Source organism: Streptococcus oralis subsp. tigurinus (genome assembly GCF_002356415.1).
Classification (GTDB): domain Bacteria; phylum Bacillota; class Bacilli; order Lactobacillales; family Streptococcaceae; genus Streptococcus; species Streptococcus oralis_F.
On the sequence record NZ_AP018338.1, the window covers coordinates 574667 to 690009 of the forward strand.

General features: G+C 41.5%; 117 protein-coding genes and 2 pseudogenes (2 of these 119 running past the window's edge). 101 read left to right on the top strand and 18 right to left on the bottom strand.

Annotated features, from left to right (window positions below; translation table 11 throughout):
* From STO1_RS02870 to pyrE, 4 genes are all read left to right on the top strand, one after another.
* A protein-coding gene (locus STO1_RS02870) for a UDP-N-acetylglucosamine--N-acetylmuramyl-(pentapeptide) pyrophosphoryl-undecaprenol N-acetylglucosamine transferase (protein WP_096421887.1) crosses the window boundary here: on the top strand, window positions 1-368 show its final stretch. Its footprint begins 691 nt before the window's first position; 368 of the gene's 1059 nt are visible here — the last part of the coding sequence; its start codon lies beyond the left edge, outside the window; it ends in the stop codon at window positions 366-368.
* Between the two features lie 9 nt (window positions 369-377).
* Window positions 378-1529, top strand: a complete 1152-nt coding sequence (locus STO1_RS02875; protein WP_033605933.1) for a cell division protein FtsQ/DivIB — start codon at window positions 378-380, stop codon at window positions 1527-1529.
* A gap of 245 nt (window positions 1530-1774) precedes the next feature.
* The gene (gene pyrF / locus STO1_RS02880; protein WP_001209639.1) at window positions 1775-2470 is read left to right on the top strand and encodes an orotidine-5'-phosphate decarboxylase; all 696 of its coding nucleotides are present in this window, start codon (window positions 1775-1777) and stop codon (window positions 2468-2470) included.
* A gap of 39 nt (window positions 2471-2509) precedes the next feature.
* The gene (pyrE, locus tag STO1_RS02885; protein WP_096421889.1) at window positions 2510-3142 is read left to right on the top strand and encodes an orotate phosphoribosyltransferase; all 633 of its coding nucleotides are present in this window, start codon (window positions 2510-2512) and stop codon (window positions 3140-3142) included.
* A 62-nt stretch (window positions 3143-3204) separates the two neighbouring features.
* On the opposite strand, the gene STO1_RS02890 is transcribed toward pyrE, so the two are convergent.
* From STO1_RS02890 to STO1_RS02905, 4 genes are read right to left on the bottom strand one after another with little or no spacing between them, the layout of a single operon-like run.
* Window positions 3205-4071 (bottom strand): cysteine ABC transporter substrate-binding protein, encoded by an 867-nt coding sequence (locus STO1_RS02890; protein ID WP_096421891.1) that lies wholly within the window; start codon window positions 4069-4071, stop codon window positions 3205-3207.
* Between the two features lie 11 nt (window positions 4072-4082).
* A complete protein-coding gene (locus STO1_RS02895; RefSeq protein WP_007520394.1) occupies window positions 4083-4841 on the bottom strand; it encodes an amino acid ABC transporter ATP-binding protein in 759 nt (252 codons plus the stop codon).
* Window positions 4842-5519 (bottom strand): amino acid ABC transporter permease, encoded by a 678-nt coding sequence (locus STO1_RS02900; protein ID WP_007520393.1) that lies wholly within the window; start codon window positions 5517-5519, stop codon window positions 4842-4844.
* Window positions 5479-6159, bottom strand: coding sequence for an amino acid ABC transporter permease (locus STO1_RS02905; protein ID WP_096421893.1), 681 nt, complete (start codon window positions 6157-6159; stop codon window positions 5479-5481). The genes STO1_RS02900 and STO1_RS02905 overlap by 41 nt, the downstream gene beginning before the upstream one ends.
* A 215-nt stretch (window positions 6160-6374) precedes the next feature.
* Between STO1_RS02905 and lctO the strand changes: the two genes are divergently transcribed.
* The 7 genes from lctO (at window position 6375) to manA (ending at window position 14256) form a co-directional block, all read left to right on the top strand.
* Window positions 6375-7511 carry an L-lactate oxidase gene (lctO, locus tag STO1_RS02910; protein WP_096421895.1) on the top strand — a complete coding sequence of 379 codons (1137 nt, stop codon included), beginning with the start codon at window positions 6375-6377 and terminating at the stop codon, window positions 7509-7511.
* Between the two features lie 162 nt (window positions 7512-7673).
* Window positions 7674-8069 carry a CopY/TcrY family copper transport repressor gene (locus tag STO1_RS02915; RefSeq protein WP_045590778.1) on the top strand — a complete coding sequence of 132 codons (396 nt, stop codon included), beginning with the start codon at window positions 7674-7676 and terminating at the stop codon, window positions 8067-8069.
* Between the two features lie 10 nt (window positions 8070-8079).
* Entirely contained in the window at window positions 8080-8451 is a 372-nt protein-coding gene (locus tag STO1_RS02920) for a cupredoxin domain-containing protein (protein WP_045590779.1), read from the top strand.
* A gap of 9 nt (window positions 8452-8460) precedes the next feature.
* On the top strand, window positions 8461-10704 hold the full coding sequence (locus tag STO1_RS02925; protein WP_045590780.1) for a heavy metal translocating P-type ATPase: 2244 nt from the start codon (window positions 8461-8463) through the stop codon (window positions 10702-10704).
* 212 nt (window positions 10705-10916) lie between these two features.
* Window positions 10917-12692 carry a pyruvate oxidase gene (gene spxB, locus STO1_RS02930; RefSeq protein WP_000191796.1) on the top strand — a complete coding sequence of 592 codons (1776 nt, stop codon included), beginning with the start codon at window positions 10917-10919 and terminating at the stop codon, window positions 12690-12692.
* A gap of 110 nt (window positions 12693-12802) precedes the next feature.
* Window positions 12803-13150, top strand: coding sequence for a VOC family protein (locus STO1_RS02935; RefSeq protein WP_084921436.1), 348 nt, complete (start codon window positions 12803-12805; stop codon window positions 13148-13150).
* A 161-nt stretch (window positions 13151-13311) separates the two neighbouring features.
* Window positions 13312-14256, top strand: coding sequence for a mannose-6-phosphate isomerase, class I (manA, locus tag STO1_RS02940; protein WP_096422980.1), 945 nt, complete (start codon window positions 13312-13314; stop codon window positions 14254-14256).
* A 20-nt stretch (window positions 14257-14276) separates the two neighbouring features.
* Here the strand turns inward: manA and STO1_RS02945 are convergent.
* A pseudogene (locus STO1_RS02945) lies at window positions 14277-15636 on the bottom strand (sodium-dependent transporter).
* 250 nt (window positions 15637-15886) lie between these two features.
* On the opposite strand from STO1_RS02945, the gene STO1_RS02950 reads away from it, so the two are divergent.
* Window positions 15887-16627: a MerR family transcriptional regulator gene (locus STO1_RS02950; RefSeq protein WP_084939181.1), complete on the top strand. Its 741-nt coding sequence runs from the start codon at window positions 15887-15889 to the stop codon at window positions 16625-16627.
* A gap of 28 nt (window positions 16628-16655) precedes the next feature.
* Here STO1_RS02950 and STO1_RS02955 read toward each other — a convergent pair whose 3' ends face one another.
* From STO1_RS02955 to STO1_RS02970, 4 genes are read right to left on the bottom strand one after another with little or no spacing between them, the layout of a single operon-like run.
* Window positions 16656-17111 carry an 8-oxo-dGTP diphosphatase gene (locus STO1_RS02955; RefSeq protein WP_084939180.1) on the bottom strand — a complete coding sequence of 152 codons (456 nt, stop codon included), beginning with the start codon at window positions 17109-17111 and terminating at the stop codon, window positions 16656-16658.
* A 10-nt stretch (window positions 17112-17121) separates the two neighbouring features.
* Complete coding sequence (locus STO1_RS02960; RefSeq protein WP_084939179.1) at window positions 17122-17643, bottom strand: DUF1697 domain-containing protein; 522 nt, start codon at window positions 17641-17643, stop codon at window positions 17122-17124.
* Window positions 17644-17656: 13 nt separating this feature from the next.
* Window positions 17657-18838 carry an aminoacetone oxidase gene (locus STO1_RS02965; protein WP_096421897.1) on the bottom strand — a complete coding sequence of 394 codons (1182 nt, stop codon included), beginning with the start codon at window positions 18836-18838 and terminating at the stop codon, window positions 17657-17659.
* 57 nt (window positions 18839-18895) lie between these two features.
* Window positions 18896-19741: a DegV family protein gene (locus STO1_RS02970; protein ID WP_096421899.1), complete on the bottom strand. Its 846-nt coding sequence runs from the start codon at window positions 19739-19741 to the stop codon at window positions 18896-18898.
* Window positions 19742-19865: 124 nt separating this feature from the next.
* On the opposite strand from STO1_RS02970, the gene STO1_RS02975 reads away from it, so the two are divergent.
* The 18 genes from STO1_RS02975 to metK all read left to right on the top strand — a co-directional run bounded on the left by STO1_RS02975 (window position 19866) and on the right by metK (window position 37337).
* Window positions 19866-20423 carry a TetR/AcrR family transcriptional regulator gene (locus tag STO1_RS02975; protein WP_084939178.1) on the top strand — a complete coding sequence of 186 codons (558 nt, stop codon included), beginning with the start codon at window positions 19866-19868 and terminating at the stop codon, window positions 20421-20423.
* A gap of 18 nt (window positions 20424-20441) precedes the next feature.
* Window positions 20442-20909: a deoxycytidylate deaminase gene (locus tag STO1_RS02980; protein WP_000136989.1), complete on the top strand. Its 468-nt coding sequence runs from the start codon at window positions 20442-20444 to the stop codon at window positions 20907-20909.
* Between the two features lie 88 nt (window positions 20910-20997).
* Window positions 20998-21627 carry a uracil phosphoribosyltransferase gene (upp, locus tag STO1_RS02985; RefSeq protein ID WP_084939177.1) on the top strand — a complete coding sequence of 210 codons (630 nt, stop codon included), beginning with the start codon at window positions 20998-21000 and terminating at the stop codon, window positions 21625-21627.
* A gap of 173 nt (window positions 21628-21800) precedes the next feature.
* Entirely contained in the window at window positions 21801-22391 is a 591-nt protein-coding gene (locus tag STO1_RS02990; RefSeq protein ID WP_061588314.1) for an ATP-dependent Clp protease proteolytic subunit, read from the top strand.
* A gap of 78 nt (window positions 22392-22469) precedes the next feature.
* Window positions 22470-22739, top strand: coding sequence for a YlbG family protein (locus tag STO1_RS03000; RefSeq protein WP_000462130.1), 270 nt, complete (start codon window positions 22470-22472; stop codon window positions 22737-22739).
* A gap of 88 nt (window positions 22740-22827) precedes the next feature.
* A complete protein-coding gene (locus STO1_RS03005; RefSeq protein WP_061588313.1) occupies window positions 22828-23988 on the top strand; it encodes an ABC transporter substrate-binding protein in 1161 nt (386 codons plus the stop codon).
* A gap of 120 nt (window positions 23989-24108) precedes the next feature.
* The gene (locus STO1_RS03010) at window positions 24109-24978 is read left to right on the top strand and encodes a branched-chain amino acid ABC transporter permease (RefSeq protein WP_061588312.1); all 870 of its coding nucleotides are present in this window, start codon (window positions 24109-24111) and stop codon (window positions 24976-24978) included.
* 3 nt (window positions 24979-24981) lie between these two features.
* A complete protein-coding gene (locus STO1_RS03015) occupies window positions 24982-25938 on the top strand; it encodes a branched-chain amino acid ABC transporter permease (protein WP_000856263.1) in 957 nt (318 codons plus the stop codon).
* Entirely contained in the window at window positions 25938-26702 is a 765-nt protein-coding gene (locus STO1_RS03020) for an ABC transporter ATP-binding protein (protein ID WP_001186016.1), read from the top strand. Before STO1_RS03015 ends, STO1_RS03020 begins: the two co-directional genes overlap by 1 nt.
* Complete coding sequence (locus STO1_RS03025; protein WP_033584957.1) at window positions 26702-27412, top strand: ABC transporter ATP-binding protein; 711 nt, start codon at window positions 26702-26704, stop codon at window positions 27410-27412. Before STO1_RS03020 ends, STO1_RS03025 begins: the two co-directional genes overlap by 1 nt.
* Before the next feature lie 340 nt (window positions 27413-27752).
* Window positions 27753-28409 carry a CBS domain-containing protein gene (locus tag STO1_RS03030; RefSeq protein ID WP_000268646.1) on the top strand — a complete coding sequence of 219 codons (657 nt, stop codon included), beginning with the start codon at window positions 27753-27755 and terminating at the stop codon, window positions 28407-28409.
* Window positions 28410-28519: 110 nt separating this feature from the next.
* Window positions 28520-29615, top strand: a protein-coding gene (gene prfB, locus STO1_RS03040; protein ID WP_096421901.1) for a peptide chain release factor 2 whose coding sequence is annotated in 2 segments (ribosomal slippage) — window positions 28520-28591 and window positions 28593-29615 — 1095 coding nt in all. Because the reading frame shifts where the segments join, the coding sequence is not laid out codon by codon here.
* Window positions 29616-29632: 17 nt separating this feature from the next.
* The gene (gene ftsE / locus STO1_RS03045) at window positions 29633-30325 is read left to right on the top strand and encodes a cell division ATP-binding protein FtsE (protein WP_000022271.1); all 693 of its coding nucleotides are present in this window, start codon (window positions 29633-29635) and stop codon (window positions 30323-30325) included.
* Window positions 30318-31244, top strand: coding sequence for a permease-like cell division protein FtsX (gene ftsX / locus STO1_RS03050; protein ID WP_000625557.1), 927 nt, complete (start codon window positions 30318-30320; stop codon window positions 31242-31244). Before ftsE ends, ftsX begins: the two co-directional genes overlap by 8 nt.
* Window positions 31245-31462: 218 nt before the next feature.
* Window positions 31463-33649: a PTS transporter subunit IIBC gene (locus STO1_RS03055; RefSeq protein WP_096421903.1), complete on the top strand. Its 2187-nt coding sequence runs from the start codon at window positions 31463-31465 to the stop codon at window positions 33647-33649.
* 51 nt (window positions 33650-33700) lie between these two features.
* Entirely contained in the window at window positions 33701-34516 is an 816-nt protein-coding gene (locus STO1_RS03060) for an endonuclease/exonuclease/phosphatase family protein (protein WP_096421905.1), read from the top strand.
* A gap of 103 nt (window positions 34517-34619) precedes the next feature.
* Window positions 34620-35963 (top strand): DEAD/DEAH box helicase, encoded by a 1344-nt coding sequence (locus tag STO1_RS03065; protein ID WP_061588309.1) that lies wholly within the window; start codon window positions 34620-34622, stop codon window positions 35961-35963.
* A gap of 180 nt (window positions 35964-36143) precedes the next feature.
* Complete coding sequence (gene metK / locus STO1_RS03070) at window positions 36144-37337, top strand: methionine adenosyltransferase (protein WP_096421907.1); 1194 nt, start codon at window positions 36144-36146, stop codon at window positions 37335-37337.
* Window positions 37338-37445: 108 nt separating this feature from the next.
* Here metK and STO1_RS03075 read toward each other — a convergent pair whose 3' ends face one another.
* Both STO1_RS03075 and STO1_RS03080 read right to left on the bottom strand, forming a co-directional pair.
* Window positions 37446-37745, bottom strand: coding sequence for a DUF1827 family protein (locus STO1_RS03075; RefSeq protein WP_000767205.1), 300 nt, complete (start codon window positions 37743-37745; stop codon window positions 37446-37448).
* Window positions 37746-37803: 58 nt separating this feature from the next.
* Entirely contained in the window at window positions 37804-38256 is a 453-nt protein-coding gene (locus STO1_RS03080) for an NUDIX hydrolase (protein ID WP_084851590.1), read from the bottom strand.
* Window positions 38257-38432: 176 nt separating this feature from the next.
* Between STO1_RS03080 and STO1_RS03085 the strand changes: the two genes are divergently transcribed.
* Window positions 38433-39335: a helix-turn-helix transcriptional regulator gene (locus STO1_RS03085; RefSeq protein ID WP_096421909.1), complete on the top strand. Its 903-nt coding sequence runs from the start codon at window positions 38433-38435 to the stop codon at window positions 39333-39335.
* A gap of 54 nt (window positions 39336-39389) precedes the next feature.
* Window positions 39390-40004 (top strand): GyrI-like domain-containing protein, encoded by a 615-nt coding sequence (locus STO1_RS03090; RefSeq protein ID WP_096421911.1) that lies wholly within the window; start codon window positions 39390-39392, stop codon window positions 40002-40004.
* Between the two features lie 42 nt (window positions 40005-40046).
* Here the strand turns inward: STO1_RS03090 and STO1_RS03095 are convergent, their stop codons facing one another.
* Window positions 40047-42308: an ATP-dependent Clp protease ATP-binding subunit gene (locus tag STO1_RS03095; RefSeq protein ID WP_096421913.1), complete on the bottom strand. Its 2262-nt coding sequence runs from the start codon at window positions 42306-42308 to the stop codon at window positions 40047-40049.
* 239 nt (window positions 42309-42547) lie between these two features.
* Entirely contained in the window at window positions 42548-42778 is a 231-nt protein-coding gene (locus STO1_RS03100) for a DUF1797 family protein (RefSeq protein ID WP_000443577.1), read from the bottom strand.
* Window positions 42779-42968: 190 nt separating this feature from the next.
* On the opposite strand from STO1_RS03100, the gene STO1_RS03105 reads away from it, so the two are divergent.
* The 13 genes and pseudogenes from STO1_RS03105 to STO1_RS03165 form a co-directional block, all read left to right on the top strand.
* Window positions 42969-43652 carry an amino acid ABC transporter permease gene (locus STO1_RS03105; protein ID WP_001011622.1) on the top strand — a complete coding sequence of 228 codons (684 nt, stop codon included), beginning with the start codon at window positions 42969-42971 and terminating at the stop codon, window positions 43650-43652.
* Entirely contained in the window at window positions 43652-44386 is a 735-nt protein-coding gene (locus STO1_RS03110; protein WP_000140926.1) for an amino acid ABC transporter ATP-binding protein, read from the top strand. The genes STO1_RS03105 and STO1_RS03110 overlap by 1 nt, the downstream gene beginning before the upstream one ends.
* Before the next feature lie 33 nt (window positions 44387-44419).
* A complete protein-coding gene (locus tag STO1_RS03115) occupies window positions 44420-44728 on the top strand; it encodes a TfoX/Sxy family protein (RefSeq protein WP_096421915.1) in 309 nt (102 codons plus the stop codon).
* Window positions 44729-44889: 161 nt separating this feature from the next.
* The gene (locus STO1_RS03120; protein WP_000057235.1) at window positions 44890-45747 is read left to right on the top strand and encodes a bifunctional methylenetetrahydrofolate dehydrogenase/methenyltetrahydrofolate cyclohydrolase; all 858 of its coding nucleotides are present in this window, start codon (window positions 44890-44892) and stop codon (window positions 45745-45747) included.
* Between the two features lie 4 nt (window positions 45748-45751).
* Window positions 45752-46525, top strand: coding sequence for an HAD hydrolase family protein (locus STO1_RS03125; RefSeq protein WP_033605902.1), 774 nt, complete (start codon window positions 45752-45754; stop codon window positions 46523-46525).
* 57 nt (window positions 46526-46582) lie between these two features.
* Window positions 46583-47434 (top strand): NAD(P)H-hydrate dehydratase, encoded by an 852-nt coding sequence (locus STO1_RS03130; RefSeq protein WP_000863015.1) that lies wholly within the window; start codon window positions 46583-46585, stop codon window positions 47432-47434.
* A 199-nt stretch (window positions 47435-47633) separates the two neighbouring features.
* Entirely contained in the window at window positions 47634-50123 is a 2490-nt protein-coding gene (locus STO1_RS03135) for a bifunctional DnaQ family exonuclease/ATP-dependent helicase (RefSeq protein WP_419865681.1), read from the top strand.
* Between the two features lie 5 nt (window positions 50124-50128).
* Window positions 50129-51352, top strand: a complete 1224-nt coding sequence (locus STO1_RS03140; protein ID WP_007517506.1) for an FtsW/RodA/SpoVE family cell cycle protein — start codon at window positions 50129-50131, stop codon at window positions 51350-51352.
* 10 nt (window positions 51353-51362) lie between these two features.
* Window positions 51363-51917, top strand: coding sequence for a DJ-1 family glyoxalase III (locus STO1_RS03145; RefSeq protein WP_096421921.1), 555 nt, complete (start codon window positions 51363-51365; stop codon window positions 51915-51917).
* Between the two features lie 83 nt (window positions 51918-52000).
* Window positions 52001-52564 (top strand): HAD-IA family hydrolase, encoded by a 564-nt coding sequence (locus STO1_RS03150; RefSeq protein WP_172843639.1) that lies wholly within the window; start codon window positions 52001-52003, stop codon window positions 52562-52564.
* A 13-nt stretch (window positions 52565-52577) separates the two neighbouring features.
* Entirely contained in the window at window positions 52578-54524 is a 1947-nt protein-coding gene (gyrB, locus tag STO1_RS03155) for a DNA topoisomerase (ATP-hydrolyzing) subunit B (protein ID WP_096421925.1), read from the top strand.
* An 80-nt stretch (window positions 54525-54604) separates the two neighbouring features.
* Complete coding sequence (gene ezrA, locus STO1_RS03160) at window positions 54605-56332, top strand: septation ring formation regulator EzrA (RefSeq protein ID WP_061588305.1); 1728 nt, start codon at window positions 54605-54607, stop codon at window positions 56330-56332.
* A 113-nt stretch (window positions 56333-56445) separates the two neighbouring features.
* Window positions 56446-56727: pseudogene (locus tag STO1_RS03165) on the top strand (IS3 family transposase); the annotation flags it as partial.
* Window positions 56728-56821: 94 nt separating this feature from the next.
* Here STO1_RS03165 and STO1_RS03170 read toward each other — a convergent pair.
* Complete coding sequence (locus STO1_RS03170) at window positions 56822-57181, bottom strand: DUF3397 family protein (protein WP_007520331.1); 360 nt, start codon at window positions 57179-57181, stop codon at window positions 56822-56824.
* Window positions 57182-57272: 91 nt separating this feature from the next.
* Between STO1_RS03170 and STO1_RS03175 the strand changes: the two genes are divergently transcribed.
* The 5 genes from STO1_RS03175 to STO1_RS03195 are packed head-to-tail and all read left to right on the top strand — an operon-like array spanning window position 57273 to window position 61973.
* On the top strand, window positions 57273-58229 hold the full coding sequence (locus tag STO1_RS03175; RefSeq protein ID WP_096421927.1) for a tRNA modification radical SAM protein MnmL/YtqA: 957 nt from the start codon (window positions 57273-57275) through the stop codon (window positions 58227-58229).
* Window positions 58213-58770: a tRNA 5-(aminomethyl)-2-thiouridylate-methyltransferase MnmM gene (locus STO1_RS03180; RefSeq protein ID WP_096421929.1), complete on the top strand. Its 558-nt coding sequence runs from the start codon at window positions 58213-58215 to the stop codon at window positions 58768-58770. Before STO1_RS03175 ends, STO1_RS03180 begins: the two co-directional genes overlap by 17 nt.
* Window positions 58763-59017: a hypothetical protein gene (locus STO1_RS03185; RefSeq protein WP_096421931.1), complete on the top strand. Its 255-nt coding sequence runs from the start codon at window positions 58763-58765 to the stop codon at window positions 59015-59017. The genes STO1_RS03180 and STO1_RS03185 overlap by 8 nt, the downstream gene beginning before the upstream one ends.
* A gap of 11 nt (window positions 59018-59028) precedes the next feature.
* Complete coding sequence (locus tag STO1_RS03190) at window positions 59029-61083, top strand: cation:proton antiporter (RefSeq protein ID WP_096421933.1); 2055 nt, start codon at window positions 59029-59031, stop codon at window positions 61081-61083.
* 29 nt (window positions 61084-61112) lie between these two features.
* The gene (locus STO1_RS03195; protein ID WP_096421935.1) at window positions 61113-61973 is read left to right on the top strand and encodes a YihY/virulence factor BrkB family protein; all 861 of its coding nucleotides are present in this window, start codon (window positions 61113-61115) and stop codon (window positions 61971-61973) included.
* Window positions 61974-62012: 39 nt separating this feature from the next.
* On the opposite strand, the gene queA is transcribed toward STO1_RS03195, so the two are convergent.
* A complete protein-coding gene (gene queA / locus STO1_RS03200; protein ID WP_096421937.1) occupies window positions 62013-63041 on the bottom strand; it encodes a tRNA preQ1(34) S-adenosylmethionine ribosyltransferase-isomerase QueA in 1029 nt (342 codons plus the stop codon).
* A gap of 149 nt (window positions 63042-63190) precedes the next feature.
* Between queA and STO1_RS03205 the strand changes: the two genes are divergently transcribed.
* The 24 genes from STO1_RS03205 to STO1_RS03325 all read left to right on the top strand — a co-directional run bounded on the left by STO1_RS03205 (window position 63191) and on the right by STO1_RS03325 (window position 81153).
* A complete protein-coding gene (locus STO1_RS03205; protein WP_096421939.1) occupies window positions 63191-63898 on the top strand; it encodes a glucosamine-6-phosphate deaminase in 708 nt (235 codons plus the stop codon).
* 103 nt (window positions 63899-64001) lie between these two features.
* Window positions 64002-64619: a class I SAM-dependent methyltransferase gene (locus STO1_RS03210; RefSeq protein WP_096421941.1), complete on the top strand. Its 618-nt coding sequence runs from the start codon at window positions 64002-64004 to the stop codon at window positions 64617-64619.
* Window positions 64620-64632: 13 nt separating this feature from the next.
* Window positions 64633-65253 carry a Type 1 glutamine amidotransferase-like domain-containing protein gene (locus tag STO1_RS03215; protein ID WP_096421943.1) on the top strand — a complete coding sequence of 207 codons (621 nt, stop codon included), beginning with the start codon at window positions 64633-64635 and terminating at the stop codon, window positions 65251-65253.
* A gap of 117 nt (window positions 65254-65370) precedes the next feature.
* Window positions 65371-65928, top strand: coding sequence for a hypothetical protein (locus STO1_RS03220; RefSeq protein WP_096421945.1), 558 nt, complete (start codon window positions 65371-65373; stop codon window positions 65926-65928).
* 93 nt (window positions 65929-66021) lie between these two features.
* Window positions 66022-66198 (top strand): 30S ribosomal protein S21, encoded by a 177-nt coding sequence (gene rpsU / locus STO1_RS03225; RefSeq protein WP_000048054.1) that lies wholly within the window; start codon window positions 66022-66024, stop codon window positions 66196-66198.
* 131 nt (window positions 66199-66329) lie between these two features.
* Window positions 66330-67265 carry an HPr(Ser) kinase/phosphatase gene (gene hprK, locus STO1_RS03230; RefSeq protein WP_000115137.1) on the top strand — a complete coding sequence of 312 codons (936 nt, stop codon included), beginning with the start codon at window positions 66330-66332 and terminating at the stop codon, window positions 67263-67265.
* On the top strand, window positions 67258-68046 hold the full coding sequence (lgt, locus tag STO1_RS03235) for a prolipoprotein diacylglyceryl transferase (RefSeq protein ID WP_045617417.1): 789 nt from the start codon (window positions 67258-67260) through the stop codon (window positions 68044-68046). The genes hprK and lgt overlap by 8 nt, the downstream gene beginning before the upstream one ends.
* Window positions 68047-68430, top strand: coding sequence for a DUF948 domain-containing protein (locus tag STO1_RS03240; RefSeq protein ID WP_096421947.1), 384 nt, complete (start codon window positions 68047-68049; stop codon window positions 68428-68430).
* A 15-nt stretch (window positions 68431-68445) separates the two neighbouring features.
* Window positions 68446-68844: a YtxH domain-containing protein gene (locus STO1_RS03245; protein ID WP_061588299.1), complete on the top strand. Its 399-nt coding sequence runs from the start codon at window positions 68446-68448 to the stop codon at window positions 68842-68844.
* A gap of 73 nt (window positions 68845-68917) precedes the next feature.
* Window positions 68918-70048, top strand: a complete 1131-nt coding sequence (hemW, locus tag STO1_RS03250) for a radical SAM family heme chaperone HemW (protein ID WP_061588298.1) — start codon at window positions 68918-68920, stop codon at window positions 70046-70048.
* Window positions 70049-70052: 4 nt separating this feature from the next.
* Window positions 70053-70790: an acyl-[acyl-carrier-protein] thioesterase gene (locus STO1_RS03255; protein WP_096421949.1), complete on the top strand. Its 738-nt coding sequence runs from the start codon at window positions 70053-70055 to the stop codon at window positions 70788-70790.
* A gap of 10 nt (window positions 70791-70800) precedes the next feature.
* Entirely contained in the window at window positions 70801-71574 is a 774-nt protein-coding gene (locus STO1_RS03260) for a TIGR01457 family HAD-type hydrolase (RefSeq protein WP_096421951.1), read from the top strand.
* Window positions 71564-72181: a TIGR01906 family membrane protein gene (locus STO1_RS03265; protein ID WP_096421953.1), complete on the top strand. Its 618-nt coding sequence runs from the start codon at window positions 71564-71566 to the stop codon at window positions 72179-72181. Before STO1_RS03260 ends, STO1_RS03265 begins: the two co-directional genes overlap by 11 nt.
* 220 nt (window positions 72182-72401) lie before the next feature.
* Window positions 72402-72803 (top strand): Spx/MgsR family RNA polymerase-binding regulatory protein, encoded by a 402-nt coding sequence (locus STO1_RS03275; RefSeq protein ID WP_061588294.1) that lies wholly within the window; start codon window positions 72402-72404, stop codon window positions 72801-72803.
* Window positions 72804-73082, top strand: a complete 279-nt coding sequence (locus STO1_RS03280) for a UPF0223 family protein (RefSeq protein ID WP_061588293.1) — start codon at window positions 72804-72806, stop codon at window positions 73080-73082.
* On the top strand, window positions 73072-73845 hold the full coding sequence (locus tag STO1_RS03285; RefSeq protein ID WP_084939141.1) for an inositol monophosphatase family protein: 774 nt from the start codon (window positions 73072-73074) through the stop codon (window positions 73843-73845). Before STO1_RS03280 ends, STO1_RS03285 begins: the two co-directional genes overlap by 11 nt.
* Window positions 73846-75150 carry an RsmF rRNA methyltransferase first C-terminal domain-containing protein gene (locus tag STO1_RS03290; protein WP_061588291.1) on the top strand — a complete coding sequence of 435 codons (1305 nt, stop codon included), beginning with the start codon at window positions 73846-73848 and terminating at the stop codon, window positions 75148-75150. It begins immediately after the preceding gene.
* A gap of 114 nt (window positions 75151-75264) precedes the next feature.
* Complete coding sequence (locus tag STO1_RS03295; RefSeq protein WP_057489349.1) at window positions 75265-76143, top strand: phosphate ABC transporter substrate-binding protein PstS; 879 nt, start codon at window positions 75265-75267, stop codon at window positions 76141-76143.
* Window positions 76143-77060 (top strand): phosphate ABC transporter permease subunit PstC, encoded by a 918-nt coding sequence (gene pstC, locus STO1_RS03300; RefSeq protein WP_096421955.1) that lies wholly within the window; start codon window positions 76143-76145, stop codon window positions 77058-77060. Before STO1_RS03295 ends, pstC begins: the two co-directional genes overlap by 1 nt.
* On the top strand, window positions 77050-77934 hold the full coding sequence (gene pstA, locus STO1_RS03305; RefSeq protein WP_061588288.1) for a phosphate ABC transporter permease PstA: 885 nt from the start codon (window positions 77050-77052) through the stop codon (window positions 77932-77934). The genes pstC and pstA overlap by 11 nt, the downstream gene beginning before the upstream one ends.
* A gap of 10 nt (window positions 77935-77944) precedes the next feature.
* The gene (gene pstB / locus STO1_RS03310; protein ID WP_000049851.1) at window positions 77945-78748 is read left to right on the top strand and encodes a phosphate ABC transporter ATP-binding protein PstB; all 804 of its coding nucleotides are present in this window, start codon (window positions 77945-77947) and stop codon (window positions 78746-78748) included.
* 12 nt (window positions 78749-78760) lie between these two features.
* Window positions 78761-79519, top strand: coding sequence for a phosphate ABC transporter ATP-binding protein PstB (gene pstB, locus STO1_RS03315; RefSeq protein WP_096421957.1), 759 nt, complete (start codon window positions 78761-78763; stop codon window positions 79517-79519).
* Between the two features lie 11 nt (window positions 79520-79530).
* Entirely contained in the window at window positions 79531-80184 is a 654-nt protein-coding gene (phoU, locus tag STO1_RS03320; RefSeq protein ID WP_000946475.1) for a phosphate signaling complex protein PhoU, read from the top strand.
* 156 nt (window positions 80185-80340) lie between these two features.
* A complete protein-coding gene (locus STO1_RS03325) occupies window positions 80341-81153 on the top strand; it encodes an ABC transporter substrate-binding protein (RefSeq protein WP_061588287.1) in 813 nt (270 codons plus the stop codon).
* A 22-nt stretch (window positions 81154-81175) separates the two neighbouring features.
* Here the strand turns inward: STO1_RS03325 and STO1_RS03330 are convergent, their stop codons facing one another.
* Window positions 81176-82447 (bottom strand): aminotransferase-like domain-containing protein, encoded by a 1272-nt coding sequence (locus STO1_RS03330; RefSeq protein ID WP_084939136.1) that lies wholly within the window; start codon window positions 82445-82447, stop codon window positions 81176-81178.
* Window positions 82448-82592: 145 nt separating this feature from the next.
* Here STO1_RS03330 and budA point away from each other — a divergent pair, with 145 nt between their 5' ends.
* The 9 genes from budA (at window position 82593) to alaS (ending at window position 92425) form a co-directional block, all read left to right on the top strand.
* On the top strand, window positions 82593-83324 hold the full coding sequence (gene budA / locus STO1_RS03335; RefSeq protein WP_084939135.1) for an acetolactate decarboxylase: 732 nt from the start codon (window positions 82593-82595) through the stop codon (window positions 83322-83324).
* A gap of 9 nt (window positions 83325-83333) precedes the next feature.
* The gene (locus STO1_RS03340; protein ID WP_007520290.1) at window positions 83334-84086 is read left to right on the top strand and encodes a YhfC family intramembrane metalloprotease; all 753 of its coding nucleotides are present in this window, start codon (window positions 83334-83336) and stop codon (window positions 84084-84086) included.
* Window positions 84087-84195: 109 nt separating this feature from the next.
* Window positions 84196-85101: a UDP-N-acetylmuramate dehydrogenase gene (murB, locus tag STO1_RS03345; protein ID WP_007520288.1), complete on the top strand. Its 906-nt coding sequence runs from the start codon at window positions 84196-84198 to the stop codon at window positions 85099-85101.
* 158 nt (window positions 85102-85259) lie between these two features.
* On the top strand, window positions 85260-86417 hold the full coding sequence (locus STO1_RS03350; protein WP_000742901.1) for an ABC transporter ATP-binding protein: 1158 nt from the start codon (window positions 85260-85262) through the stop codon (window positions 86415-86417).
* Window positions 86398-87204: an ABC transporter permease gene (locus STO1_RS03355; protein WP_000754120.1), complete on the top strand. Its 807-nt coding sequence runs from the start codon at window positions 86398-86400 to the stop codon at window positions 87202-87204. The genes STO1_RS03350 and STO1_RS03355 overlap by 20 nt, the downstream gene beginning before the upstream one ends.
* A complete protein-coding gene (locus tag STO1_RS03360; protein WP_096421959.1) occupies window positions 87201-87974 on the top strand; it encodes an ABC transporter permease in 774 nt (257 codons plus the stop codon). Before STO1_RS03355 ends, STO1_RS03360 begins: the two co-directional genes overlap by 4 nt.
* Complete coding sequence (locus tag STO1_RS03365; RefSeq protein WP_061588285.1) at window positions 87971-89041, top strand: ABC transporter substrate-binding protein; 1071 nt, start codon at window positions 87971-87973, stop codon at window positions 89039-89041. The genes STO1_RS03360 and STO1_RS03365 overlap by 4 nt, the downstream gene beginning before the upstream one ends.
* A gap of 258 nt (window positions 89042-89299) precedes the next feature.
* Window positions 89300-89785: an LURP-one-related/scramblase family protein gene (locus STO1_RS03370; protein ID WP_096421961.1), complete on the top strand. Its 486-nt coding sequence runs from the start codon at window positions 89300-89302 to the stop codon at window positions 89783-89785.
* A gap of 21 nt (window positions 89786-89806) precedes the next feature.
* Window positions 89807-92425, top strand: coding sequence for an alanine--tRNA ligase (gene alaS / locus STO1_RS03375; protein ID WP_096421963.1), 2619 nt, complete (start codon window positions 89807-89809; stop codon window positions 92423-92425).
* A gap of 87 nt (window positions 92426-92512) precedes the next feature.
* On the opposite strand, the gene STO1_RS03380 is transcribed toward alaS, so the two are convergent.
* Window positions 92513-93961: an alpha-amylase gene (locus STO1_RS03380; protein WP_096421965.1), complete on the bottom strand. Its 1449-nt coding sequence runs from the start codon at window positions 93959-93961 to the stop codon at window positions 92513-92515.
* Window positions 93962-94232: 271 nt separating this feature from the next.
* Here STO1_RS03380 and STO1_RS03385 point away from each other — a divergent pair, with 271 nt between their 5' ends.
* The 16 genes from STO1_RS03385 to STO1_RS03460 all read left to right on the top strand — a co-directional run bounded on the left by STO1_RS03385 (window position 94233) and on the right by STO1_RS03460 (window position 112185).
* Window positions 94233-95396 (top strand): class I SAM-dependent rRNA methyltransferase, encoded by a 1164-nt coding sequence (locus STO1_RS03385; RefSeq protein ID WP_172843640.1) that lies wholly within the window; start codon window positions 94233-94235, stop codon window positions 95394-95396.
* Window positions 95393-96070 (top strand): type I 3-dehydroquinate dehydratase, encoded by a 678-nt coding sequence (gene aroD, locus STO1_RS03390; RefSeq protein WP_084918169.1) that lies wholly within the window; start codon window positions 95393-95395, stop codon window positions 96068-96070. Before STO1_RS03385 ends, aroD begins: the two co-directional genes overlap by 4 nt.
* Window positions 96060-96914 carry a shikimate dehydrogenase gene (locus STO1_RS03395; RefSeq protein WP_096421967.1) on the top strand — a complete coding sequence of 285 codons (855 nt, stop codon included), beginning with the start codon at window positions 96060-96062 and terminating at the stop codon, window positions 96912-96914. The genes aroD and STO1_RS03395 overlap by 11 nt, the downstream gene beginning before the upstream one ends.
* An 18-nt stretch (window positions 96915-96932) precedes the next feature.
* Window positions 96933-98000, top strand: coding sequence for a 3-dehydroquinate synthase (aroB, locus tag STO1_RS03400; protein WP_084918173.1), 1068 nt, complete (start codon window positions 96933-96935; stop codon window positions 97998-98000).
* A gap of 9 nt (window positions 98001-98009) precedes the next feature.
* Window positions 98010-99176: a chorismate synthase gene (gene aroC / locus STO1_RS03405; RefSeq protein WP_096421969.1), complete on the top strand. Its 1167-nt coding sequence runs from the start codon at window positions 98010-98012 to the stop codon at window positions 99174-99176.
* A gap of 9 nt (window positions 99177-99185) precedes the next feature.
* Window positions 99186-100289: a prephenate dehydrogenase gene (locus tag STO1_RS03410; protein WP_096421971.1), complete on the top strand. Its 1104-nt coding sequence runs from the start codon at window positions 99186-99188 to the stop codon at window positions 100287-100289.
* A gap of 10 nt (window positions 100290-100299) precedes the next feature.
* Window positions 100300-100638 carry a YlbF/YmcA family competence regulator gene (locus STO1_RS03415; protein WP_096421973.1) on the top strand — a complete coding sequence of 113 codons (339 nt, stop codon included), beginning with the start codon at window positions 100300-100302 and terminating at the stop codon, window positions 100636-100638.
* Window positions 100639-100728: 90 nt separating this feature from the next.
* Window positions 100729-102012, top strand: coding sequence for a 3-phosphoshikimate 1-carboxyvinyltransferase (gene aroA, locus STO1_RS03420; protein WP_096421975.1), 1284 nt, complete (start codon window positions 100729-100731; stop codon window positions 102010-102012).
* A complete protein-coding gene (locus STO1_RS03425) occupies window positions 102005-102481 on the top strand; it encodes a shikimate kinase (RefSeq protein WP_096421977.1) in 477 nt (158 codons plus the stop codon). The genes aroA and STO1_RS03425 overlap by 8 nt, the downstream gene beginning before the upstream one ends.
* Window positions 102478-103326, top strand: a complete 849-nt coding sequence (gene pheA, locus STO1_RS03430) for a prephenate dehydratase (protein ID WP_061588277.1) — start codon at window positions 102478-102480, stop codon at window positions 103324-103326. The genes STO1_RS03425 and pheA overlap by 4 nt, the downstream gene beginning before the upstream one ends.
* Entirely contained in the window at window positions 103323-104618 is a 1296-nt protein-coding gene (locus STO1_RS03435) for an LCP family protein (protein ID WP_045617372.1), read from the top strand. The genes pheA and STO1_RS03435 overlap by 4 nt, the downstream gene beginning before the upstream one ends.
* A gap of 145 nt (window positions 104619-104763) precedes the next feature.
* Window positions 104764-105600, top strand: a complete 837-nt coding sequence (locus STO1_RS03440; protein ID WP_007520258.1) for a LicD family protein — start codon at window positions 104764-104766, stop codon at window positions 105598-105600.
* Window positions 105597-106565: a glycosyltransferase family 2 protein gene (locus tag STO1_RS03445; RefSeq protein ID WP_096421979.1), complete on the top strand. Its 969-nt coding sequence runs from the start codon at window positions 105597-105599 to the stop codon at window positions 106563-106565. The genes STO1_RS03440 and STO1_RS03445 overlap by 4 nt, the downstream gene beginning before the upstream one ends.
* A 21-nt stretch (window positions 106566-106586) precedes the next feature.
* Window positions 106587-108746: an O-antigen ligase family protein gene (locus STO1_RS03450; RefSeq protein ID WP_096421981.1), complete on the top strand. Its 2160-nt coding sequence runs from the start codon at window positions 106587-106589 to the stop codon at window positions 108744-108746.
* Between the two features lie 57 nt (window positions 108747-108803).
* Entirely contained in the window at window positions 108804-109616 is an 813-nt protein-coding gene (locus tag STO1_RS03455; RefSeq protein WP_084920604.1) for a LicD family protein, read from the top strand.
* A gap of 43 nt (window positions 109617-109659) precedes the next feature.
* On the top strand, window positions 109660-112185 hold the full coding sequence (locus tag STO1_RS03460; RefSeq protein ID WP_096421983.1) for an MBL fold metallo-hydrolase: 2526 nt from the start codon (window positions 109660-109662) through the stop codon (window positions 112183-112185).
* 46 nt (window positions 112186-112231) lie between these two features.
* On the opposite strand, the gene STO1_RS03465 is transcribed toward STO1_RS03460, so the two are convergent.
* Entirely contained in the window at window positions 112232-113710 is a 1479-nt protein-coding gene (locus STO1_RS03465; protein ID WP_000789711.1) for an oligosaccharide flippase family protein, read from the bottom strand.
* A 122-nt stretch (window positions 113711-113832) separates the two neighbouring features.
* Between STO1_RS03465 and mecA the strand changes: the two genes are divergently transcribed.
* Window positions 113833-114573 carry an adaptor protein MecA gene (mecA, locus tag STO1_RS03470; RefSeq protein WP_084881745.1) on the top strand — a complete coding sequence of 247 codons (741 nt, stop codon included), beginning with the start codon at window positions 113833-113835 and terminating at the stop codon, window positions 114571-114573.
* 147 nt (window positions 114574-114720) lie between these two features.
* Window positions 114721-115343: the start of a homoserine dehydrogenase gene (locus STO1_RS03475; protein ID WP_096421985.1), read on the top strand. It continues 664 nt past the right edge of the window; the window shows 623 of its 1287 coding nt (coding positions 1-623); it begins with the start codon at window positions 114721-114723; the stop codon falls past the right edge of the window.

Here is a 115343-nt window from a genome sequence, read left to right on the forward strand (position 1 = left end):
GTCAAAATCTCTTTCGTGTTGATTATGTGACCGATCTCTATCAACCCTTGATGGAGATGGCAGATGTGGTAGTGACGCGTGGTGGTGCCAATACGATTTTTGAACTCTTGGCCATGGCGAAACTCCATCTCATTGTTCCTCTTGGACGTGAGGCGAGCCGAGGAGATCAGATTGAAAATGCTGCCTATTTTGTTAAAAAGGGCTATGCAGCAGAACTCCAAGAGACAGAATTGACCTTGGAAAGCTTGGAGGAGAAAGTCAGTCACCTGCTTAGTCACAAGGATCAGTACCAAGCCAACATGAAGGCATCAACTGAATTGAAATCTCTTGCGGATTTTTACGATCTACTAAGAAAAGACCTATCATAAGGAATATCAATGTCAAAGGATAAGAAAAAAGAATCAAACCAGAAGCAAGAATTGTCTGAATGGCAGAAACGAAACCAGGAATACCTAAAGAAGAAGGCTGAGGAAGAAGCTGCCCTAGCTGAGGAGAAGGAAAAGGAAAAACAGGCTCGAATGGGGAAAAACTCTAAGTCGTTAGAGGAAAGTAAGAAGTCATCAAGTGATTCCGACCAGAACGAAACTGTTCCAGACGAAGAATCATCCGAAAAAGAAGAAAAATCTCAAAAGGATGATTCTAAAGTCAAAGAAGAAAAAGAGAAGAAAAAAGAAAAAACAGAGAAACCAGCCAAACCTAAAATTGCGCCTGTTCATATTTGGCGAGCTGTGAGTATCTTGGTACCGAGTGTCCTAGTCCTCCTTTTTTCAGTCTATCTGTTGACTCCACTTTCGACCATCAAAAATATCGAGGTTAAGGGAAATAGTAACACGCAGGCGGATGACATCAAACAGGCTTCTGGAATTCAAGATAGTGACTATACTTTAGCTCTATTGTTGGATAAAGAAACATACGCTGAGCGAATCAAGTCTAACCATTGGATAGAATCAGCGAAGATTGACTATCAATTTCCGACTAACTTTACGATTGAGGTTAAGGAGTTTGATATTGTCGGTTATTATGTGTCTGGTGAAGAGTATTATCCAATTCTTTCTAGTGGTGCGGTTGAGTCAACTCCTGTAAATCGCTTAAACTTGCCTGAGACTTATCTGACAGTTACCTTTAATGACGAGCAGCAGGTGAAGGATCTGATTTCGGGTCTTTCTAGCATCAGTGAGGATATCAAGAGTAAAATCCAGAAGATCGAACTAGCTCCAAGTAAGGCAACTGCCGATCTTCTAAAAATCACCATGCTGGATACAGATGAAATATTGGTTCCCTTGTCAGAGTTGAGTAAAAAATTGCCTTATTACAGCAAAATCAAGCCCCAATTGTCAGAACCGAGTGTAGTCGATATGGAAGCTGGAGTATACAGCTATACGATAGCGGATAAACTGATAGAAGAGGCTGAGGAAAAAGCCAAACAAGAGGCACAGGAAGCTGAGAAGAAAAAACAGGAAGAAGAAAAGAAAAAACAAGAAGAACAGAGAAATCAAAGCCAAACGAGCCAGCAATCACAGAGTCGTTAGACTAACTTTTCCTCTTGATTTTGAATGGTATAGAAGTCCAGTTTCGAGTTTTTGCTTGACAAGTCCTACTATAAATAATAGAATAGAAAAAAACCTTTAAAGCAGTCCAGAGAGGCAGCTAAGGTTAGACGGTGAAAGGGTGAACTCTACCCATTTTTCGTGGAACCTTGCTGTTGGCAGGTTCCTTTTTTCGTGGTTTATTTTTGACCATACTCTCTTGCTCTTAAAGGTAAAAGGAGAAAGGTATGCGTGAATATCGTCCAGTTATTGCTCTTGATTTTCCTAGTTTTGAGGCAGTCAAGGAATTTTTATCTCTTTTCCCAGTAGAAGAAAGTCTTTATCTAAAAGTAGGGATGGAGCTTTATTATGCGGAAGGTCCAGAAGTTGTCCGTTATTTGAAGTCACTGGGGCATAGTGTCTTTTTGGACCTTAAGCTACATGACATTCCAAATACAGTCAAATCTGCTATGAAGGTCTTATCTCAGCTTGGTGTAGACATGACCAATGTTCATGCTGCTGGGGGTGTAGAGATGATGAAGGCTGCGCGTGAAGGTCTTGGAAAAGAAGCAAAATTGATTGCTGTCACTCAATTGACTTCAACTTCTGAAGAACAAATGAGAGACTTTCAAAATATCCAAACCAGTCTTCAAGAATCGGTCATTCACTATGCCAAGAAGACAGCTGAAGCGGGCTTGGACGGTGTCGTTTGCTCAGCTCAGGAAGTCAAGCTTATCAAAGAAGCAACAAGCAAAGATTTTATCTGTTTGACACCGGGAATTCGTCCAGCGGGAGCTGCGGTAGGAGACCAAAAACGTGTCATGACGCCAGCGGACGCCTATCAAATCGGTAGTGACTATATCGTAGTGGGACGTCCTATTACCCAAGCTGAGGATCCTGTTGTAGCTTATCATGCTATCAAGAATGAATGGAACCAAGACTGAAATTAAAGAAATAGATTATAAAAACAAAAGGAGAATACTATGACACTTGCTAAAGATATCGCTAGCCACCTCTTGAAAATCCAAGCCGTTTACCTCAAACCAGAGGAGCCTTTCACTTGGGCATCTGGTATCAAATCGCCGATTTATACTGACAACCGTGTGACGCTTGCCTATCCAGAAACTCGTACCCTAATTGAAAATGGTTTTGTGGAAGCTATTAAAGCAGAATTTCCAGAAGTAGAAGTGATTGCAGGAACTGCGACAGCAGGAATTCCTCACGGAGCTATTATCGCTGACAAGATGAACTTGCCTTTTGCCTACATCCGCAGCAAACCAAAAGATCACGGAGCTGGTAATCAAATCGAAGGCCGTGTAGCTCAAGGGCAAAAGATGGTTGTTGTTGAAGACCTCATTTCAACGGGTGGGTCTGTTCTTGAAGCCGTAGCAGCTGCTAAACGTGAAGGAGCCGATGTTCTTGGTGTCGTAGCGATTTTCAGCTATCAATTGCCAAAAGCAGATAAGAATTTTGCGGAAGCTGGTGTGAAATTGGTGACACTTTCAAACTACAGTGAGCTGATCCATCTAGCCCAAGAAGAAGGTTATATCACGCCAGAAGGACTCGACCTCCTAAAACGCTTTAAAGAAGACCAAGAAAATTGGCAAAATGCCTAAAACATAGAAAATCAGGTAGTCACTAGGATTACCTGATTTCTTTTTGTTATGTTTATTAGATGTTAGTCTACTTTTCCACCTTCAACAACTAGATCATCTGCCTTAGCAGCGTCACCGTAGGTTGGGTGAAGTGTTTTTTCATAAGCTTTGTGGAAGAAGTTTTCTTTACCAAGTTTTTCAATTTCTTGGTTGATGTAGTCGAGTAGTTCTTGGTTACCTTTTTGGACTGCTGGCGCAATAGTATCTGGATCTCCGAGGGAAGAAATTCCGACTTCATATCCTTTGTTTTCAAGTGCCCAAGCTAGGACTTCCGTATTGTCAGTAGAGAAGGCATCTCCACGTCCGTCAAGAAGGGCTTGGTAGGCATCGCTATATTGGTCGTATTTTTGGAGTTTTACTTCTGGGTGATTTTTCTCAAAATAAGTTTCAGCAGTCGTTCCCTTTGTAACAATCAAGGTTTTGCCTTCTAATTCTTTAACGTCTTTGATGACTTTATCTTTTGGTGACACGACACCGAGGGAAACTTTCATGTAAGGAAGGGCAAAATCAACTTGCTTCTTTCGTTCGTCAGTAACTGTGAAGTTGGCAAGGGTGATATCCACCTTGTTTGAAATCAAGTATTCAGCGCGGTTGGCAGCATCAACAGAGACGTATTTAACCTTTACTCCCAAGTCTTGGGCTAATTGGTTACCCAATTCGATATCGTATCCTTGGTAGGAACCGTCGTTGTCAACATAACCAAATGGTTTTTTGTCACCAAATACCGCGATTCGAAGCTCACCGCTTTTTTTGATTTCGTCGATAGTGCGGGCCTTGGCGGTTTTTTTTCCTGATGAAGCATCAGAGCTTCCACTTGAGCTACAAGCTGTGACAAAGATAAGCGCAAAGGCTAGGGCAAAAACAGTTAGAATTGGTTTGAGTAGTTTCATAAAAATCTCCTTTATAGATATGAGCCGAACTGGCTAAAGTCAAAGACGTTTAAAAATTCCTGTGCTCGTTTGGTTTGTGGATTAGTGAAGAATTCCTGAGCCGTTCCTTCTTCAGCGATTTTCCCTTGGTCGAGAAAGATTATCCGATCTGCAATAGCTTGGGCAAACTGCATTTCGTGGGTTACCAGAATCATGGTGCGCCCTTCTTGAGCCAAGTCATTGATGAGTTCCAGAACTTCACGCACCATTTCTGGATCCAGTGAAGCCGTCACTTCGTCAAAGAGGATAATTTCTGGATGCATGAGCAGGGCACGGACAATCGCCACTCGTTGTTTCTGTCCACCAGATAATTGGCGAGCAAAACTGTCTTTTTTATCGAGCAAACCCACACGTTCCAGTAGTTGCAAGGCTTCTTCCGTTACTTCCTTCTTGTCTCTTCCCTGAGCCTTGATAGGACCAAGGACGAGGTTTTGTAGAACATCCAAATGGGGAAAGAGTTCATAACTTTGAAAGACCATGCCAATCTTTTGGCGAACTAGGTGAAAATCTTTTTTATTTGCAACGATAGACTGACCATCCAGCAGGATATCTCCACCTTGAATACTTTCTAAGCCATTAAGGCAACGAAGGAGGGTACTTTTCCCACAACCAGATGGACCCAGAATAACCACAACTTCCCCTTTTTTGATATCTAGAGAAAGTCCTTGGAGGATGGGATTGTCTCCAAAGGATTTTTTGAGTTCCTTGATTTCTAAGATAGTTTCAGACATTTAATTCCTCCAATGTTTTTCCAGGTGAGTGGATAGTTTGGAAATAGGAAAACAGACTGCGAAATACAGGACCAGAATGGTTCCATAAATCCAAAAGGAAGCGGTTGGGATGGTCAGGCGATTGCTATCGATGATTTGTTGTCCAACCTTGGTCACTTCAACAACCCCAATCAAGACAACCAAGGAAGTGGTTTTGATCATCCGAGTAACAAGATTGATGGCTTGTGGCAGCAATCTTCTCAAAACCTGTGGGATGATGATATGATAGTAAAGTTGAACATTGGTCAAGCCGAGCGCCTGTCCACTTTCAAACTGATGCTTAGGAAGGGAAGTGATAGCTCCACGGACCAAGTCCCCCATTTCAGCTGTTCCCCAGAGGGTGAAAACAATAATAGCTGAAGTCTCACCTGAGATATTGATATTAAAGTTTCGAGCCAAGCCAAAGTAAACGATGAAGAGCAACACCAGCTGGGGCATGATACGGATGAATTCCAGATACAATCGTGTCAAGAAGCGTACGACTCTAGAATGGGAGGTCATGACAATTCCCATGACTGTTCCGAACATCATGGATAAGAGGACAGACAGGATGGATATCCCAATCGTGACACCCAATCCCTGTAAGATTCTCAGGAGATTATTTCCCTGAAAGAGTACTTGAATTCCCGAATCCTGCATGGCGGAGCCTCCTTTCTATCCAGCTAAAGACCAGTGAGATGGGGAGAAGCATCATCAGATAAGCAACTACCAACATAGCTAGCGCAATGTCTGTCTCATAGTAGAGCCCAATCAAGTCCTTGGCGACGTACATGAGGTCGGCCAAAGCCACTGCTGAGAAAACAGAGGTTTCCTTGATGAGGAAAATGACATTGGCACTAAAAGACGGTAGGGCCACCGCTGTTGCTTGCGGCAGAACCACGTAGCGAAAAACTTGAAACGGTGTAAGCCCAATGGCTAAACCAATCTCATGCTGAGTTTGACTGACTGCTTCCAGTCCGCTTCTGAAAGATTCAGCCATATAGGAGCCTCCTAAAAAAACCAGTCCTAAAGTGGCACAGACTTCTGAAGATAGGACAATCCCAATTCGGGGAAGACCGAAGTAGAGAAAGAAGAGTTGAATCAAAAGGGGCGTATTACGCGATAATTCAATGTAGGCTGTCGCTACTTGCGCAAAAACAGGAATTCGATAATGTCGGATGATACTAACGATTAAACCGAGCAGAAAGGATCCCAAAATTCCCCAAACTGCAATATGCAAGGTTAGAAGGAATGCCTTTTGATATAGTGGTAGATATTGTTCAACAATGGACCAATCCAAAAATAAAACCTCCCATCTAGAAATAATACAGTTATTGTAGCACTTAAAATCTCCTTTGGATAATATCTATTTTTTATTGCCGTTATAGGGATTTTTTATCATAGCCATAATCTTTCTGAAATTTCCAAACAAAATATTTGAAAAGTGTTGAAAAAAGCGTTAAAATATTTCTGTAATATACAAAGTAAACGCTTACTTATCAAGGAGGACATTTTATGTCATACAAAACAAGCAATGCAGAAGGACCTGTAGATTTCATCAATACCTATGATTTGGAGCCAATGGCGCAACAAGTTATTCCTAAAGCAGCATTTGGCTATATCGCCAGTGGGGCGGAAGATACTTTCACTTTGCGGGAGAATATCCGCGCCTTTAACCACAAGCTCATCGTTCCTCATACGCTTTGTGATGTTGAAAATCCAAGTACAGAGATTGAATTTGCAGGTGAAAAATTATCTTCACCAATTATTATGGCGCCTGTTGCGGCTCATAAATTAGCAAATGAACAGGGTGAAGTGGCGACTGCGCGTGGTGTGCATGAGTTCGGTTCCCTCTATACAACCAGCTCTTACTCTACTGTAGACCTCCCAGAAATTACGGAAGCCCTTCAAGGGACACCTCACTGGTTCCAATTTTACTTTAGTAAGGATGACGGGATCAACCGCCACATCATGGACCGTGTGAAGGCTGAAGGCTACAAAGCGATTGTCTTGACGGCGGACGCTACTGTAGGGGGCAATCGTGAGGTCGACAAGCGTAATGGATTCATCTTCCCAGTTGGCATGCCCATTGTTGAAGAATACCTTCCAGAAGGAGCTGGTAAATCAATGGACTTTGTTTACAAATCAGCTAAACAACGACTATCTCCACGAGATGTAGAATTTATCGCTGAATACTCAGGATTACCAGTTTACGTTAAAGGACCACAATGCCGCGAGGACGTTGAACGTTCGCTTGCTGCAGGAGCTTCTGGTATTTGGGTAACCAACCACGGTGGTCGCCAAATCGACGGTGGACCAGCATCCTTTGACTCGCTTCAAGAAGTGGCTGAAGCAGTTGATAAACGAGTACCAATTGTCTTTGACTCTGGTGTTCGTCGCGGTCAGCACGTCTTTAAAGCCTTGGCTTCAGGAGCAGACTTGGTAGCCATTGGCCGCCCTGTAATCTATGGTTTGGCTCTCGGTGGTAGTGTTGGTGTGCGTCAAGTCTTTGAACACTTGAATGCAGAATTGAAGACAGTCATGCAGTTGTCTGGAACTCAGACTATTGAGGATGTCAAACACTTCAAACTCCGTCACAACCCATACAACCCAACCTTCCCAGTTGACCCACGTGACTTAAAATTGTATTGATAAAGTAGAAAGCCTCCACCTTATGTGGAGGTTTTTGATGTTTTGGAATGTGTTTAACATTTCTAGTGCTATATAAAAATCAATTTTCATAGTTGACAAATGTAGATTTTTGAGGTATACTGATAATTGTAATCGACAAATGTAGATTTAGGAGGAATAACAATGCAGATTTCAGATGCAGAATGGCAGGTCATGAAGATTATCTGGATGCAGGGCGAGCAGACCAGTAGCGATTTGATCAGGGTTCTGGCGGAACGGTTTGACTGGTCCAAGTCAACCATTCAAACTCTTTTGGCTCGTTTGGTTGAGAAAGAGTGTCTGACAAGGAAAAAAGTGGGCAAGTCCTTTGTTTATTCGGCGCTTTTAACTCTAGACCAAAGCCGAGACTTGCTTGTCCAAGATATCAAGGACAAGGTTTGTTCTCGTAGGATTAAGAACTTGTTGGCTGATTTGATTGCTGAATGTGATTTTACTCAGGCTGACTTGGAAGACTTAGAAGCTGTGATTTCTGAGAAGAAATCAAGCGCTGTAACAGAAGTAAAATGTAATTGTATGTAAAGGAGACGTCATGTTAAATAGTATTGTAACCATTATTTGTATTGCCCTTATCGCGTTTATCTTGATTTGGTTTTTCAAAAAGCCTGAAAAATCTGGACAAAAGGCTCAGCAAAAAAAGGGCTACCAAGAGATTCGAGTGGAAGTCAAAGGGGGATATACGCCTGAGTTGATTATTCTTAAGAAATCAGTGCCAGCCCGTATTGTCTTTGACCGTAAGGACCCTTCACCCTGCCTAGATCAGATTGTTTTCCCAGATTTTGGAGTGCATGCGGACTTGCCTATGGGTGAAGAGTATGTAGTGGAAATCACACCTGAACAGGCTGGAGAGTTTGGCTTTGCATGTGGCATGAATATGATGCACGGCAAGATGATTGTAGAGTAGGAGGAAATGATGACTGAAATTGTGAAAGCAAGCCTGGAAAATGGCATTCAAAAAATCCGTATCACAGCTGAAAAAGGCTATCACCCAGCCCATATCCAGCTCCAAAAAGGGATTCCCGCTGAAATTACCTTTCATCGTGCCACCCCTTCAAACTGTTACAAGGAAATTCTTTTTGAAGAAGAAGGCATCTTGGAACCAATCGGAGTAGACGAGGAAAAGGTCATTCGTTTTACACCTCAAGAGTTGGGGAAACATGAATTCTCATGTGGAATGAAGATGCAAAAGGGAAGTTATACCGTAGTTGAGAAGACTCGAAAATCTTTATCACTTTTACAGCGTTTTTGGATTACCAGTATCTTTACTGTGCCTCTTGTGATTCTCATGATTGGGATGTTGACAGGCAGCATTAGTCACCAAGTCATGCATTGGGGAACCTTTCTAGCCACAACGCCTATTATGTTAGTAGCAGGTGGTCCTTATATCCAAAGCGCTTGGGCCAGCTTTAAAAAACACAATGCCAATATGGATACCTTGGTTGCTTTGGGAACTCTAGTGGCTTATCTCTATAGTCTAGTTGCCCTCTTTGCTGGTCTCCCTGTCTACTTTGAAAGTGCTGGATTTATCCTCTTCTTCGTTCTTTTGGGGGCAGTTTTTGAAGAGAAAATGAGGAAAAATACTTCCCAAGCTGTGGAGAAACTACTGGATTTGCAGGCTAAAACAGCGGAAGTCTTGCGTGATGATAGCTATGTTCAAGTTCCCTTGGACCAAGTCAAGGTAGGCGACCTGGTTCGAGTGCGTCCAGGTGAAAAGATTGCAGTTGATGGTGTCGTAGTGGAAGGTGTGTCCAGCATAGATGAATCCATGGTGACAGGTGAGAGCCTGCCAGTGGACAAGACAGTTGGAGATACTGTCATTGGCTCAACTATCAATAATAGCGGAACGCTTATTTTTAGGGCAGAAAAGGTTGGCTCAGAGACTGTTTTGGCACAGATTGTAGACTTTGTAAAGAAAGCTCAGACTAGCCGCGCACCGATTCAGGACTTGACGGATAAGATTTCAGGGATTTTTGTCCCAGCAGTTGTCATTTTAGGAATCGTGACCTTTTGGGTTTGGTTCGTTTTGCTCAGGGATAGTGTAGTCGTGCTTGGAGCTAGCTTTGTGTCTTCTCTTCTCTATGGAGTTGCGGTTTTGATTATTGCCTGCCCTTGTGCCTTGGGTCTTGCAACACCGACAGCTCTTATGGTAGGGACAGGACGCAGTGCCAAAATGGGGGTTCTTCTCAAAAATGGAACAGTCTTACAGGAAATTCAGAAAGTCCAAACTATTGTGTTTGATAAGACAGGGACTTTGACGGAAGGAAAACCAGTGGTCACTGATATCATTGGCGATGAGACAGAAGTGCTCGGCTTAGCTGCCTCCTTGGAAGAAGCTTCTCAACACCCACTGGCTGAGGCTGTTGTCAAGAGAGCAAGTGAAGCTGGACTTGAGTTTCAAACTGTCGAAAATTTCCAAGCCTTGCACGGAAAAGGTGTTTCAGGGCAAATAGCTGGGAAACAAGTCTTACTTGGAAATGCTAAAATGCTAGATAGTATGGATATTTCCAGCGCTTATCAGGAAAAACTAGAAGAACTAGAAAAAGAAGCTAAGACAGTTGTTTTCTTGGCTGTTGATAATGAAATCAAAGGCTTGCTTGCTTTGCAAGATATTCCCAAGGAAAATGCTAAGCTAGCCATCAGTCAGTTGAAAAAACGTGGTCTTAAAACAGTCATGCTGACAGGAGATAATGCTGGTGTGGCGCGTGCTATTGCAGATCAAATCGGAATCGAAGAGGTCATTGCAGGCGTCCTACCAGAAGAAAAAGCCCATGAAATCCATAAACTACAAGCAGCTGGGAAAGTAGCCTTTGTTGGTGATGGCATCAATGATGCTCCTGCCCTCAGTGTAGCAGATGTGGGGATTGCTATGGGAGCTGGAACGGATATCGCCATCGAGTCAGCAGATTTAGTGTTGACAACTAATAACCTCCTAGGAGTGGTTCGTGCCTTTGACATGAGTAAGAAAACCTTTAACCGTATTCTGCTCAATCTTTTCTGGGCCTTTATCTACAATGTCGTCGGAATTCCGATTGCAGCAGGAATCTTTTCTGGTGTTGGATTGGCCCTCAATCCAGAACTGGCGGGTCTAGCCATGGCCTTTAGTTCTGTATCTGTTCTGACCAGTTCACTCTTACTAAACTTTAGTAAAATAGACTAAAAGCGAGCTTGCTCGCTTTTTATTATAAAACAGTCACATAAAACGTTTTCAAACTGTACTGTAATAGAGAATAAAAATTTCTGAGCACATTCTTAGGAGACCCAAAACAAATGTGGTAAAGTAGTAGAGTAAAAATTTGCTGAAACGTTTCCAAATAATATATGAAAACGGATGAATCAAGTTTTAAAAATATTTGAAGGAGAGTTATCATTATGACTCAAGGGAAAATTACTGCATCTGCAGCAATGCTTAATGTATTGAAAACATGGGGCGTAGATACAATCTACGGTATCCCATCAGGAACACTCAGCTCATTGATGGATGCTTTGGCTGAAGACAAAGATATCCGCTTCTTGCAAGTTCGCCACGAAGAAACAGGTGCTCTTGCAGCGGTAATGCAAGCTAAATTCGGCGGCTCAATCGGGGTTGCTGTTGGTTCAGGTGGTCCAGGTGCGACTCACTTGATTAACGGTGTTTACGATGCAGCTATGGATAACACTCCATTCCTTGCTATCCTTGGATCACGTCCAGTTAACGAACTCAACATGGATGCCTTCCAAGAATTGAACCAAAACCCAATGTACAACGGTATCGCTGTCTACAACAAACGTGTAGCTTACGCTGAGCAATTGCCAAAAGTAATTGACGAAGCTTGCCGTGCTGCAGTTTCTAAAAAAGGTCCAGCTGTTGTTGAAATCCCAGTAAACTTCGGTTTCCAAGAAATCGACGAAAACTCATACTACGGATCAGGTTCTTACGAACGTCGCTTCATCGCTCCTGCTTTGAACGAAGTTGAAATTGACAAAGCAGTTGAGATCTTGAACAATGCGGAACGTCCAGTTATCTACGCTGGTTTCGGTGGAGTTGGTGCTGGTGATGTCATCACTGAATTGTCACGTAAGATCAAAGCACCAATCATCACAACTGGTAAAAACTTCGAAGCCTTTGAATGGGACTACGAAGGTTTGACAGGTTCTGCTTACCGTGTTGGTTGGAAACCAGCCAACGAAGTGGTCTTTGAAGCAGACACCGTTCTTTTCCTTGGTTCAAACTTCCCATTTGCTGAAGTTTACGAAGCCTTCAAGAACACTGAAAAATTCATCCAAGTTGATATTGACCCTTACAAACTTGGTAAACGTCATGCCCTTGATGCTTCTATCCTTGGTGATGCAGGTCAAGCAGCGAAAGCAATCCTTGACAAAGTAAACCCAGTAGAATCTACTCCATGGTGGCGTGCAAACGTTAAGAACAACCAAAACTGGCGTGATTACATGAACAAACTCGAAGGTAAAACTGAGGGTGAATTGCAATTGTACCAAGTTTACAATGCTATCAATAAACATGCTGATCAAGACGCTATCTACTCAATCGACGTAGGTGACACTACTCAAACATCTACTCGTCACCTTCACATGACACCTAAGAACATGTGGCGTACATCTCCACTCTTTGCGACAATGGGTATTGCCCTTCCTGGTGGTATCGCTGCTAAAAAAGACAATCCAGATCGCCAAGTATGGAACATCATGGGTGACGGTGCATTCAACATGTGCTACCCAGACGTGATCACAAACGTTCAATACGACCTTCCAGTTATCAACGTTATCTTCTCAAATGGTAAATATGCCTTCATCAAGGACAAATACGAAGACACAAATAAACACTTGTTTGGTTGTGACTTCACAAACGCTGACTACGCAAAAATTGCTGAAGCACAAGGTGCTGTTGGATTTACAGTTGATCGTATCGAAGACATCGACGCAGTTGTTGCAGAAGCTGTGAAACTCAACAAAGAAGGTAAAACTGTTGTTATCGATGCTCGCATCACGCAACACCGTCCACTTCCAGTAGAAGTACTTGAATTGGATCCAAAACTTCACTCAGAAGAAGCAATCAAAGCCTTCAAGGAAAAATACGAAGCAGAAGAACTCGTACCATTCCGCCTCTTCTTGGAAGAAGAAGGATTGCAATCACGCGCAATCAAATAATTTCTCTCATCGAAAATCAAAGGTAAACTTTGTAGATTTTATTCTTTGATTTTCTTAGAGCAGAACTTGAAAAGATCGGAGCAATCCGGTCTTTTTCTGGAGGATAGTAAATGAATTTAAATCAATTAGATATCATCGTTTCAAATGTTCCTCAAGTCTGTGCCGACTTGGAGCGTATTTTGGATAAAAAAGCCGATTATGTTGACGACAGTTTTGCACAGTTCACGATTGGCAGTCACTGCCTCATGTTGTCTCAAAATCATTTGATTCCTTTGGAAAACTTTCAGTCAGGAATCATTCTTCATATCGAGGTTGAGGATGTAGATCAGAACTACCAACGGTTGAAAGAGCTTGGTATCCAGGTTTTAAACGGTCCAGTTGTAACCGATTGGGGAACCGAAAGCCTGTTAGTTGGAGGCCCTTCCGGACTAGTGCTTGATTTTTATCGTATGAAATAAGGGCATAGTAGAGTTTGAACGCCAACAAAAGTTATAGCATATGAGGGGATTTCTTCACTATTTTTATAAAATCTTCTCCCTAATTTATAAGATATGAAAAAGAGTTCTAATGGAACTCTTTTTTTGCTATAATGAAAGGAGAAAACAGACAGGAGATCGACATGTCAGAACCATTATTTTTAAAATCAGTTATGCAAGAAAAAATCTGGGGTGGAACCAAGCTACGTGATGAGTTTGGTTACGACATTCCAAGTGAAAAAATCGGAGAATACTGGGCTATCTCAGCTCATCCAAATGGAGTTTCTAAGGTAGCCAATGGTCGCTACGAGGGAACAGACCTAGCAACTTTGTATGCGGAACACCGTGAGTTGTTTGGCAACCGTCCAGAACCTGTGTTTCCACTCTTGACCAAAATCCTCGATGCCAATGACTGGCTCAGTGTTCAAGTTCACCCAGACGATGCCTATGGACTAGAGCATGAAGGCGAACTTGGAAAAACAGAATGCTGGTATATCATCGCAGCGGATGAAGGATCAGAGATTATCTATGGTCATAATGCCAAATCAAAAGAAGAACTTCGCCAGCAAATCGAAGACAAGAACTGGGATGCCTTACTGACAAAAGTGCCAGTTAAGGCTGGAGATTTCTTCTATGTACCAAGTGGTACCATGCACGCTATCGGTGCAGGTATCTTGATTCTTGAAACCCAGCAGTCTAGTGACACTACCTACCGTGTCTATGACTTTGACCGCAAGGATGACAAGGGCAACTTGCGTGAACTTCATCTTGAAAAATCCATTGATGTTTTAAACATTGGAGAACCTGCCAATAGCCGACCTGTCACTGTCAAAGCAGATGATCTACGTTCCACTCTCCTTGTATCCAATGATTTCTTCGCAGTTTACAAGTGGGAAATCACTGGAAAAGTTGACTTTGAAAAGACAGCTGACTACAGCTTGTTGAGTGTCTTAGCCGGTCAAGGTCACCTCACTGTTGATGGAAAAAACTATCCGATTCAAAAAGGGAGCCACTTTATCCTACCAAGTGATGTTGAAACTTGGACCTTGGAAGGGCAAGGTTTGGAATTGATTGTTAGCCATCCATAAAAAGAAAGGGCCTGAGTTTACTACTCAAGTCCTTTTTGATTACATAAATTGGGCGATAAAAACCACAATGATGATAATAGGAATGATGAAACGAAGGAGGAAAAGCCAGACTTGGAAAAGTCCTTGTTTCCATGCTCTTTCATCAAGATGCAGTTCCTCCATGGCAAGGGCCTTTTTAAAGATATAGCCAGTAAAAAGAGACAGACAGAGAGCCCCAAAGGGCATGAGGAGGTTGGAAACCAAGAAGTCCATAGCATCAAAGAAGGTCTTTCCAAAAATGTGAACATCTGCCATAACACCGTAAGATAGGGCTGAAGGAATGCCAAAAACAAAGGTCAAGATTCCTAAAATGGCACTCCACTTAGCACGTTTGCTGTTGTCCTGGTTGGTGATATTGCCCACATTGATTTCCAGCATCACGACAGAAGAAGTAACCGTCGCAAAGAGGAAGAGCAAGAGGAAAAGAATGTAGAAAATAGTTCCAAAAGGCATCTTGTCAAAGAGTTGGGGCAAGACGATAAAGAGCAAGCTTGGTCCCCCTTCAGACTGAATATTGAAGGCTGACATGGCTGGGAAAATGGCTAGTCCCGCCATGATGGATACCGATATGTTCATGGCTACGATGGAAATCCCTGACTGGACCAGATTGGTTTTCTTGTCCAAGTAGGACGCATAAGTCAGCATGGCTGTCACCCCTAGTGAGAGGGCAAAGAAAGATTGACCCAGAGCATAGAGGAGACCAGCGCTGGTTAGTTTTGAAAAGTCTGGTTTGAGGAAGTAAAGAACGCCTTCCATGGCATTTGGTAAGCTGAGCGAGCGCCCAATGATCACGACAAAGATGATAAAGAGCAGGGGCATCATGACTTTCGAGGCTCTTTCAATCCCTTTTTGAACCCCACGTGATACAATAAAGATATTCAACAAGATAAAGGCAGCTTGTGCGCCAAGGGCAATGGCTGGATTTGAAATGATTGAAGTAAATAACTGAGCATAATCACCCGTTCCACCAAGTTGGAACAATTTCCTAAACTCAATACCCAGATAAACCAGAATCCAACCTCCAATGACACTGTAAAAGGAGAGAAGGATAAAGAGGGCAAAGGCACCAATCCAACCGATAAAGTTGTACTTGTTATTGTTGCCAAGTTTTCCAAAGGTTTTGATAGCGGAAACGCCAGCACTACGACCTAGGGCAAACTCAGCCAGCAGGAGCGGGAAACCGATTAAAATAGTGGAAATGAGAAAGACCAGTAAAAAGCCTCCCCCGCCATTAGCAGCAGTCATGTAGGGAAACTTCCAAACGGATCCAAGTCCGATAGCTGAGCCAGCAGATGCTAGGATAAAGCCAAGTTTCGAGCCCCATTGCGATTTTTCTGACATAGTTAAACTCCAATCTCCTTTTTTAAATAAGAAAAGGCTACTTGAGTTGTCAAATAGCCTTCTCTCAATGGCTCTTTATGAGCCTTTTGTTTGATTGATAGACTTGACTATCCTATCATGTTTTCTGATGTCTGTCAAGAAAACCATTTTCAAGTTTTCACACCTTTCTCAAAAAGTTAAAAATTTTTCGCAAAAACACTTGACTCTGACCTAAGGGGAGGGGTTATACTATGCTTGTAAGGAGGAAATCATGTACCATATAAAAGAAGCTGCGCAGCTTTCAGGTGTCTCTGTTAAGACTCTGCATCACTACGATAAGATAGGGCTCTTGGTTCCCTTAAAGTTGGAAAACGGCTATCGAACCTATAGTAAAGAGGATTTGGAACGCCTTCAGGTTATTCTGTATTATAAATATCTAGGTTTTTCTTTAGAAAAAATAGCAGAGCTGTTAAAGGAAGAAAGGGCAGATTTATTGCCCCATTTGACTAAGCAGTTGGAGTATTTGACTCGAGAAAGGCAACACCTGGATACCTTGATTTCCACCTTGAAAAAAACCATTCAAGATCAAAAAGGAGAAAGAAAAATGACTATTGAAGAAAAATTCACTGGATTTAGCTATCAAGACAATCAAAAATACCACCAAGAAGCGGTAGAAAAATATGGTCAAGAAGTCATGGATCAAGCCTTCGAACGCCAAAAAGGTCGTGAAGATGAGTCTACGGCCGCCTTTAACCAAGTTTTTCAATCCTTGGCACAAAACCTTCAAGCTGGTTTACCTGCAACAGCAATTGAAAACCAAGAGCAAGCTGTCAAGCTCTTGCAAGCCATTCGTACTTATGGATTTGACTGCTCTATTGAAGTCTTCGGACATATCGGTAAAGGCTACGTCTGCAACCCAGAGTTCAAGGAAAATATTGACAAGTTTGGATCTGGTACAGCCCAGTACACATCAGATGTCATTGCAGCTTACGTTCGAACAAATGCAGAATAAATAGGCTAGGAATTTCCGAGCCTATTTTTTACTTCAAATCATAAAGCCAGTCTTCGCCGTCTTTGTAGTAGAAGAATTCACTCAGATCCTCTTCTACAAATACACGAAGCATATCAGACATATCATTAGTAGCAAGTTTTAGATGAGATAGATTGTCAAAATCCTCCCACCAAACCTTCCCTTCGTCTGAAGACTGGAGTTCACCAGTAAAGAGTTCTGTCTTGTAAAAAAGGACAACATAACGGTAATCCTCATCATCATACCAATCTTTGATACCACAGAGTTGGGGTTTGGAAATGGTCAGACCCGTTTCTTCTCTCACTTCACGAATGACAGCATCAACAAAGGATTCGCCGCGTTCAACATGCCCGCCAGGAAAAGTAATGCCAGGCCAGTCAGGACTAACTCGGTCTTGGACCAGAACCTTGTTTCCGTATTTAATCATGCACATGTTGACAAATTCGACTGACTCTCTTCTGTTCATTTTCTTTCACTTATTTTGTTAGTAATTTTTCTACTACATTCAGTTTTCGCATGGTCAGATCAACGCCAAATAGCTTTTCAAGATAGTTGGTATTGAGCTTTTTTCGTTTTGCAGTTCTAGGGAGATAGAGGTAAAGACAATGGTTACCGATACAAATTTCTTCTTCACCGTGATCAATTTTTAATTTTTCTAAAGGGAGACTTTGAATAGATTCTTGATAAAAAATCACGTGTATACGGTCATAAAGATAGTGTTCTCCAAACGGGTTTTCTTGGACAATTTTTGTAAAATCACTTTTATTCTTGATTATCATTTTTAAGTCAGCACCAATTTTATTCTTTATTAGAGCATGAACCTGTTCTCGTATTTCTTCTAGGGTTAAGTCACTTTCAAGAATGATATTTCCACTTTGAATATAGGTTCGGACGTGTTGAAACCCAGTTTCTGTCAAAATATCTACCAAATAAGACATTTTCGGGATAGCATTTTTTCCATTAGGAGTAACGCCTCTTAGTAAAATAATATGTTCCAAAGGGCTTCCTTTCTTATTTGGTACTTATTGGATTTGAGCCTGCCACCCAGCCGGTGCAGAGGGCAGAAGTGATGTTAAAGCCACCCGTGTGGGCATTGATATCCAGTACCTCGCCTGCAAAGTGGAGACCAGGTACCAGCTTACTTTCCAGAGTTTTGGGATTGATTTCCTTGAGACTGACACCGCCTTTGGTGACAAAGGACTTGGCAAGAGACATTTTTCCAGTCACAGGGATTTTGAGAGCCTTGATGGACTGGAGAAGTTGTTCGCGTTCCTTTTCAGTCAGTTGTTTGACTTTTTCAGGATAGCCTTGCACCAAAAATTCTGCCAAGCGTTCCGGAAGCAAGGTTTTTAAAGCATTTTTCAAGGATTTTTCCCGATTCTCTTCTAGAAATGCAGCCAAGTCCTTCTCAGAAAGTTGAGGCAAAACATCGAGTGAGAGAACCTCTCCGCCCTTGACAAAGCTAGACATACGTAGGGCAGCAGGGCCGGACAAACCAAAGTGGGTAAAGAGTAGATCATGAGTGATGACATGCTTGCCATAGCTTAAGGTCACATCATCCAGCGAAATTCCCTGCAAGGCCTTATGTGGAAGATCTGTCAATAAAGGACTTTCAGCTGCCTCAAGCTCTGTAATGGTGTGCTTAAAATGACGGGCAATCTCGTGACCAAAACCAGTCGAACCAGTCGAAGGATAAGATTTGCCACCTGTTGTAACAATCAGCTTATCACAAGTGAAGCTTTGGTCTGCGGACTTAAGGACAAAATGGTCGTCTATCTTTTTAACCGAAACAATCTCTGTTTGAGTAGCAATTTGCCCACCAAGTTCAATGATTTTCTTCTCCAAGGCTTCGATAATGGTCCGAGATTTGTCAGTAGCAGGAAAGACACGGCCGTGGTCCTCAACCTTTAGTTTAACACCGTTTTCCGTGAAAAAGTTGATGATATCATGGTTATCAAACTGGGAAAAGACACTGTATAGAAAGCGTCCATTTCCAGGGATGCCAGCTAGTAGGTCATCTAGACTTCCATTGTTAGTTACATTGCAACGACCACCACCTGTACCAGCTAATTTTTTTCCGAGTTTCCGATTTTTTTCGATGAGAAGGGTTTTCTGACCATAAAAGCTACTGGAAATCGTAGCCATCATACCAGCAGGCCCTCCACCGATGACAATAGTATCAAAATGTTTCATAGATTTATTGTACCACAAAAAACAAGAGATGCTTGGCATCTCTTGTTGCTAATAATCTTAGTTGATTTCATATCCCATCAACAAACCGCTATCTTCTGCATAAAAACTGCAAAGACCAGAGGTTGGGAGAATTTTGATATTGGCTTGTGGGAAGGTTTGGATCAAGCGTTCTGACAATTGTTGACAGAATTTTTCATTGCTGCGATGCGCCATGACGATACGGCCACCAGCGTAGCCAGCTTTGATGAGTTCTTCATAGGCTGCTTGAAGGGATTTTTTGGATCCACGAGCTTTTTGGAGCAGTTCTAAGGTTCCAGTTTCACTTGCTTCCCCGACCATACGGATGTTGAGAAGACCAACAACTGTACCGATAAGTTTGCTCAAACGGCCATTTTTAACCAAGTTATCGACCTTAGCAAGGACAAAGAGCAACTTTGTTTTTTCTTGGTAGGCTGTGATAGCTTCAACAATCTCCTCATAAGAAAGTCCTTGATCAATCAATTCATTGATTTTTTCGACAATCAAGTCAACTTCCCCACCCGCAGATAAACTATCAATAACATGAATCTGAGTGTCAGGATGTTCTTCAAGGTAGATATTTTTAGCGAGCTGTGCACTATTATGGCTACCAGAAAGAGTACCAGTAATGGTAACGACAAAGATATGCTTGGCATCTTCAAATGCACGCAAGTAATCATCCGGACTAGGACAGGCAGATTTTGAAGCCTCAGAAGTTGCATACATGGTTCGCATCATGTGGTCAATGTTGAGATTGGCATCATCTATAAAGACCTGATCAGATACTTGAATGGTCAAAGGAACACTAACAAATTCAGTATCAATAGCAGGAGTTGCCAGTTGACGATAATCACAACCAGAGTCAGCTACAATCTTCCACGTCATAGAAATTCTCCATCTTTGTCACTTATACATTGACAAAGGTTCTGTCTTTTTTTACAATTATATCATGAAAGCCCTTGAAACAAAAGTACCACCTCTCTGTTGTCACAAGTAGAAAGAAATTGTTATGTATGAACGTAAAATATCCGAAAAATCTCTTGAAAATCTCAGAAAATCAAATCAAGAATCCAATTTCTTGACCAGAGAAGCGATTGAGACTGCTCTTTTGCAACTTCTAGAGAAAAAGGACTTGGCAAAGATTAGTATTTCAGAGTTGGTCAAGAGGGCAGGTGTCTCTCGCGCCGCCTTCTATCGTAACTATGACTCTAAAGAAGAGATTTTGGAAAGTGTCTTTAAACGCAGTGTCCATAATATCATGGAACAGCTCAGCCACTACGATGTTAAAACGGACCTTTATTTGGTTTGGGTTCACCTTTTCCGCGCAGCCAAGAAAGAAGCCAAGGTTATCCAACTTGCTCTGGACTATCATTTGGAAAAGATTTTTGTCCAAGCCATGCAGGAATTTCTAGAAAAATACCACGGAAAGTCAAAAGGAGTTAGCAGCTACCTTCATTCCTTTTGGAGTTCTGCCATCGTATCGGTTCTGCTCAAATGGATCAAAGATGGCATGAAGGTTCCAGCTGAAAAGATTGCAGATTTACGCTTGCCATTTTTCAAAAAATAGGGGATAAGGAGAAGACTTATGACAGAAAAAAGACTGGCTTGGGATGAGTACTTTGCAGCCCAGGCTTTACTGATTGCCAATCGTTCGACCTGCAAACGTGCCAAGGTGGGAGCTGTCCTAGTCAAGGACAATAAGGTCATTTCAACAGGCTACAATGGTTCCGTATCAGGAACGGAGCACTGTATTGACCATGAATGTTTAGTCATTGAAGGTCACTGTGTCCGAACCCTTCACGCCGAGGTCAATGCCATCTTACAAGGGGCCGAACGAGGTGTTCCCAGAGGTTTTACAGCCTATGTGACCCATTTCCCTTGTCTGAACTGCACCAAACAACTGCTACAGGTTGGTTGCAAGCGCGTGGTTTATATTAACCAGTACCGAATGGATGACTATGCCAAATACCTCTATCAAGAAAAAGGGACCGAGCTAACCCATTTACCATTAGAGACTGTTCAGACAGCTCTCCAAGAGGCAGATTTGATTTAAAAATTAATTAAAATAAATGGTTTAGACAGCTTTTTAAACCGTTTTTTGATATAATAAGAAGAATAAATTGAAAGAAGGAACTCAGAAAATGGGAAAAATTGAAGTCATTAATCATCCACTCATTCAACACAAATTGTCAATCTTGCGTCGTACAGACACTTCTACAAAAGCTTTTCGTGAGCTAGTAGATGAGATTGCAATGTTGATGGGATATGAAGTACTTCGTGATCTTCCACTTGAAGATGTGGAAATCGAAACACCAATCACAAAAACAGTTCAAAAACAATTGGCTGGTAAAAAATTGGCGATTGTCCCAATCTTGCGTGCAGGTATCGGGATGGTAGATGGTCTCTTGAATCTGGTTCCAGCAGCAAAAGTTGGACACATCGGTATGTACCGTAATGAAGAAACCCTTCAACCAGTTGAATACTTGGTGAAATTGCCTGAAGATATTGACCAACGTCAAATCTTTGTCGTTGACCCAATGCTTGCAACAGGTGGCTCAGCAATCTTGGCTGTAGATTCGCTTAAAAAACGTGGCGCATCCAATATCAAGTTTGTCTGCCTAGTATCTGCTCCAGAAGGAGTGAAAGCCCTTCAAGAAGCACACCCAGATGTAGAAATTTTTACTGCGGCCTTGGATGAACGCTTGAACGAACACGGTTATATCGTTCCAGGTCTTGGAGATGCTGGAGACCGCTTGTTCGGTACCAAATAAAATCCCAAAGTAAATATTGAAACTAGAAGTTCGTTTTTGACTTGAAAGGAGGTTGAGTTTTTGTTTCTGTTTAGAGAATAGAGCAAAAATTTGACCTTTTTTGACCAAAGAGATATAATAGTTCTGTATTGAGTCGTATGACTAAGAAAATTTAACATTAAAAGGAGAAATGAATGATTCCTGTAGTTATTGAACAAACAAGCCGTGGAGAACGTTCCTATGATATTTACTCACGTTTACTAAAAGATCGTATCATCATGTTGACTGGACCAGTTGAAGACAACATGGCCAACTCCGTTATCGCCCAATTGCTCTTCTTGGATGCCCAAGACAGTACAAAAGATATTTACCTTTATGTAAATACTCCGGGTGGTTCTGTTTCAGCTGGTTTGGCAATCGTTGATACCATGAACTTTATCAGGGCAGATGTCCAAACCATCGTGATGGGGATGGCGGCCTCAATGGGGACTATCATTGCATCAAGTGGAGCAAAAGGCAAACGTTTCATGCTTCCAAATGCAGAGTACATGATTCACCAACCAATGGGTGGTACAGGTGGTGGTACCCAACAAACCGATATGGCAATCGCTGCAGAGCACTTGCTTAAAACTCGTAAGACTTTGGAGCAAATTCTTGCAGATAACTCTGGTAAAACAGTTGAGCAAATTCATGTAGACGCAGAACGTGATTACTGGATGAGCGCCCAAGAAACACTTGAGTATGGTTTTATTGATGAAATCATGGTCAACAATTCTTTGAGCTAACCAAGCTAAAAAGCAAACTCGACGGGGTTTGCTTTTTTTGATATAATAGGAGAAGATTTCTTAGAAAGAGGATTTATCATGTTTGAAAAGGTCAATCGATCAGGATTAATCATCTATCTTTACTATAATCGGGATGCAAAGAAACTTCAGGAATACGGTGACATCTGTTACCATTCTAAGAAGCATCGTTACTTGCAGCTCTATGTTCCAACTGAGGAGTTAGATGACTTAGTAGAGAGATTAGGTAAGGAAAGATTTATCAAGAAAATTAGACGGTGTCACATTCAAGAGTTAGAAACTCCCTTCGTTGGCAATCTCTATCGAAACGAAGAAAACGTTATCATTTAAAAAAGTGAATAAAAAGGTTGACAATTTTCTGATAATTCGGTATATTCTTAACATACTATTTTGGAACAATATTATAAGGAGATAAAAAATGAAGAAAAAATTTGCCCTATCTTTTGTGGCCCTTGCTAGCGTAGCCCTTCTCGCCGCTTGTGGAGAGGTCAAATCAGGAGCCTCAAACGCTGCTGGTAACTCAGTCGATGAAAAGACAATTAAAATCGGATTTAACTTTGAAGAAACAGGTGCCGTAGCAGCCTACGGAACATCTGAACAAAAAGGAGCTCAACTTGCCGTTGATGAAATCAATGCAGCAGGTGGTATCGATGGAAAACAAATCGAAGTTGTAGACAAAGACAACAAGTCAGAAACTGCTGAAGCAGCTTCTGTTACAACGAACCTTGTAACCCAATCAAAAGTAGCAGCTATTGTAGGACCTGCAACATCTGGTGCAACTGCCGCAGCTGTAGCTAACGCTACCAAAGCTGGAGTGCCATTGATCTCACCAAGTGCTACTCAAGATGGATTGACAAAAGGTCAAGATTACCTATTTATCGGAACATTCCAAGATAGCTTCCAAGGGAAGATTATTTCTAACTATGTAACAAACAAGTTGAATGCTAAGAAGGTTGTTCTTTATACTGACAATGCTAGTGACTATGCTAAAGGTATTGCTAAATCTTTCCGTGAAGCCTACAAGGGTGAGATTGTAGCAGATGAAACGTTTGTAGCAGGTGATACAGACTTTCAAGCAGCCCTTACTAAAATGAAAGGGAAAGACTTTGACGCTATCGTTGTTCCAGGTTACTACACAGAAGCAGGTAAAATTGTAAACCAAGCTCGTGGTATGGGAATTGATAAACCAATCGTTGGTGGTGATGGATTTAACGGTGAAGAATTTGTTCAACAAGCAACAGCTGAAAAAGCATCAAACATTTACTTCATCTCAGGATTCTCAACTACAGTTGATGTTTCTGAAAAAGCTAAAGCCTTCCTTGAGGCATATCGTGCTAAATACAATGAAGAACCTTCAACCTTCTCAGCCTTGGCTTATGACTCAGTTTACCTAGTAGCCAATGCTGCAAAAGGTGCTAAAAACTCAGGTGAAATCAAGGATAACCTTGCTAAAACAAAAGATTTTGATGGTGTAACTGGTCAAACGAGCTTTGATGCTGACCACAATACAGTGAAAACTGCTTACATGATGACCATGAACAATGGTAAAGTAGAAGCAGCAGAAGTTGTAAAACCATGACATTAGAATAGTACTTGGAATGGGGAATGAGCCGTTGACTCACTCCCTGTTTCGGTGTTTATGAACTTGTGAAAATGATGAAAATTTTCTAAAAAATAACAATAGAAAAGAGTGAATGCTATGCTCCAACAGCTTGTGAATGGTTTAATTCTGGGTAGTGTTTATGCACTTTTGGCTCTGGGTTATACCATGGTTTATGGAATTATCAAACTCATCAACTTCGCCCATGGTGATATCTATATGATAGGTGCCTTTATTGGTTACTTTTTGATTAATTCCTTCCAAATGGATTTCTTTTTAGCTTTGATTATTTCAATGGCAGGAACCGCACTACTTGGTGTTGTAATTGAATTTCTTGCCTACCGTCCTTTGCGACACTCTACACGTATTGCCGTATTGATTACTGCCATCGGAGTGTCCTTCTTACTAGAATACGGAATGGTTTATCTAGTAGGTGCCAATACTCGCGCCTTTCCTCAAGTCATTCAAACAGTTCGCTATGATTTTGGGCCAATTAGCTTGACAAATGTTCAATTGATGATTTTAGCAGTTTCTATATTGTTAATGGTTCTATTGCAATTGATCGTCCAAAAAACAAAAATGGGGAAAGCCATGCGTGCGGTATCCGTAGATAGCGATGCAGCTCAATTGATGGGAATTAATGTAAATCGAACAATCAGCTTTACCTTTGCTTTGGGTTCAGCTCTTGCTGGTGCAGCAGGTGTCCTCATTGCCCTTTACTACAACTCTCTTGACCCTTTGATGGGTGTGACTCCAGGTCTAAAATCATTCGTTGCAGCTGTACTCGGTGGTATCGGGATTATTCCTGGTGCGGCTCTTGGTGGCTTTGTAATTGGTCTATTGGAAACCTTTGCGACAGCCTTTGGGATGTCAGACTTCCGTGATGCCATTGTTTATGGAATCTTGTTGTTAATTTTGATTGTCCGCCCTGCAGGTATCCTTGGTAAGAATGTGAAAGAGAAGGTGTAAACAATGAAGACAAATCTTAAAGTAAATATTCTCTGGTTATTCCTTCTATTAGCGGGTTATGGATTGATTAGTGTACTAGTTTCTGCTGGTGTTCTCAATCTATTCCATGTCCAAATTTTAGAACAAATTGGGATTAATATCATCCTTGCAGTAGGTTTGAACTTAATTGTTGGTTTTTCAGGACAATTCTCACTTGGACATGCTGGTTTTATGGCGATTGGGGCTTATGCAGCAGCGATTATTGGCTCAAAATCACCAACCTATGGTGCTTTCTTTGGAGCAATGGTCTTGGGAGCCTTGATTTCTGGTGCAGTAGCTTTGCTCGTTGGAATTCCAACTCTACGCTTGAAGGGGGACTATCTGGCCGTCGCGACACTAGGTGTTTCAGAAATCATTCGTATCTTTATCATTAATGGTGGAAGTTTGACCAACGGTGCTGCTGGTATCTTGGGTATCCCTAACTTCACAACTTGGCAAATGGTTTACCTTTTTGTGATTATCACAACTATTGCAACCCTCAACTTCTTACGTAGTCCGATTGGACGCTCTACTCTATCTGTTCGTGAGGATGAGATTGCTGCGGAGTCTGTTGGGGTAAATACCACAAAGATCAAAATAATCGCTTTTGTCTTTGGTGCCATTACAGCAAGTATTGCTGGTTCACTTCAGGCTGGTTTTATCGGATCTGTTGTACCAAAAGATTACACCTTTATTAATTCTATCAATGTGTTGATTATCGTAGTATTTGGTGGACTTGGTTCTATTACAGGTACGATCGTTTCTGCGATTGTTTTGGGAATTTTAAATATGCTCCTTCAAGATGTGGCTAGCGTACGTATGATCATATATGCTTTAGCTCTTGTATTGGTGATGATTTTCAGACCAGGTGGACTTCTTGGAACATGGGAATTGAGTCTATCACGTTTCTTTAAAAAATCTAAGAAGGAGGGACAAAACTAATGGCATTACTTGAAGTTAAACAGTTAACCAAACATTTTGGCGGTCTAACAGCTGTTGGAGATGTCACTCTTGAATTGAACGAGGGAGAATTGGTTGGTCTGATTGGACCAAACGGGGCTGGTAAAACAACCCTTTTCAATCTCTTGACCGGTGTTTATGAACCAAGCGAAGGTACTGTCACATTAGATGGTCACCTCCTAAATGGGAAAACTCCCTATAAGATTGCGTCACTTGGTCTCAGTCGTACTTTCCAAAATATTCGTTTGTTCAAGGACTTGACAGTTTTGGAAAATGTTTTGATTGCATTTAGCAATCATCATAAACAACATGTCCTTGCGAGCTTCCTACGCCTACCAGCTTTTTATAAGAATGAGGAAGAATTAAAAAGCAAAGCTTTGGACTTGCTGAAGATTTTTGATTTGGATGGCGACGCAGATACTCTTGCTAAGAATCTGGCCTATGGCCAACAACGTCGATTAGAAATCGTTCGTGCTCTGGCAACTGAACCTAAAATCCTCTTTTTGGATGAACCGGCAGCTGGGATGAATCCTCAAGAAACAGCTGAATTGACAGAACTGATTCGCCGTATCAAAGACGAATTTAAAATTACCATCATGCTCATCGAACACGACATGAATTTGGTTATGGAAGTCACTGAGCGTATCTATGTTCTGGAATATGGTCGTTTGATTGCTCAGGGAACTCCTGACGAAATTAAGACGAATAAACGTGTTATCGAAGCTTATCTAGGAGGTGAAGCCTAATGCCTATGTTAAAAGTTGAAAACCTCTCTGTACATTATGGTATGATCCAAGCAGTTCGTGATGTGAGTTTCGAGGTTAATGAAGGAGAAGTTGTTTCCCTTATCGGTGCCAATGGTGCTGGTAAAACAACCATTCTTCGTACCCTTTCAGGTTTGGTTCGCCCAAGTGCTGGTAAAATTCAGTTTTTAGGAAAAGAAATTCAAAAGTTGCCAGCGCAAAAAATCGTGGCAGGTGGCCTCTCACAAGTTCCTGAGGGACGCCATGTTTTTCCAGGCTTGACTGTTATGGAAAATCTAGAAATGGGAGCTTTCTTGAAGAAAAATCGTGAAGAAAATCAAGCCAACTTGAAAAAAGTTTTCTCACGCTTCCCTCGTCTGGAAGAGCGTAAAAACCAAGATGCGGCAACTCTTTCAGGTGGTGAACAGCAGATGCTTGCTATGGGACGCGCTCTCATGTCTACACCTAAGCTCCTTCTCTTGGATGAGCCGTCAATGGGACTTGCCCCAATCTTTATCCAAGAAATTTTTGATATCATTCAAGATATTCAGAAGCAAGGAACAACGGTTCTCCTAATTGAACAGAACGCTAACAAGGCCCTTGCTATCTCTGACCGAGGTTATGTCCTTGAAACAGGAAAGATTGTCCTATCAGGAACAGGAAAAGAACTTGCCTCATCAGAAGAAGTTAGAAAAGCATACCTAGGTGGCTAAAACAATCCAGTGGATTGTTTTAGTCGGCAGATAAGGACTGCGCAAGCAATTCTCCTCTAGTCTGGGAGACTAGTTTAGGTTGCAGATGGAGATTACGAAGTAATCATCAATATAGTCCGGGGGACCTTTTTAGTCGGCATATAAGGATTGTAAAGAGATCTTCTAAGTGATGAAATAAAACCGAATGAGGATTGCTAATCCCTCATTCAGAGAGCTCGAAACCAGAGCTCTTTTTTGTAAAGAGATTAGATTTTTTAGTGTTTTGAAAAAAGCTGAAAGCGTTTGATAGATTTTCTAAGAAAGTGTATAATAAAAGTAGCAATATAGAAGGAGAAGTCTCATGGCAGTTAAAGATTTCATGACCCGTAAGGTAGTTTATATCAGTCCAGATACGACTGTAGCACACGCAGCAGATTTGATGCGCGAGCAAGGTTTGCACCGTTTACCTGTTATCGAAAACGATCAATTAGTCGGATTGGTAACAGAAGGAACCATTGCGGAAGCCAGCCCATCTAAAGCAACCAGTCTCTCTATCTATGAGATGAATTATCTTCTGAATAAAACCAAAGTAAAAGATGTCATGATTCGAGATGTCGTGACTGTTTCTGGCTATGCTAGTCTAGAAGATGCAACCTATCTGATGCTGAAAAATAAAATTGGGATATTACCAGTCGTAGACAATCATCAGGTCTACGGTGTCATTACAGACCGCGATGTTTTTCAGGCTTTCTTGGAAATCGCCGGATACGGAGAAGAGGGTATTCGTGTTCGTTTCATTACAGAAAATGAAGTCGGAGTACTGGGAAAAATTGTAGCTCTAATCGTAGAAGAAAATCTAAATATCTCGCACACAGTTAATATTCCGCGTAAGGATGGGAAGGTCGTCATTGAAGTTCAAATTGATGGAAAAATCGATTTGACTTCATTAAAGGATAAGTTTGAAAAAGAAGGAATTCAAGTGGAGGAGATCACTCATACCTCTGCCAAAGTCCTTTAAACCAGAGGCTTTAGGGCCTCTTTTTTTCTGCCACAAAAAGCGGCGAAAAGCAAAATATGGAAAGAAATGAGAGATTATGGTATAATAAAACGATATGAAAAGGAGTATCTATGGACATTTCAGAAATTCGTCAAAAAATTGACGCAAATCGTGAAAAATTAGCTTCTTTCAGGGGGTCTCTTTGACCTCGAAGGCTTAGAGGAAGAGATTGCCATCTTGGAAAACAAGATGACAGAACCTGATTTTTGGAACGATAATATCGCGGCCCAAAAAACGTCGCAAGAATTAAATGAATTAAAAAATACCTACAACACCTTCCGTAAAATGGAAGAGTTGCAGGATGAAGTTGAGATTTTGTTGGACTTTTTAGCAGAAGACGAGTCAGTCCATGATGAACTGGTCGAACAGTTGACAGAACTGGATAAGATGATGACCAACTACGAGATGACTCTTCTCTTGTCAGAACCTTATGACCATAATAATGCCATCTTGGAAATTCATCCAGGATCTGGTGGTACTGAGGCTCAGGACTGGGGCGATATGTTGCTCAGGATGTACACTCGTTATGGAAATGCCAAAGGCTTTAAAGTAGAAGTCTTGGATTACCAGGCTGGTGATGAAGCGGGTATCAAATCTGTGACCTTGTCTTTTGAAGGTCCCAATGCATACGGCCTACTTAAATCAGAAATGGGTGTTCACCGTTTGGTCCGTATTTCACCATTTGACTCTGCCAAACGTCGCCATACTTCATTTACATCCGTAGAGGTTATGCCTGAGCTGGATGATACTATCGAAGTGGAAATTCGTGAAGATGATATCAAAATGGATACCTTCCGTTCAGGTGGTGCTGGTGGACAAAACGTCAATAAAGTTTCAACAGGTGTGCGTTTGACACACATTCCTACGGGAACTGTCGTCCAATCAACGGTCGATCGTACCCAGTATGGAAATAGAGATCGTGCCATGAAGATGTTGCAGGCTAAACTCTATCAGATGGAGCAAGAAAAGAAAGCTGCGGAAGTTGATTCCCTCAAAGGTGAGAAAAAAGAAATTACATGGGGAAGTCAGATTCGTTCTTATGTCTTCACACCTTATACTATGGTAAAAGATCACCGTACAAGCTTTGAAGTTTCCCAAGTAGATAAGGTTATGGATGGAGACCTTGATGGTTTCATCGATGCCTACCTCAAGTGGCGAATTAGCTAAGAAAGAAAGGAACTCATATGTCAATCATTGAAATGAGAGATGTTGTCAAAAAGTATGACAATGGAACGACTGCCCTGCGTGGTGTCTCTGTTACCATTGAACCAGGAGAGTTTGCCTATATCGTAGGACCTTCTGGGGCAGGTAAGTCAACCTTTATTCGAGCTTTATACCGAGAAGTAAAGATCGAAAAAGGAAGCCTATCAGTTGCAGGCTTTAATCTAGTTAAAATCAAGAAGAAAGATATCCCGCTTCTACGTCGTAGTGTCGGGGTTGTCTTTCAAGATTACAAACTCTTGCCTAAGAAAACGGTTTATGAGAATATTGCCTACGCAATGGAAGTTATCGGAGAGAATCGCCGTAACATCAAAAAACGTGTTATGGAAGTATTGGACCTAGTAGGTTTAAAACACAAGGTTCGTTCTTTCCCGAATGAACTCTCAGGTGGAGAACAGCAACGGATTGCGATTGCCCGTGCGATTGTAAACAATCCTAAAGTATTGATTGCTGATGAACCAACAGGAAACTTGGACCCAGATAATTCGTGGGAAATTATGAATCTGTTGGAACGCATCAATCTTCAAGGTACAACTGTTTTGATGGCGACCCACAACAGCCAAATCGTAAATACCTTGCGCCACCGTGTCATTGCCATTGAAAACGGCCGTGTCGTTCGTGACGAAGCTAAAGGAGAATATGGATACGATGATTAGTAGATTTTTTCGCCATTTATTTGAATCATTAAAAAGTTTAAAACGAAATGGCTGGATGACAGTAGCAGCAGTGAGTTCGGTTATGATTACCTTAACACTCGTTGCCTTGTTTGCATCTGTAATTTTTAATACAGCAAAACTGGCTACCGATATTGAAAACAACGTTCGTGTTATGGTCTACATTCGTAAGGATGTAGCAGATAACAGTGAAACGATTGAAAAAGAAGGTCAGACAGTTACCAATAATGACTACCACAAGGTCTATGATGCTTTGAAGGCGATGCCTGCTGTAAAAAGTGTTACCTTCTCAAGTAAAGAAGAACAATACGAGAAACTGACGGAAACCATGGGTGACGATTGGAAGGTCTTTGAAGGGGATGCAAATCCTCTCTATGATGCCTATATCGTCGATACAAATTCTCCAAGTGATGTTAAAACAGTAGCTGAAGAAGCGAAGAAAATTGAGGGAGTATCAGAAGTTCAAGATGGTGGAGCCAACACTCAACGACTTTTCGAACTGGCTTCCTTTATCCGTGTTTGGGGATTGGTTATTGCAGGACTCTTGATTTTTATCGCAGTCTTCCTCATTTCCAATACCATCCGTATTACCATTATTTCACGTAGTCGTGAGATTCAGATCATGCGTCTTGTTGGAGCGAGAAATGGTTATATCCGTGGCCCATTCTTGCTAGAAGGTGCTTTTATTGGCTTGCTTGGCGCAGCGATTCCCTCAGTTCTTGTATTCTTTGTTTACAATATCGTTTATCAATCGGTCAATAAATCCTTGGTAGGTCAAAACTTATCAATGATTACGCCAGATGTGTTTGTCCCTTTGATGACAGTTCTACTATTTGTAATCGGAATTTTCATTGGTTCAATTGGTTCAGGAATTTCGATGCGTCGATTCTTGAAAATCTAATTGGATATAAATGCAAATTGCAGAACAAATCAGAAAAATGATACATTTTTAAAAGAGAAGTTTTCGTAAACTTCTCTTTTTTCTTCTAAAAATTAAAAAAAGTAGACAATTTTTTTATAAAAGCCTTTACAAAAAAAAATAAAGTGGTATAATTGAATTATAAATAAGTGCAAACGTTTTCGTAAAACGTTTGCCTAAATAAAATAAAGGAGATTTGAATGATGAAAGCTACATTCAAAAATGTCTTGTCTTTCGAATTTTGGCAAAAATTCGGTAAGGCATTGATGGTGGTTATCGCTGTTATGCCAGCGGCTGGATTGATGATTTCAATCGGTAAGTCGCTTGCATTGATTGACCCAAATCTTGCCCCACTTGTTATTACAGGTGGAATTCTTGAGCAAATCGGTTGGGGAGTTATCGGTAACCTTCATATTTTGTTTGCTCTTGCTATCGGTGGTAGCTGGGCTAAAGAACGTGCAGGCGGTGCTTTTGCAGCAGGACTTGCCTTTATCTTAATCAACCGTATCACTGGTACTATCTTTGGAGTTACAAGTGATATGCTGAAAAACCCTGAGGCTATGGTCACTACTCTCTTTGGAGGCTCAATCAAAGTTTCTGATTACTTCATCAGTGTTCTTGAAGCACCAGCATTGAACATGGGTGTTTTTGTAGGGATTATCTCTGGTTTTGTAGGGGCAACTGCCTTTAACAAATACTACAACTACCGTAAACTTCCTGATGCGCTTTCATTCTTCAATGGGAAACGCTTCGTACCATTCGTTGTCATCCTTCGTTCAGCTATTGCAGCAATTGTGCTTGCAGCTTTCTGGCCAGTTGTTCAAACAGGTATCAACAACTTTGGTATCTGGATTGCCAATTCACAAGAAACAGCACCTGTTCTTGCACCATTCTTGTATGGTACTTTGGAACGTTTGCTCTTGCCATTTGGTCTTCACCACATGTTGACTATCCCAATGAACTATACAGCTCTTGGTGGTACTTATGACATTTTAACTGGTGCAGCTAAAGGTACTCAAGTATTCGGTCAAGACCCACTATGGCTTGCATGGGTAACAGACCTTGTAAACCTTAAAGGTACTGATGCTAGTCAATACCAACACTTGTTAGATACTGTTCACCCAGCTCGTTTCAAAGTTGGACAAATGATTGGTTCATTTGGTATCTTGATGGGTGTCATCGTTGCTATCTACCGCAATGTTGATGCTGACAAGAAACACCAATACAAGGGTATGATGATTGCGACAGCCCTTGCAACATTCTTGACAGGGGTTACTGAACCTATCGAGTATATGTTTATGTTTATCGCAACACCTCTTTACCTAGTGTATGCTCTTGTTCAAGGTGCTGCCTTTGCTATGGCGGATATTGTTCACCTTCGTGTGCACTCATTCGGTTCAATTGAATTCTTGACTCGTACTCCGCTAGCTATCAACGCTGGTCTTGGTATGGATATCATTAACTTTATCTGGGTAACTGTCCTCTTTGCAGTCATCATGTACTTCATTGCCAACTTCATGATTAAGAAATTCAACTATGCAACTCCAGGACGTAACGGAAACTATGAAACTGCTGAAGGAGCATCAGAAGATGCAGCTCCAGGAGAAACAAAAGTTGCAGCGGCTTCTCAAGCTGTAAATATCATTAACCTTCTTGGTGGTCGTGCAAACATCGTAGATGTAGATGCATGTATGACTCGTCTTCGTGTAACTGTTAAGGATGCAGATCGTGTTGGTACTGAGGAACAATGGAAAGCAGAAGGCGCTATGGGGCTTGTCATGAAAGGACAAGGTGTCCAAGCTATCTACGGACCAAAAGCTGACGTATTGAAATCTGATATCCAAGATATCCTTGACTCAGGTGAAGTAATTCCTGAAACTCTTCCAAGCCAAATGACAGAAGCTCAAAAGAATACTGTACACTTTAAAGGTGTAACTGAGGAAGTTTACTCAGTAGCTGATGGTCAAGTTATTGCCTTGGAACAAGTGAAAGATCCAGTCTTTGCTCAAAAAATGATGGGTGATGGTTTTGCAGTAGAACCAGCAAATGGAAACATTGTATCTCCAGTTACAGGTACTGTATCAAGTATCTTCCCAACAAAACATGCACTTGGACTTGTTACTGAATCAGGTCTTGAAGTACTTGTTCATATTGGTTTGGATACTGTAAGTCTTGAAGGAAAACCATTTACTGTTCACGTTTCTGAAGGACAAAAAGTGGCTGCTGGTGACCTTCTTGTGACAGCTGACTTGGATGCTATCCGTGCAGCAGGTCGTGAAACATCAACAGTGGTTGTCTTTACAAATGGTGATGCTATCAAATCAGTTAAATTAGAACAAACAGGTTCTCTTGCAGCTAAAACAGCAGTTGCTAAAGTAGAATTGTAATATACTCGAGGTTGGAAGCTGTTTTCCAACCTCTTGTTTTAGGAGAAAAGCATGAAATTTTTAACACTCAATACTCATAGTTGGATGGAAAAAGAAGCAGAGGAAAAATTCCAGCTCTTGCTCCAAGATATTCTTGACAAAGATTATGATTTGATCTGTTTTCAAGAAATTAATCAAGAAATGAGTTCGCCTGAGGTAGAGGTTAACAATCACTATCAAGCTTTACCATCAGCAGAACCTATTCATCAGGACCACTATGTACGACTCCTGGTTGAAAAATTGGCTGAGAAAGGGAAAAACTACTACTGGACTTGGGCTTACAATCATATCGGCTATGACCGCTACCATGAAGGTGTAGCCATCTTATCCAAAACACCGATTAAGGCGCGTGAGATTTTAGTGTCAGATGTAGATGATCCAACGGACTACCATACTCGCCGTGTTGCCTTGGCGGAGACAGAAGTTGAAGGTAAGGAGCTTGCTCTTGCAAGTGTCCATCTCTCTTGGTGGGATAAAGGTTTCCAAGAAGAATGGGCACGATTTGAGGCTGTACTAAAAGAGTTGAACAAACCTTTGATTTTAGCAGGTGATTTTAATAATCCAGCTGGTCAGGAAGGCTATCAAGCGATTTTAGCTAGTCCATTAGGATTACAAGACGCATTTGAAGTTGCGAAAGAAAGAAGTGGTAGCTATACCGTTCCACCAGAAATTGATGGCTGGAAAGGCAATACCGAGCCGCTACGAATCGACTATGTCTTTACGACAAAAGACTTAGAAGTAGAAAGTTTGCATGTAGTTTTTGATGGTCAAAATGATCCACAAGTCAGTGACCACTATGGTTTGAATGCTATTTTAAACTGGAAATAAAAATGAAAGGAAGTAATTCCTTTCATTTTTTGATTCTCGAACTGGACTACTGAAAATGTTTAAAATATGGTATAATGGTTAGATGAATAGAATCGAGGATAATATGTCATTTACGAAATTTCAGTTTAAAAACTATATAGAAAAGGCATTGGAGGAGTTGAAGTTTACGACTCCTACCGAAGTTCAGGAAAAGTTGATTCCTATTGTCTTGGCAGGTCGTGACTTGGTAGGGGAATCAAAAACAGGTTCAGGAAAGACTCACACTTTCCTCCTACCGATTTTCCAGCAACTGGATGAAACAAGTGATAATGTGCAAGCAGTGATTACTGCTCCAAGTCGTGAGTTAGCTACTCAGATCTACCAAGCGGCTCGTCAGATTGCAGCCCACTCAGATGTCGAAGTCCGTGTGGTCAACTATGTGGGTGGTACGGACAAGGCTCGTCAGATTGATAAGCTCGCGAGCAATCAGCCCCACATTGTCATCGGGACTCCAGGTCGTATCTATGACTTAGTCAAATCTGGTGATTTGGCTATTCACAAGGCCAAGACCTTTGTCGTCGATGAAGCCGATATGACCTTGGATATGGGATTCTTGGAAACCGTTGATAAGATTGCAGGTAGCCTTCCAAAAGACTTGCAATTCATGGTCTTTTCAGCAACTATTCCACAAAAATTGCAACCGTTCTTGAAAAAATACTTGTCAAATCCTGTCATGGAAAAAATCAAGACCAAGACAGTCATCTCAGATACGATTGATAACTGGTTGATTTCGACCAAGGGCCGCGACAAGAATGCTCAGATTTATGAATTGACTCAGTTGATGCAGCCTTATTTGGCAATGATCTTTGTTAACACAAAAACGCGTGCTGATGAGTTACATGCCTACTTGACTGCTCAAGGATTGAAGGTAGCAAAGATTCATGGAGATATTGCCCCTCGCGAGCGCAAGCGAATCATGAATCAGGTGAAAAATCTGGATTTTGAGTACATTGTCGCAACGGACTTGGCGGCGCGTGGAATTGACATTGAAGGTGTCAGCCATGTTATCAATGATGCCATTCCGCAAGACTTGTCCTTCTTTGTTCACCGAGTTGGACGAACTGGGCGCAACGGACTGCCTGGTACGGCTATTACCCTTTACCAGCCTAGTGATGACTCGGATATCCGTGAGTTGGAGAAATTAGGAATCAAGTTTACTCCTAAGATGGTCAAAGACGGAGAGTTTCAAGATACCTATGACCGTGATCGTCGTGCCAATCGTGAAAAGAAGCAGGACAAGCTTGATATTGAAATGATTGGCTTGGTTAAAAAGAAAAAGAAAAAAGTCAAACCAGGCTATAAGAAGAAGATTCAATGGGCAGTGGATGAAAAACGTCGCAAAACCAAGCGTGCTGAAAATCGTGCTCGTGGCCGTGCAGAGCGGAAAGCCAAACGCCAAACATTTTAAGAACAAAATTGGAGCTGAATGGCTCCTTTTTGTACCTTCGTTTTATAAATTTTCGAAAAGAATGCAAAAATGAGTAAAAAGTGGTATAATGATAAGGTTATATAGTCCCGATAAGATGGTAGAAATTTCTATCAGTACTTTGTAACTCTATAACAATATTTTTTAAGGGGGGACATTTTTATGTCAGAACGTAAATTATTCACGTCTGAATCTGTATCTGAGGGGCATCCAGATAAGATTGCAGACCAAATTTCAGATGCGATTTTGGATGCTATTTTAGCAAAGGATCCAGAGGCGCACGTTGCTACTGAGACAGCTGTCTACACTGGTTCTGTCCATGTTTTTGGTGAAATTTCTACAAATGCTTATGTGGATATCAACCGTGTGGTTCGTGATACCATTGCAGAGATTGGTTATACGAATGCAGAATATGGTTTTTCTGCGGAGACGGTGGGAGTTCATCCGTCACTTGTTGAGCAGTCACCAGATATCGCCCAAGGTGTTAATGAAGCCTTGGAGGTTCGTGGGAATGCAGATCAAGATCCGCTTGACTTGATTGGTGCTGGGGACCAAGGTCTTATGTTTGGATTTGCGGTGGATGAGACAGAAGAACTCATGCCATTACCAATCTCACTTAGCCACAAGTTGGTTCGTCGTTTGGCAGAACTTCGTAAGTCTGGTGAAATCAGCTATCTCCGTCCAGATGCTAAATCACAAGTTACAGTTGAGTATGATGAAAATGACCGTCCGGTACGTGTGGACACGGTCGTTATTTCAACTCAGCACGACCCAGAAGCTACTAATGAACAAATCCACAAAGATGTGATTGACAAGGTCATCAAAGAAGTTATTCCATCCTCTTACTTGGATGAGCAAACAAAATTCTTTATCAATCCGACTGGCCGCTTTGTAATTGGTGGACCTCAAGGAGACTCAGGTTTGACTGGTCGTAAGATTATCGTGGATACCTATGGTGGCTATTCTCGTCATGGTGGCGGTGCCTTCTCTGGTAAGGATGCGACGAAGGTGGACCGTTCAGCCTCTTATGCGGCTCGCTACATTGCCAAGAATATCGTGGCAGCGGGTCTGGCTAAGAAAGTAGAAGTGCAATTGGCCTACGCTATCGGTGTGGCGCAGCCAGTTTCCGTTCGTATCGATACCTTTGGTACAGGAACAGTAGCTGAAAGCAAACTTGAAAAAGCAACGCGTCAAATCTTTGATCTTCGCCCTGCAGGAATTATCCGAATGTTGGATCTTAAACGTCCAATTTATCGTCAAACAGCGGCCTATGGACACATGGGACGTACAGATATCGATCTTCCATGGGAACGTTTGGATAAGGTAGATGCTTTGAAAGAGGCTGTGAAATCATAACCACCCGTTAGGTGCGAGACGGACTAATAGTCACATAATAAAAAAGATTGGTAGTTGTGTATTACCAATCTTTTTTATAAGTGAAAACCAGCTTTTAAGCTGGTTTTCTTATTTTATAGGGATTGAAATCTCAATCAATTTATCCGAATAGAGGGTTTTGATATTGGCTTCATCGATGCTTCCTTTGTCAATTTTACGTTTCAAGAAGAAGTCTTGGATGGTTTCAATTTCGGGTTCACGAATAGCACGGTGTTTGTTCGAAATGAGGATTTCATAGTGAAGTGGGGCTTGTGTGAAAACCACATCTGTATTCCCGGCCGAATAGACCTCGACAAGAGTTGCATCAGTACTTTCTAATTGGCTTTTAACAAGTTGCGAGTGTGAATTAGTCGTGTTGATAAGCTTCATAACAGTTCCTCCGATTTTCTAACTCTATTATAGCACTTTTTGGATAAAATCGTGTATTTTAGCCAATTCCATGCTGGATTTTCCAAGCTTCAATTCCCCATTTATGGCTACCGCGTTTGAGTTTTTCAATTGCTTCATCAATAGGAAACCAAGCAATATGATTAAAATCTTCCAATGGTTTTTGTACTTCTTGAAAAGAAATAGCTTCGTAGAGATAAGCTGGATTGTAGTAGTAGGTATCACGGTGGCGAGAGTAGAAATACTCATCAGCTTGCCCATAATAGGTTCCAATCTCAGCTGTAAAGCCAAGTTCTTCGATTAGTTCTCTCTTCAGTGCTTCTTGATGATCTTCGCCTGCTTCAATCTCTCCGCCTGGCAAGAACCAAGCACCATTGGGGGCTTGAACTAGGACAATTTGTTTTTTCTCCGCATCCGGAATAACTGCGTACACACCATAGCGGGACTGGTAGGTCACATTCTCTTTTTTTTCACCAAAAGTTGGGTTTGCCATTGCATTTTCCTCATTATCTAGTATCTTTATTATTATCATAATGGACAAGGGGCTAGCTGTCAAGAATAAACCAACGAACTTGTGTAGAAATAGCTACTTTGTCTTGATCAATACTTGTCTCGTTAAACTTTCCAGCCCTAGCACTATAACTGGTATAATAAAAGAGAGGTGATTTTATGGCAGAATCAAGACTATTTCGTATCCTATATCTACTTTTAGAAAAAGGTAGCATAACGGCTCCTGAATTAGCCCGATTATTTGAAGTATCTGTACGAACGATTTATCGCGATATTGAGCGGTTGAGTATGGCGGGAATCCCTCTATATTCAGTACCTGGAAAGGCGGGCGGAATCTTTTTAATGAAGGACTTTGTTCTGGATCGTACTCTCGTATCGGAGGATGAAAAATTAGAACTTCTGTCAGCTTTGCAAGGGATTCAATCCCTGACCGATGATAGGCAAGACCTGTTCCTTGAAAAGTTGGAATCTATTTTTCAAGTTTCTACTAGCCCTTGGATAGAAGTAGACTTGACTGACTGGAGGAAGCGAGAAGGTCAAAAAGAATTATTTGATAACATCAAACAAGCTATTCTAGAGAAGAGGCGACTGGTGGTCACTTATCTGGGTGGGAGTGGTCAGAAAACGGTTCGTACAGTTGAACCTTTTAAACTCATATTTAAAAAGAGAGATTGGTATCTTCATGCCTACTGTTGTTTGAAAGAAGAGTGGCGTTTTTTCAAATTGTCTAGAATTAGGAACTATCACCTAACAACTGAAACTGTGAAGCAGAAAAATGTGCTGGATTGCGTTGATGGTTCAGATCAAGTGGCACATCAAATCGAAGTTTCCTTGAAGTTTAGCCCCAATCTTGCTTTCCGGGTTTATGAAGATTTTTCAGAAGATGAGATTAGCTTGGGGAAAGATGGATATTATTATGTCAAGACTGTCCTACCTGACCACGAAAGCATGTATACTTACCTCCTGTCTTATTTAGATGGAGTGGAAATACTCGCCCCCAATCATCTGAAGAAGGAATTGCTTTCTAGAGTAGAAAAAATCCAAAAACTTTACAAACCTTGACAAAAGATGTCAGGGTTTTGGTGCTATACTAGAGATAGAAAGGAGAAGAACCAAATGAAATACGAATGGAGAAAAGAAGCGAAAGATCTTTATCAAGTGAAAGCTAGGCCCAGCATCTTGCAGGTGCCAGGTCAATCCTATATCGTGATTGATGGTAAAGGTGATCCAAATCAAGAAGATTTTTCAGAACGCGTAGGGGCCTTATATGCCTTAGCTTATGCGATAAAGATGAAGTATAAAAAAGCTCCTCTGGATGAGGTTTACACGGATTTTACAGTCTTTCCTTTAGAAGGTGTATGGAAAAAGGAGAAGGAGGGAGAACTGGTAAAAAGTGAGCTTTCTTATAGCATTATGATTGGGCAACCCGATTTTATTACGAGAGAACTATTTGAAAAAGCTTTGGAAGAGGTCAAAATCAAGAAGCCAAATCTTCTTTATGAAGCTATTCGTTTTGAAATGATAGAAGAAGGCAAAAGCCTTGCTATGATTCATGTAGGACCTTTTGATACTGAAAATGAGACTTTTGCAGAGATGGAGCATTTTTGTCAACTTCATAAACTCAAAAGAACTTCGGAAGTCCACCGAGAAATTTATCTCAATAACCTTCATCGAACGGAGCCAAGCAAATTGAAAACAATTCTTCGCTATCAAGTTCAAGAAGAGAATTAAAAAAAGAACAGGAAATCTTGTTTCCTGTTCTTTTTATGAGATTTATTCTTCTATTTCAGAAGCAATCTCTTCTGTTTTCTCAGTTTTTTTGGCAGATTTGATTTGAATATTGCCATTGCTTGTCATAACTGCCTTGAGGTCTTTTTCACTTGGATTTTCAAGGTAGAAGTCTGTTATGGCATCCTCGATATGGTCTTGAATGGTACGGCGGAGTGGGCGTGCTCCCATTTTTGGATCATAACCTAAGTCAACCAACTTTTCCTTGACCTTGTCTGTCACATCGAGATGGATGTTGTTGCTAGAGAGGCGTTTGTTGACATCCGCTAGCATGAGTTCGACGATTTGGAGAAGGTTGTCCTTGCTGAGAGGTTTAAATTCGATGATGCCGTCAAAACGGTTCATAAACTCTGGGCTAAAGAAGTTACCGAGCTCACCGAGGACAGAGTTGGTTCGACCTTCACGAGCAGCTCCAAAACCAACGCTGGCTTCGGCCTTACCGGTACCCGCATTTGAAGTCATGATAATGATAGCATCTTTAAAGCTAACTGTTCGTCCTTGCCCATCAGTCAAACGACCATCGTCCAATACTTGAAGGAACATGTGCATCACATCTGGGTGGGCTTTTTCAACTTCATCGAGAAGGATGAGAGAGTAAGGATTGCGACGAACTTTTTCAGTCAGTTGACCAGCTTCGTCATAGCCTACATAGCCTGGAGGGGCTCCGACCAATTTAGCCACACTGTGTTTTTCCATGTATTCACTCATATCAAAGCGAATCATGCTGTCAGCAGAACCAAAGAGCTCAATGGCTAGTTGTTTGGAAAGTTCTGTCTTACCGACACCAGTTGGTCCGACAAAGAGGAAGCTTCCGATTGGGCGGTTAGGAGTTCCAAGTCCAACACGATTACGACGGATGGCCTTAGCAATCTTATCGACAGCTTCATCTTGACCAATGACATGAGCTTTGAGGTCGTCTGCTAGATGGATAAGCTGAGACTGTTCTTTTTCTTTGAGTTCTCCAACAGGGATATTGGTTTTCTGCTCAATGATATGTTCAATAGTTTTCTCGCTGATGATTGGAGTATCCTGATCGATCACCTTGTTCTTTTGCATTTCCTTGTACTTGGCAATCTGATCGCGGAAATAAGCAGCCTTTTCAAAATCTTCCTCTCGTGTAGCTTGAGCCTTGAGATTCTCAGCTTCAATTAAACGCTGATCAATCACTTTAGGGTCAACAAAGTTCAGTGTCAGATTCATCTTAGAACCAGCTTCATCCAACAGGTCAATAGCCTTGTCTGGCAGGAAGCGATCTTGGATGTAGCGGTTGGAAAGATTTGCAGCAGCTTCGATAGCAGCATCAGTATACTTGACGTGATGGTAGTCTTCGTATTTCTTTTGAACCCCTTTGAGGATGGTAATGGTTTCTTCGACAGTTGGTTCATCTACCTTGACAGGCTGCATACGGCGTTCGAGGGCAGCATCTTTTTCAATGATACGGTATTCATTGAGAGTAGTGGCGCCGACCAGTTGCAATTCACCACGGGCAAGGGCTGGTTTGAGGATATTTCCTGCATCCATATTGCCATCGCCAGCAGATCCAGCGCCAACAATTTCATGGATTTCATCGATAAAGAGGATGATGTCCTCGCGTTTGCGAATTTCTTCCATGAGTTTTTGCATACGTTCCTCAAATTGGCCTCGGATCCCTGTCCCTTGGACTAGACTGACTACATCCAGACGGATGACCTGCTTGCCTTGGAGTTTGTGGGGAACATCACCATCGACAATCTTCTGAGCTAAACCTTCGACAACGGCAGTTTTACCAACACCTGGTTCTCCGATAAGGACAGGATTGTTCTTGGTTCGACGGTTGAGGATTTCGATAACGCGGATAATCTCCTCATCTCGACCTATAACAGGGTCAATATCTCCCCGACGAGCTATTTCAGTCACGTTGATACCATATTCCTCTAGGAGCCCTCTTTCTTGGCTAGGAGGAGGTGTTTGAACAGGTCCGCGGTTTTGAGGTCCGTATCCCCCATTACCTCCGTATCCCCCACCGGATTGAGTTGGAGGGACGTTATTTGAAGAAGCCCTGAAATTGTTCAAATCATTGAAAAAGTCTCCAAAAGGATCAAAGTCACGATTGTTTAAGTCAGTCATTCCTTTAAAGAGGGTATTATTTGGATCTGTTTTGATAATTTTATAGCAATTTTGACAGAGATCAATTTGTTTTTGCTGTCCATTGATATTGGTATACAGATGAATTGTTGAGTCGTTAATTTTACAGTTTTGACAGAGCATACATCTACCTCATTTCATTCGTATTCTTGACCTAAGAAAAAGGTCAAGAATAGTCAAAGTTTTATACTCTCATTATAGCATGATTAAGGTGTAAAGCAAGTAAAAAGATTGGGAAGTGGTCATTTTTAAAAGAAGGATTTATGGAGGATTAAGCGACTTGAAGGTAAGAAAAAAATCCCATTTGTGGTGACAAAAAGGATTCTCATTCATCAAGCAGGGGTCTCTCTGCTGTTTGTATATTAGTAAAGGAGTTCGTAGATCTCCATTGCAATCAAATCAATGCTATCAAAGGTATAGGTTTCACGAGCTTCTACATCGCGAAGAGTGAAGAGTGATCCGTTTTCTTCGTCGTGGCTGTATGCAACTTCTGCGACAACAACACCTTCACGTTCAAAATTACGTTTTAGATTTCCACCATCTTTTGTCATTGCTTCTAGGCGGTTAATGATTCTAACCAAATGTGATTCCATTTTGATTCTCCTCCATTTCTTATCGTTTCTATTTTACCATAAACAAGAGGTAGTTGACTAGAAAAAAACTGTGATTTCTCTCTATTTCTCTATTCTATCAAGTTAATTGTTAAAATTAGAGAAAAATATTGCATTTTAATTCAATTCGTGTTATAATCATACAATCTAATACATAGAAAGTTGATTGAATATGAATTTTTCTTTTTTACCAAAGTATTTACCATATTTTAACTATGGTGCTCTGATTACCGTATTGATTTCTATCCTTGTTGTCTGCTTAGGGACCATTATAGGTGTCTTACTGGCCTTTGCTCAACGTTCACGCTTTAAACCGCTCGTTTGGTTTGCAAATGTGTATGTTTGGATCTTCCGTGGAACTCCGATGATGGTTCAAATAATGATTGCCTTTGCTCTTATGCATATCAATGCTCCGACTATTCAAGTGGGAATTTTAGGAGTTGATCTTTCTCGTTTGATTCCTGGTATTCTGATTATTTCTATGAACAGTGGAGCTTACGTTTCAGAAACTGTTCGTGCTGGGATCAATGCGGTTCCTAAAGGGCAGTTAGAGGCCGCATATTCTCTAGGTATTCGTCCGAAAAATGCCATGCGTTATGTCATTTTGCCACAAGCTATCAAGAATATTCTTCCAGCGCTGGGAAATGAATTTATCACCATTATCAAGGATAGTTCCCTCTTGTCGGCAATTGGGGTGATGGAGTTGTGGAATGGTGCAACGACTGTAGCAACAACAACTTATTTACCGTTGACTCCCCTTTTATTTGCAGCCTTTTACTATTTGATTATGACCTCTGTTTTGACAGTGGCGTTGAAAGCATTTGAAAAACATATTGGACAAGGAGACAAGAAATAATGACAGAAACCTTGATTAAAATTGAAGAACTACATAAGTCTTTTGGGAAAAATGAAGTTTTAAAAGGCATCAATCTTGAGATTAAACGTGGAGAAGTTGTGGTCATTATCGGACCGTCAGGGAGCGGGAAATCAACCCTCCTTCGTTCGATGAATCTCCTTGAAGAAGCAAGTAAAGGTAAGGTTATCTTTGAAGGAGTTGATATCACTGATAAGAAAAATGACCTTTTTGCTATGCGTGAAAAGATGGGTATGGTATTCCAACAATTCAACCTCTTTCCTAATATGACGGTCATGGAAAATATCACTTTGTCCCCAATCAAAACTAAAGGTGAAAGCAAGGAAGTTGCGGAGAAAAGAGCACAGGAACTGTTAGAAAAAGTTGGTTTGCCAGATAAGGCGACGGCCTATCCTCAGAGTTTGTCTGGTGGTCAGCAACAACGGATTGCTATTGCACGTGGACTTGCTATGGAACCAGATGTTTTGCTTTTTGATGAGCCGACTTCAGCCCTTGACCCTGAGATGGTTGGAGAAGTTCTAGCTGTTATGCAAGACCTTGCCAAGTCAGGGATGACTATGGTGATTGTGACGCATGAAATGGGCTTTGCGCGTGAGGTAGCAGACCGTGTTATCTTTATGGCGGATGGAGTTGTTGTCGAAGATGGAACTCCAGAAGAGATTTTCAATCAAACAAAAGAACAACGGACCAAGGAATTTTTGAGTAAGGTTTTGTAATACCTCATTTTTAGAAGAAGCGGAGTAGGCATCATGGCTTCCAGTAAAGAATATTTAGATTTTATTCTCGAACAGCTATCAGAGCTAGAGGAGATGAGTTATCGTCCAATGATGGGAGAGTATATCCTTTATTATCGTGGGAAGATTATTGGGGGAATCTATGATAATCGTCTGTTACTGAAGCCTGTGAAGGTGGTCATGGATCAATTGGAACAGACTAGGCTTGAACGTCCTTATGAAGGAGCTAAGGAGATGATTTTGCTAGAAGATCTTGAAGATAAGTCATTTCTAGCGAAACTAATCAAGGATATGTATGAAGTCTTACCGGCTCCTAAAGTTTAAAAAGAAAGCATGACAGATTCTCCTAATATAAATAGGCATAAAAGCTCGATAAGGGCTTTTTCTTATAGTTTTTGACTATAAGGTCCATTAGTCAAGAAGTGTTAGAATGACAAGGTATTTTTTGTTATAATAGAGGATATCTGATAGAAAAGAGAAGAGATATGGCACAGATTATTGATGGGAAGGCTCTTGCGGCTAAGTTACAGGGGCAGTTGACTGAAAAGACGGCTAAACTAAAAGAAGAAACAGGTTTAGTTCCAGGCTTGGTGGTGATTTTGGTGGGAGATAATCCAGCCAGCCAAGTCTACGTTCGCAACAAGGAACGCTCAGCTCTCGCTGCTGGCTTCCGTAGTGAAGTAGTGCGAGTTCCAGAGACCATTACCCAGGCGGAATTGTTAGACTTGATTGCCAAATACAATCAAGATTCAGCTTGGCATGGGATTTTGGTCCAGTTACCTTTACCAAAACATATTGATGAAGAGGCAGTTTTATTAGCCATTGATCCCGAAAAAGATGTGGATGGTTTCCACCCGCTAAACATGGGTCGCCTCTGGTCTGGTCATCCAGTTATGATTCCTTCGACACCTGCAGGAATTATGGAGATGTTTCATGAATATGGGATTGAGTTGGAAGGTAAAAATGCGGTTGTTATCGGTCGCTCAAATATTGTTGGTAAACCGATGGCCCAGCTACTTTTGGCTAAGAATGCAACAGTAACCTTGACCCACTCACGCACCCATCATCTTGCCAAGGTGGCTGCTAAGGCAGATATTCTTGTCGTAGCTATCGGTCGCGCTAAGTTTGTGACTGCTGACTTTGTCAAACCAGGAGCGGTTGTCATTGACGTTGGGATGAACCGAGATGAAAACGGCAAGCTTTGTGGAGATGTTGATTATGATGCCGTTGCACCACTTGCTAGTCACATCACACCTGTACCGGGTGGAGTTGGTCCTATGACCATTACCATGCTGATGGCGCAAACCTATCAGGCAGCGCTTCGAACACTAAACAAGGACTAGTAAGATGAAATTCGTATTTGATCTGGATGGGACGCTGTCTTTCGACTATATGACCATAGATGAGGAGATTAAGCAGGTTCTTTTAAAGGCTGAAGATTATGGACATGAGCTTGTGTTTGCCTCAGCTCGCTCTTATCGGGATTGCTTGGGTTTATTAGGCCCTGAACTCAGTCAGCGCTTGGTCATAGGGTTGAATGGTGGCGTAGCCTATCATCTAGGTAAGGCTATCTTCGAAAGGAATCTCGATGCTAGAGTTTATCAGGCGCTAGTGGATTACTGCCAGACCTATAATCTCCCTTTCTTTGTAGATGATTGCTTTGACTATAGTGGTCAGATTGTAGAGAAGATTCCATTTATTTCCAGTGTGGATCCTCTAAAGGTAGCTCGTCATCAGAAACTCGAGGACTTAGGTACTCCGATTAAGGTAGTCATCTATATGGGCGACCATGAGGAGTTGCTTGATGATTTGCTTGGTCAGTTAGAAAGACTAGGACAGGCTCATCTCTCCTATCATGCGCATGAAAAGTGCCTTTATGTCAACCCCTTGGATACTCATAAGGCGACAACTGTTGAAAAGTTATGCGGGGAGAACTTCATCGCTTTTGGAAATGACCAAAACGATATTGAATTGTTTAAAACGTCTCTTTATTCAGTCCAGATAGGAGACTTTGCTGGCCTTACTCCATATGCAGATGACACGTTAGAGCTAAAAGGAGAACCTTCTCCAGCAGTGGCAGCTAAAATCTTACAGATCTTTGCGGAATTTAAGGGAAAATAGTGTAGAAGGAGGTCTGAACCTCCTTTTGTAGTATAATGGAGTGAGAGGGAAAAAACGATGAAAGTGATTGATCAAGATTTATTAGAAAAAATCATTATTGAACGTTCTCGTACCAGTCATAAAGGAGACTATGGCCGTCTGCTCTTGCTTGGTGGGACCTATCCTTATGGTGGAGCCATCATCATGGCTGCCTTGGCAGCAGTCAAAAGTGGGGCAGGGTTGGTGACTGTTGGCACGGATAAGGAGAATATTTCGGCTCTGCACAGTCATTTACCTGAGGCCATGGCATTTTCTCTTCAAGACCAGCAATTGTTAAAAGAACAGTTGGAAAAGGCAGAAGTTGTCTTGTTAGGTCCGGGTTTGCGAGAGGATGCATTCGGAGAAGAAATCATAAAACGGGTCTGTGACAGCCTTAGAAAAGACCAGGTTTTGATTGCAGATGGCGGTGCTTTGGGCATCTTAGCAAAAGGCCAGTTACCATTTCCTTCCAGTCAGCTCATCCTAACTCCCCACCAAAAGGAATGGGAAAGACTGTCTGGTATAGTTCTTGACCATCAAAATACAGAGACGACTACTAGGGCTCTTTCTGATTTTCCTCAAGGAACGATTTTAGTTGAGAAAGGTCCGGCAACTCGTATCTGGCAAGTCGGTCAGCCTGAATATTATCAGTTACAGGTTGGAGGCCCCTATCAAGCAACTGGTGGAATGGGAGATACACTTGCTGGAATCATTGCAGGTTTTGCAGGTCAGTTTGACCAAGTCAGCCTCTATGAGAGGGTAGTGGTAGCAACCCACCTTCATTCAGCTATCGCGCAAGAACTTGCTCAAGAAAACTACCTTGTCTTGCCAACAGAAATTAGCAAGGCTCTTCCGAAAACAATGAAAAAAATATCTCAAAAAGGCAGCTAATACCTTAGTTGTCTTTTTATGTTGATGTAGCTTTGTTGATAAGGTTTTCAAATACCTCAGAACCAGGAATCAACTGCTGAACTTGCGTGAAATTCTCACTTTTAAGGTCTGGGTTTTTACTCAAACTCACAAGGAAAGTGAGATTGTTATCAAAGTTGAGGGGTGTCAAATCATGCTTTTTTTGATATAATTTTTAATGATGAATGCGAGAAATGATCGGTATGTGGTCGTTGATTTAGAGGCGACCAGCACTGGAAGCAAGGCAAAAATTATTCAAGTAGGCATTGTGGTGATTGAGAATGGTGAAATCATCGATCAGTATGCGACCGATGTCAATCCCCATGAACCCTTGGATTCTCATATCAAAGAATTAACGGGTCTAACCGATCAGCGTTTGGCTGCGGCACCAGAGTTTTCTCAGGTGGCCGGAAAAATTTTTGAATTGGTTAAGGACGGTATTTTTGTTGCGCACAATGTACAGTTTGATGCCAACCTTCTTGCGGAATTTCTCTTTTTTGAAGGATATGAATTGCGCACCCCGCGGGTGGATACTGTTGAGTTAGCCCAAGTTCTATATCCTCAATTTGAAAAGTACAATCTAGGTATTCTTTGTCAAGAGTTGGGCATTGAGCTGGAACATGCCCATACTGCCCTGTCAGATGCTCAAGCAACAGCTGAACTCTTGCTTTACATGCGTCAAAAACTTTTTGAGCTACCTAAAGGGCTTTTAGAAAGCTTATTAAACCTTGCAGACAACCTTCTCTATGAAAGTTATCTGGTGATTGAGGAGGTCTATCAGCAACAATCTCTCTTGTCTTCGCCAGACTTGATGGAACTTCATGGGCTTTTCCTCAAAAAGGAAAGCAAAGCCTTAGTCCCACGAAAGTTATCCAAAGATTTTGATAAAAATATTTCTTTATTGGGGCTGGAGGAGCGACCGCAACAGTTGGAATTTGCGGAGAAGATTGAGCAATTATTGGAAGAACACCAGACTTCCTTTATCCAAGCTCAAACGGGACTGGGCAAGACTTATGGTTATCTCCTCCCAGTTTTGAACTTGGAGAGTCAAGCAGGTATCCTAGTGAGTGTTCCGACCAAAATTCTTCAAAATCAAATCATGCAAGAAGAAGGTCAGCGATTAAAAGAGGTTTTCCATATGGAGATTCATAGTCTCAAGGGGCCTCAAAATTACTTGAAATTGGATGCTTTTCACCAAGTCCTCCATCGGCCGGAGTCCAATCGTCTATTTACTCGATTTAAAATGCAACTGCTTATCTGGCTAACAGAGACAGAGATAGGTGACTTGGACGAAATCGGTCAACTTTATCGCTATCAGCATTTTCTACCAGAACTAGTCCACGATGGCAAGCTTTCAAAGAAAAGTTTATTTGCTACAGAGGATTTTTGGAAACGAGGGCAGGAAAAGGCCAAGACCAGTCGTGTTCTTCTGACCAATCATGCCTATCTGGTCACTCGTTTGGAAGACAATCCAGAGTTTGTCGACAATCGTTTGGTGATTTTGGATGAAGCTCAAAAAATGCTGTTAGCTCTCGAAAATCTAGCCCAGCAGGCTTATCGCCTTGAGGAACTTGTAACCCAAATTGAAAAGTCCTTGGAGTCAGAGGAAGATTTGGTTCAGAAACGTTTGCTTGAGAGTATCGGCTTTGAATGTCGTTACTTGATGGAGCACTATCAGTCAGGTCTGAAGAATGGAAAGTGGTTGGATTCTCTCGAACACTTGCGCCAGCATTTTTCGGAGTTAGCTCTCCCAGAGTATCGAGAACTTGCAAACTTTTTCACCTCGGACCGTGAATTTTGGCTTGCTACAGCAGAGAAATCGAGCAAGGATGTCTTGATTTGTTCAAGTAAAAAAGGCCGCTTTATACTAGCAGACTTATTGCCAGAAGATTGCAGGCTCCTAGGAGTATCGGCTACTCTTGAAATCAGCAATCGGGTTTCCTTAGCAGATTTATTGGGATTTCCGGATGCTCCACTTGTTAGGCTTGATGTAGCAAAACAGGAGCAACAAGAAGTCTTTCTAGTCAATGATTTTCCTCTTGTGACAGAAGTTTCGCCTGTTGACTATGCTAGTGAAGTGGCTTCTGTTATCCGAAGGTTACAAGCCTTTCAAAAACCCATACTGGTCTTGTTTACCTCAAAAGAGATGTTGCTGGCAGTTTCAGACCTGCTCGACCAACCGCATCTAGCTCAGTATAAAAATGGGGAACCTAGCCAACTGAAAAAACGTTTTGAAAAAGGCGAACGTCAGATCTTGCTTGGAACAGGTAGTTTCTGGGAAGGGGTTGATTTTTCAACCCATCCTTGCGTGATTCAAGTGATTCCGAGATTGCCTTTCCAAAACCCCCAAGAACCCTTAACCAAAAAATTAAACCAAGAACTGCGTCAAGAAGGAAAAAATCCTTTCTATGATTATCAGTTGCCGATGACTATCATTCGGCTAAAACAAGCCCTGGGTCGTACTGTTAGACGGCCCAACCAAGGTTCGGTTGCTGTAATCTTAGACAGTCGTGTTGTCAGCAAGCGTTACGGCAAACAAATCGCTCAGACCTTGTCAAAAGAAAGGACTGTTCAGGTTCTTTCTAGAGACCAGCTAGAGTCTGCTGTAGCTGATTTTCTCCAATCCCGTCGCAATAGAATGAAAGAAAAATCCAAGAAAGAGAAGAGGTAAAAAATATGAAACGTTCCTTCGACTCTCGAGTCGATTATAGCCTTCTCCTACCAGTGTTTTGTTTACTGGTGATTGGAGTAGTGGCCATTTATATAGCAGTTAGTCATGACTATCCAAATAATGTACTTCCAATACTAGGCCAGCAAATCGCTTGGATTTCCTTGGGCCTTGTCATTGGTTTTGTGGTCATGTTCTTCAATACCGAGTTTTTATGGAAGGTGACTCCCTATCTTTATGGTCTAGGGCTAGCTTTGATGGTCCTACCTCTTGTTTTCTACAATCCGAGTTTGGTAGCTTCTACAGGTGCCAAGAACTGGGTATCGATTGGTGGAACGACACTCTTTCAGCCATCGGAGTTCATGAAGATTTCCTATATCTTGATGTTGGCTCGAGTCATCGTACAATTCACGCAAAAACACAAGGAATGGCGACGGACTATTCCCTTGGATTTCCTATTGATTGGTTGGATGATCGCCTTTACCATCCCAGTCTTGATCCTCTTAGCCCTACAAAGTGACTTGGGGACTGCCTTGGTCTTTGTAGCTATTTTTGCAGGTATGGTTCTCCTTTCAGGTGTTTCGTGGAAGATTATCATTCCGGTCTTTGCGACAGGAGTGACTGCAGTTGCAGGCTTCATGGCCATCTTTATAAGCAAGGATGGACGTGCCTTCTTGCATCAGATTGGAATGCCAACCTACCAGATCAACCGCATCTTGGCTTGGCTCAATCCCTTTGACTTCGCGCAAACAACGACTTATCAACAGGCGCAGGGACAAATTGCGATTGGAAGTGGTGGCTTGTTTGGGCAAGGTTTCAATGTGTCCAATCTCCTCATTCCAGTACGTGAGAGTGATATGATTTTCACGGTGATTGCTGAGGATTTTGGCTTCATTGGTTCGGTCTTTGTCGTTGCCTTGTACTTACTTCTCATCTATCGGATGTTGAAGATTACTCTCAGGTCAAATAACCAGTTCTACACCTACATTTCGACTGGTTTTATCATGATGTTGCTTTTCCATATCTTTGAAAATATCGGTGCCGTGACAGGCTTACTTCCTTTGACAGGGATTCCTCTACCTTTCATCTCTCAAGGGGGCTCTGCAATTATTAGCAACCTCATCGGTGTCGGTCTCCTCTTGTCTATGAGTTACCAGACAAACCTAGCGGAGGAGAAAAGTGGAAAAGTTCCATTCAAACGAAAGAAAGTCGTCCTAAAACAAATCAAATAAGGAGGCCACTATGGCAAAAGTAGCAGTTATTTTAGCCCAGGGTTTTGAAGAAATCGAAGCCTTGACAGTAGTCGATGTCTTACGTCGAGCAAACATTTCTTGTGATATGGTAGGATTTGAAGAGCAGGTGGCAGGATCACATGGCATTCAGGTAAAAGCCGACCGTATCTTTGATGGTGATTTGTCCGACTATGACTTGGTCGTTCTTCCAGGTGGCATGCCAGGCTCAGCTCACCTACGGGATAATCCAGCCCTCATTTCTGAGATTCAAGCCTTTAATCGAGCAGGAAAGAAAATTGCTGCCATCTGTGCAGCCCCAATCGCTCTTCATCAAGCAGGTGCCCTGAAAGACAAGCACTTCACCTGTTATGACGGTGTTCAGGAGAACATCAGTGATGGAATTTATCAAAAGCAAACAGTGGTTGTGGATGGCAATCTAACAACTAGCCGAGGACCGTCAACCGCACTTGCCTTTGCCTATGAGTTGGTAGAGCAATTGGGAGGAGATGCTGGAAGTTTACGAGACGGCATGCTCTATCGAGATGTCTTTGGAAATCAACAGTAAGACGAGAGTTCGGCTCTCGTTTTTGCTTGGAAAAATCTAGGAAATCATCGCTTTTTTCGTAAAAAAATGGTATAATGAACGGTATGAAATATCGTGACTATATATGGGATTTAGGTGGTACCCTATTGGATAATTATGAGACTTCTACAGCGGCCTTTGTAGAGACCTTAGCCCAATACGGAATAGAGCAAGAACACGACCGTGTTTACGAAGCCTTAAAGGTTTCGACAGCTTTTGCCATTGAGAAGTTTGCCCCAGACATCGAGAATTTTTTAGAAAACTACAAAGATAATGAAGCGCGTGAGCTAGAGTATCCAGTTTTGTTTGAAGGGATTCCAGAACTACTCAAAGACATTTCTGACAAGGGTGGCCGTCATTTCTTAGTTTCTCATCGAAATGACCAAGTTCTAGAACTTCTTGCAAAGACTCAGATAGCTGACTATTTCACAGAAGTCGTGACTGCTAGTTCCGGTTTCAAACGAAAACCAGATCCTGAGTCTATGATTTATTTACGTGATAAATATCATATCTCATCCGGTTTGGTCATTGGAGACAGGAATATTGATGTAGAAGCAGGGAAAGCTGCCGGCTTAGATGCCTATCTTTTTAAAAACGTTGTGACACTGAGACAAGCAATAGACATGTAAGAAAAGGGAAAAAATGACAGAAAAAATCAAAAATCAACAGGCACAGGATTATGATGCCAGCCAAATTCAAGTTTTGGAGGGGTTGGAAGCCGTTCGTATGCGTCCAGGTATGTATATTGGATCGACTTCAAAAGAAGGCCTTCACCATCTAGTCTGGGAAATCGTTGATAATTCAATTGATGAAGCCCTAGCAGGATTTGCCAGCCATATCCAAGTCCTTATTGAGCCAGATAATTCCATCACCGTTGTGGATGATGGACGTGGTATTCCTGTTGACATTCAAGAAAAGACAGGACGTCCTGCTGTTGAGACCGTCTTTACTGTTCTTCACGCTGGAGGAAAATTCGGCGGTGGCGGGTACAAGGTATCAGGTGGATTGCACGGTGTGGGTTCATCAGTAGTAAATGCCCTTTCAACTCAACTAGATGTTCGGGTTCATAAAAACGGAAAAATTTATTATCAAGAATACCACCGTGGGAATGTCGTTGCTGATCTTGAAGTGGTTGGAGATACGGATAGAACCGGAACAACAGTTCACTTCACGCCGGATCCAGAGATTTTTACAGAAACAACGACCTTTGACTTTGACAAATTAAATAAGCGTATTCAAGAACTAGCCTTTTTGAACCGAGGTCTTCGAATCTCCATCACAGATAAGCGTGAAGGTCTCGAACAGACTAAACATTACCACTATGAGGGCGGGATTGCTAGCTATGTTGAATATATCAACGAGAACAAGGATGTTATCTTTGATACACCAATCTACACAGACGGTGAGATGGATGATATCACAGTTGAAGTAGCCATGCAGTACACAACCGGTTACCACGAAAACGTCATGAGTTTCGCCAATAACATTCACACCCATGAAGGTGGTACGCATGAGCAAGGTTTCCGTACAGCGCTGACGCGTGTTATCAATGATTATGCTCGCAAGAATAAGCTACTAAAAGACAATGAAGACAACCTAACAGGGGAAGATGTCCGTGAAGGCTTGACTGCTGTGATCTCTGTCAAGCATCCAAACCCGCAGTTTGAAGGACAAACCAAGACCAAACTGGGCAATAGTGAAGTGGTTAAGATCACCAATCGCCTTTTCAGCGATGCCTTCTCTGATTTTCTCATGGAAAATCCACAGATTGCCAAACGCATCGTGGAAAAAGGAATTTTGGCTGCCAAAGCTCGTGTGGCTGCCAAGCGTGCACGTGAAGTCACTCGTAAAAAATCTGGTTTGGAAATTTCCAATCTTCCTGGAAAACTAGCAGACTGTTCTTCAAACAACCCTGCTGAAACCGAACTCTTCATCGTCGAAGGAGACTCAGCTGGTGGATCAGCTAAATCTGGTCGTAACCGTGAATTCCAAGCTATCTTGCCAATTCGTGGTAAGATCTTGAACGTTGAAAAAGCCAGCATGGATAAAATTCTTGCTAACGAAGAAATTCGGAGTCTCTTCACAGCCATGGGGACAGGCTTTGGGGCAGAATTTGATGTCACTAAGGCTCGTTACCAAAAACTCGTTTTGATGACCGATGCCGATGTTGATGGTGCCCACATTCGAACCCTCTTACTGACTCTGATTTACCGCTACATGAAGCCAATCCTAGAAGCTGGTTATGTTTATATTGCCCAACCACCGATTTATGGGGTTAAAGTCGGAAGTGAGATTAAAGAATACATCCAGCCGGGTACAGATCAAGAAATTAAACTCCAAGAAGCCTTAGCACGTCATAGTGAAGGGCGCTCAAAGCCAACTATCCAACGTTATAAGGGATTAGGAGAAATGGATGACCACCAATTGTGGGAAACAACCATGGATCCAGAACATCGCTTGATGGCGCGTGTTTCAGTAGATGATGCTGCTGAAGCAGATAGAATCTTTGATATGTTGATGGGCGATCGGGTAGAGCCTCGTCGCGAATTTATCGAAGAAAACGCTGTTTACAGTACACTTGACGTCTAAAAAATGTGGGAAATAGTTCCCTTGGTTTAAAAAATATGATATAATCATTACGATTGTTTCTAGTATAAAAGGAGTTTGATATGTCTAATGGACAACTAATTTATCTAATGGTTGCGATTGCGATCATTTTGATTTTAGCTTATGTAACAGCCATTTTTCTACGTAAGCGTAATGTAAGCAGATTAACGGCGCTTGAAGAAAGAAAAGAAGAACTCTACAATCTTCCTGTAAATGATGAGGTTGAAGCCGTTAAAAATATGCACTTGATTGGTCAAAGTCAGGTAACCTTTCGTGAATGGAATCAAAAATGGGTTGATTTATCTCTGAACTCATTTGCAGACATCGAAAATCACCTCTTTGAAGCTGAAAACTACAATAATTCTTTCCGTTTCTTTAAAGCAGCTCACAAGATTGATCAAATTGAAAGCCAGATTAGTTTGATTGAAGAGGATATCGCAGCTATTCGCAATGCCCTTTCTGAACTCGAAAAGCAAGAATCTAAGAACAGTGGTCGTGTCCTACATGCTTTGGACTTGTTTGAAACCCTTCAACATACCGTTGCAGAAGATTCAGAGAAATATGGAAAAGCTCTTCCTGAGATTGAGAAACAATTGGAAAACATCCAATCGGAATTCTCTCAATTCGTTACCCTTAACTCATCAGGTGACCCAGTTGAAGCTGCAGCAATCTTAGATGATACTGAAAATCATATTCTTGCTCTAACGCATATTGTTGATCGGATTCCAGCTCTTGTTGAAACCTTGACAAAGGAATTACCAGACCAATTAGCAGATTTGGAAGAAGGCTATCGTAAGCTTTTGGATGCCAATTACCACTTTACTGAAACAGATATTGAGTCACGTTTCCAACTTTTGCATGAATCTTTGAAGAATAATCAAGAAAACATTCGTCAGTTGGAGTTGGACAATGCAGAGTATGAAAATAATCGCATTCAAGAAGAAATCAACGCACTTTATGATATTTTCACTCGTGAAATTGAAGCTCAAAAAGTCGTTGAGAATCTTCTCTCAACACTTCCAACCTATCTCAACCACTTGAAAGAAAATAATCAGGTGCTTGTTCAGGATCTTGAACGCCTGAATAAAACTTATCTTCTTCCAGAAAGTGATGGAAATCATGTTCGCCGACTTCAAGAAGAATTAGCTGCACTTGATACCGCTATTTTAGAAGTAACAGAGGATCAAAGAGAATCTGCTCAAGCCTATTCTGTTCTTGAAGAACAGTTGGAAATGCTTCAAAGCAATCTCAAAGATATTGAAGATGAGCAAATTTCTGTGAGCGAACGACTTGCGCAAATTGAAAAAGACGACCTCAATGCTCGCCAAAAAGCAAATGTCTATGTGAATCGTTTGCACACCATCAAACGTTACATGGAAAAGCGAAACTTACCAGGAATCCCTCAAAGTTTCTTGAAACTCTTCTTTACTGCAAGTCATAACACTGAAGATTTGATGGCGGAGCTAGAGCAACCGCAGGTTAATATTGAATCTGTTAAGCGAATTCTTGAAATTGCAACGAATGATATGGCAGTACTTGAGACAGAAACATACGATATTGTTCAATATGCAACCTTGACTGAGCAACTTCTCCAATACTCAAATCGCTACCGTTCATTTGATGAACGCATCCAAGAGGCTTTCAACGAAGCACTTGAAATTTTTGAGAAAGAGTTTGACTATCGGGCATCATTTGAGAAGATCTCTCAAGCCTTGGAAGTTGCAGAACCAGGAGTTACAAATCGTTTTGTGACTTCATATGAAAAAACACGTGAAGCAATTCGCTTTTAAACGAGAAGCTTAGATATTGAATTATATCCCGAAAGTTAGATAGGAAATACTAACTTTCGGTTTTTTTGAGCATTGTAATGACTGGATTGAGGAAATTCACTCTAAGTGAGTAAGGCTGGCAATACCAACACGATTCTTATCATCGGTTCCTAGAGAATAAGGACATTCAAGCATCCATGTTACGAATGGGAAACAGTCCAGGTAATGGAATGATGGAGTCCTTCTTTGGCATCTTGAAATCGGAGATGTTTTATGGTTATGAGGAGTCGTTTCAGTCGCTTAAGCAATTGGAACAAGCCATTGTAGACTATATTGATTATTACAACAACAAACGAATTAAGGTAAAACTAAAAGGACTCAGTCCTGTGCAATACAGAACTAAATCCTTTGGATAAATTATTTGTCTAACTTTTTGGGGTCAGTACACCTCTGGTCTTTTTAGGTAAAGGAGTAAAAGAAAAACCCGGTAATTAAATACAGGGTTAGTGATCATTTTATCATCATCAATTCGACAATCATTTCTATATAGATGATTAAGGTTAGGAGAAAACCAGCTCTCCAGAAGAATTTGATGAATTTAGGGTAATAAAAACTTCGTTTTTTGAGGAGGAAAAAGACAACTAGGAGGATTGCTAGGAGTGAAAGTGCTAGGCCAAGTCGCGGTAGAAAGTTGTGGGTAAAGGCTTTAGCAGTGATAAGGTAGTACTCGAATACCAAAAGTGGAAAAGCTAAATCCGCGAAATTAATTCTTAGTTTTTTCAGTCCGAAAAGCTTGGTGACAATAAAGCAAACTACCAAGGTTAAAATCAATAATAAAATAGACGCTATTTTCATTAAAATCATACCCATATTGTATCATAAAAAATCACTAAAGGAAACGAGAAACAGAGGATTTTATGGCAAAGTCAGGCTTTTGAGATTGTGGGTATTTTTTGTTATAATGAAAGTTATGAAATCTTATAATACCTTGAATGATTATTATCGAAAACTCTTTGGAGAAAAGACTTTTAAAGTTCCTATTGATGCGGGGTTTGACTGTCCCAATCGGGATGGAACTGTGGCTCATGGGGGCTGTACCTTTTGTACAGTTTCGGGTTCTGGAGATGCCATTGTAGCACCAGATGCTCCTATCCGTGAGCAATTTTATAAGGAAATCGACTTTATGCACCGCAAGTGGCCGGATGTTAAAAAGTATCTGGTTTATTTTCAAAACTTTACCAATACCCATGAAAAGGTGGAAGTGATTCGGGAGCGTTATGAACAAGCAATCAACGAACCAGGTGTAGTGGGAATCAATATCGGAACACGCCCAGATTGTTTGCCAGACGAAACCATCCTTTACCTAGCTGAGCTAGCAAAACGCATGCATGTGACGGTGGAATTGGGCTTACAGACTACATATGAAAGAACCTCTAACTTGATTAACCGTGCCCATTCCTATGAATTGTATGTAGAAACGGTCAAACGATTGAGGAAATATCCTAAGATTGAGATTGTTTCCCATTTGATCAATGGTTTGCCCGGTGAGACTCATGAGATGATGGTCGAAAATGTCCGCCGCTGTGTCACAGATAATGATATTCAAGGAATTAAACTGCACTTGCTCCATCTCATGACCAATACGCGTATGCAGCGAGATTACCACGAAGGACGCTTGCAACTGATGAGTCAGGACGAATATGTCAAGGTCATTTGTGACCAATTGGAAATCATTCCCAAGCATATCGTCATCCACCGAATCACGGGAGATGCGCCTAGAGATATGTTGATTGGTCCCATGTGGAGCCTCAATAAATGGGAAGTGCTAAATGCTATTGAAACTGAAATGAGACGACGGGGCAGTGTTCAAGGATGCAAGGCTGTAAAACAGGAGTTTAAAAATGAAAAGACCATTTGAGATGGCACATGAATTTTTGGCTGAAGTCGTGACAAAAGAAGATATTGTTGTGGATGCGACCATGGGTAATGGTCACGACACGCTTTTTTTAGCCAAACTAGCAAAGCAAGTCTATGCCTTTGATATACAGAAACAAGCTTTGGATAAAACCCAAGACCGTTTAAATGAGGCAGGTTTAGAGAATGTCCAGTTGATTTTGCAAGGGCATGAGACGCTCGATCAGTTTGTGACAGAAGCTAAGGCAGGAATTTTTAATCTGGGTTACCTGCCATCTGCTGATAAGTCTGTTATTACCCGACCTCAGACTACCATTGAGGCACTTGAAAAGCTTTGTCATTTGCTTGTCAAGGGTGGACGGATTGCCATTATGATTTATTATGGTCATGAGGGAGGAGATATTGAAAAGGATGCTGTTTTGGACTTTGTGAGTCAGTTGAACCAACAAGAGTACACAGTTGTGATTTATCGAACCCTCAACCAAGTTAACAACCCCCCGTTTGTAGTTATGATTGAAAAATTAGAAAGATACAGGCATGGATAAACAATACCTACGTGAGAAATTAGAGGCTATGCGCCAAAATTTTGTTGAGTCAACGCAACATGAGCGAGCAGTTGGCGTGCTCGACGAAGCACATATGAGCAAGAAAATGCTCAAAATCAAGAAAAAGTTAGTGGCTCTTGAAATGGAACGGTGCCAGAAAAAAATTGAGCACAAAGACTGTTCCAAGATTGATCAAAAAATCCAAGAACAGAAGGAGATATTTGAATCTTGCTGTAAAAAAGACTAAGGAGGAATTGCGTGGAATTACTCATTTACCTGATTCTATTTTTATTTGTCTTAATTGTTTCCAGTACGACTAATAAACTCTTGCCTTTTTTGCCTCTTCCCCTAGTACAAATCCTTTTGGGAATTGTGATTGGTCTCTTTTTGCCAAATACCGACTTTCATCTCAATACCGAGTTATTTTTAGCACTGGTTATCGGGCCCTTGCTTTTCAGAGAATCTGAAGAAGCAGATGTTACGGCTATTTTAAAACACTGGCGCATCATTGTTTACTTAATCTTTCCAGTGATTTTCATCTCGACCCTGAGTTTGGGTGGCTTGGCCCATCTTCTTTGGCTCAGCCTTCCCTTGGCGGCTTGCTTGGCTGTTGGGGCAGCCCTTGGTCCGACTGATTTGGTAGCCTTTGCTTCTCTTTCTGAGCGTTTTAGTTTCCCTAAACGGGTTTCCAATATCCTAAAAGGGGAAGGACTTTTAAATGATGCTTCTGGTTTGGTAGCCTTTCGAGTAGCTCTGGCTGCCTGGACAACAGGTGCTTTTTCTCTTAGCCAGGCTGGGACTTCTTTAGCCCTGTCTATCATAGGTGGTTTTGCGGTCGGCTTTGTGACGGCAATGATCAATCGTTTCCTGCATACATTTTTACTGAGTATGCGAGCGACAGATATAGCGAGTGAACTTTTGCTTGAACTGAGTTTGCCTCTTATGACCTTCTTTATCGCCGAAGAAATCCATGTTTCAGGGATTATCGCAGTTGTAGTTGCAGGGATTTTGAAGGCCAGTCGTTTCAAGAAAATCACACTCCTCGAAGCCCAAGTTGATACCGTTACTGATACTGTTTGGCATACCGTGACCTTTATGCTCAATGGATCTGTCTTTGTCATCTTGGGGATGGAATTGGAAATGATAGCAGAACCTATCCTGACTAATCCCCTTTATAACCCCCTACTCTTACTAGTATCTGTTGTTTTACTGACATTCTTACTTTTTGCCATCCGCTTTGTCATGATTGTTGTTTTTTACTTTGTGAGGACGCGTCGACTTAAGAAAAAGATAAATAAGTATATGAAGGATATGCTGCTTTTGACCTTCTCTGGTGTCAAAGGGACAGTATCTATCGCGACCATTCTCCTCATACCAAGTCATTTGGAGCAGGAATATCCTTTGTTACTCTTCCTTGTAGCAGGCGTTACACTGCTGAGCTTTTTAACGGGTTTACTAGTCCTCCCTCATTTATCTGAGGAACAAGAGGAAAGCAAGGATCATTTGATGCATATTGCGATTTTGAATGATGTAGCTGCAGAATTAGAAAAAGAGCTAGACCATCACAAGAACAAACTTCCTCTTTATGCAGCTATTGATAATTATCATGGTCGGATTGAAAACCTCATCCTTAGTCTGGAAAATAAGAGAGTCCAAGAGGACTGGGAATCTCTCAAACTCCTTATCTTGAGTATTGAGAGTGACGGTTTGGAGCAAGCCTACGAAGAAAATAGAATCAGTGAGCGTGGCTATCGAGTTTACCAACGTTACCTAAAAAACATGGAGCAGAGTATCAATCGGAATTTCGCTTCTAGAGTGACTTATTACTTCCTAGTTTCCTTACGGATAATGCGCTTTCTACTTCATGAAATATTTACCTTTGGCAAAACTTTCCGTAGTTGGATGAATGAAGAATCTCGTAAACTATTAGCAGTTGACTATGATCAGATTTCAGAGTTGTATTTGGAAAATACAGAGCTGATTATCGAGAGTTTGGAAAACCTCAAAGGGGTTTACAAGAGTTCACTGATTAGTTTTATGCAAGAGTCTCGTCTACGCGAGACGGCCATTATCGGAAGTGGTGCCTTTGTTGAGCGGGTTATCAATCGCATCAAGCCAAACAATATCGATGAAATGCTACGAGGCTACTATCTCGAACGTAAGGCAATCTTTGAATACGAAGAAGCTAAACTGATAACAGCCAAGTATGCCAAAAAACTACGTCAAAATGTGAATAATTTGGAAAATTATTCTCTGAAAGAGGCTGCAAATACCTTGCCTTATGATATGCTAGATTTAATCAGAAGAAATTAGATGATGAAGAAAATGACGGAGGATGGGATATGAAAAAGTGGTGGAAGGAGCTATTGGATAAGCCATTATTGAAAGCTTTTTTGCATTATTATCAAGCATCGGATAGTGAGTTGACCAGTGTTGCGGTTGCCTACTATTGGTTGATTTCAATCTTTCCTTTGCTAATGATAATGGTCAATATTTTGCCTTATTTTCAGATTCCGGTCTCAAATTTCTTACTTACGATCAAGGAATTCTTGCCTGATACAGTGTATGATGTGGTCGCCAAGATTGTCCGAGAAGTTCTGACACAACCATCAACTGGTTTGCTGAGTTTTGCCGTTTTATCTGCACTCTGGACCTTTTCAAAATCAATGGATTTCCTTCAAAAAGCCTTTAACAAAGCCTATGGAGTGACCAAGAGTCGAGGGATTATCTCCCATCAGTTGATGAGTTTGCTTGTTAGCCTTGGCTTGCAGATTCTTTTTGCCCTAGCCTTGTTTTTGAGTATGTTTGGTCGCATGTTGCTCAACCTCCTCAAAACTTACTGGCAATCAGACAGCTCGCTATTTTCCTACTTGCAAGATTTTACAGGCCCTCTAGTCTATGCTTTGATCTTTGCCATTCTGGTTATGATTTATTACTTCCTTCCAAAAGTAAAAACACCACGAATCCGCTACGTTTTACCAGGAAGTGTCTTTGTCTTGCTAACTCTTATCGGTTTATTGAATATCTTTTCTGTTTATTTTAATAACTATGTCAATCACCTAGTCGATGTCCGATTTTTCAGTTCCATCATCGTGGTAGTCATGATGTTCTGGTTTATTCTTATTGCAAAGATTTTGATTATCGGAGCGGTTATCAATGCCAGTGTTCAGAGTTTGAAAGATCCAAAGTTTAGTATGGAATGATTAGAAAAATCCCTATTAGGTTTCCTAATAGGGATTTTTCTAATAGATAAACATGGCATCGCCGAAACTGAAGAAACGATAGCGTTCTTGAATAGCGTGCTGGTAGGCATCTAAGACTAATTCACGGCCGGCAAAGGCAGAAACCAACATGACGAGAGTTGATTTGGGTAGGTGGAAGTTGGTTGAGAAAGCATCCACGACCTTCCATTGGTATCCAGGTTTGATAAAGATATTGGTCCAGCCAGAATCAGCCTGAATTTGCCCATCAAACTTGGAACCGATGGTTTCCAACGTACGGATAGAAGTGGTACCGACAGCAATGACGCGACCTCCCTTTTCCTTGACAGAGCTAAGAGTGGCTGCTGCTTCCTCAGAGAGCTGGTAGAATTCTGAGTGCATTTCGTGTTCGTCTAGATTATCCACAGAAACAGGTCTAAAGGTTCCGAGTCCGACATGGAGGGTCAGATAAACCAGATGGACCCCCTTAGCTTGGATTTCTGCTAGCAGTTCTTTGGTGAAGTGCAGTCCAGCAGTTGGTGCTGCAGCAGAGCCACTTTCCTTGGCGTAGACGGTTTGATAACGTTCACGGTCATCCAGTTTTTCATGGATGTAGGGTGGTAGTGGCATTTCACCTAGACTTTCCAAGACTTCTAGGAAAATTCCTTGGTATTCGAAGCGGACAATGCGGCCTCCGTGGGTCAATTCTTCTGTAACGACAGCGCTGAGGCGACCATCGCCAAAGTTGATACGAGTGCCAACCTTGAGGCGTTTGGCAGGTTTAGCCAGAACTTCCCACTCATCACCACTAGTATTTTTGAGCAGGAGAAGTTCCACATGGCCTCCTGTCTCTTCCTTTTGGCCATAGAGGCGGGCAGGGAGAACGCGAGTGTCGTTCATGACAAGGGCATCACCAGGTTCCAACATATCAATAATAGAGTGGAAGTGTTTATCCTGCATTTCTCCCGTTTCCCGGTTTACGATGAGAAGCTTGGAGGCATCTCGTTTTTCAAGTGGCGTTTGGGCAATCAATTCCTCAGGCAAGTGGAAATCAAAATCAGCTGTATTCATTTTTTCATCATTCTTTCTAAGTTCTAATCTTATCCATTATAACATGTTTCAAGTTTGGGCGCTCTTTTTTTAGAAATTAAATCGTTTTCACTTGACAAAAATTGGTCTATACCATATAATAAATATAGATTAAAACGGAGGATGAAAAGATGAAAGTTATTAAAGTTGAAAATCAAGTTGAAGGTGGAAAAGTTGCTTTTGAGATTTTGAAGGAAAAATTGGCCAATGGTGCTCAAACATTAGGACTTGCGACAGGGAGCAGTCCGCTTGAGTTTTACAAGGAAATCGTTGAGAGTGACCTTGATTTTTCAAATCTAACCAGTGTAAACCTTGATGAGTATGTAGGACTTGACGGAGACAATCCTCAGTCTTACCGTCATTTTATGCAAGAACACTTATTCAACCAAAAACCATTTAAAGAAAGCTTCTTACCTCGTGGAATTAAGGACAATGCTGAGGCTGAAGTTGAACGCTATAACCAAATTTTGGCTGACCATCGAGTTGATTTGCAAATCTTGGGAATCGGCCGCAATGGACATATCGGCTTTAATGAGCCAGGAACTGCCTTTGATAGCCAGACACACCTTGTAGACCTAGACCAGTCTACAATTGAAGCCAATGCTCGCTTCTTTGACAAGATTGAAGATGTTCCAACTCAAGCCATCTCAATGGGGATTAAAAACATCTTGGATGCCAAGTCAATTATTCTCTTTGCTTACGGTGAGTCGAAAGCAGAGGCCATTGCTGGCACAGTATCAGGCCCAGTGACTGAGAACCTTCCAGCAAGTAGCCTACAAAACCACCCTGATGTGACTATTATTGCAGATGCTGAAGCGCTCAGCTTGCTTGAAAAGTAAAATGACAAGAACCACTTGCTCTTTGGAGTGAGTGGCTTTTTACTTCAAATGTTCACTATCCTGCTAAAGTGGTATAATATAGCTATACGGGGAGGCTCGAACTTTGATTTATATAATCGGTTTTATTTGTTTTTTACTTTTAATGTTTCTGTTTAGTCGCTTAATTCAGCAATCAAAGAGTCCTTCGGGCTTTCTAGGAAAACGAATGATGAAATTGTGGAATCGAGTCTATCTCCCCATGTTTGTATGGGCAATTCGTTATCTGGATAGGACATTTTACCCTGTAATCTTAGATGTAGGAGTTGGGAATGGTCGTTCAACCATCCTGCTAAAAGAAACTTTTCCGCAAAGTACCATAACTGGAATCGATATTTCAGATACTGCAATAGCTCAAGCCAAACAGGTAGAGATGACTAATCTAAATTTTGAACGAAGAGACGTTAGGGAGACAGGCTTTTCTGATGAAAGTGTTGATTTAATCACAGCCTTTCAAACTCATTTTCATTGGCAGGACCTAGAGGCTTCTTTTATGGAACTTCGAAGAATACTCAAATCAGGCGGGATGCTCTTACTGGCTTGTGAATATAACAAGTTGTCTTACTTTTTACCAGAGGTCCAAAGCGAAGAAGCATTTAGACGATTCTTGTTATCAGTAGGGCTTGAGCTCGTAACTAGTCAAAGAAAGGGATCATGGATCCTTTATAAAATTGTTAAACATTAATGGAGGTACAATCATGAAACAATTATTTCTATGTTCATACTTTGCTGGAGTCAAAAAGCTTTTTAGCGATTATGCAAAGGAAAAGAATCTAGAAAACAAGGTTTTATTTATTCCTACCGCTGGGAACAAAGAGGACTATACTGCCTATATCGATGAGGCTCAGCAAACATTCAGGGATTTAGGATTTGAGATAGAGGTTCTAGATATTGCTTCTTGTGATCGAGAAACTGCTCAGGCAAAGATTTTCCAAAGCAAAATTCTTTATATCTCTGGCGGGAATACCTTTTATTTATTACAAGAATTAAAGAAAAAACAACTCCTATCTCTTATCAAAGAACAAATAAGAGATGGGCTGATCTATGTGGGAGAATCATCAGGGGCTATCATTACAGCCAAGGATATTGACTACAATAAACTCATGGACGACAAGACGGTAGCGACAGAGTTATCTGATACAACGGGATTGGATGAAGTGGATTTTTACATCCTTCCACATTATGGTGAGGAACCTTTTACTGATAGTAGCAAAAATACCTTTGAAATGTATAAAAAGCAGCTTGAATTGCTACCGCTTCATAACCACCAAGCAATTATCGTTAACGATGAGCAAATAGATATCTTGACAATAGAATAAAAGTGTGGTTGGAAGAACATTGATATTTTACCACTAAAACGATTAGCGGTTGATAATTCACTTAGTGGGAATCTGCCATGGATAGATTAATTTTATGAATTCAAGAAGGGAAAAGTTATGAAAATAAAAACGTTAGATAAAATAGGTGGGATTGTTTTCTTGTTTCTAACGATTGCTACCATTGTCGTTTTTTTATCAGATACGAGCTTCTTTGAGTGGGCGTTTACTAGACACCAGAATACTCTGAGTTGGTATATTCGCCCTCTCTTTATTATTCCAATTGTAATGGGAGCTTATAAAAAATCCTATAGCCTGATTTTCTTTTCTATATTTTGCCTATTTACTAGCATGTTTTGGTTCCCAAATCCGGAAATAGTTGATGTAAAAGTAATTGAGTTTTTGAATTTTGAGAAGACTTATTTTACGAGCGGATGGAGTATTGAAAAAGTTATCATTCTGGCGACGATTCTAGCATTTTTTACGGCGATTATATCCTTAACATGGAGTAGACGTTGGTATGGATTATTAGCAACAGTAGTGATCGGAGCGTTTCTGAAGGTTGCCCATAGTCTTTTATTTAGTGGAGGAAGTGGTATATCGATTGTAAAACCAGCTGTTTTGGGCTTGATTCTCTGCATCTTAGTGATTTATTTCATCTTCAAAAGAAGAAAGTAAAAATAATAGAAGTTTATGGTTGCTTTTCTCTTGACAATTATTCACTTTGTGTGTAAAATGGAATAGATCTTGAACTTGAAGGGAGTGAAAAAAATGTCTAAAACAGTAGTACGTAAGAATGAATCTCTTGACGATGCACTTCGTCGTTTCAAACGTGCGGTTACTAAAGCTGGTACTCTTCAAGAAACACGCAAACGTGAATTCTATGAAAAACCTTCTGTAAAACGTAAACGTAAATCAGAAGCAGCTCGTAAACGTAAAAAATTCTAATTTGAAATGAAAGGCTAGACTTGTCTAGCCTTTTTTCTTTCCAAATAAATACTGTAAATCCTGCAAAAAAAGGAAACTTCCTACCACAATTTGATATAATAGTAGGGAGAACTCGATTGAAGGAGGAAATTATGTCGGTTTTAGTAAAAGAAGTCATTGAAAAGCTCAGATTAGACATTGTTTATGGTGAAGGCGATTTACTTGAAAAAGAAATCAATACTGCGGACATTTCTCGACCAGGTCTTGAAATGACAGGCTATTTTGATTACTATACTCCGGAGCGACTTCAGCTGTTGGGAATGAAGGAATGGTCTTATTTAGTCTCCATGTCTTCTCACAACCGTTATAAGGTGTTGACCAAGATGTTTCAACCAGAAACACCAGTGGTTATTGTTGCGCGTGGTTTAGTAGTTCCAGAAGAAATGTTGAAAGCTGCCAGGGAATGTAAGATTGCGATTTTAACCAGTCGAACAGCTACTAGTCGCCTGTCAGGAGAATTATCTAGCTATTTGGATTCTCGTTTGGCAGAACGGACCAGTGTTCATGGTGTCTTGATGGATATTTATGGCATGGGTGTCTTGATCCAAGGGGATAGCGGTATCGGTAAGAGTGAAACTGGTCTGGAACTTGTGAAACGTGGACACCGTTTGGTGGCAGATGATCGTGTAGATATTTTTGCAAAAGACGAAATGACCCTTTGGGGAGAGCCAGCTGAAATTTTGAGGCATTTACTTGAGATTCGTGGAGTGGGGATTATTGATGTGATGAGTCTCTACGGAGCAAGTGCAGTTAAGGATTCTTCACAAGTTCAACTAGCAGTTTATTTGGAAAATTATGATACGCATAAGACCTTCGATCGCTTAGGAAATAATGCTGAAGAAATCGAGATTTCTGGTGTAGCCATTCCACGTATCCGCATCCCAGTAAAAACAGGACGCAATATTTCTGTTGTCATTGAGGCGGCTGCCATGAACTACCGTGCTAAGGAAATGGGCTTTGATGCGACACGTTTATTTGAAGAACGCTTGACAAGTCTGATCGCTCAAAATGAGGTGAAAAATGATTAATCCAGTCGCATTTGAAATCGGTCCTTTTTCTATTCGTTGGTATGCTTTGTGTATTGTGGCTGGTTTGGTTTTGGCAGTCTACCTTGCCATGAAGGAAGCTCCTAAAAAGAAAATCCTGTCAGATGATATTTTGGATTTCATTCTGATTGCTTTTCCAGTTGCGATTTTAGGTGCTAGACTATACTACGTACTCTTTCGCTTAGATTATTACCTGCAAAATCCAGGTGAAATCATTGCCATCTGGAATGGTGGTTTGGCCATTTATGGAGGTTTGATAGCGGGCGCTATTGTCCTTTATATCTTTGCAGATAGAAAGCTGATTAATACTTGGGATTTCTTAGATATTGCAGCACCGAGCGTCATGGTTGCCCAGAGTTTAGGACGCTGGGGGAACTTCTTTAACCAAGAAGCCTACGGTGCAGCAGTAGATAGTCTGGATTATTTGCCAGGCTTTATCCGTGACCAGATGTACATTGATGGCAGCTACCGTCAGCCGACCTTCTTATATGAGTCGGTTTGGAATCTGATCGGATTTGCTTTGATTCTGATTTTTAGACGAAAATTAAAGGGAATCAGACGTGGTCATATTACGGCATTCTACTTGATTTGGTATGGCTTTGGTCGTATGATTATCGAAGGCATGCGGACGGATAGTCTCATGTTCTTTGGTCTGCGAGTTTCCCAGTGGTTATCAGTTGTTCTTATCGGACTCGGTATTTTTATCATACTTTATCAAAATCGAAAGAAAGCCCCTTTCTATCATACTGAGGAGGAAAAATAAATGTTAGAAGTTGCATATATACTTGTTGCGATTGCTTTGATTGTCTGTTTAGTCTATTTGACAATCACGATTCAAAAAGCAGGTCGTATGATTGATGAGACAGAGAAGACCATCAAAATATTGAGCTCAGATGTGGACGTTACCTTGCATCAGACTAATGAATTGTTGGCTAAGGTTAATGTGTTAGCAGACGATATTAACGACAAAGTTGCGACTATTGATCCACTCTTTACGGCGGTGGCGGACTTGTCTGAGTCAGTATCTGACCTCAACCAACATGCACGTGTCTTAGGCAAAAAAGCTTCATCTGCTGGTTCAAAGACCATTAAAACAGGTGCAGGCTTGTCCGCTCTTCGTGTCGCAAGTAAATTTTTCAAAAAATAAAAAAGGAGAAATCTTATGGGAAAACTATCCTCTATCCTTTTAGGTACGGTTTCAGGCGCGGCTCTTGCTTTGTTTTTGACAAGTGACAAGGGTAAGCAAGTTTGTAGTCAAGCTCAGGATTTTCTAGATGATTTGAGAGAAGATCCAGAATATGCTAGAGAGCAGGTTTGTGAAAAACTAACAGAAGTGAAGGAACAGGCAACTGACTTTGTGCTGAAAACAAAGGAACAAGTAGAATTTGGTGAAATTACTTTTGATAGTGTCCTTGACCAAGCTAAAAACTGTGCTCGACAAGCGACAGAAGCGTCAAAGGAAACCTTTAACAATCTCAAGGAGCAATGGCAAGAACAGTCAGCAACTCCAGACGTCGCTGAAAGCCAAGAAGAAATTATCATTGATATTACTGAAATATAATGCATCACCATCTCTGGTTTTTGGAGATGGTGATTTTTATCTGCAAGCCTGTCTTTGTGGTATAATAAGTACTATGCAGAAAAAACCAACGTCCGCCTATGTGCATATTCCCTTTTGCACACAGATTTGTTATTATTGTGACTTTTCAAAGGTCTTTATCAAGAATCAACCAGTAGATAGTTACCTGGAGCATTTGCTAGAGGAGTTTCGTTTTTATGATATCCAAAAGTTACGAACTCTCTACATTGGAGGTGGGACGCCAACGGCTTTGTCCGCTTCGCAATTAGAGGTGCTTCTGGATGGTTTGACTAAAAATCTAGACTTGTCTGTCTTGGAAGAGTTGACCATTGAAGCCAATCCAGGCGACTTGGACGCGGATAAGATTGCGGTTTTGAAACAGTCGCCAGTCAATCGTGTTTCCTTGGGTGTGCAGACTTTTGATGACAAAATGCTGAAAAAGATTGGGCGTAGTCATTTGGAGAAGGATATTTATGAAAATATCGACCGCCTGAAACTGGCTGGTTTTGACAATATCTCCATCGATCTAATCTATGCTCTTCCAGGTCAAACTATGGTTCAGGTCAAGGACAATGTAGCTAAGGCTATCTCGCTTGATATTCCTCATATGAGTCTTTATAGCTTGATTTTGGAGAATCATACGGTCTTTATGAACCGCATGCGACGTGGGAAATTGCCCCTGCCTAAGGAAGAGTTAGAAGCTGAGATGTTTGAGTACATCATCGCAGAGCTGGAGCGAGCTGGTTTTGAGCATTATGAGATTTCCAATTTCTCAAAGCCTGGTTTTGAAAGTCGCCACAATCTCATGTACTGGGACAATGCTGAATATTATGGTATCGGTGCGGGTGCGTCAGGTTATGTGGATGGAGTTCGTTATAAAAACCACGGTCCTATCCGCCACTATCTCAATGCGGTAGAGGCAGGAAATGCTCGCATTACAGAAGAACACCTGAATCAAAGGGAGCAGATGGAAGAAGAAATGTTCCTGGGACTCCGCAAGAAATCCGGGGTTTCCATGACACGATTTGAGGAAAAATTCGGACGGTCCTTTGATGGACTTTATGGCGAAATCATCAGAGACTTGGTTCAACAAGGTCTTATGCAGATCGACGGTGATCGTGTCCGAATGACAAAGAGGGGTCTCTTCTTGGGAGACACTGTAGCAGAACGATTTATTTTGGAGTAGAACAATGGGCTTAACTTATCAAATGAAAATGAAAATTCCTTTTGATATGGCGGACATGAACGGTCATATCAAACTTCCAGATGTGATTTTGCTGTCCTTGCAAGTATCAGGTATGCAGTCAATTGAGCTGGGAGTTAGCGACAGAGATATGTTAGAACGTTACAATCTGGTCTGGATTATTACAGACTATGCGATTGACGTGGTGCGCTTGCCTTGCTTTGCTGAAGAGATTACGATTGAAACAGAAGCATTGACTTACAATCGTCTTTTTTGCTACCGCCGTTTCACTATCTATGATGAAGCAGGTCAAGAAATCATTCGCATGGTAGCAACCTTTGTTCTTATGGACAGAGATAGTCGTAAAGTTCATGCTGTTGAACCGGAGATTGTTGCTCCTTATCAGTCTGAGTTTGATAAAAAACTCATCCGTGGGCCAAAGTATGCAAATCTAGAAGATCCGATCAGCAAAGACTACCATGTTCGTTTTTACGACTTGGATATGAATGGTCATGTCAATAATAGCAAATACCTGGATTGGATTTTTGAGGTCATGGGAGCAGACTTTTTGACCAAGTATATTCCAAAGAAAATCAATCTCAAATATGTAAAAGAAGTGCGACCAGGTGGCATGATTGCTTCAACTTATGAACTCAAGGGACTAGAAAGCAAGCATGAGATTATCAGTGATAGCGAGATTAATGCCCAAGCTATGATTACTTGGCAAGAAATTGAAGCGAATTAGAAAGGACGATATGACTTATAAAGGTTATTTAATTGATTTAGACGGGACTATCTACAAGGGGAAAGACCGGATTCCGGAAGGTGAGGCTTTTGTGCATGAGTTGCAAAAGCGAGAAATTCCCTATCTCTTTGTAACCAATAATACAACTCGTACTCCTGAGAGCGTTCAAGAGATGTTGGCTCAGAATTTTAATATCGACACGCCTCTATCAACTGTCTACACGGCAACTCTGGCAACCATCGACTATATGAACGACTTGGGACTGGAAAAGACAGTCTATGTCATCGGAGAAGCGGGGCTCAAGGATGCCATCAAGGCAGCCGGTTATGTCGAAGACAAGGAAAATCCAGCCTATGTGGTAGTTGGACTGGACTGGCAAGTCGACTATGAAAAATTTGCGACGGCGACTCTAGCCATTCAAAAGGGGGCTCACTTTATCGGAACCAACCCTGACCTCAATATCCCGACGGAACGTGGTCTTTTGCCTGGTGCTGGTTCACTAATTACCCTTCTTGAAGTAGCAACACGAGTGAAACCGGTTTATATCGGGAAACCAAATGCTATCATCATGGACAAGGCAGTTCAGCACTTGGGCTTGAATCGAGAAGACTTGCTCATGGTCGGGGACAACTATCTGACGGACATTCGAGCAGGGATTGACAATGGCATTCCAACGCTCTTGGTGACGACAGGTTTCACCAAAGCAGAAGAAGTGGCGGACTTGCCAATCGCCCCGACTCATGTGCTTTCTAGCCTAGCGGAGTGGGATTTTGATGAAAACTAAACTAACCTTTTGGGGAAGTATGCTCTTTCTCCTCTCCCTTTCTATCCTACTGACTATTTATCTGGCATGGGTTTTCTATCCTTGGGAAATTGAGTGGCTGAACTTAGCGAATCGAGTTTATCTAAAGCCCGAAACCATTCAGTACAATTTTCATATCTTGATGAATTACCTGACCAATCCCTTTAGTCAGGTCTTAGAGATGCCGGATTTTCGTTCATCAGCGGCTGGTTTACATCACTTTGCGGTGGTGAAGAATCTCTTCCACTTAGTTCAGCTAGTTGCCCTAGTGTCACTTCCAAGTTTCTATTTCTTTGTTAAAAAGATTGTGAAAAAAGGCTTTTTGCCCCTATATCGTAAAAGTATCTTGATTCTAGTGCTATTGCCTCTGGTCATTGGGCTTGTAGGAGTGTTGATTGGCTTTGAGCAATTCTTTACGCTTTTTCATCAGATTCTCTTTGTAGGAGATGATACTTGGCTTTTTGATCCAGCAAAGGACCCAGTTATTTGGATTTTGCCAGAGATTTTCTTCCTCCATGCCTTTTTGCTTTTTTTTGCTTTGTATGAAGGAATATACGGTTTCCTTCTTGTCAAAGCTTCAAGGAAATAGAGGATAACATTCTGTATTTTTAATAAAAAACGAGAGAAGTTGCTCTACTCCCTATTTATTGTTAGGTTATCCTAAAGATAAACTTGCAAAGCAGGAGATTTTTGCAGAAAACAGTCTATTTTCTATGAAAAAATAGGCTTTTTTTCTAAAAATACCTAGTCAAGCGCTTTATTTTTTTGTATAATAGAAATAGCAAGTATAGATAAAAGAAGAGAAAAGCATGATTACACTATTTTTATCACCGAGTTGTACATCATGTCGTAAGGCAAAGGCTTGGTTAGAGACGCATAAAGTGCCCTTTCAAGAGCATAATATTATGACTAGTCCTTTAACAAGAAAAGAATTACAAAATATTCTTTCCTTGACCGAAAATGGTACTGATGACATCATTTCAACTCGTTCAAAAATCTTTCAAAAATTAGATATTGATGTAGAGAGTATCTCGGTATCGGAGTTGCTTCAGTTGATTGAGCAATATCCTAGTCTTTTGCGTCGCCCAATTATTACAGATACCAAACGCATGCAAATCGGTTTTAATGAAGATGAGATTCGTGCTTTTCTCCCTCGTAGTTACCGTAAACAAGAATTGAAAGAAGCAACATTGAGAGCTGGTATTGGATAGATGAACAAACAGTATAGTTACCCACTAGATTTGTCGTGGAGCACTGAAGAACTTGCTTCAGTGCTTTCTTTTTTTAATGATGTTGAAGCTGCTTATGAAGATAAGGTAGAAGCAAAAAAACTGCTAGATTCCTACAAGGAATTTAAGACCGTTGTTCCTAGCAAAAGCGAAGAAAAGCGCTTAGGTCGCGAATTTGAGACGGTTAGCGGTTATTCCTTCTATCATGCGGTTCAATTAGCAAAAGAAAAAAGAGAAGGGAAGATTTCTCTTGGAAACTAAATTTGAATTTGCCAAACAGATTGTGCAAGAAGCTGCTGACTATATTTTGGCTCACATGAAAGAAGATTTGCAGGTCGAGCGAAAGTCTTCACCTACTGACTTGGTGACGCGTTTGGATAAGGAAGTTCAGGATCTTTTGGTTGGTAGAATTTTAGCATCTTATCCAGAAGACTTGATTTGTGCGGAAGAGGGCTGTTTGCGTGCTGGAGTCGGTCAAGGTTCCGTTTGGGTGATTGATCCCATTGACGGTACCAATAACTTTGTCGCTCAGAAGGAAGATTTTGCCGTGATGTTGGCCTACTTTGAGAATGGGGTTGGGAAATTCGGTATCATTTATGATGTCATGAAAGGGGATTGTTACCATGGTGGTGGTGCCTTTCCTGTCTATCGGAATAAGGAACTCTTGACTAGTTTTAAAAAGAAACCTCTTCAAGAATTTTTAGTGGCTGGTAACTCAGGCATGTTTGAAAGCAATGAGTGGGGCTTAGCTGATTTAGGACGGGCAGCGTTAGGAGTCCGTGTCTATGGTAGTGCGGCCATTAGTTTAGCCAAGGTTTTATCAGGTCGCCTTCTGACCTATATCTCCTACTTGCAACCTTGGGATTACGCTGCTGCAAGTATCCTAGGGGAAAGTCTGGGCTATCGTCTTCTTACAGTTTCTGGTGACCCTGCTGATTTTAAAACGTGTCAGCCTGTCATGATGGTGCCAATCGAGATGCAAGAAGAGATTCAGTCCTACATTTATGAAAGGAAAGAAAATTAAATGCAATTTCCAGAAGGATTTGTTGAAAAATATGAAGCGATACTAGAAGATGAGGCAAGAGATTTTCTTGCCTCTTTTAAACAGGAAGCAGTATCGGCTTTTCGGGTTAATCCCTTAAAAGAAAGTCAGCTATCATTTGCAGATGCCATTCCCCATACACCTTGGGGGTATTATGGTAAGGTCTCTGGAAAGTCTCCAGAGCACGTGACCGGTTTCGTTTATTCGCAAGAACCTGCAGCCCAAATGGTGGCCCAGGTAGCTCAACCAAGTCCTGGCATGAAGGTCTTGGACTTGGCGGCAGCGCCAGGTGGGAAATCTACTCAATTGGCAGCTTATCTGGCTAATCAGGGTGTCCTTGTTTCCAATGAAATTTCAAGCAAGCGGGCTAAGATTTTAGTGGAAAATATGGAGCGATTTGGAGCTACAAATGTAGTCGTGACCAATGAGTCTGCGGACCGCCTAGCCAAGGTCTTTAAAGGCTACTTTGATGTGATTGTCCTTGATGCCCCTTGCTCGGGTGAAGGGATGTTCCGTAAACAACCAGATGCCATGGACTATTGGAACCTCGATTATCCTAGCCAATGTGCCAATCTCCAAAGAGAGATTTTAGAAGATGCAGTCACCATGCTTGCAGAAGGTGGCCGTCTGGTTTATTCAACCTGTACCTGGGCGCCAGAGGAAAACGAAGAGATCGTTCGCTGGTTATTAGATGCTTATGATTTTGAATTACTTCCTGTTGAGCATGTGAATGGTATGGTAGCAGGAATTGATCTTCCTGAAACTGCGCGGATGTATCCTCACCATTTTAAGGGAGAAGGTCAGTTTGTTGCCCATTTGCAGTTCAAGGGAGAAAATCCAGCAGCCAAATTCAAAGCCAGCAAGACCAATCTTAGTTGTGAACAGCTGGCCTTGTGGCGAGAATTTGCCCAAAAACACTTACAGGTCAATCTAACTGGTATCTTACAAACTTTTGGAGACCAACTTTATCTCTTGCCAGAGATGCTACCTGATCTAGGGAAACTTAAAATTGCCCGTAATGGACTTCATCTGGGTACGTTTAAGAAGAAACGCTTTGAACCAAGTTTTACTCTGGGATTAGCCTTGAAACCAAGTCAAGTGAAACAAAGGGTTGAAATCAAGGATGAGGACTTTGTAAAATATGTGGCTGGGGAAACAGTTCAACTAGCTGAAAGTCTACCAAATGGCTGGTATCAAGTTTTGGTTCAAGGCAATGGTTTGGGCTTTGCAAAGGTGACTGGAAATATTTTAAAAAATTATTTTCCTAAAGGATTGAGATTTAGATAGAAGGGCTAGTCAAAGAAGATTTTCTATGTTATATTGGAAGTATGGGTTTTGACAATAATCAAAAAATATTTGAAAAATCCAGAGCATTCATCATTATGTTCAAGGAGAAAAATAGTGAAAAAAAGAAAAAAGCTCGTCATGTCTCTTGCAGCTCTTTTGATGGCAGGTTCTCTAGCAGGATGTGCTAGCTGGATTGATCGTGGAGAATCCATGACAGCCGTTGGTTCAACTGCTCTTCAGCCTCTTGTTGAAGCGGCAGCAGATGAATTTGGTTCTAGAAACATCGGAAAAACAGTCAATGTTCAAGGCGGTGGATCGGGTACAGGACTTTCCCAAGTCCAGTCTGGAGCAGTTGACATCGGGAACTCTGACGTCTTTGCAGAGGAAAAAGAAGGAATCGATTCTTCAGCTCTGGTAGACCACAAGGTTGCAGTGGCTGGCCTTGCAGTGATTGTAAACAAAGAAGTGACTGTTGAAAATCTCACAACCGAGCAACTTCGCAAAATCTTTACAGGTGAAGTGACCAACTGGAAAGAAGTTGGGGGCAAAGATCTGGCAATTTCAATCATCAACCGAGCAGCAAGTTCTGGTTCACGAGCGACGTTTGATACGGTGGTTATGAATGGCCAATCTGCTATGCAGAGTCAAGAGCAGGATTCTAACGGGATGGTCAAGTCCATTGTAGCCCAAACTCCTGGAGCCATTTCTTATCTAGCTTTTGCCTATGTAGATGACTCCGTGAAGAGCATGAAACTGAATGGGTATGAACCTACGTCTGAAAATGTAACGACCAACAACTGGCCTTTGTGGTCTTATGAACATATGTACACACTTGGTCAGCCAAATGAGTTAGCTGCTGAATTCCTGAATTTCGTCCTCTCAGATGAAGCCCAAAATGGGATTGTTAAGGGAATGGGCTATATCTCTATCAATGAAATGAAAGTCCAAAAGGATGCTTCAGGTACCGTTACAGCAGTAGAAGGAGGTCAATAATGAATCAAGAAGAATTATCTAAAAAATTACTCTCTCCTTCAAAGAACTCTCGCCTTGAGAAGTTTGGTAAAGGTTTGACCTTCACTTGCCTTTCTTTGATTGTCATCATTGTGGCGATGATTTTGATTTTTGTAGCCCAAAAAGGCTTATCGACCTTCTTTGTCAATGGGGTAAACATCTTTGATTTCCTCTTTGGACAGACTTGGAATCCTTCAGGGAAACAATTTGGTGCCCTGCCAATGATTTTGGGTTCCTTTATTGTCACAATCCTGTCTGCCCTCATCGCGACTCCCTTTGCTATTGGAGCAGCAGTTTTTATGACAGAAGTATCACCAAAGGGTGCAAAAATCTTGCAACCTGCCATTGAACTCCTTGTCGGGATTCCTTCAGTTGTTTATGGATTTATCGGTTTGCAGGTTGTGGTTCCATTTGTTCGTAGTGTCTTTGGTGGAACTGGTTTTGGCATCTTGTCAGGGATTTTCGTTCTCTTTGTCATGATTCTACCAACTGTAACCTTTATGACAACAGACAGTTTGCGTGCTGTGCCCCGTCACTACCGTGAAGCTAGTTTGGCTATGGGAGCGACTCGCTGGCAAACCATCTGGCGTGTGAACTTAAAAGCAGCTCGTTCAGGTATTTTTACAGCAGTGGTCTTTGGGATGGCACGTGCCTTTGGTGAAGCCCTTGCTATTCAGATGGTTGTCGGAAACTCAGCAGTTATCCCAACCTCGCTAACAACGCCAGCTGCGACTTTGACTTCTGTTTTGACTATGGGTATCGGAAATACTGTCATGGGTACAGTTGATAATAACGTACTCTGGTCACTGGCCTTGGTATTGCTCTTGATGAGTTTGGCCTTTAACAGTGTGATTAAATTGATTACGAAAGAAAGAGGAAAGAAAAACTATGCACGCTAAGAAATTAGATAAAATTGCAACAGCTGTCCTCTATACGATCGCGGGTATCATCGTGACCATCTTGGCATCCTTGATTCTCTATATCTTGGTGAGAGGATTACCTCACATCTCTTGGTCCTTCTTGACTGGGAAATCTTCCTCTTATCAAGCAGGTGGGGGTATCGGGATTCAGCTCTACAATTCCTTCTTCCTTTTAGTCATTACTTTGATTATCTCTGTGCCTTTGTCTATGGGGGCTGGGATTTACCTAGCTGAATATGCAAAAAAGGGTCCTGTGACAAATTTTGTCAGAACCTGTATTGAAATCTTGTCTTCTCTACCATCAGTCGTTGTGGGTCTCTTTGGTTACTTGATTTTTGTAGTCCAGTTTGAGTATGGATTTTCAATCATTTCAGGTGCCTTGGCCTTGACGGTGTTTAATCTGCCACAGATGACTCGAAATGTTGAGGATAGTTTAAAACACGTTCACCATACGCAACGAGAGGCTGGACTTGCCCTTGGAATTTCTCGTTGGGAGACTGTGGTCCATGTTGTCATTCCAGAAGCTCTTCCAGGCATCGTTACGGGTGTTGTCTTGGCGTCTGGCCGTATCTTTGGTGAGGCTGCCGCTCTGATCTATACGGCAGGACAATCCGCCCCAGCCCTTGATTGGTCTAACTGGAATATCCTCAGTGTTACCAGTCCCATCTCCATCTTCCGTCAAGCAGAAACATTGGCTGTCCACATCTGGAAAGTCAATAGCGAGGGAACCATCCCAGATGGTACTATCGTATCAGCAGGTTCTGCAGCCGTGCTCCTCATCTTTATCTTAATCTTTAACTTCGGAGCCCGCAAACTTGGAAGTTACCTACATAAGAAACTAACCGCTGCCTAAAGGAGAAGCCATGTCAAAATATAACTGGGATGAAAAGCATATCATCACCTTCCCTGAAGAAAAAGTGGCCCTCTCTACCAAGGATTTACATGTTTACTACGGTAAAAATGAATCCATTAAGGGCATCGATATGCAATTTGAAAAAAATAAAATTACGGCCTTGATTGGTCCTTCTGGATCTGGGAAATCTACTTATCTTCGCAGTCTCAATCGGATGAATGATACCATTGATATTGCCAAGGTCACAGGTCAAATACTCTACCGAGGGATTGACGTCAACCGTCCAGAAATCAATGTCTATGAGATGCGCAAGCATATTGGAATGGTCTTCCAACGGCCAAACCCATTTGCTAAGTCTATCTACCGCAACATTACTTTTGCTCATGAACGTGCAGGAGTCAAGGACAAGAAGGTCTTGGATGAAATTGTGGAAACTTCGCTCCGTCAGGCTGCCCTTTGGGACCAGGTCAAAGATGACCTTCACAAATCAGCCTTGATGCTTTCTGGTGGTCAGCAACAACGTCTCTGCATCGCGCGAGCCATCTCTGTCAAGCCAGACATCCTCTTGATGGATGAGCCAGCGTCAGCCTTGGATCCGATTGCGACAGCCCAGCTGGAAGAAACCATGTTGGAATTGAAGAAGGACTTTACCATCATCATCGTTACCCACAGTATGCAACAGGCTGCGCGTGCAAGTGACTACACAGGATTTTTCTACTTGGGTGATTTGATTGAGTATGATAAGACATCCAATATTTTCCAAAATGCCAAGCTACAGTCAACCAATGACTATGTAACGGGACACTTTGGTTAGAAAGGAAGCAGTATGACAGAACCGATTTTGCAGGTTAAAGACCTGTCCGTTTATTACAATAAAAAGAAGGCTTTGAATAGTGTTTCCCTTTCTTTCCAACCTAAGGAAATAACAGCCTTGATTGGTCCTTCTGGATCAGGAAAGTCCACCCTGCTCAAAGCCATCAACCGCATGGGCGATCTAAATCCTGAGGTGACAACAACTGGAACAGTGATTTATAATGGCCACAATATCTACAGTCCACGTACCGATACGGTTGAATTGCGTAAGGAAATCGGTATGGTCTTTCAACAGCCCAATCCTTTCCCTATGTCTATCTATGAAAATGTTGTCTACGGCTTACGTATCAATGGAGTCAAGGATAAACATGTTTTGGATGAAGCAGTAGAAAAATCTTTGCAACGTGCTTCTATCTGGGATGAGGTCAAGGATCGCTTGCATGATTCAGCCATTGGTCTCTCAGGTGGCCAACAGCAACGTGTTTGTGTTGCCCGTGTCTTAGCAACCAGTCCCAAGATTATTCTCTTGGATGAACCGACTTCAGCTTTGGATCCTATCTCGGCTGGTAAGATTGAGGAAACCTTGTATGGTCTGAAAGATAAATACACCATGCTCTTGGTAACACGTTCGATGCAACAGGCCTCTCGTATCTCTGATAAAACAGGCTTTTTCCTAGATGGGGATTTGATTGAGTTTAACGATACGAAGAAAATGTTCCTAGACCCACAAAACAAGGAAACAGAAGATTATATTACAGGAAAATTTGGATAAGGAGTTGAATGATGTTACGATCTCAATTTGAAGAAGATTTGGAGAAATTGCACAACCAGTTCTATGCCATGGGACAAGAAGTGCTCTCACAAATCAATCGTACAGTGCGTGCCTTTGTCACACATGACCGTGATTTGGCAAAAGAAGTTATTGAGGAAGATGCAGAAGTAAATGGATATGAAGTGAAACTCGAAAAGAAATCATTTGAAATGATCGCGCTTCAACAACCTGTTTCTCAAGACCTCCGTACGGTATTGACAGTTCTTAAGGCAGTATCAGACCTGGAACGCATGGGAGACCATGCAGTGTCAATCGCAAAAGCAACTATTCGTATGAAGGGGGAACAACGCATTCCTGCAGTTGAAGAAGAGATCAAAAAGATGGGACGCGATGTGAAAAACTTCGTCGAAGCGGCTCTAGATCTCTATCTGAATGGTTCGGTGGATCAAGCCTACGAAGTAGCAGCGATGGACGAAAAAATCAACCATTACTTTGATAGCATTCGTGATTTGGCTACAGAAGAAATTAAGAAACATCCTGAAGCCATCGTTACAGGTCGTGATTACTTCCAGGTCATTTCCTTCTTGGAACGTATCGGAGACTACGCTAAAAATATCTGTGAATGGGTTGTTTACTTTGAAACAGGGAAAATCGTTGAACTATAAGAAACGGTTTAAATATACAGAATAAAAGGCTGATTGTGATAAATCAGTCTTCTTTTTATGAAAAGAATTATTTTACATTCAAAATCTTTAAAAGGGTTGACAACTATTTTTAAAAGGATTATAATTATTCAGAAATAACAGAAAGGTCGTTTATTTATGAAATTAAAAAAATGGATGTTAGTTGTATGTAGCATGCTTGCCAGCATGGTTTTGGTAGCTTGCCAGTCAGGAACGGATAGCTCCCAGTCTGCTGTGGACGCTATCAAACAAAAAGGAAAGCTAGTCGTTGCGACCAGTCCAGACTATGCACCATTTGAATTCCAATCCTTGGTAGATGGTAAAAACCAAGTGGTTGGGGCAGATATTGATATGGCTCAAGCGATTGCGGATGAGCTTGGGGTTAAACTTGAAATCTCTAGCATGAGTTTTGACAATGTTTTGACCAGCCTTCAAACTGGAAAGGCTGACTTAGCCATTGCAGGAATTAGTGCTACAGATGAGAGAAAGGAAGTCTTTGACTTTTCAATCCCTTACTATGAAAACAAAATGAGCTTCTTGGTTAGAAAAGCCGATTTAGACAAATACAAGGATCTTTCAAGCCTTGCAAGTGCGAATATCGCAGCTCAAAAGGGAACTGTGCCAGAAACCATGGTCAAGGAACAATTGCCAAATGCCCAGTTGACATCCTTGACCAATATGGGAGAGGCAATCAATGAATTGCAGGCTGGAAAAGTGGATGCTGTTCATATGGATGAACCAGTGGCTCTTAGTTACGCAGGCAAAAACTCAGACCTTGTTGTTGCATCTGTTAACTTGACGATGAAAGATGGCGAAGCCAATGCCGTTGCTATCAAGAAGGATCAATCAGACTTGAAAGCAGTAGTAGATAAGGTTATCCAAAAACTAAAAGATGACGGAACCTATCAAAACTATCTTGAAAAAGCAGCGAAACTAACAGAAGTTGAATAATAAGAAAAAACAGAGTTGGACTTTAATCTAACTCTGCTTTTATGTATTCTAATAGCTCTTCTAGATTTTCAAGAGTGACTTTGGCGAACTGATAAGGACAGGCGTCCAAATAAGCCTTCTCAAAAAAGTCTAGTTTGAGTGAGCTGTGTTTCAAACTGGCAATCTTAGGATAGTGTCTCAAATCAAGCAGAAGGCCATCGTGTAGAGGATAGTGGGGCAAGGGACAGGTATTTTTTTCAAGTACTTCCTTAATCTGAGCTTGATAGTTCTCTTGAAGGGTCAGTCTGGCCAATCGATTTTTTTCAAATAACTGGCTATCGATGTAAAGAGAAAGAGCCTTTTGCATGATAAGATTGCTGTCATAGTCCAGGATATTTTTGTAGGAAACAAAGGCCTCTTTTAGAGCATTTGGGAGAATGAGAGCTGTGATACGAAGGGCTGGAAAGAGGCTGGTTGAGAAGGACTTGATATAAATGACGCGATCCTCTGTATCCAGATAGTGGAAGGTTTGGCCCTTTCTAGGATCTAGGTCCCCTAGATAGTCATCCTCTACGATGTAAACACCATACTGGTTTGCTAGATTCAGAATAACCCTTTTTTCCTGATCAGAGTAGGAATGACCTAGGGGATAGTGGAAGCGAGGAATGGTATAGAAAAACTTGATTTTCCCAGATTTGAACTGTTTTTCCAGTTCTTCAAGGTCAATACCATCAATACGGCGTTCAATGGTCTGGTAGGTTAATCCCTGAGCGACCAAGAGGCGGTTCATTCGGTGATAGGTCGGCTGTTCGACCAAAATCTCAGCTCCCTCGCTCGGAAAGTTAATCTGAGAAAGGATAAAGAGAGCTTGCTGGGTACCAGATGTTAGAACCAGTTGGTCGGGTTTGCAGTAGAGAGACTGGTCAAAGAGGAGTTGATGGACAGATTGTCTGAGTTCCTCAAGTCCTTCTTGGTTATCATAGTAGTTGAAGAGGTAGTTTTCTCGACCTATCAGGGTTTCATTGACACAGAGTCGGAAGTCGTCATAGGCACTGGCGTGTTCGTCAGTGACTTCGATTTCCAAGTCTTGGTGCTGTCCTTGTTCCAGAACATAGTAGCCACTTTGGGGTTTGGCATAGAGGTATTGTTCATGGCGTAATTCCAATAGGGCTCGTTGGATAGTATCCTTGCTACAGTGGAAGTCTTGGCTCAGTTGACGGATAGAGGGAAGTCGGCTACCTGTTGGGAATTTTCCTGATTCGATTCCTTTTTTTAGAAAGGAAACAACTGCTTGGTATTTACTTTCTTTCTTCATTCCAGACCTCCTTTGATTTTGTTACATTGTACCTTTTTTTTGCCTCCTTTGCAATGGGAAAAGCATTTCTCCCTTTCACATCTAAGAGCAAATGTGGTATACTTAGAAAGTATAATGATTCATTGAAAAGAAGATAAGAAAGAGAATGGATAGAAAAGTGCAGGAACCAGTAAAATTATTTCAATACAATACTCTAGGTGCCCTAATGGCAGGTCTCTATGGCGGAACCATGACAGTGGGAGAATTGCTGGAACATGGTGACCTCGGCTTGGGAACTTTGGATTCGATTGATGGGGAGTTGATTGTCCTTGATGGCAAGGCATATCAAGCCAAGGGATCTGGTCAAATGCCTGAAATCGTTGAAGTCGCAGCAGATGCTCTTATTCCCTATGCAGCAGTGGTCCCCCATCAGGCAGAAGTGATTTTTCGTCAGCGTTTTGAGATGACAGATAAGGAATTGGAAAAGCGAATTGAGTCCTACTATGATGGGGAAAATCTTTTTCGTTCCATCAAGATTCATGGCGAATTTTCACAAATGCACGTACGGATGATTCCCAAATCCACACCTGATACCAAGTTTGCTGATGTCGCGACTCACCAACCTGAATATAGCCGTGAAAATGTATCGGGAACCATTGTTGGATTTTGGACACCGGAGATTTTCCATGGGGTGAGTGTTGCAGGCTACCATTTGCATTTTATCTCAGATGACTTGACCTTTGGTGGGCATGTGATGGACTTTGTTATCAAAGAAGGAATGATCGAGGTTGGGGCAGTCGACCAGTTGGACCAACGTTTTCCAGTCCAAGATCGCCAGTATTTATTTGCGAAATTTAACGTTGACGAGATGAAGAAAGATATTGATAAGTCAGAATAGGAGAAAAAGATGACAGTACATATTATCCTTACCATGGTTGCTTTGGTTCTCATTCTAGTAAGTGGAACTTGGTATGCCAAAAAACGGTTTAAAATCTCTCTTGCAGTGATGGGCTTAGGGGCAATCGCATTTTTTGTTTCTTCTCAAGTGTTAGAGAAGATGGTTCACCTTCTGGTACTTCATCCGCAAAAAGACGGAACCATTTTACTCGCGCAGGAGCATCCTTTCTTATACGTCCTTTATGGGATCGCTATGGCAGCCCTCTTTGAAGAGACGGCCCGTTTTATCTTTTTTAAATGGTTGGAGAAAAAGAGAAAGTTGGAAGATAGAGATGCTTTGGCTTATGGTTTAGGACATGGAGGTTTGGAGATGCTCTACCTCGGAATGGGAAGTTTGATTAGCCTTTTGATCCTCTTTTCACTCCTACAATCTTCAAACTCTGATGCGGCGAATCTTCTTACAAAGAGTACATTAGAAACAGTTCAGTCTCTATCAGCATGGCAGGTCTATCTACTAGGAGTTGAGCGTGTCCTTGCTCTGGTTCTCCAAATTAGCCTTACTGTCTGGGTCTATCAAAGTGTCCGTCAAAAGAAATGGATCTATCTCGTTGCTGCCTATGGTTTGCATGCTTTGTTTGACTTAGCTCCAGCTCTATCTCAAGTGGGATGGATTACAAATCCACTTCTAGTTGAGTTCATTCTTCTCGCAGAACTTATAGCTCTTGTCTGGCTAACAAAATCTACATTTTGGAAAAAATCATAAAAAGAGGGATGACCTCTTTTTTTATGTGAAGATTGGATACAGAAATTTCCAGTCGTCAAAAATCTTTAAAAATGGTATAATGAAATGACTTTACAAAAGGATGAGAGATATGACATTAGTAACTAAAATACAAGAACAATTAGAAGGAATTGATATTCGTTTTAAGGAACCATTGAAGCTCTATACCTACACTAAGGTAGGGGGACGAGCGGATTATCTGGTTTTGCCACGGAATCGCTATGAGATGGCGCGTGTCGTTCAATTTGCCAATCAAGAGAATATTCCTTGGATGGTGCTAGGGAATGCCAGCAATATCATCGTTCGTGAAGGTGGAATCCGTGGTTTTGTCATCTTATGCGATAAGCTAAATAACGTTTCAGTTGATGGTTACACTATTGAAGCAGAAGCGGGTGCTAATTTGATTGAGACAACACGCATTGCTCTCCGTCATAGTTTGACTGGTTTTGAGTTTGCTTGTGGCATTCCCGGAAGCGTCGGCGGTGCGGTCTTTATGAATGCGGGTGCCTATGGAGGAGAGATTGCCCATATCTTGCAGTCTTGTCAAATTTTGACCAAGGAAGGGGAAATCGAGACCTTATCTGCCAAGGAATTGGCTTTTGGTTACCGCCATTCAGCTGTTCAAGATTCTGGAGCTGTTGTTTTGTCAGCTAAATTTGCCCTATCTCCAGGAAATCACCAGGTTATCAAGCAGGAAATGGATCGCTTGACTCACCTTCGTGAACTCAAACAACCTCTAGAGTACCCATCTTGCGGTTCAGTCTTTAAGCGTCCAGTGGGGCATTTTGCAGGTCAATTAATTTCAGAGGCTGGTTTGAAAGGCTATCGTATCGGTGGTGTTGAAGTATCTGAAAAGCACGCTGGTTTCATGGTCAATGTTGCTGACGGTACAGCTAAAGACTACGAGGACTTGATCCAATCTGTTATTGAAAAAGTCAAGGAACACTCAGGTGTCACCCTTGAGAGGGAAGTCCGAATCTTGGGTGAGAAAGAGTAAAATTTAGGCAGAAAAGCTGCTACTATGTCAATGGAAAGGGGGTGAAAGCCTATCGTTAGCGAAGATGCATGCAGGTGGTTTTACTCCCTGCAAGAGGTAGTATCGGCTTGACAGAGCCCTGATCTGTTAATTTATGAAAAAGAAGGAATTTATGACAATTGAAAAAACCAATTATTGAATTCAAAAACGTCTCTAAAGTTTTTGAAGACAGCAACACCAAGGTTCTCAAAGACATTAACTTTGAGTTGGAAGAGGGAAAGTTCTATACCTTACTAGGCGCATCTGGTTCAGGAAAATCAACCATCTTGAACATCATTGCAGGTTTACTGGATGCGACGACAGGAGATATTTTGCTGGATGGGGTACGGATCAATGATATCCCGACCAACAAGCGAGACGTCCATACGGTTTTCCAATCCTATGCCTTGTTTCCACATATGAATGTGTTTGAAAATGTTGCCTTTCCCCTCCGCTTGCGTAAGATCGACAAGAAAGAAATCGAACAACGCGTAGCGGAAGTTCTCAAGATGGTTCAGTTGGAAGGTTATGAGAAACGTTCTATCCGTAAACTTTCTGGAGGACAACGTCAGCGTGTGGCCATTGCCCGTGCCATTATCAACCAACCCCGTGTGGTCTTGCTGGATGAGCCCTTGTCAGCGCTGGACTTGAAATTGCGAACAGACATGCAGTACGAACTGCGTGAACTGCAACAACGATTGGGAATTACCTTTGTCTTTGTCACTCACGATCAGGAAGAAGCCCTTGCTATGAGTGACTGGATTTTCGTTATGAACGATGGCGAGATTGTTCAGTCTGGAACACCAGTGGACATCTACGATGAGCCAATCAACCACTTTGTTGCCACCTTTATCGGTGAGTCAAATATCTTGCCTGGTACTATGATTGAGGACTACTTGGTTGAGTTTAACGGCAAACGCTTTGAAGCGGTCGATGGGGGGATGAAGCCAAATGAGCCAGTTGAGGTTGTCATTCGTCCAGAGGACTTGCGCATTACCCTTCCTGAAGAAGGCAAGCTCCAAGTCAAGGTTGATACCCAGCTCTTCCGTGGGGTTCACTATGAGATCATCGCCTATGACGAACTCGGAAATGAATGGATGATCCACTCGACTCGTAAGGCCATTGTGGGTGAGGAAATCGGTCTGGACTTTGAACCAGAAGATATCCACATCATGCGTCTCAACGAAACCGAAGAAGAATTCGATGCTCGTATCGAGGAGTACGTAGAAATCGAAGAGCAAGAAGCAGGTCTGATTAACGCGATCGAGGAGGAAAGAGATGAAGAAAACAACCTCTAAACTCTTTGTAGTGCCCTACATGCTTTGGATTGCCCTCTTTGTTCTCGCACCCTTGGTCTTGATTTTTGGACAATCCTTTTTCAACATTGAAGGGCAGTTTAGTTTAGAAAACTACAAATCCTACTTTGCGTCACAAAACTTGACCTATCTTAAAATGAGCTTCAACTCAGTGCTCTATGCAGGGATTGTGACCATGGTAACGCTACTCATCAGTTATCCAACAGCCCTCTTTTTGACCCGTCTCAAGCACCGTCAACTCTGGCTCATGCTGATTATCTTGCCAACCTGGATCAATCTGCTCCTTAAGGCCTATGCCTTTATCGGGATTTTTGGTCAAAATGGCTCTATTAACCAATTTTTGGAATTTATCGGAATCGGTTCGCAGCAATTGCTCTTTACTGATTTCTCCTTTATCTTTGTCGCAAGCTACATCGAGCTTCCCTTTATGATTTTGCCGATTTTCAATGTCTTGGATGATATGGATAACAATCTCATCAATGCCAGCTACGACCTCGGTGCGACCAAGTGGGAAACCTTCCGCCATGTCATCTTCCCTCTATCGATGAATGGAGTGAGAAGTGGGGTCCAATCAGTCTTTATCCCAAGTTTGAGTCTCTTCATGCTGACACGTTTGATTGGTGGGAACCGTGTTATCACGCTGGGAACGGCTATTGAGCAGAACTTCCTGACCAATGACAACTACGGTATGGGTTCTACCATTGGTGTGATCCTCATCCTGACCATGTTCATCACCATGTGGGTGACCAAGGAAAGGAGAGAACGATGAAAAAATTTGCCAATCTTTACCTAGCCTTTGTCTTTATCATCCTTTATTTGCCAATTTTTTACTTGATTGGCTATGCATTTAATGCTGGCGATGATATGAACAGTTTTACTGGTTTTAGCTTGAGCCATTTTAAGACCATGTTTGGTGATGGCCGTCTCATGTTAATCCTAATCCAAACCTTTTTCTTGGCCTTTCTATCAGCCTTGATAGCGACCATTATTGGGACTTTCGGTGCCATCTATATCTATCAGTCTCGTAAGAAATACCAAGAAGCCTTTTTATCACTCAATAATATCCTCATGGTTGCACCTGACGTTATGATTGGTGCCAGCTTCTTGATTCTCTTTACCCAGCTTAAGTTTTCACTTGGCTTTTTGACGGTTCTATCTAGTCACGTGGCCTTTTCCATCCCTATCGTGGTCTTGATGGTCTTACCTCGTCTAAAGGAGATGAATGATGACATGATTCATGCGGCTTATGACCTTGGAGCTAGTCAATTTCAGATGTTTAAAGAAATCATGCTTCCTTACCTGACTCCGTCTATCATTGCAGGTTATTTCATGGCCTTCACCTATTCGCTAGATGACTTTGCCGTGACCTTCTTTGTCACAGGAAATGGCTTTTCAACCCTCTCAGTCGAGATTTACTCTCGTGCTCGTAAGGGGATTTCCCTAGAAATCAATGCCCTCTCTGCACTTGTCTTTCTCTTTAGTATTATCCTAGTTGTTGGCTATTACTTTATCTCACGTGAGAAGGAGGAGCAAGCATGAAAAAACTCTATTCATTTTTAGCAGGAATTGTAGCGATTATCCTTGTCTTGTGGGGGATTGCGACTCATCTAGACAGTAAAATCAATAGCCGAGACAGTCAGAAATTGGTTATTTACAACTGGGGTGACTACATCGATCCAGAACTATTGGAGCAATTTACAGAAGAAACAGGAATCCAAGTTCAGTATGAGACCTTTGATTCTAACGAAGCCATGTATACCAAGATCAAGCAGGGTGGAACGACCTATGATATTGCCATTCCTAGTGAGTACATGATCAACAAGATGAAGGACGAAGACCTCTTGGTTCCGCTTGATTATTCAAAAATTGAAGGAATCGAAAATATCGGACCAGAGTTCCTCAACCAGTCTTTTGATCCGGGCAATAAATTCTCCATTCCTTATTTTTGGGGAACCTTGGGAATTGTTTATAATGAAACCATGATAGATGAGGCGCCCGAGCATTGGGATGACCTCTGGAAACCAGAATACAAGGATTCCATTATGCTCTTTGATGGGGCGCGTGAGGTGCTGGGACTCGGGCTTAACTCACTTGGTTACAGTCTCAACTCCAAGGATCCTCAGCAGTTGGAAGAGACAGTGGATAAGCTCTACAAATTGACTCCAAATATCAAGGCCATTGTGGCGGATGAGATGAAGGGTTACATGATCCAGAGCAATGCGGCTATTGGTGTGACCTTCTCAGGAGAAGCCAGTCAGATGTTAGAGAAAAATCCTAATCTCAAGTATGTCGTTCCGACTGAGGCCAGCAATCTCTGGTTTGATAACATAGTCATTCCAAAAACCGTGAAAAACCAAGATGCAGCCTATGCCTTCATCAACTTTATGCTAAAACCCGAAAATGCTCTTAAAAATGCGGAATATGTCGGCTATGCAACACCAAATAACACAGCCAAGGAATTGCTCCCAGAGGAGACCAAAGAAGACAAGTCCTTCTATCCAGACGCTGATACCATGAAAAACCTAGAAGTTTATGAGAAGTTTGACCATAAATGGACAGGCAAATATAGCGACCTCTTCCTACAGTTTAAAATGTACCGGAAGTAGAAGATATGCTTTCTTGTCAGCTTTCCCAGTTGACGCAGAACCCAAAAAACGATATAATAAGAAAGTTGAGAATTGGTTTTCTCTCCATCTTAGTCCAGAGAATTGGCGGTGCTGCGAGCCATCTAAGGTAGGAAATCATGCTACTCAATCAGACAATTGCATAAGATTATGAGAATGACAAGTTCATTGAATGAAGGTGGTACCGCGGTTTTTCGCCCTTCGTGATGTGAGCTTGTCTTTTGATTTTTGGAGGTGTTTATGAAGACATTTCTCGTGAAACAAAAGTTTCGTCTTGGAGGCGAACGCTTCGATATCAAGGATGATAGAGGAGTGGTAAACTATCAGGTGGAGGGATCTTTCTTCCAAATTCCTAAGACCTTTACCATCTATGACGCCTATGGTGAGCAAGTCAGTGAGATTAGTAAAGAATTTTTCACCTTGCTTCCTCACTTTAATATCCAGTTACGAAACGGTTCCAATTTCGTTATTCGTAAGAAGTTGACCTTCTTTCGAGATAAGTATGAGTTTGATCATCTAGGACTTCGCATCGAGGGCAATATCTGGGATTTGAATTTCAAATTGCTGGATGATCGTGACCAAGTGATTGCCGAGATTCGGAAAGAGATTTTCCATTTAACCTCGACTTACACCGTAACCGTCTATGAAAACTCTTATGCAGACCTGGTCATTTCCCTCTGTGTCGCGATTGACTATGTGGAGATGCTGGAAAGCCAATCAAATTAAACAAGTAAATAAGGAGATATTATGAAACAACTATCTAGTGCTCAAGTTCGCCAAATGTGGCTAGATTTCTGGGCAAGCAAAGGCCACTCTGTAGAACCATCAGTCAGCTTGGTTCCTGTAAACGACCCAACTCTTTTGTGGATCAACTCTGGGGTAGCAACCCTTAAGAAATATTTTGACGGGACTATCAAACCTGAAAATCCACGTATCACCAATGCGCAAAAAGCTATCCGTACCAACGACATCGAAAATGTCGGAAAAACGGCTCGCCACCATACAATGTTTGAAATGTTGGGGAACTTCTCTATTGGGGATTACTTCCGTGATGAAGCTATCACCTGGGCTTATGAACTCTTGACAAGCTCAGAATGGTTTGATTTTCCAGCTGAAAAACTCTACATGACCTATTACCCTGATGACAAAGATTCATACAATCGTTGGATTGCTGTTGGTGTAGATCCAAGTCACTTGATCCCAATCGAGGACAACTTCTGGGAAATTGGTGCTGGACCTTCTGGACCAGATACAGAGATCTTCTTTGACCGTGGAGAAGAATTTGACCCAGAAAACATCGGTCTTCGTCTCCTTGCAGAAGATATCGAAAACGACCGTTACATCGAAATCTGGAACATCGTTTTGTCACAATTTAACGCTGATCCAGCTGTACCTCGTAGTGAGTACAAGGAATTGCCACACAAGAATATTGATACGGGCGCTGGTTTGGAGCGTTTGGTGGCAGTTATCCAAGGGGCTAAGACCAACTTTGAAACTGACCTCTTCATGCCGATTATCCGTGAAGTTGAGAAATTATCTGGTAAGGTTTATGACCAAGGCGGCGACAACATGAGCTTCAAGGTCATCGCTGACCACATTCGTTCTCTTTCATTTGCCATTGGTGATGGTGCCCTTCCAGGAAATGAAGGTCGTGGTTATGTTCTTCGTCGTTTGCTCCGTCGTGCTTCTATGCACGGTCAAAAATTGGGTATCAACGAGCCTTTCCTATACAAACTCGTTCCAACTGTTGGAAAAATCATGGAAAGCTACTACCCAGAAGTGCTTGAAAAACGTGACTTTATCGAAAAAATCATCAAGAGCGAAGAAGAGTCATTTGCTCGTACCCTTCACTCAGGTCAACACTTTGCAGAAACCATTGTAGCTGACTTGAAAGCGAAAGGACAAAGCGTTATCGCTGGTTCAGATGTCTTCAAACTCTACGACACATATGGATTCCCAGTTGAATTGACAGAAGAAATCGCTGAAGAAGCTGGTATGACTGTAGACCGTGAAGGTTTTGAAGCAGCCATGAAAGAGCAGCAAGAACGTGCGCGTGCGTCAGCTGTCAAAGGCGGCTCAATGGGAATGCAAAATGAAACCCTCCAAAACATTACAGTGGAAAGTGTCTTCAACTACAATGCTAGTCAATTGCCTTCTAAGTTGGTGGCTATCGTAGCGGACAATGCAGAAGTTGAAGCTGTTTCAGAAGGAACTGCCTCTCTCATCTTTGCAGAGACTCCATTCTACGCTGAAATGGGTGGACAAGTAGCTGACCACGGTCAAATCTTGGATGCTGTAGGGAACCTTGTGGCTACAGTGATAGATGTTCAAAAAGCGCCAAACGGACAAGCTCTTCACACGGTTGAAGTTCTTGCACCGCTTGCTTTGAACCAAGAATACACCTTGGCCATCGATACCAATCGTCGTCACCGTGTCATGAAAAACCATACAGCAACTCACTTGCTCCATGCAGCCCTTCACAATATCCTTGGAAACCATGCGACACAAGCAGGATCCCTTAACGAAGTCGAATTCCTTCGCTTTGACTTCACACACTTCCAAGCAGTAACTCCTGAAGAATTGCGTGCCATTGAACAACAGGTCAATGAGAAAATCTGGGAAGCAATTGCAGTAGAAACTGTTGAGACAGATATTGACACTGCTAAAGAAATGGGTGCTATGGCCCTCTTTGGTGAGAAATACGGTAAAGAAGTTCGTGTTGTGACTATCGGTGATTACTCTGTTGAGCTTTGTGGTGGTACCCACGTTGGCAATACTTCTGAAATTGGCCTCTTCAAGATTGTCAAAGAAGAAGGGATTGGATCAGGAACTCGCCGTATCTTGGCAGTGACTGGTAAGGAAGCCTTTGAAGCCTACCGCGAACAAGAAGATGCTCTGAAAGCCGTCGCAGCAACTTTGAAAGCAACTCAACTCAAGGAGGTTCCTCACAAGGTTGAAGGTCTTCAAGAACAACTCCGTCAATTGCAAAAAGAAAATGCAGAGTTGAAAGAAAAAGCAGCAGCTGCAGCTGCAGGTGATGTCTTCAAGAATGTTCAAGAAGCAAACGGCCACCGTTACATTGCAAGCCAAGTTTCTGTATCAGATGCAGGTGCCCTTCGTACCTTTGCGGACAAATGGAAACAAAAAGACTACTCTGATGTGCTTGTCCTAGTTGCCGCTATCGGTGACAAGGTCAACATCCTTGTTGCAAGCAAGACAAAAGATGTGCATGCAGGAAACCTTGTCAAAGAATTGGCTCCAATCGTTGATGGACGTGGTGGTGGTAAACCAGACATGGCCATGGCAGGAGGAAGCGACCAAGCCAAGATCCAAGAACTCTTGGATGCAGTAGCTGGTAAATTATAAGACAATAAAGATCTATCCATTTGGGTAGGTCTTTTTGTGCATACAAAAAAGCCAAATCCGACTGGATTTGATTTGTAACTGATAGGTTTATTTTGCTGTCCAGACACTGACTGACCCCGCTGCTACTGGAAATTCTCCATAACCGTCAGCATTGATTGTAACTTGTGCTGAATGATTTTCAAGGAGATCAATAAAGGTTTGGTCAGCCCATTCTTGCCCGACAAACATTGACTTGCTGTTTTCTTGGTCATTTGAAATCAAGACCGCGATTGGGGATTGATCTTCAGCACCTGAACGAACCCAACCGATACAGTTGGCATCATCAAAGTAGTCTGTTTGCTCTCCATAGGCTAAATCTTTTCGGATGGCTAGGAGACGATCAAGAACTTCTCTGAAATCTTCTTGGGCATATTGCCCTGAAATGCCGTAATAATCTCCGTAAAAGACACATGGAAGACCATCTTGGCGTAATAGAATAAGGGCATAGGCTGCTGGCTTGAACCATTCTTCAACAGTAGACTCAAGGGCTTGACCTCGTTGGGTATCATGGTTGTCGACAAAGGTCACAGCCTTATCGGGCTTTAGTTCAACCAAGCTATCTGTGAAAATGCCACGAAGGTCGTAGCTTGCTCCAGCCTGACTAGCTTCAAAGAGATTCTGGTGGAGACGAACATCGACAAGGTCAAAGCGTTCTTCTGTTTTTTCAAGGTAGTCTAGATTAGCCTCCTTGTCTGGGTTCCAAAATTCCCCAAAAACATAGAAATCTTGACCGTATTTTTCCTTCATATCACGGATGAAATTGCGCATAAAGAAAGAGTCAATGTGTTTGACGGCATCCAAGCGGAAACCAGCAATACCAGTCGTTTCCATGAACCAGTCAGCCCAGTCATAGATATTTTTGATCACTTCAGGATGCTTAAAGTCTAGGTCGGCATACATGAGGTAGTCGTAGTTGCCGTTTTCATTATCGACCAATTCCTCGTTTGCCCAGCCCTTGTTGTCCCCTTGGATCAGGTAAATGCCAGATTTACGGCGTTTGGCATCGTAGTCTGTACCTGTGAAGTGGTACCAGTGCCAGTGGAAGTCATTGTAGGTATTTTGACGACCATCGAAAGTAAAGTGAGTCCAACCATTGATGGTGAAGGGCTCGCTTAGTTGAACGGTACGGTCCTCAGGGTCCACTTCAATAACCTGAAAGGATTCCATGTGATCGGCTGCAGCCTTGTGATTGAGCACCACATCGGCCATAGGTCGAATTCCCTGAGCCTTTAGGGCTTGAATGGCTTGAAGATAGTCTTCTTTAACCCCATACTTGGTACGGACAGTCCCTTTTTGGTGAAATTCACCTAGGTCAAATAGGTCATATACCCCGTAACCCACATCTTTTTCATTTGTAGCCTTGAAGGCTGGTGGCATCCATACGTGGCTAATTCCCAAATGGGCTAGGTGCTCTGCATCATTTGTCAGTCGCGTCCAGTGTTGGCCGTCGTGGGGTAGATACCACTCAAAGTATTGCATAAGTGTCTGATTTTGCATGATTTTTCCTCTTACTTGTCAATCTTGTGTTTTATTCTACCATAAAGTCCAGAACTAGGCAAACGTTTGCGCAAAGTTTCTATACTCATTTCTAGAAATGTCTATTTTTAAAGACACTATTTCCTTCCCATTGCTAGAGAAATAATGTTTAGGAGAAAAAATAAATTGAGTAAACTTATTTTTACAAAAATGGCACTTAGTAAACTAAAGTAAAAATGGATAAGCGGTTTCTTTTTTGAGAATTGTCATAAAATTTGCTATAATAGTAGCTATGAATAGAATTAGGGTCAGCAGACGTGTTGAAAAAAAGCTAGCTAAGGGTCTAGTTCTTTTGGAAGCAAGTGATTTAACAGATATTGATCTGACGGATCAGGCAGTAGAAGTTCTTAGTCAAGACGGGAAGTTTTTAGGGAGTGCCTATCTTTCTCAGCAGAACAAGGGCATTGGCTGGTTGGTCAGCAAGGAAAAGGTTGGTTTCAACCAATCCTTCTTTGAAACTCTGTTTCGTAAGGCCAAGGAAGCTAGAAAGCCTTATTATCAAGATGACTTGACCACTGCCTTTCGCCTTTTTAACCAAGAGGGGGATGGTTTTGGTGGTCTGACTGTTGATCTCTACGGAGCTTATGCTGTCTTTTCGTGGTACAACTCCTTTGTTTACCAGATTCGGAAGTTGATAGTAAAGGCTTTTAAGGAAGTTTTTCCTGAGGTCTTGGGAGCGTACGAAAAGATTCGTTTTAAAGGTCTAGATTACGAGTCTGCCCATGTTTATGGTGAGGAAGCGCCAGACTATTTTACTGTTCTTGAGAATGGCGTGCTCTATCAAGTCTTTATGAATGATGGCTTGATGACAGGTATTTTCCTGGACCAACATGAGGTTCGTGGGAGTTTGGTGGATGGTCTAGCCATGGGTAAATCCTTGCTCAATATGTTTTCCTATACGGCTGCCTTTTCAGTTGCTGCAGCTATGGGAGGCGCGAGTGAGACAACTTCTGTCGACTTGGCCAAACGGTCTAGAGAGCTATCAGAGGCTCATTTTCAGGCAAATGGATTCAGTACGGACAATCATCGTTTTATCGTCATGGATGTCTTTGAGTACTTCAAGTATGCCAAGCGAAAAGGCTTGACCTATGATGTGATTGTTCTTGATCCGCCGAGCTTTGCCCGCAATAAAAAACAAACATTCTCTGTAGCTAAGGACTATCACAAGTTGATTTCCCAGAGTCTAGAGATTTTAAATCCGGGAGGCATTATCATTGCCAGTACCAATGCTGCCAATGTTTCCCGCCAGAAATTTACAGAACAAATTGATAAAGGTTTTGCAGGAAGAAGGTATCAGGTCTTGAACCAATATGGCCTTCCAGCAGACTTTGCCTATAATAAAAAAGATGAAAGCAGTAATTACCTCAAGGTGATTAGTATGAAGGTTAGTAAATGAAATTAGTCGTCTCAGTAATGCCAAGAAGTTTAGAAGAAGCGCAAGAACTGGATGCCACTAGGTATGAAGATGCCGATATCATTGAGTGGCGTGCGGACTTTCTTACAAAGGACACTATTTTACAGGTAGCACCCGCTATCTTTGAGAAATTTGCAGGACGCGAACTTATCTTTACCCTTCGGACTCGCGCTGAGGGAGGAGAAATCGAACTTTCCTCAGAAGAGTATGTTCAAATCATCAAGGAAGTGGCGCAACTCTATCAACCAGACTATATTGATTTTGAGTACTACAGCTACAAGGATGTTTTTGAGGAAATGTTAGATTTTCCAAATCTCGTATTGAGCTATCATAATTTCCAGGAGACACCTGAAAACATGATGGAAATCCTGTCTGAGTTGACCAGTCTCTCTCCAAAAGTGGTCAAGGTATCTGTCATGGCCCACACGGAGCAAGATGTTTTAGACTTGATGAACTACACACGAGGATTTAAAACACTCAATCCTGAGCAAGAGTACGTAACCATTTCCATGGGGAAAATGGGCAAGGTATCACGCATTACTTCAGATGTGACGGGTTCGAGTTGGTCATTTGCTAGTCTGGATGAAGCGAGTGCACCAGGTCAGATTTCTCTATCAAACATGAAGAAAATTAGGGAGATTTTGGATGAAGGTTGATGGCTATACACGTTTAGCTGCAGTTGTTGCAAATCCCATTAAACACTCTATTTCACCCTTTATCCACAATAGGGCCTTTGAGGCGACAGCTACCAATGGTGTCTATGTAGCTTGGGAGATTGAAGCGGGTGACTTGGCAGAAACAGTAGCCAATATTCGCCGTTACCAGATGTTTGGGATCAACCTGTCTATGCCTTACAAGGAGCAAGTGATTCCTTATCTGGATGAGTTGAGTGATGAGGCTCGTTTGATTGGTGCGGTCAATACAGTTGTTAATCAAGACGGAACGTTAATTGGATATAATACAGATGGCAAGGGATTTTTTAAGAGCTTGCCTTCTTTTACAATCTCGGATAAGAAAATGACCATTCTGGGCGCAGGTGGTGCGGCCAAATCAATCTTGGCTCAGGCTATTTTGGATGGCGTCAGTCAGATTTCAGTCTTTGTGCGTTCAGCTTCCATGGAAAAAACAAGACCTTACCTAGACAAGTTGCAGGAGCAAACAGGCTTTAAAGTGGACTTGTATGCTTTAGAAGATGTTTCTGAACTGCAAGCACGGATTACTCAGTCAAACCTGCTCGTCAATGCGACCAGTGTGGGGATGGATGGCCAGTCATCCCCAGTTCCGACAAGTATAGTCTTACCAGAAACTCTCTTGGCGGCAGATATCATTTACCAACCCTTTGAAACACCATTTTTGAAATGGGCCAAAGGTCAGGGAAATCAAGCAATCAATGGCCTTGGAATGTTGCTCTATCAAGCTGCTGAAGCTTTTCAACTGTGGACAGGTAAAGAAATGCCGACTGAAGAGATTTGGCAGTCCTTGACAGAAAAATATAAATAGTGAAAAGGAGACCCACCTATGAAAATCAGAATCGATATTCCGCATCATCCTTATGATATTCAGATTGAAAAAGGTTGTCTATCGCAAGCAGGTCAATGGTTGCGAGAACTCTGGCAACCACAAAAGGTAGTCATTGTGACAGATAACCATGTAGCTTCTCTCTATGCAGAGAAGGTTAAACTCAGCCTAGAAGATGCTGGTTTTCAGGTAGCTGTTTTTGACTTTTTAGAAGGCGAAGAACGAAAAAATTTAACCACTGTTCAGAAAGTTTATGAATTTCTAGTCAAGCAAGGTCTGACTCGTAGCGATGGGATCGTGGCTCTTGGCGGTGGTGTTGTTGGGGATCTGGCTGGTTTTGTAGCCTCTACCTATATGCGGGGCATTCACTTTGTTCAGATTCCGACTAGTTTGACTGCCCAGGTTGATTCTTCTATCGGTGGAAAGACGGGTGTCAATACTCCATTTGCTAAAAATATGGTGGGAACTTTTGCCCAACCAGATGGGGTTCTGATTGATCCACTTGTCCTTGAAACTCTTGGGAAAAGAGAGCTGATTGAAGGGATGGGTGAGGTTATCAAGTATGGTTTGATTGAGGATGTGGAACTGTGGGCTCTCTTGACGGAACTGGATGGCTCTATTGAGAGCATATTAGAATATGCAGAGACTTTGATTGAACATTCTTGTCAGGTTAAGCGGAAGATGGTGGTTGAAGATGAGTTGGATAACGGTGTTCGTCTTTACCTCAATTTTGGGCACACTATTGGTCATGCTATTGAAGCGACTACCGGTTATGGCAAAGTCATGCATGGTGAGGCCGTGGCCATGGGGATGGTGCAGATTTCTAAGGTTGCTGAGGAGAAAGACCTTATGCCAGAAGGAATAACCCAGTCCATCACAGCTATGTGTCAGAAATTTGGCTTGCCAGTTGATTATGAAAACTGGGATGTTGAAAAGCTTTATCAGGCTTTGACTCATGACAAGAAAGCGCGTGGGAACACCTTGAAATTGGTCTTGGTGCCAGAGCTTGGTTCGGCGACCATTCATCCAGTTTCTCTGGAAGAGATGAAAGACTACTTGGTAAAATAAGGAGAGCCTATGAGATATTTAACTGCGGGAGAATCACATGGACCCCGTCTGACAGCTATCATTGAAGGAATTCCTGCTGGACTTCCTCTGACAGCAGAGGACATCAATGAGGATCTGAAACGTCGTCAGGGTGGATACGGACGTGGTGGTCGTATGAAGATTGAGAGTGACCAGGTTGTCTTTACCTCGGGTGTTCGCCATGGGAAGACGACTGGGGCTCCCATTACCATGGATGTCGTCAATAAAGACCACCAAAAATGGCTGGATATCATGTCTGCAGAGGACATTGAAGACCGCCTCAAAAGCAAACGGAAAATCACTCATCCTCGTCCAGGTCATGCCGACTTGGTAGGTGGCATTAAGTACCGTTTTGATGATTTGCGTAATTCTTTAGAGCGTTCATCTGCCCGTGAAACCACCATGCGAGTGGCAGTTGGGGTGGTAGCCAAACGTCTCTTAGCTGAACTGGATATAGAAATCGCCAACCATGTTGTTGTCTTTGGTGGCAAGGAAATCGATGTTCCAGAAAACTTAACAGTCGCAGAGATTAAGAAACTGGCAGCCCAGTCAGAAGTTTCTATTGTTAACCAAGAACGGGAACAGGAAATCAAGGATTATATTGACCAAATCAAGCGTGACGGTGATACCATCGGTGGAGTTGTGGAGACAGTTGTTGGAGGGGTTCCAGTCGGTCTTGGTTCCTATGTTCAATGGGACCGAAAATTGGATGCCAGACTGGCCCAAGCTGTTGTCTCTATCAATGCCTTTAAAGGGGTGGAATTTGGTCTTGGTTTTGAGGCGGGTTACCGTAAAGGCAGCCAAGTCATGGACGAAATTCTCTGGTCTAAAGAAGACGGCTATACTCGTCGCACCAATAATCTGGGTGGTTTTGAAGGTGGCATGACCAATGGGCAACCCATCGTTGTTCGAGGTGTCATGAAACCCATTCCCACTCTCTATAAACCATTGATGAGTGTGGATATCGAGACTCACGAACCTTACAAGGCAACCGTGGAGAGAAGCGATCCAACCGCTCTTCCAGCAGCAGGTGTTGTCATGGAGGCTGTTGTGGCAACAGTTCTAGCGCAAGAAATTCTTGAAAAATTCTCATCGGATAACTTAGAGGAATTAAAAGAAGCGGTAGCCAAACACCGTGAGTATACAAAGAACTATTGAGGAGTCTCTATGGCAAAAACCATCTATATCGCTGGTCTCGGTTTGATTGGTGCCTCGATGGCGCTTGGTATCAAGCGCGATCATCCCGATTATGAAATTCTAGGTTACAATCGTAGTCAGGCTTCGAGAGACATTGCCTTGGAGCGGGGAATGATTGACCGTGCAACGGATGATTTTGCCAGTTTTGCTCCTCTGGCTGATGTCATCATTCTGACCTTGCCAATCAAGCAGACCATTGCATTTATCCAGGAGTTGGCAACTATAGACTTGAAAGAAGGCGTCATTATCTCAGATGCTGGTTCGACCAAGTCAGCAATTGTAGATGCAGCAGAGCAGTATTTGGCTGGTAAGCCTGTTCGTTTTGTCGGGGCCCATCCCATGGCTGGTAGCCACAAGACAGGGGCTGCCTCTGCGGATGTTAATCTCTTTGAAAATGCCTACTATATCTTTACTCCATCGAGTTTGACCACCCCAGAAACTCTTTCAGAAATGAAGGACCTACTTTCTGGTCTCCATGCTCGTTTCATTGAAATTGATGCCAAGGAGCACGATAGAGTGACTTCTCAGATTAGCCATTTTCCCCATATCTTGGCATCAGGTCTCATGGAGCAGACAGCAGTCTATGCTCGAGAACATGAGATGACAAGGCGCTTTGCGGCGGGTGGTTTTCGAGATATGACCCGGATTGCAGAGAGTGAACCAGGTATGTGGACCTCTATTCTCTTGTCCAATCGCGAGACCATCCTAGAGCGGATTGAGGACTTCAAGGAACGCTTAGATGAGATTGGTCAGGCTATTGACAAGGGGGAAGAAGAGCAGATTTGGAATTTTTTCAACCAAGCGCGTGAGCAACGTCAGGCTATGGAAATTCATAAACGTGGAGGCGTGGACAGTTCTTATGACCTCTATGTTGACGTTCCCGACGAGGAAGACGTTATCTTGCGAATCTTGGAATTGCTACGTGGTACTTCCCTAGTCAATATCCACATCAATGAGGAAAACCGAGAAGATGTTCACGGGATTCTCCAAATTTCCTTTAAAAATGCTCAGGATCTGGAACGAGCTGAGCACTTAATTTCAGAAAATACGGACTACACAGTCGTCATTAAATAAGGAGAAGATCATGTCAAATATTTACGATAGTGCAAATGAACTCAGTCGCGGCTTACGCGAATTACCAGAATACAAGGCTGTCAAGGCGGCAAAAGAGGCCATTCAAGCAGATGAACAAGCCAGCAAGATTTTTGCAGATTACCTTGCCTTTCAGCAAGAAATCCAAGTCATGGCACAAACTGGACAAATGCCAGATGCTTCTTTCCAAGAAAAGATGCAGTCCTTCAGTAAGCAAATCCAAGAGAACGCTTTTTTGTCAGATTTCTTTGCTAAACAGCAACAATTGTCTATTTACCTTTCAGACATTGAAAAAATTGTCTTTGAACCTGTTTCAGAATTATTGAAATAGTATTTTATCTGTATAAAAGCCAGAAATTTCAGGAATTTCTGGCTTTTTTGTGATAAAATAAGAAATAGTATTGCAAGTATGAGGTCCGCTATGAAACTAAAAACAAACATTCGCCACTTGCATGGCAGTATCCGAGTTCCAGGTGATAAGTCCATCAGCCATCGTTCGATTATCTTTGGAAGTTTGGCTGAAGGTGAGACCAAGGTTTATGATATTTTGCGTGGCGAGGACGTGCTCTCGACTATGCAGGTTTTTCGTGACCTTGGTGTTGAGATAGAAGATAAAGACGGTGTGATTACGATTCAAGGTGTAGGCATGGATGGCTTAAAAGCGCCACAAAATGCCTTGGATATGGGAAACTCTGGCACCTCGATTCGCCTGATTTCAGGTGTTCTTGCTGGTGCAGACTTCGAAGTAGAGATGTTTGGAGATGATAGCCTTTCTAAACGTCCTATGGATCGTGTGACGATTCCATTAAAAAAAATGGGCGTTAGTATTTCAGGGCAAACTGAGCGAGACCTGCCCCCTCTTCACTTAAAAGGGACGAAAAACCTTACACCTATCCATTATGAGTTGCCAATCGCTTCTGCTCAAGTCAAGTCAGCCTTGATGTTTGCAGCCTTGCAGGCTCAGGGGGAGTCCGTTATTATCGAGAAAGAATGTACTCGCAACCACACCGAAGATATGCTACAGCAATTTGGTGGTCATTTAAGTGTAGATGGCAAAAAAATCACAGTTCAAGGACCACAAAAACTGATCGGACAAAAGGTAGTTGTTCCAGGAGATATCTCCAGTGCAGCATTTTGGCTAGTAGCAGGTTTAATTGTTCCAGATTCTCGTGTGGAACTTAAGAACGTTGGTATCAATGAAACACGCACAGGGATTCTTGATGTCATTCGCGCCATGGGTGGAAAACTAGAAATAACTGAAATCAATCCGGTCGCTAAATCAGCAACCTTAACTGTCGAGTCTTCTGACTTAAAAGGAACAGAGATTGGTGGATCCTTGATTCCCCGTTTGATTGATGAATTGCCCATTATTGCCCTTTTAGCGACACAAGCACAAGGTGTAACGGTCATTAAGGATGCTGAGGAACTCAAGGTAAAGGAAACAGACCGCATTCAAGTGGTGGCAGATGCCTTAAATAGCATGGGGGCGGATATCACTCCTACAGCAGACGGGATGATTATTAAAGGAAAATCAAGACTTCATGGCGCTAGAGTCAATACGTTTGGTGACCACCGAATTGGAATGATGACAGCCATCGTAGCCCTCTTGGTTGCGGATGGAGAAGTGGAACTTGACCGTGCTGAAGCCATCAATACCAGCTATCCTAGTTTCTTTGATGATTTGGAGAGCTTGATTCATGGCTAAGGTATTACTCGGATTTATGGGGGCAGGCAAGTCGATAATCGCTAGAGGATTGGACTCAGACTACATCGATATGGATACCTTAATCGAGGAACGTTTGGGCATGTCCATTGCGGATTTCTTTGCTGAAAAAGGAGAAGTGGCCTTTCGTCAAGTAGAGTCAGAAGTCCTAGCTGACTTACTAAAAACGGACCGAGTTGTGTCAACTGGCGGAGGAGTTATCATTTCTCAGAGAAATCGTGACTTGCTCAAAACCAATCCTGATAACATCTACCTAAAAGCAGATTTTGAAACCCTCTACCAACGTATCGCAGCTGATAAGGACAATCAGCGCCCGCTTTTTCTTAACAAAAGCAAGGAAGAACTGGCAGTTATTTTCCAAGAAAGACAAGCTTGGTATGAGGAAATAGCCAGTCAAGTTCTGGATGTGACCAAGCTAAGCCCAGAGGAAATTATAGAGGAACTGAGATGAAAATTGCCTATCTAGGTCCCAAGGGATCTTTTTCGCATCATGTTGTGCAGACAGCCTTTCCCAAAGAGGAATTGCAGGCTTTTGCCAATATCACAGATGTTATCAAGGCCTATGAACAGGGCTTGGTGGACTATTCTGTAGTGCCAGTTGAAAATTCTATTGAGGGTAGTGTCCATGAAAGTTTGGACTATCTTTTTCATCAGGCTCGCATCCAAGCAGTTGCAGAAATTGTTCAACCCATTCACCAGCAGTTGATGGTGGTTCCAGGTCAGTCAAAAATTGAGAAAATCTTTTCCCATCCTCAGGCTCTGGCTCAAGGAAAGAAATTCATCGATGTGCACTATCCAGAGGCCAAAATTGAGGTAACAGCCAGTACCGCCTATGCAGCTCGCTTTATTTCAGAGCATCCAGACCAGCCATACGCAGCCATTGCTCCTAGAAGTTCAGCTGAAGAATATGGCTTGGAATTGATTGCAGAGGATATTCAGGAAATGGAAGCCAATTTCACACGTTTTTGGGTGTTAGGGGTAGAGATACCGAAGATTCCTTTGAACTCACAAGCTGAAAAAATGAGTTTGGCCTTGACCTTACCGGACAACCTTCCCGGTGCTCTTTACAAGGCACTTTCGACCTTTGCTTGGAGAGGGATTGACTTAACAAAGATTGAAAGTCGTCCCCTTAAAACAGCCTTGGGAGAATACTTTTTCATTATCGATGTAGACTATAGTGATAAAGAACTGGTTCATTTTGCCAGACAAGAACTAGAGGCCATTGGGATCCAGCACAAGATACTGGGAACCTACCCGATTTTTACCATAACTGATATAGAAAAGGAGAGTCAATGAGCAAAGAAAATCCTTTAAGTCATCACGAGCAGTTACGTTATGACTATCTCTTCAAAAATATTCATTACCTCAACGACCGTGAACGGAGGGAGTTTGACTATCTCCAGCAAAAAATGACAGGTCCCAAATCTGAAGTTCACCATTTCTACCAAGAAGAAAAAGAAGAAACTTGGGGTAGAGATATTGATCTTCCGACTTATGGCAGTAGAAGCCGATCTAAGAGACGTGAAAAGGTAGCTCCTCTGCCTAAAGTCAAAAAGAAAAAAAGAAGAATTCGCTTCAAACGAATACTGACTTGGTTCTTGCTATTGATAACTTGCCTTGCTGCAGGGATGATTTTCATGTTTCTTCGAGGTTTTCATTCGGCAGCCAATCCAAGCAATAAACCAGCTGATGCCAAGGCAGCCCAAGTAGAAGTCTTTAACGGTCAGGATACCAAAGATGGCGTGAATATCCTAATCATGGGGACAGATGGCCGAATTGGTCAAAATAGTGCGGAGACCCGTACAGACACAATCATGGTTCTCAATGTCAGTGGTTCGGATAAGAAGATTAAGCTAGTCAGCTTTATGCGTGATAACTTAGTTTATATCGATGGGTATAGTAAGATTGTAAATGGCCAGAAACAGACGGATAACAAACTAAATGTTGCCTATGAACTTGGGGAACAAGAAGGTCAAAAAGGGGCAGAAATGGTCCGCAAGGTTCTAAAAGACAACTTTGATTTGGACATCAAGTACTATGCCCTAGTTGACTTCCAGGCCTTTGCAACAGCTATTGACACTCTTTTCCCTGATGGAGTAACAATTGATGCTCAATTTTCAACATTGAATGGTCAACCTCTGACAGAAGCTACAGTCGGAGACGACCTTCATGCAACAGAGACAGAGTCACCAACCCAAACCATTAAAGTTGGAAAACAGCAGATGAATGGATCCACCTTGCTGAACTACGCTCGCTTCCGTGATGATGATGAAGGGGACTATGGTCGTACCAAGAGACAACAACAAGTCATGTCAGCCGTTCTTGAGCAGATCAAAGATCCAACCAAGCTCTTTACAGGATCAGAGGCACTTGGAAAAGTCTTTGGAATGACTTCAACCAATCTACCGTATAGCTTTTTGTTGACCAATGGATTATCTGTCCTAGAAGGTGCTCAAAATGGAATTGAAAGACTCACAGTACCAGAACTTGGTGACTGGGTAGATGCTTATGATGTTTATGGAGGGCAAGGACTTCTTGTCGATCAAAATAAATACCAAACCAAACTCGCTCAAATGGGAATGAGATAAAAGGCGATAAATGAAAATCAAAGTTTGATTCACTAGTGAAATGGTGGTCTGAGCTTTGGTTTTTCTTACTATCTGATAGATTTTTAAGACTTTTTTATGGTATAATAAAATGATATAACTCGTTATTGGATAGAAGAGGAGAGATATGAGTGATTTGAAAGCGATTCAGGCTCGTAGTCTGGAAATGGCTGAATACTTCGTCGCATTTTGTAAAGAACATGATTTGTTATGCTATCTCTGTGGTGGAGGAGCCATTGGCGCCCTTCGTCATAAGGGCTTCATTCCTTGGGATGATGACTTAGATTTTTTCATGCCCCGCAAGGACTATGAAAAATTGGCAGAACTGTGGCCCCGTTATGCAGATGAGCGCTATTTCTTGTCAAAGAGCAAGAAGGATTTTGTAGACCGTAACCTTTTTATCACCATTCGTGACAAGGAAACCACTTGTATCAAGCCTTATCAGAAGGATTTGGATTTGCCACACGGTTTGGCTTTGGATGTTTTACCTTTGGATTATTATCCTAAAAATTCGGCTGAGCGTAAGAAACAGGTTCGTTGGGCTTTGATTTATTCACTCTTTTGCGCCCAAACTATCCCAGAAAAGCATGGTGCTATCATGAAATGGGGAAGTCGCATCTTACTCGGCCTAACTCCAAAATCTCTACGTTATCGCATTTGGAAAAAAGCTGAAAAAGAAATGACCAAGTATGGTCTGGCTGAGAGCGATGGAATCACGGAATTATGCTCAGGTCCCGGCTACATGAGAAACAAATACCCGATCGCATCTTTTGAAGATAATCTTTTCTTGCCATTTGAAGGAACAGAGATGCCCATTCCAGTCGGTTATGATGCCTATCTCAGAACTGCTTTTGGGGACTATATGACACCACCACCAGCGGACAAGCAAGTACCGCATCATGATGCTGTCATAGCTGATATGGATAAGCCTTATACAGAATACAAGGGAGAATATGGAGCATGATGGGAGAAAAAATAAGCGTTATCGTTCCGGTCTACAATGTAGAAGCCTATCTGGAGCGATGTGTGGAGTCGATTCTTCAACAGACTTATGCCCATTTTGAGTTAATCTTAATCAACGATGGTTCTACTGATTCCAGTGGACAGATCTGTGATCGCTTAGCATCTCAGTATGAGAATATCAAGGTTTATCATATCGAAAATGCTGGTGTTTCAAATGCTAGAAATATGGGAATTCAGCTAGCGACGGGTTCTTGGGTTACCTTTATTGATAGCGATGATTTCGTTACCCAGGATTACCTAGCTACTTTAGCAAGTGCAGTTGAAGGGTTGAATGTAGGCTTTGTAATTGCTCCTCTGCACCATATCAAAAACGGCATTGTAACTGATATACCTCCACATTCTGGAAAAACAGAACTCTGGTCAACAGAAGAAACCATGAAGGAACTATTGATGACTACCAGAACGTCATTTTTTCCAGTCGCAAAACTGTTTAAGAGAAACCTGCTTGCGGATGAAAAGTTTAATACAAATTATCATCTAGCTGAAGATGCCCTATTTTTAACTGAATTGCTACTAAAGACAAGATGCAGTAGCGTATTTATTGACAAACCTGTTTATTATTATGATCATCGTGAGGGAAGTGCAACAACATCTGTTAATCAGCATGTGTTTGATACGATAGAAGTTTATCAGCAAATAATCGCTCAAGTTTCGCAAGCCTTTCCTAATTTAAAATACGAATTAATAAACAGAGAATGTTGGTCGTACATCACAGTTTACGATAAAATTATCTTTACTTCACGTGAAGAGTATCAAAAGGAGAAAGCCGAGCTGAGGACTTGGATTGTTCAGCATCGACGCGAAATATGGAAGGATGCTTATTTCACTACTTTTCGCAAGGTAGCGATCCTTTCACTTGTCATTTCTCCATGGCTATATAAGAAAATTGTTGGATTAAAAAACTAATATCATGAGAAGGAGTTGAAAATGAATTTTTCAAAAATGGATGAATACTTTGAAAAATCAAAACTATGGATTGCGTATCTATTTGTTTTCATTTCGATTTTAAGTATGAGTTCACTGGTTTATAAGATAGCAAATCCCCTCTATAAGGGATTGTCAGCGATTGTAGTGCTTTATATTTGCTATACTTTATTGTTTAAGTGGAAAGAAATCACAGTAGATCGTAAATTTCTATCCTTATTTGGACTATTAGCTGGAAGCCATCTGCTATCTGCTATTTTCAATCGCTCGGGACATTTGATTGGAAATGTGATTGAAATTCTCTTCATGGTAACCTATGTTTTACTATTTACCATGTTGCAATCAGGGCAACTTAAAAAATTATTTGACTGGATTGCCTATACGGTTCAAATTGTATCTTTTTCTTCAGCAATTTTTGCGTTTGGTTTATTGGTAAGTAGAGTTCTTATCCTATTTAAGATTGGCGAACAATCTTATTACTATGGTGTCATGAATGGACGTCTGTGGGGAATTGTTAATCCTAATGCTAGTGCGATATTTTCATACATTAGCATTATTTTGGCTATGTATTTGATCCATAAAGGAAGTAAGTATTCTGTTTATCTTAAACTGAACAATGTGATTCAATTAGTTTACTTCGCTACGATGCAAAGTCGAGGAGCCTTACTTTCTTTACTTCTCATGATTGGACTCTATAGTTTCTTTGCTACTAGAGGAAGTATCGTTAAACGATTCCTCACTTTTATAGTTGTTGGTTTGCTGATTACTGCAACTAATATTGGATTAAGCTATGTAACTTCAATCTATATTTCATCTGAAACTACGACTGTCTTAGATTTAAACAAAGGACAATCCTATGCTGAAACAGATTCGTCTGTCGCTAAGAAGAATGGTGAGCTCCATCTGATTGAAACAACACCAAGTGGTAGAACCTATATCTGGAAAAATGCCATCAAGATGGGAAGTACGAAACCAATTTTTGGTTATGGTGTACGAAATGTTCCAGATTACTATACAGAATATTTCAGTAAATTTGAGATTCAAAACTCCCTTATCGGTGGGAATTTCCATAACATTTTTGTGACCATATTTGTCAGTTCGGGAGTTCTAGGCTTAGCATTCTTCTTTCTTATATTGGGATATGTAATCAAGCGCTTTTTAACTTATTTGATTGTTTCCAAGAAAAATACTGATAAATTGATCATGATCCTTTTCTTCGGTATCTTGCTTGGTCAATTATTTGAAAGTCAGATTATGTATTCAACCAACTTTATTAATATCATCTTCTGGCTAGCGATTGGCTATGGACTTGTAGTCTGCAAACAGGATGAAGGAATTCGGTATCAAGAAGTAACAGATGTCAGTGAAATTCAACAGATGGAACTTGGAATCATGGAGTATATTCATGAAGTTTGTCAGAAAATTGGGGTTAAGTATTTCTTAACATATGGAAGTCTAATTGGTGCTGTTCGCCATCAAGGATTTATCCCTTGGGATGATGACATGGATATCTGCATGTTACGAGAAGATTATGAAAAGTTACAAGACTACCTTATCGCTAACCCTGATGAACGTTACGAGGTCATGTCTTATAAAAATAATCTCAACTATGTCTATCCCTTCATGAAAGTGCAGGATAACCATACCTACTTGTTGGAAGAAGATGTTCGCATCGATTCAAATATGGGGATATATGTAGATATTTTCCCTGTAGATGGCTACGAGGATGACGTAGAATTTAAAAACAAGATGACGAAACTGATAAAGAAACGTCAATTGAGTTGCTACACCTTTAAAGGCATTACTAATACGAAAAGTGTACTGAATTCACTGCTACGCTATGTGTCAGTTATTATTTTCTATTTCACCAATACGAACAAATACGTTGCCCAGATTGAAGAGCTTGCAAAATCCCGTAAAGTCTCAGATTATGAGCAAGTGGATTATCTTATCTACAAAGATATGAACAAACCAGTGTGGAGACGTGAATGGCTGGAACAAGCTACTACTGGAACATTTGAAGGTAAGGAATTTACCATTCCGAAAAATTATCATGAAATTTTGACCTCAGACTACGGAGACTATATGCAATTGCCACCGGTTGAACAAAGAGTATCTCATCATGATTTTAAATTGTGGAAGATTATTAAAAGGTCTAAATGACGAGATTGAAATTAAGAAACGTTTAAAAATATAGTCAAATTTAGGAGAATAAAACCTATGTCTGAAAGAACTTTAACTCTTGAAGAAATCAAACAAGTAGAATTGGATATTTTAAAGTATCTACATGAGCTTTGTGAACAACATCAAATCAAATACTTTATTGATTTTGGAACCTTACTAGGAGCTGTACGCCATAAAGGATTCATCCCTTGGGATGATGATACAGATATTTCCTTAGCGCGTGATGAATTTGAAAAACTGTATAAGGTTTTACAAAATGAAAATCATCCCTACTATAAATTGATTTCATTCAGAGAAACAAAGGGATATCCATACAGTTATATGAGAGTCTATGATGTAAGGACACGTCGAGATGCTAACCTCGTAGACCCAACGGTCGTATTGGGAACTTGCGTTGACATTTTTCCATATGATGGTGTCGTAACACAGGAAAGTGACCGTAAGAAAATGAAACTCTACAAATATTTCGTTCGCCTTTCTTCTTTGAATTTTAAAGGGATCAAGTCTGAGAATGGTGGACTTAAAAACCTCCCTCGTTATATGGGATCAGCTATTTTCCGCTTAACTTCTCCACAGCTATGGAATCAAAAATTAGAGAGTCTTGCTTTGAAGTATAGTGTAGATCAAGCAACAGATCTTACTTGTACTATCTATGACCCTTATTATCCAAATGGTATAAAAAAAGAATGGCTCTATGATTTGATTGATATGCCTTATGAAAACATTGTGGTCAAGGTTCCTAAAAAATACCATGAAATACTTGTCTACGAATTTGGAGAAAACTATATGACTCCACCCCCTATTGAGCAGCAAGTCCCAGGAGGGGATAAAAACTACTGGATTGATTAGATTAGTAAAAGTTGCTTATTGTTAAGATAAAGGAGTTTTCAAGATGAAAAATAAATGGTTATTAAAATCAGTTAGATATAGTGTTCTCGCATTCTTTCTATTACTGATTCAGTTATCGCAAGGAGTAGATGCAGATACTATCTCTGCAGGTTCGGGCAATCGTATCCATTTCATAAATACTAAAGCAAAATCTGGAAGTGATGCCATCCTTCTGGAAAGTAATGGTCATTATGCTTTGATTGATATGGGAGAAGACTATGATTTCCCTGATGGGAGTGACCCACGCTATCCAAGCCGCTGGGGAATTTCCATGAGAAATAATCAAGTATTGGAAGATCGCTTGATTCGCCACCTGGATCAAATAGGTGTAAAAAAATTAGATTTTATTCTAGGAACTCATGTCCATAGTGACCATATTGGTGGAGCGGATGAAATACTCAATCGATATCAAGTCGGTAAGTTTTATTTGAAAAAATATTCAGATGATCGGATCACCTCACACTGGGGACTTTGGGATAATCTTTTTAATTATGATAATGCTTTGAGAGCAGCTCAAAGACGCGGAGTTACTCTTATTCAGAATATTTCAGATGAGGATAGCCATCTAAAATTAGGTGATATGGATATCCAACTCTATAACTATAAGAATGAATATGATGCTGATGGGAATCTGAAAAGAGTTCGAGATGATAACTCCAACTCCATTGTTTCAGTGGTGACTGTGGCAGGAAAGAGAATCTATCTTGGTGGAGATTTGGATAATGCTGAGGGAGCAGAAGATAAGTTAGGTCCAGTTATCGGCAAGGTTGATATGATGAAATGGAACCACCATTATGATGCGACAATTTCAAATACGATTAATTTCCTTGAAAACTTATCACCAAAAATGGTTATTCAGACAACTGGTGGAGATATTAATGTTGCTTCAACCAGAGAATACCTTCAGAAGAAAAATATTCAGGTTCTGCATGCCGCTAGCCAAACTCAAGACGCTACCGTTTTTGATATTAGCGATAAAGGATTTGCTAATGTTTCAAATACCTTCCCTGATATCCCTGTAGTTGACGAAAAATGGTATCAAGAAGATGGTTATTGGAAATATCGTTTGACTGACGGAGAAATGGCTATCGGCTGGAGAGAGATTGGCGGAGCCACTTACTTCTTTAACGGAAAGGGACAAATGCAAGCAGGTCGCTGGCTTCATCTTAACGACGACTGGGGAGAAAATGCCAAAGGGAATGATTACTATCTGAACCAAAATGGTAAAATGCAAACTGGTGGTTGGTTCAAACTAGATGACTCTTGGTATTATATCCAATCAAATGGTGCTAGACGATTTAGCGAGCTCTCTGAAATTGGAGGGAAAAAGTATCTCTTTGCGGCAGATGGGAAGATGCTAACAGGACATCAAGTCTATAATGGCAAGAAGATGTTCTTTAGCGAAAGTGGTGCACTCCAAGCAGCAGGTAAGCCTTCAACTTGGCAAAAGATTAATTCAGATTGGTATTTCTATGATGAGGATGGGCTAAAGACTGTCGGTAAAAAGAATATTAATGGAAGCACGTACTACTTTAATCAAGAAGGTGTCATGCAAACAGGCTGGGCCTTTGTTGATGGTCACTGGAACTATTTTGCAAGTTCTGGAGCTATGAAAACCGGCTGGGTCAAGGATCAGGAAACATGGTATTATTTGGATAAAGATGGCATCATGTTAACTGGAAGCCAAGATATTAATGGTGTCCGTTACTATTTGAATGCCAGTGGTGCCATGCAAACAGGCTGGGCCTTTGTTGATGGTCACTGGAACTATTTTGCAAGTTCTGGAGCTATGAAAACTGGTTGGGTCAAGGATCAGGAAACATGGTATTATTTGGATAAAGATGGCATCATGTTAACTGGAAGCCAAGATATCAATGGTGTCCGTTACTATTTGAATGCCAGTGGTGCCATGCAAACAGGCTGGGCCTTTGTTGATGGTCACTGGAACTATTTTGCAAGTTCTGGAGTTATGAAAACTGGTTGGTTGAAAGATGGTGAAGCTTGGTACTATCTTGAAGGAAAAGAAGGCATTATGCTGGTCGGCCTTCATCAAGTAGATGGTAAGCAATATTACTTTAGCAAATCTGGTGCCATGCAAACTGGCTGGAAATGGTCTGATAATCATTACCGTTACTTTGAATCAAATGGAGCCATGAAAACTGGTTGGATAAAAGACAAAGGCGTTTGGTATTATCTAAATCCTGAAGATGGTATCATGTTGGTTGGTCTTCATAAAGTAAATGGTGATCATTATTACTTTGATGAATCAGGAGCTATGCAAACGGGTTGGAAACAGCTTGATGGTAATTGGTACTATTTCCAAGCTAATGGTTCTTTGTTGAAGAACGCAACAACACCTGATGGTTACAAAGTAAACGAAGAAGGTATCTGGAAACAGGCTGTTGCTGCTGTAAATAGCGAGGCAGTCAAGCCAGAACAGAAACAAGAAGCTAATTCCTCTATTGTTGAACAACCTAAACAAGATTCAAATCTAGAAGCCAACGCTTCTGAAAAGAAAGAAAACGAATAAAGAAAAAATCCCCTACTGGCAACTAATTTATCAGTAGGGGATTTTTTTAATTTCGTTTTAATTTAGCAAGTAAAAGGTTCAGTGCATAGTGGAGTGTTTTGTCTTTGGTAATAAAGAGGGTCAAGAGGTAATAGATACCACAAGTTGCCACGGTAGAAAGAACCATGAGAATCATATTAAAGTTTACTGTGTAGGAATTGATTTGGAAAATCATCTTGAAAATATAGAAGATTGGGATAAAACCAAGGGATATGAGGCTATAACGTGTTAAGGTTATAAAAATTTCTTTTAAACTAATCAGTTGGTGTTTCTTGATAAAATGAATTTCAAGTAAAACAACGATAGTTTCTGCGATAATGGTCGTAGCGATGTAATACTCAGGTGCAAAAATATTATTGAAATACAAGATGCTATTTAATAGTATATTGGCACCACCACCAAGGAAGTAGAAGGCAGTTAAGCGATTTTCATGGTCGTTGATAAAGATAATCTGTTTACCAAGAATCAACTCAATAGCCCAAATGATGGTACGAAAAGCGAAGACGCTAGTTACGATACCCGCTTCAAGATATTTTTCAGAAGAATAAATAACAGTTGCGTACCGTCCCAATATCATAATCCCGATACTAGTTGGAACCATAAGGAAATAGAATAGGGATGCCGCTTGATTCACGAGATAATTATAGGACTTGTAATCCTTTTTCCCGAGATAGTAGCCGAGGCGTGGAATACTGACGTTGATAGCTCCACTCAAGACACTGGCAATCAGCATGACGATACTATAGGCAATTGTATAGTAGGAAATATAGTTCTCATCCGGTCCCTTAGTGATAAACATTCTATCTAGCAGGGTATAAAGCATATTAGCGTTCGTTAAGAGAAGCATAGTAAAGAGTGGTTTAGAAGCTTTAGCTAATTCGACGAAACCGATCTTAACAAAAGAAACTTCTCTCTTAATCCAAAGAAAACTGAGCAGGTAGTTGAGGACAGTGGTCGCTGTCATAACGATAGCATAAGGAACGATATCATCTGCCGTTTTAACGAAGGCGAAGATAGCGACCAGCATGGTAATTCGAATAATTAATGTTTTATAGAGGATGAAGGCATAGTTTTCATAAGCTTCGTTCATCCATTCGATATTGAGAAATTGGAAGAGTGCTTGAGCCCCTAGGATGTAGTAGAGGACCTTCAGATTCTCAATGCTGGTGTCAAAGAAGATAATGAGGAAGTAGATACCTGTCGTCAGGAGAGAGGTAAAAACCGAGATATAAAACAACTTAGAAAAGACGTAGTTGATTTTATTCTTGTCATCCTTGACCTTACTGATAGCTCGAATCCCGTAGTTGTATATTCCAAAGGCAGCTAGTGGAATAACGAAACTTGCCCAGGTATTGGCTGTATTGAAATAACCGTAATTGGATTTGCTGAGAATCCGCGTCAGATAAGGATTGGTTATCAGTGGAAAAACGATATTGAGAATATTGACCAGCAAACTGGCCAAGGCATTTACTTTTATATTTTTCATTGAACTTTCTTTCTTAAATCTAAAATCATATCTAGTATTATATCACATTCTCGCTTCATTCTTTTGATAAAATCGTAAAAATCTAGTATAATAGATAGACTGAAAGTATGAGGTTACTAGATATGAAGATGAAACAAATCAGTGATACAACACTAAAAATCACGATGACTTTAGATGATTTGATGGACCGAGGAATGGAGATTGCAGACTTTCTCGTTCCTCAGGAAAAAACCGAAGAGTTTTTCTATGCTATTTTAGATGAGTTAGAGATGCCAGACAATTTCTTGGATAGTGGCATGCTAAGTTTCCGTGTGACACCAAAACCTGATAAGGTGGACGTCTTTGTGACCAAGTCCAAGATTGACCAAAATCTGGATTTTGAAGATTTGGCGGATCTACCAGACATGGAAGAATTAGCCCAAATGTCGCCAGATGAATTTCTCAAAACCTTGGAAAAGAGTATTGCAGAGAAAACCAAGGACGATATTGAGGCCATCCAATCTCTAGAGCAGGTCGAAGCAAAGGAAGAAGAGCAAGAGCAGGCAGACAAGGAGACTGAGAGTAAGAAAGAACCTTATATCTACTATATCCTGCGTTTCGTAAATCTTGCTGACCTAGTTGCTTTTGCAAAGACGGTTAACTACCAGATGGAAACCTCTGAACTCTATAAGATGAATGGACACTATTATTTGACAATCTTAGTCGATGTGGAAAATCATCCAAGTCCATATCCAGCCTGGCTCTTGGCTCGTATGCGTGAATTTGCAGATGATAGTGACATCAGTCGTTCAGTTTTGCAGGAGTATGGGCAAATCTTGATTAATCACGATGCAGTTCTCGGTCTGCAAAAGATTCGTTCATAATTTTTAAAATCAATTTTCATTTATCAGGAAAGACGAATCTTGGGATTCGTTTTTTCTTTTCTAGACCGAAATAGTGATTTACTATAATAGGAATTTTCATAAAATTCTGTTATAATGGCTATATCAGAAAATTTCTAGGAGACAAACATGACAGTTAAAATTGCTTTACTTGGATTTGGTACCGTTGCAAGTGGCGTGCCTTTCCTCCTAAAGGAAAATGGAGAAAAAATCGTTCAGTCAGCTCATTCAGAGATTCAAGTAGCCAAGGTATTGGTCAAGGATGAAGATGAAAAGAACCGCTTGCTTGCAGCAGGAAATGACTTTAACTTTGTAACCAATGTAGACGATATTTTATCAGACAAGGACATTACTATTGTAGTGGAATTGATGGGGCGTATCGAACCAGCTAAAACCTTTATCACTCGTGCCTTAGAAGCCGGGAAACACGTTGTTACTGCTAACAAGGACCTTTTGGCTGTTCATGGTGCAGAATTGTTAGAAATCGCTAAAGAGCATAATGTAGCACTTTACTATGAAGCAGCAGTAGCTGGTGGGATTCCAATTCTTCGTACTTTGGCAAACTCATTGGCTTCTGATAAAATCACGCGCGTTCTTGGTGTCGTTAACGGAACTTCTAACTTCATGATGACCAAGATGGTGGAAGAAGGCTGGTCTTATGATGATGCTTTGGCTGAAGCACAAAGGTTAGGTTTTGCAGAAAGCGATCCTACAAATGACGTGGATGGGATTGATGCAGCCTACAAGATGGT

Bases quoted from the DNA above. Each gene is read 5' to 3' on its own strand.
- STO1_RS03180 (WP_096421929.1), top strand. From the start codon at position 58,213: ATGAAAAGACCATTTGAGATGGCACATGAATTTTTGGCTGAAGTCGTG.
- pheA (WP_061588277.1), top strand. From the start codon at position 102,478: ATGAAAATTGCCTATCTAGGTCCCAAGGGATCTTTTTCGCATCATGTT.
- STO1_RS02900 (WP_007520393.1), bottom strand. From the start codon at position 5,519: ATGCAGGATTCGGGAATTCAAGTACTCTTTCAGGGAAATAATCTCCTG.
- aroD (WP_084918169.1), top strand. From the start codon at position 95,393: ATGAAATTAGTCGTCTCAGTAATGCCAAGAAGTTTAGAAGAAGCGCAA.
- STO1_RS03130 (WP_000863015.1), top strand. From the start codon at position 46,583: ATGAAAGTGATTGATCAAGATTTATTAGAAAAAATCATTATTGAACGT.
- pstC (WP_096421955.1), top strand. From the start codon at position 76,143: ATGAATCAAGAAGAATTATCTAAAAAATTACTCTCTCCTTCAAAGAAC.
- STO1_RS03095 (WP_096421913.1), bottom strand. From the start codon at position 42,308: ATGCTCTGTCAAAACTGTAAAATTAACGACTCAACAATTCATCTGTAT.
- STO1_RS02915 (WP_045590778.1), top strand. From the start codon at position 7,674: ATGCAGATTTCAGATGCAGAATGGCAGGTCATGAAGATTATCTGGATG.
- pyrE (WP_096421889.1), top strand. From the start codon at position 2,510: ATGACACTTGCTAAAGATATCGCTAGCCACCTCTTGAAAATCCAAGCC.
- upp (WP_084939177.1), top strand. From the start codon at position 20,998: ATGGGAAAAATTGAAGTCATTAATCATCCACTCATTCAACACAAATTG.
- budA (WP_084939135.1), top strand. From the start codon at position 82,593: ATGGATAGAAAAGTGCAGGAACCAGTAAAATTATTTCAATACAATACT.
- STO1_RS03440 (WP_007520258.1), top strand. From the start codon at position 104,764: ATGAGTGATTTGAAAGCGATTCAGGCTCGTAGTCTGGAAATGGCTGAA.
- STO1_RS02970 (WP_096421899.1), bottom strand. From the start codon at position 19,741: ATGACGTGGAAGATTGTAGCTGACTCTGGTTGTGATTATCGTCAACTG.
- STO1_RS03110 (WP_000140926.1), top strand. From the start codon at position 43,652: ATGACAGAAACCTTGATTAAAATTGAAGAACTACATAAGTCTTTTGGG.
- STO1_RS02920 (WP_045590779.1), top strand. From the start codon at position 8,080: ATGTTAAATAGTATTGTAACCATTATTTGTATTGCCCTTATCGCGTTT.
- STO1_RS03170 (WP_007520331.1), bottom strand. From the start codon at position 57,181: ATGGGTATGATTTTAATGAAAATAGCGTCTATTTTATTATTGATTTTA.
- STO1_RS03460 (WP_096421983.1), top strand. From the start codon at position 109,660: ATGAAAAATAAATGGTTATTAAAATCAGTTAGATATAGTGTTCTCGCA.
- STO1_RS03435 (WP_045617372.1), top strand. From the start codon at position 103,323: ATGAGCAAAGAAAATCCTTTAAGTCATCACGAGCAGTTACGTTATGAC.
- STO1_RS03205 (WP_096421939.1), top strand. From the start codon at position 63,191: ATGAAAGTTATTAAAGTTGAAAATCAAGTTGAAGGTGGAAAAGTTGCT.
- STO1_RS03195 (WP_096421935.1), top strand. From the start codon at position 61,113: ATGAAAAAGTGGTGGAAGGAGCTATTGGATAAGCCATTATTGAAAGCT.
- STO1_RS03325 (WP_061588287.1), top strand. From the start codon at position 80,341: ATGAAATTAAAAAAATGGATGTTAGTTGTATGTAGCATGCTTGCCAGC.
- STO1_RS03125 (WP_033605902.1), top strand. From the start codon at position 45,752: ATGAAATTCGTATTTGATCTGGATGGGACGCTGTCTTTCGACTATATG.
- ezrA (WP_061588305.1), top strand. From the start codon at position 54,605: ATGTCTAATGGACAACTAATTTATCTAATGGTTGCGATTGCGATCATT.
- STO1_RS02925 (WP_045590780.1), top strand. From the start codon at position 8,461: ATGACTGAAATTGTGAAAGCAAGCCTGGAAAATGGCATTCAAAAAATC.
- STO1_RS03030 (WP_000268646.1), top strand. From the start codon at position 27,753: ATGGCAGTTAAAGATTTCATGACCCGTAAGGTAGTTTATATCAGTCCA.
- rpsU (WP_000048054.1), top strand. From the start codon at position 66,022: ATGTCTAAAACAGTAGTACGTAAGAATGAATCTCTTGACGATGCACTT.
- STO1_RS03085 (WP_096421909.1), top strand. From the start codon at position 38,433: ATGGCAGAATCAAGACTATTTCGTATCCTATATCTACTTTTAGAAAAA.
- STO1_RS03010 (WP_061588312.1), top strand. From the start codon at position 24,109: ATGCTCCAACAGCTTGTGAATGGTTTAATTCTGGGTAGTGTTTATGCA.
- STO1_RS03055 (WP_096421903.1), top strand. From the start codon at position 31,463: ATGATGAAAGCTACATTCAAAAATGTCTTGTCTTTCGAATTTTGGCAA.
- STO1_RS02955 (WP_084939180.1), bottom strand. From the start codon at position 17,111: ATGAACAGAAGAGAGTCAGTCGAATTTGTCAACATGTGCATGATTAAA.
- STO1_RS03240 (WP_096421947.1), top strand. From the start codon at position 68,047: ATGTTAGAAGTTGCATATATACTTGTTGCGATTGCTTTGATTGTCTGT.
- STO1_RS03265 (WP_096421953.1), top strand. From the start codon at position 71,564: ATGAAAACTAAACTAACCTTTTGGGGAAGTATGCTCTTTCTCCTCTCC.
- STO1_RS03220 (WP_096421945.1), top strand. From the start codon at position 65,371: ATGAAAATAAAAACGTTAGATAAAATAGGTGGGATTGTTTTCTTGTTT.
- STO1_RS02950 (WP_084939181.1), top strand. From the start codon at position 15,887: ATGTACCATATAAAAGAAGCTGCGCAGCTTTCAGGTGTCTCTGTTAAG.
- STO1_RS03075 (WP_000767205.1), bottom strand. From the start codon at position 37,745: ATGAAGCTTATCAACACGACTAATTCACACTCGCAACTTGTTAAAAGC.
- STO1_RS03020 (WP_001186016.1), top strand. From the start codon at position 25,938: ATGGCATTACTTGAAGTTAAACAGTTAACCAAACATTTTGGCGGTCTA.
- ftsX (WP_000625557.1), top strand. From the start codon at position 30,318: ATGATTAGTAGATTTTTTCGCCATTTATTTGAATCATTAAAAAGTTTA.
- STO1_RS03115 (WP_096421915.1), top strand. From the start codon at position 44,420: ATGGCTTCCAGTAAAGAATATTTAGATTTTATTCTCGAACAGCTATCA.
- pstA (WP_061588288.1), top strand. From the start codon at position 77,050: ATGCACGCTAAGAAATTAGATAAAATTGCAACAGCTGTCCTCTATACG.
- STO1_RS03150 (WP_172843639.1), top strand. From the start codon at position 52,001: ATGAAATATCGTGACTATATATGGGATTTAGGTGGTACCCTATTGGAT.
- STO1_RS03245 (WP_061588299.1), top strand. From the start codon at position 68,446: ATGGGAAAACTATCCTCTATCCTTTTAGGTACGGTTTCAGGCGCGGCT.
- manA (WP_096422980.1), top strand. From the start codon at position 13,312: ATGTCAGAACCATTATTTTTAAAATCAGTTATGCAAGAAAAAATCTGG.
- gyrB (WP_096421925.1), top strand. From the start codon at position 52,578: ATGACAGAAAAAATCAAAAATCAACAGGCACAGGATTATGATGCCAGC.
- STO1_RS03410 (WP_096421971.1), top strand. From the start codon at position 99,186: ATGGCAAAAACCATCTATATCGCTGGTCTCGGTTTGATTGGTGCCTCG.
- STO1_RS03425 (WP_096421977.1), top strand. From the start codon at position 102,005: ATGGCTAAGGTATTACTCGGATTTATGGGGGCAGGCAAGTCGATAATC.
- STO1_RS03260 (WP_096421951.1), top strand. From the start codon at position 70,801: ATGACTTATAAAGGTTATTTAATTGATTTAGACGGGACTATCTACAAG.
- STO1_RS03080 (WP_084851590.1), bottom strand. From the start codon at position 38,256: ATGGCAAACCCAACTTTTGGTGAAAAAAAAGAGAATGTGACCTACCAG.
- STO1_RS03100 (WP_000443577.1), bottom strand. From the start codon at position 42,778: ATGGAATCACATTTGGTTAGAATCATTAACCGCCTAGAAGCAATGACA.
- lctO (WP_096421895.1), top strand. From the start codon at position 6,375: ATGTCATACAAAACAAGCAATGCAGAAGGACCTGTAGATTTCATCAAT.
- STO1_RS03280 (WP_061588293.1), top strand. From the start codon at position 72,804: ATGAACAAACAGTATAGTTACCCACTAGATTTGTCGTGGAGCACTGAA.
- STO1_RS03105 (WP_001011622.1), top strand. From the start codon at position 42,969: ATGAATTTTTCTTTTTTACCAAAGTATTTACCATATTTTAACTATGGT.
- STO1_RS03365 (WP_061588285.1), top strand. From the start codon at position 87,971: ATGAAAAAACTCTATTCATTTTTAGCAGGAATTGTAGCGATTATCCTT.
- STO1_RS03120 (WP_000057235.1), top strand. From the start codon at position 44,890: ATGGCACAGATTATTGATGGGAAGGCTCTTGCGGCTAAGTTACAGGGG.
- lgt (WP_045617417.1), top strand. From the start codon at position 67,258: ATGATTAATCCAGTCGCATTTGAAATCGGTCCTTTTTCTATTCGTTGG.
- aroC (WP_096421969.1), top strand. From the start codon at position 98,010: ATGAGATATTTAACTGCGGGAGAATCACATGGACCCCGTCTGACAGCT.
- STO1_RS03395 (WP_096421967.1), top strand. From the start codon at position 96,060: ATGAAGGTTGATGGCTATACACGTTTAGCTGCAGTTGTTGCAAATCCC.
- STO1_RS03175 (WP_096421927.1), top strand. From the start codon at position 57,273: ATGAAAGTTATGAAATCTTATAATACCTTGAATGATTATTATCGAAAA.
- STO1_RS03465 (WP_000789711.1), bottom strand. From the start codon at position 113,710: ATGAAAAATATAAAAGTAAATGCCTTGGCCAGTTTGCTGGTCAATATT.
- pstB (WP_096421957.1), top strand. From the start codon at position 78,761: ATGACAGAACCGATTTTGCAGGTTAAAGACCTGTCCGTTTATTACAAT.
- STO1_RS03145 (WP_096421921.1), top strand. From the start codon at position 51,363: ATGGCAAAAGTAGCAGTTATTTTAGCCCAGGGTTTTGAAGAAATCGAA.
- hprK (WP_000115137.1), top strand. From the start codon at position 66,330: ATGTCGGTTTTAGTAAAAGAAGTCATTGAAAAGCTCAGATTAGACATT.
- STO1_RS03005 (WP_061588313.1), top strand. From the start codon at position 22,828: ATGAAGAAAAAATTTGCCCTATCTTTTGTGGCCCTTGCTAGCGTAGCC.
- STO1_RS03355 (WP_000754120.1), top strand. From the start codon at position 86,398: ATGAAGAAAACAACCTCTAAACTCTTTGTAGTGCCCTACATGCTTTGG.
- STO1_RS03385 (WP_172843640.1), top strand. From the start codon at position 94,233: ATGAATAGAATTAGGGTCAGCAGACGTGTTGAAAAAAAGCTAGCTAAG.
- aroB (WP_084918173.1), top strand. From the start codon at position 96,933: ATGAAAATCAGAATCGATATTCCGCATCATCCTTATGATATTCAGATT.
- STO1_RS02990 (WP_061588314.1), top strand. From the start codon at position 21,801: ATGATTCCTGTAGTTATTGAACAAACAAGCCGTGGAGAACGTTCCTAT.
- STO1_RS03415 (WP_096421973.1), top strand. From the start codon at position 100,300: ATGTCAAATATTTACGATAGTGCAAATGAACTCAGTCGCGGCTTACGC.
- STO1_RS03380 (WP_096421965.1), bottom strand. From the start codon at position 93,961: ATGCAAAATCAGACACTTATGCAATACTTTGAGTGGTATCTACCCCAC.
- STO1_RS03065 (WP_061588309.1), top strand. From the start codon at position 34,620: ATGTCATTTACGAAATTTCAGTTTAAAAACTATATAGAAAAGGCATTG.
- STO1_RS02890 (WP_096421891.1), bottom strand. From the start codon at position 4,071: ATGAAACTACTCAAACCAATTCTAACTGTTTTTGCCCTAGCCTTTGCG.
- STO1_RS03015 (WP_000856263.1), top strand. From the start codon at position 24,982: ATGAAGACAAATCTTAAAGTAAATATTCTCTGGTTATTCCTTCTATTA.
- STO1_RS02895 (WP_007520394.1), bottom strand. From the start codon at position 4,841: ATGTCTGAAACTATCTTAGAAATCAAGGAACTCAAAAAATCCTTTGGA.
- STO1_RS03330 (WP_084939136.1), bottom strand. From the start codon at position 82,447: ATGAAGAAAGAAAGTAAATACCAAGCAGTTGTTTCCTTTCTAAAAAAA.
- STO1_RS03275 (WP_061588294.1), top strand. From the start codon at position 72,402: ATGATTACACTATTTTTATCACCGAGTTGTACATCATGTCGTAAGGCA.
- aroA (WP_096421975.1), top strand. From the start codon at position 100,729: ATGAAACTAAAAACAAACATTCGCCACTTGCATGGCAGTATCCGAGTT.
- STO1_RS03450 (WP_096421981.1), top strand. From the start codon at position 106,587: ATGAATTTTTCAAAAATGGATGAATACTTTGAAAAATCAAAACTATGG.
- murB (WP_007520288.1), top strand. From the start codon at position 84,196: ATGACATTAGTAACTAAAATACAAGAACAATTAGAAGGAATTGATATT.
- STO1_RS03215 (WP_096421943.1), top strand. From the start codon at position 64,633: ATGAAACAATTATTTCTATGTTCATACTTTGCTGGAGTCAAAAAGCTT.
- ftsE (WP_000022271.1), top strand. From the start codon at position 29,633: ATGTCAATCATTGAAATGAGAGATGTTGTCAAAAAGTATGACAATGGA.
- STO1_RS03290 (WP_061588291.1), top strand. From the start codon at position 73,846: ATGCAATTTCCAGAAGGATTTGTTGAAAAATATGAAGCGATACTAGAA.
- STO1_RS03360 (WP_096421959.1), top strand. From the start codon at position 87,201: ATGAAAAAATTTGCCAATCTTTACCTAGCCTTTGTCTTTATCATCCTT.
- STO1_RS03185 (WP_096421931.1), top strand. From the start codon at position 58,763: ATGGATAAACAATACCTACGTGAGAAATTAGAGGCTATGCGCCAAAAT.
- pyrF (WP_001209639.1), top strand. From the start codon at position 1,775: ATGCGTGAATATCGTCCAGTTATTGCTCTTGATTTTCCTAGTTTTGAG.
- STO1_RS03370 (WP_096421961.1), top strand. From the start codon at position 89,300: ATGAAGACATTTCTCGTGAAACAAAAGTTTCGTCTTGGAGGCGAACGC.
- STO1_RS03255 (WP_096421949.1), top strand. From the start codon at position 70,053: ATGGGCTTAACTTATCAAATGAAAATGAAAATTCCTTTTGATATGGCG.
- phoU (WP_000946475.1), top strand. From the start codon at position 79,531: ATGTTACGATCTCAATTTGAAGAAGATTTGGAGAAATTGCACAACCAG.
- STO1_RS02975 (WP_084939178.1), top strand. From the start codon at position 19,866: ATGTATGAACGTAAAATATCCGAAAAATCTCTTGAAAATCTCAGAAAA.
- STO1_RS02935 (WP_084921436.1), top strand. From the start codon at position 12,803: ATGAATTTAAATCAATTAGATATCATCGTTTCAAATGTTCCTCAAGTC.
- STO1_RS03000 (WP_000462130.1), top strand. From the start codon at position 22,470: ATGTTTGAAAAGGTCAATCGATCAGGATTAATCATCTATCTTTACTAT.
- spxB (WP_000191796.1), top strand. From the start codon at position 10,917: ATGACTCAAGGGAAAATTACTGCATCTGCAGCAATGCTTAATGTATTG.
- STO1_RS03025 (WP_033584957.1), top strand. From the start codon at position 26,702: ATGCCTATGTTAAAAGTTGAAAACCTCTCTGTACATTATGGTATGATC.
- STO1_RS03140 (WP_007517506.1), top strand. From the start codon at position 50,129: ATGAAACGTTCCTTCGACTCTCGAGTCGATTATAGCCTTCTCCTACCA.
- STO1_RS03445 (WP_096421979.1), top strand. From the start codon at position 105,597: ATGATGGGAGAAAAAATAAGCGTTATCGTTCCGGTCTACAATGTAGAA.
- STO1_RS02875 (WP_033605933.1), top strand. From the start codon at position 378: ATGTCAAAGGATAAGAAAAAAGAATCAAACCAGAAGCAAGAATTGTCT.
- metK (WP_096421907.1), top strand. From the start codon at position 36,144: ATGTCAGAACGTAAATTATTCACGTCTGAATCTGTATCTGAGGGGCAT.
- pstB (WP_000049851.1), top strand. From the start codon at position 77,945: ATGTCAAAATATAACTGGGATGAAAAGCATATCATCACCTTCCCTGAA.
- STO1_RS03090 (WP_096421911.1), top strand. From the start codon at position 39,390: ATGAAATACGAATGGAGAAAAGAAGCGAAAGATCTTTATCAAGTGAAA.
- STO1_RS03135 (WP_419865681.1), top strand. From the start codon at position 47,634: ATGAATGCGAGAAATGATCGGTATGTGGTCGTTGATTTAGAGGCGACC.
- hemW (WP_061588298.1), top strand. From the start codon at position 68,918: ATGCAGAAAAAACCAACGTCCGCCTATGTGCATATTCCCTTTTGCACA.
- alaS (WP_096421963.1), top strand. From the start codon at position 89,807: ATGAAACAACTATCTAGTGCTCAAGTTCGCCAAATGTGGCTAGATTTC.
- STO1_RS03340 (WP_007520290.1), top strand. From the start codon at position 83,334: ATGACAGTACATATTATCCTTACCATGGTTGCTTTGGTTCTCATTCTA.
- STO1_RS03455 (WP_084920604.1), top strand. From the start codon at position 108,804: ATGTCTGAAAGAACTTTAACTCTTGAAGAAATCAAACAAGTAGAATTG.
- STO1_RS03060 (WP_096421905.1), top strand. From the start codon at position 33,701: ATGAAATTTTTAACACTCAATACTCATAGTTGGATGGAAAAAGAAGCA.
- STO1_RS02965 (WP_096421897.1), bottom strand. From the start codon at position 18,838: ATGAAACATTTTGATACTATTGTCATCGGTGGAGGGCCTGCTGGTATG.
- STO1_RS02980 (WP_000136989.1), top strand. From the start codon at position 20,442: ATGACAGAAAAAAGACTGGCTTGGGATGAGTACTTTGCAGCCCAGGCT.
- mecA (WP_084881745.1), top strand. From the start codon at position 113,833: ATGAAGATGAAACAAATCAGTGATACAACACTAAAAATCACGATGACT.
- queA (WP_096421937.1), bottom strand. From the start codon at position 63,041: ATGAATACAGCTGATTTTGATTTCCACTTGCCTGAGGAATTGATTGCC.